Origin of the sequence: Nocardioides sp. LHD-245, assembly GCF_030929495.1 — a bacterium.
Classification (GTDB): domain Bacteria; phylum Actinomycetota; class Actinomycetes; order Propionibacteriales; family Nocardioidaceae; genus Nocardioides.
Genome location: NZ_JAVFWN010000004.1, coordinates 224,882 through 337,177, shown reverse-complemented (window position 1 = coordinate 337,177; position 112,296 = coordinate 224,882). Strand labels below are relative to the sequence as shown.

The 112,296-nt window shown below is 71.3% G+C and carries 115 protein-coding genes and 1 pseudogene (2 of these 116 only partly in view); 34 read left to right on the top strand and 82 right to left on the bottom strand.

Annotated elements, in window-relative coordinates; all coding sequences use genetic code 11:
• Both RB608_RS08995 and RB608_RS08990 read left to right on the top strand, forming a co-directional pair.
• Positions 1-1,464, top strand: partial view of a CDP-alcohol phosphatidyltransferase family protein gene (locus RB608_RS08995; RefSeq protein WP_308087467.1) — the 3' portion only. 693 nt of this gene lie to the left of the window's left edge; the window shows 1,464 of its 2,157 coding nt (coding positions 694-2,157); its start codon lies off the left edge, out of view; the stop codon is at positions 1,462-1,464.
• Positions 1,465-1,519: 55 nt separating this feature from the next.
• The gene (locus tag RB608_RS08990; protein WP_308087466.1) at positions 1,520-1,897 is read left to right on the top strand and encodes a hypothetical protein; all 378 of its coding nucleotides are present in this window, start codon (positions 1,520-1,522) and stop codon (positions 1,895-1,897) included.
• Here the strand turns inward: RB608_RS08990 and RB608_RS08985 are convergent.
• The gene (locus tag RB608_RS08985) at positions 1,874-2,542 is read right to left on the bottom strand and encodes a zf-HC2 domain-containing protein (protein WP_308087465.1); all 669 of its coding nucleotides are present in this window, start codon (positions 2,540-2,542) and stop codon (positions 1,874-1,876) included. The two genes, RB608_RS08990 and RB608_RS08985, sit on opposite strands and share 24 nt — an antisense overlap.
• Complete coding sequence (locus RB608_RS08980; protein WP_308087464.1) at positions 2,539-3,048, bottom strand: sigma-70 family RNA polymerase sigma factor; 510 nt, start codon at positions 3,046-3,048, stop codon at positions 2,539-2,541. Before RB608_RS08980 ends, RB608_RS08985 begins: the two co-directional genes overlap by 4 nt.
• A 79-nt stretch (positions 3,049-3,127) precedes the next feature.
• Here RB608_RS08980 and RB608_RS08975 point away from each other — a divergent pair, with 79 nt between their 5' ends.
• Complete coding sequence (locus RB608_RS08975) at positions 3,128-3,928, top strand: exodeoxyribonuclease III (protein WP_308087463.1); 801 nt, start codon at positions 3,128-3,130, stop codon at positions 3,926-3,928.
• Positions 3,929-3,951: 23 nt separating this feature from the next.
• Here the strand turns inward: RB608_RS08975 and nagB are convergent, their stop codons facing one another.
• The 8 genes from nagB to RB608_RS08935 form a co-directional block, all read right to left on the bottom strand.
• Positions 3,952-4,740: a glucosamine-6-phosphate deaminase gene (gene nagB / locus RB608_RS08970; RefSeq protein WP_308087462.1), complete on the bottom strand. Its 789-nt coding sequence runs from the start codon at positions 4,738-4,740 to the stop codon at positions 3,952-3,954.
• Complete coding sequence (nagA, locus tag RB608_RS08965) at positions 4,740-5,846, bottom strand: N-acetylglucosamine-6-phosphate deacetylase (protein WP_308087461.1); 1,107 nt, start codon at positions 5,844-5,846, stop codon at positions 4,740-4,742. The genes nagB and nagA overlap by 1 nt, the downstream gene beginning before the upstream one ends.
• Positions 5,843-6,742: an ROK family protein gene (locus tag RB608_RS08960; RefSeq protein ID WP_308087460.1), complete on the bottom strand. Its 900-nt coding sequence runs from the start codon at positions 6,740-6,742 to the stop codon at positions 5,843-5,845. The genes nagA and RB608_RS08960 overlap by 4 nt, the downstream gene beginning before the upstream one ends.
• Positions 6,739-8,172 (bottom strand): glycoside hydrolase family 3 N-terminal domain-containing protein, encoded by a 1,434-nt coding sequence (locus tag RB608_RS08955; RefSeq protein ID WP_308087459.1) that lies wholly within the window; start codon positions 8,170-8,172, stop codon positions 6,739-6,741. The genes RB608_RS08960 and RB608_RS08955 overlap by 4 nt, the downstream gene beginning before the upstream one ends.
• A complete protein-coding gene (locus RB608_RS08950; RefSeq protein ID WP_308087458.1) occupies positions 8,169-9,011 on the bottom strand; it encodes a carbohydrate ABC transporter permease in 843 nt (280 codons plus the stop codon). Before RB608_RS08950 ends, RB608_RS08955 begins: the two co-directional genes overlap by 4 nt.
• A 5-nt stretch (positions 9,012-9,016) precedes the next feature.
• On the bottom strand, positions 9,017-9,898 hold the full coding sequence (locus RB608_RS08945; RefSeq protein ID WP_308087457.1) for a sugar ABC transporter permease: 882 nt from the start codon (positions 9,896-9,898) through the stop codon (positions 9,017-9,019).
• Between the two features lie 166 nt (positions 9,899-10,064).
• Positions 10,065-11,360: an extracellular solute-binding protein gene (locus RB608_RS08940; protein WP_308087456.1), complete on the bottom strand. Its 1,296-nt coding sequence runs from the start codon at positions 11,358-11,360 to the stop codon at positions 10,065-10,067.
• A gap of 29 nt (positions 11,361-11,389) precedes the next feature.
• Entirely contained in the window at positions 11,390-12,523 is a 1,134-nt protein-coding gene (locus RB608_RS08935) for an ROK family protein (protein ID WP_308087455.1), read from the bottom strand.
• 82 nt (positions 12,524-12,605) lie between these two features.
• Here RB608_RS08935 and RB608_RS08930 point away from each other — a divergent pair, with 82 nt between their 5' ends.
• Positions 12,606-13,685 carry a sn-glycerol-3-phosphate ABC transporter ATP-binding protein UgpC gene (locus RB608_RS08930; RefSeq protein ID WP_308087453.1) on the top strand — a complete coding sequence of 360 codons (1,080 nt, stop codon included), beginning with the start codon at positions 12,606-12,608 and terminating at the stop codon, positions 13,683-13,685.
• Positions 13,686-13,716: 31 nt separating this feature from the next.
• Positions 13,717-14,121, top strand: coding sequence for a DUF6542 domain-containing protein (locus RB608_RS08925; protein ID WP_308087452.1), 405 nt, complete (start codon positions 13,717-13,719; stop codon positions 14,119-14,121).
• A gap of 17 nt (positions 14,122-14,138) precedes the next feature.
• Here the strand turns inward: RB608_RS08925 and RB608_RS08920 are convergent, their stop codons facing one another.
• Genes RB608_RS08920 through RB608_RS08910 form a run of 3 tightly spaced genes read right to left on the bottom strand, consistent with a single transcriptional unit; the run spans position 14,139 to position 16,535 of the window.
• Entirely contained in the window at positions 14,139-14,870 is a 732-nt protein-coding gene (locus RB608_RS08920; protein WP_308087450.1) for a hypothetical protein, read from the bottom strand.
• Between the two features lie 38 nt (positions 14,871-14,908).
• Positions 14,909-15,526, bottom strand: coding sequence for an L-threonylcarbamoyladenylate synthase (locus RB608_RS08915; protein WP_308087449.1), 618 nt, complete (start codon positions 15,524-15,526; stop codon positions 14,909-14,911).
• Between the two features lie 13 nt (positions 15,527-15,539).
• On the bottom strand, positions 15,540-16,535 hold the full coding sequence (locus tag RB608_RS08910) for a 4-hydroxy-3-methylbut-2-enyl diphosphate reductase (RefSeq protein WP_308087448.1): 996 nt from the start codon (positions 16,533-16,535) through the stop codon (positions 15,540-15,542).
• A 107-nt stretch (positions 16,536-16,642) separates the two neighbouring features.
• On the opposite strand from RB608_RS08910, the gene RB608_RS08905 reads away from it, so the two are divergent.
• Positions 16,643-17,347, top strand: a complete 705-nt coding sequence (locus RB608_RS08905; RefSeq protein WP_308087447.1) for a hypothetical protein — start codon at positions 16,643-16,645, stop codon at positions 17,345-17,347.
• 28 nt (positions 17,348-17,375) lie between these two features.
• Here RB608_RS08905 and rplQ read toward each other — a convergent pair whose 3' ends face one another.
• The 36 genes from rplQ to rpsJ form a co-directional block, all read right to left on the bottom strand.
• Complete coding sequence (gene rplQ / locus RB608_RS08900; RefSeq protein ID WP_308087446.1) at positions 17,376-17,978, bottom strand: 50S ribosomal protein L17; 603 nt, start codon at positions 17,976-17,978, stop codon at positions 17,376-17,378.
• A gap of 346 nt (positions 17,979-18,324) precedes the next feature.
• Complete coding sequence (locus RB608_RS08895; RefSeq protein ID WP_141797602.1) at positions 18,325-19,347, bottom strand: DNA-directed RNA polymerase subunit alpha; 1,023 nt, start codon at positions 19,345-19,347, stop codon at positions 18,325-18,327.
• A 133-nt stretch (positions 19,348-19,480) separates the two neighbouring features.
• Complete coding sequence (gene rpsD, locus RB608_RS08890) at positions 19,481-20,089, bottom strand: 30S ribosomal protein S4 (RefSeq protein WP_308087445.1); 609 nt, start codon at positions 20,087-20,089, stop codon at positions 19,481-19,483.
• A gap of 31 nt (positions 20,090-20,120) precedes the next feature.
• On the bottom strand, positions 20,121-20,522 hold the full coding sequence (gene rpsK / locus RB608_RS08885) for a 30S ribosomal protein S11 (RefSeq protein ID WP_038681087.1): 402 nt from the start codon (positions 20,520-20,522) through the stop codon (positions 20,121-20,123).
• Between the two features lie 71 nt (positions 20,523-20,593).
• Entirely contained in the window at positions 20,594-20,968 is a 375-nt protein-coding gene (rpsM, locus tag RB608_RS08880; RefSeq protein ID WP_036547929.1) for a 30S ribosomal protein S13, read from the bottom strand.
• 256 nt (positions 20,969-21,224) lie between these two features.
• Positions 21,225-21,338 carry a 50S ribosomal protein L36 gene (gene rpmJ / locus RB608_RS08875; protein ID WP_008361054.1) on the bottom strand — a complete coding sequence of 38 codons (114 nt, stop codon included), beginning with the start codon at positions 21,336-21,338 and terminating at the stop codon, positions 21,225-21,227.
• A gap of 42 nt (positions 21,339-21,380) precedes the next feature.
• Positions 21,381-21,602, bottom strand: coding sequence for a translation initiation factor IF-1 (infA, locus tag RB608_RS08870; RefSeq protein WP_028656368.1), 222 nt, complete (start codon positions 21,600-21,602; stop codon positions 21,381-21,383).
• Positions 21,603-21,788: 186 nt separating this feature from the next.
• Entirely contained in the window at positions 21,789-22,835 is a 1,047-nt protein-coding gene (locus RB608_RS08865; RefSeq protein WP_308087443.1) for an LLM class flavin-dependent oxidoreductase, read from the bottom strand.
• A gap of 48 nt (positions 22,836-22,883) precedes the next feature.
• Complete coding sequence (locus tag RB608_RS08860; RefSeq protein ID WP_308087442.1) at positions 22,884-25,286, bottom strand: FHA domain-containing protein; 2,403 nt, start codon at positions 25,284-25,286, stop codon at positions 22,884-22,886.
• A gap of 54 nt (positions 25,287-25,340) precedes the next feature.
• Complete coding sequence (locus RB608_RS08855) at positions 25,341-26,396, bottom strand: TerC family protein (RefSeq protein WP_308087441.1); 1,056 nt, start codon at positions 26,394-26,396, stop codon at positions 25,341-25,343.
• 204 nt (positions 26,397-26,600) lie between these two features.
• A complete protein-coding gene (locus tag RB608_RS08850; RefSeq protein WP_308087440.1) occupies positions 26,601-27,761 on the bottom strand; it encodes an isochorismate synthase in 1,161 nt (386 codons plus the stop codon).
• A 5-nt stretch (positions 27,762-27,766) separates the two neighbouring features.
• Positions 27,767-34,648 (bottom strand): DUF5979 domain-containing protein, encoded by a 6,882-nt coding sequence (locus tag RB608_RS08845; protein WP_308087439.1) that lies wholly within the window; start codon positions 34,646-34,648, stop codon positions 27,767-27,769.
• Between the two features lie 226 nt (positions 34,649-34,874).
• On the bottom strand, positions 34,875-35,714 hold the full coding sequence (gene map / locus RB608_RS08840) for a type I methionyl aminopeptidase (RefSeq protein WP_308087488.1): 840 nt from the start codon (positions 35,712-35,714) through the stop codon (positions 34,875-34,877).
• Between the two features lie 148 nt (positions 35,715-35,862).
• Positions 35,863-36,438, bottom strand: a complete 576-nt coding sequence (locus RB608_RS08835; protein ID WP_308087438.1) for an adenylate kinase — start codon at positions 36,436-36,438, stop codon at positions 35,863-35,865.
• A complete protein-coding gene (gene secY / locus RB608_RS08830; RefSeq protein WP_308087437.1) occupies positions 36,435-37,748 on the bottom strand; it encodes a preprotein translocase subunit SecY in 1,314 nt (437 codons plus the stop codon). The genes RB608_RS08835 and secY overlap by 4 nt, the downstream gene beginning before the upstream one ends.
• Positions 37,749-37,932: 184 nt before the next feature.
• Positions 37,933-38,373, bottom strand: a complete 441-nt coding sequence (gene rplO / locus RB608_RS08825) for a 50S ribosomal protein L15 (protein WP_308087436.1) — start codon at positions 38,371-38,373, stop codon at positions 37,933-37,935.
• A 2-nt stretch (positions 38,374-38,375) separates the two neighbouring features.
• Complete coding sequence (rpmD, locus tag RB608_RS08820; protein WP_136436430.1) at positions 38,376-38,564, bottom strand: 50S ribosomal protein L30; 189 nt, start codon at positions 38,562-38,564, stop codon at positions 38,376-38,378.
• On the bottom strand, positions 38,564-39,208 hold the full coding sequence (gene rpsE, locus RB608_RS08815) for a 30S ribosomal protein S5 (protein WP_308087435.1): 645 nt from the start codon (positions 39,206-39,208) through the stop codon (positions 38,564-38,566). Before rpsE ends, rpmD begins: the two co-directional genes overlap by 1 nt.
• A gap of 25 nt (positions 39,209-39,233) precedes the next feature.
• The gene (gene rplR, locus RB608_RS08810; RefSeq protein WP_308087434.1) at positions 39,234-39,617 is read right to left on the bottom strand and encodes a 50S ribosomal protein L18; all 384 of its coding nucleotides are present in this window, start codon (positions 39,615-39,617) and stop codon (positions 39,234-39,236) included.
• Between the two features lies 1 nt (position 39,618).
• Entirely contained in the window at positions 39,619-40,158 is a 540-nt protein-coding gene (rplF, locus tag RB608_RS08805; protein ID WP_308087433.1) for a 50S ribosomal protein L6, read from the bottom strand.
• Between the two features lie 22 nt (positions 40,159-40,180).
• Entirely contained in the window at positions 40,181-40,585 is a 405-nt protein-coding gene (rpsH, locus tag RB608_RS08800) for a 30S ribosomal protein S8 (RefSeq protein ID WP_308087432.1), read from the bottom strand.
• A 68-nt stretch (positions 40,586-40,653) separates the two neighbouring features.
• Positions 40,654-40,839, bottom strand: coding sequence for a type Z 30S ribosomal protein S14 (locus tag RB608_RS08795; protein WP_011757321.1), 186 nt, complete (start codon positions 40,837-40,839; stop codon positions 40,654-40,656).
• Position 40,840: 1 nt separating this feature from the next.
• Complete coding sequence (gene rplE / locus RB608_RS08790; RefSeq protein ID WP_308087431.1) at positions 40,841-41,410, bottom strand: 50S ribosomal protein L5; 570 nt, start codon at positions 41,408-41,410, stop codon at positions 40,841-40,843.
• 1 nt (position 41,411) lies between these two features.
• The gene (gene rplX / locus RB608_RS08785) at positions 41,412-41,825 is read right to left on the bottom strand and encodes a 50S ribosomal protein L24 (protein ID WP_308087430.1); all 414 of its coding nucleotides are present in this window, start codon (positions 41,823-41,825) and stop codon (positions 41,412-41,414) included.
• Positions 41,825-42,193: a 50S ribosomal protein L14 gene (gene rplN / locus RB608_RS08780; protein ID WP_011757324.1), complete on the bottom strand. Its 369-nt coding sequence runs from the start codon at positions 42,191-42,193 to the stop codon at positions 41,825-41,827. Before rplN ends, rplX begins: the two co-directional genes overlap by 1 nt.
• 68 nt (positions 42,194-42,261) lie before the next feature.
• Positions 42,262-42,552 carry a 30S ribosomal protein S17 gene (gene rpsQ / locus RB608_RS08775; RefSeq protein ID WP_308087429.1) on the bottom strand — a complete coding sequence of 97 codons (291 nt, stop codon included), beginning with the start codon at positions 42,550-42,552 and terminating at the stop codon, positions 42,262-42,264.
• The gene (gene rpmC, locus RB608_RS08770; protein ID WP_282403269.1) at positions 42,552-42,788 is read right to left on the bottom strand and encodes a 50S ribosomal protein L29; all 237 of its coding nucleotides are present in this window, start codon (positions 42,786-42,788) and stop codon (positions 42,552-42,554) included. Before rpmC ends, rpsQ begins: the two co-directional genes overlap by 1 nt.
• On the bottom strand, positions 42,788-43,207 hold the full coding sequence (gene rplP, locus RB608_RS08765; protein WP_257430580.1) for a 50S ribosomal protein L16: 420 nt from the start codon (positions 43,205-43,207) through the stop codon (positions 42,788-42,790). The genes rpmC and rplP overlap by 1 nt, the downstream gene beginning before the upstream one ends.
• A 3-nt stretch (positions 43,208-43,210) precedes the next feature.
• The gene (gene rpsC / locus RB608_RS08760) at positions 43,211-44,056 is read right to left on the bottom strand and encodes a 30S ribosomal protein S3 (RefSeq protein WP_308087428.1); all 846 of its coding nucleotides are present in this window, start codon (positions 44,054-44,056) and stop codon (positions 43,211-43,213) included.
• Positions 44,056-44,487 carry a 50S ribosomal protein L22 gene (gene rplV, locus RB608_RS08755; RefSeq protein WP_308087427.1) on the bottom strand — a complete coding sequence of 144 codons (432 nt, stop codon included), beginning with the start codon at positions 44,485-44,487 and terminating at the stop codon, positions 44,056-44,058. The genes rpsC and rplV overlap by 1 nt, the downstream gene beginning before the upstream one ends.
• Positions 44,484-44,765 carry a 30S ribosomal protein S19 gene (gene rpsS / locus RB608_RS08750; protein WP_139621517.1) on the bottom strand — a complete coding sequence of 94 codons (282 nt, stop codon included), beginning with the start codon at positions 44,763-44,765 and terminating at the stop codon, positions 44,484-44,486. Before rpsS ends, rplV begins: the two co-directional genes overlap by 4 nt.
• Positions 44,766-44,778: 13 nt before the next feature.
• Entirely contained in the window at positions 44,779-45,615 is an 837-nt protein-coding gene (gene rplB / locus RB608_RS08745) for a 50S ribosomal protein L2 (RefSeq protein ID WP_141797579.1), read from the bottom strand.
• A 24-nt stretch (positions 45,616-45,639) separates the two neighbouring features.
• A complete protein-coding gene (rplW, locus tag RB608_RS08740) occupies positions 45,640-45,945 on the bottom strand; it encodes a 50S ribosomal protein L23 (RefSeq protein ID WP_257430576.1) in 306 nt (101 codons plus the stop codon).
• On the bottom strand, positions 45,945-46,565 hold the full coding sequence (rplD, locus tag RB608_RS08735) for a 50S ribosomal protein L4 (RefSeq protein WP_308087426.1): 621 nt from the start codon (positions 46,563-46,565) through the stop codon (positions 45,945-45,947). The genes rplW and rplD overlap by 1 nt, the downstream gene beginning before the upstream one ends.
• Before the next feature lie 5 nt (positions 46,566-46,570).
• Positions 46,571-47,221 (bottom strand): 50S ribosomal protein L3, encoded by a 651-nt coding sequence (gene rplC, locus RB608_RS08730; protein ID WP_308087425.1) that lies wholly within the window; start codon positions 47,219-47,221, stop codon positions 46,571-46,573.
• Positions 47,222-47,231: 10 nt separating this feature from the next.
• The gene (gene rpsJ / locus RB608_RS08725; protein WP_007078637.1) at positions 47,232-47,540 is read right to left on the bottom strand and encodes a 30S ribosomal protein S10; all 309 of its coding nucleotides are present in this window, start codon (positions 47,538-47,540) and stop codon (positions 47,232-47,234) included.
• 393 nt (positions 47,541-47,933) lie between these two features.
• Here rpsJ and RB608_RS08720 point away from each other — a divergent pair, with 393 nt between their 5' ends.
• From RB608_RS08720 to RB608_RS08685, 8 genes are all read left to right on the top strand, one after another.
• Positions 47,934-49,082, top strand: coding sequence for a hypothetical protein (locus RB608_RS08720; protein WP_308087423.1), 1,149 nt, complete (start codon positions 47,934-47,936; stop codon positions 49,080-49,082).
• A 19-nt stretch (positions 49,083-49,101) separates the two neighbouring features.
• Complete coding sequence (locus tag RB608_RS08715) at positions 49,102-49,734, top strand: DUF4129 domain-containing protein (protein ID WP_308087422.1); 633 nt, start codon at positions 49,102-49,104, stop codon at positions 49,732-49,734.
• Positions 49,731-50,858 carry a DUF4350 domain-containing protein gene (locus RB608_RS08710; RefSeq protein WP_308087421.1) on the top strand — a complete coding sequence of 376 codons (1,128 nt, stop codon included), beginning with the start codon at positions 49,731-49,733 and terminating at the stop codon, positions 50,856-50,858. The genes RB608_RS08715 and RB608_RS08710 overlap by 4 nt, the downstream gene beginning before the upstream one ends.
• Positions 50,855-51,856, top strand: a complete 1,002-nt coding sequence (locus tag RB608_RS08705; protein ID WP_308087420.1) for a MoxR family ATPase — start codon at positions 50,855-50,857, stop codon at positions 51,854-51,856. The genes RB608_RS08710 and RB608_RS08705 overlap by 4 nt, the downstream gene beginning before the upstream one ends.
• Positions 51,857-51,869: 13 nt before the next feature.
• The gene (locus RB608_RS08700; RefSeq protein ID WP_308087419.1) at positions 51,870-53,213 is read left to right on the top strand and encodes a DUF58 domain-containing protein; all 1,344 of its coding nucleotides are present in this window, start codon (positions 51,870-51,872) and stop codon (positions 53,211-53,213) included.
• 34 nt (positions 53,214-53,247) lie between these two features.
• Entirely contained in the window at positions 53,248-54,183 is a 936-nt protein-coding gene (locus tag RB608_RS08695) for a DUF4349 domain-containing protein (RefSeq protein WP_308087418.1), read from the top strand.
• Positions 54,184-54,339: 156 nt separating this feature from the next.
• Positions 54,340-55,269, top strand: a complete 930-nt coding sequence (locus tag RB608_RS08690; protein WP_308087417.1) for a LysR family transcriptional regulator — start codon at positions 54,340-54,342, stop codon at positions 55,267-55,269.
• Between the two features lie 60 nt (positions 55,270-55,329).
• Positions 55,330-56,136 carry an NYN domain-containing protein gene (locus RB608_RS08685; RefSeq protein ID WP_308087416.1) on the top strand — a complete coding sequence of 269 codons (807 nt, stop codon included), beginning with the start codon at positions 55,330-55,332 and terminating at the stop codon, positions 56,134-56,136.
• Here the strand turns inward: RB608_RS08685 and hemE are convergent.
• Entirely contained in the window at positions 56,121-57,182 is a 1,062-nt protein-coding gene (gene hemE / locus RB608_RS08680) for a uroporphyrinogen decarboxylase (RefSeq protein ID WP_308087415.1), read from the bottom strand. The two genes, RB608_RS08685 and hemE, sit on opposite strands and share 16 nt — an antisense overlap.
• Positions 57,183-57,251: 69 nt before the next feature.
• Here hemE and RB608_RS08675 point away from each other — a divergent pair, with 69 nt between their 5' ends.
• Positions 57,252-57,866, top strand: a complete 615-nt coding sequence (locus RB608_RS08675; RefSeq protein WP_308087414.1) for a DUF3000 domain-containing protein — start codon at positions 57,252-57,254, stop codon at positions 57,864-57,866.
• Positions 57,866-59,224 carry a ribonuclease D gene (locus tag RB608_RS08670; protein ID WP_308087413.1) on the top strand — a complete coding sequence of 453 codons (1,359 nt, stop codon included), beginning with the start codon at positions 57,866-57,868 and terminating at the stop codon, positions 59,222-59,224. The genes RB608_RS08675 and RB608_RS08670 overlap by 1 nt, the downstream gene beginning before the upstream one ends.
• Here the strand turns inward: RB608_RS08670 and RB608_RS08665 are convergent.
• Positions 59,131-60,561: an extracellular solute-binding protein gene (locus RB608_RS08665; RefSeq protein ID WP_308087412.1), complete on the bottom strand. Its 1,431-nt coding sequence runs from the start codon at positions 60,559-60,561 to the stop codon at positions 59,131-59,133. The genes RB608_RS08670 and RB608_RS08665 overlap by 94 nt on opposite strands.
• A 73-nt stretch (positions 60,562-60,634) precedes the next feature.
• On the opposite strand from RB608_RS08665, the gene RB608_RS08660 reads away from it, so the two are divergent.
• Entirely contained in the window at positions 60,635-61,234 is a 600-nt protein-coding gene (locus RB608_RS08660; RefSeq protein WP_308087411.1) for a hypothetical protein, read from the top strand.
• 321 nt (positions 61,235-61,555) lie between these two features.
• A complete protein-coding gene (locus RB608_RS08655; protein WP_308087409.1) occupies positions 61,556-63,127 on the top strand; it encodes a hypothetical protein in 1,572 nt (523 codons plus the stop codon).
• A 65-nt stretch (positions 63,128-63,192) separates the two neighbouring features.
• Here the strand turns inward: RB608_RS08655 and hrpA are convergent, their stop codons facing one another.
• The 6 genes from hrpA to RB608_RS08625 form a co-directional block, all read right to left on the bottom strand.
• Positions 63,193-67,020, bottom strand: a complete 3,828-nt coding sequence (gene hrpA, locus RB608_RS08650; protein WP_308087407.1) for an ATP-dependent RNA helicase HrpA — start codon at positions 67,018-67,020, stop codon at positions 63,193-63,195.
• A gap of 53 nt (positions 67,021-67,073) precedes the next feature.
• The gene (locus RB608_RS08645; protein ID WP_308087406.1) at positions 67,074-67,742 is read right to left on the bottom strand and encodes a hypothetical protein; all 669 of its coding nucleotides are present in this window, start codon (positions 67,740-67,742) and stop codon (positions 67,074-67,076) included.
• Positions 67,739-68,233: a SigE family RNA polymerase sigma factor gene (locus RB608_RS08640; protein WP_308087487.1), complete on the bottom strand. Its 495-nt coding sequence runs from the start codon at positions 68,231-68,233 to the stop codon at positions 67,739-67,741. The genes RB608_RS08645 and RB608_RS08640 overlap by 4 nt, the downstream gene beginning before the upstream one ends.
• A 157-nt stretch (positions 68,234-68,390) precedes the next feature.
• The gene (locus tag RB608_RS08635; protein ID WP_308087405.1) at positions 68,391-69,497 is read right to left on the bottom strand and encodes an FUSC family protein; all 1,107 of its coding nucleotides are present in this window, start codon (positions 69,495-69,497) and stop codon (positions 68,391-68,393) included.
• A gap of 17 nt (positions 69,498-69,514) precedes the next feature.
• Complete coding sequence (locus RB608_RS08630; protein WP_308087403.1) at positions 69,515-70,351, bottom strand: SDR family NAD(P)-dependent oxidoreductase; 837 nt, start codon at positions 70,349-70,351, stop codon at positions 69,515-69,517.
• Entirely contained in the window at positions 70,348-71,862 is a 1,515-nt protein-coding gene (locus RB608_RS08625) for an NAD(P)/FAD-dependent oxidoreductase (protein ID WP_308087402.1), read from the bottom strand. Before RB608_RS08625 ends, RB608_RS08630 begins: the two co-directional genes overlap by 4 nt.
• 41 nt (positions 71,863-71,903) lie before the next feature.
• Between RB608_RS08625 and RB608_RS08620 the strand changes: the two genes are divergently transcribed.
• On the top strand, positions 71,904-72,509 hold the full coding sequence (locus RB608_RS08620; RefSeq protein WP_308087400.1) for a TetR/AcrR family transcriptional regulator: 606 nt from the start codon (positions 71,904-71,906) through the stop codon (positions 72,507-72,509).
• Positions 72,510-72,583: 74 nt separating this feature from the next.
• Here RB608_RS08620 and RB608_RS08615 read toward each other — a convergent pair whose 3' ends face one another.
• Positions 72,584-72,862: a hypothetical protein gene (locus RB608_RS08615; protein WP_308087399.1), complete on the bottom strand. Its 279-nt coding sequence runs from the start codon at positions 72,860-72,862 to the stop codon at positions 72,584-72,586.
• 133 nt (positions 72,863-72,995) lie between these two features.
• On the bottom strand, positions 72,996-74,342 hold the full coding sequence (locus tag RB608_RS08610) for a threonine/serine exporter family protein (protein WP_308087398.1): 1,347 nt from the start codon (positions 74,340-74,342) through the stop codon (positions 72,996-72,998).
• 43 nt (positions 74,343-74,385) lie between these two features.
• Between RB608_RS08610 and RB608_RS08605 the strand changes: the two genes are divergently transcribed.
• On the top strand, positions 74,386-75,513 hold the full coding sequence (locus RB608_RS08605; RefSeq protein ID WP_308087397.1) for a glutamate--cysteine ligase: 1,128 nt from the start codon (positions 74,386-74,388) through the stop codon (positions 75,511-75,513).
• A 12-nt stretch (positions 75,514-75,525) separates the two neighbouring features.
• Here the strand turns inward: RB608_RS08605 and RB608_RS08600 are convergent, their stop codons facing one another.
• Positions 75,526-77,049: a DUF2510 domain-containing protein gene (locus RB608_RS08600; protein WP_308087396.1), complete on the bottom strand. Its 1,524-nt coding sequence runs from the start codon at positions 77,047-77,049 to the stop codon at positions 75,526-75,528.
• Positions 77,050-77,199: 150 nt separating this feature from the next.
• Here RB608_RS08600 and RB608_RS08595 point away from each other — a divergent pair, with 150 nt between their 5' ends.
• The gene (locus tag RB608_RS08595) at positions 77,200-78,681 is read left to right on the top strand and encodes a wax ester/triacylglycerol synthase family O-acyltransferase (protein WP_308087395.1); all 1,482 of its coding nucleotides are present in this window, start codon (positions 77,200-77,202) and stop codon (positions 78,679-78,681) included.
• A gap of 72 nt (positions 78,682-78,753) precedes the next feature.
• On the opposite strand, the gene RB608_RS08590 is transcribed toward RB608_RS08595, so the two are convergent.
• The gene (locus tag RB608_RS08590) at positions 78,754-79,911 is read right to left on the bottom strand and encodes a site-specific DNA-methyltransferase (RefSeq protein WP_392390980.1); all 1,158 of its coding nucleotides are present in this window, start codon (positions 79,909-79,911) and stop codon (positions 78,754-78,756) included.
• On the opposite strand from RB608_RS08590, the gene RB608_RS28280 reads away from it, so the two are divergent.
• Genes RB608_RS28280 through RB608_RS08575 form a run of 4 tightly spaced genes read left to right on the top strand, consistent with a single transcriptional unit; the run spans position 79,865 to position 81,351 of the window.
• On the top strand, positions 79,865-79,987 hold the full coding sequence (locus tag RB608_RS28280; protein WP_392390979.1) for a hypothetical protein: 123 nt from the start codon (positions 79,865-79,867) through the stop codon (positions 79,985-79,987). The genes RB608_RS08590 and RB608_RS28280 overlap by 47 nt on opposite strands.
• 12 nt (positions 79,988-79,999) lie before the next feature.
• Complete coding sequence (locus tag RB608_RS08585) at positions 80,000-80,596, top strand: mismatch-specific DNA-glycosylase (RefSeq protein WP_308087393.1); 597 nt, start codon at positions 80,000-80,002, stop codon at positions 80,594-80,596.
• 49 nt (positions 80,597-80,645) lie between these two features.
• Positions 80,646-80,873, top strand: a complete 228-nt coding sequence (locus RB608_RS08580) for an Arc family DNA-binding protein (protein WP_308087392.1) — start codon at positions 80,646-80,648, stop codon at positions 80,871-80,873.
• A 31-nt stretch (positions 80,874-80,904) separates the two neighbouring features.
• Positions 80,905-81,351, top strand: coding sequence for a PIN domain-containing protein (locus tag RB608_RS08575; RefSeq protein WP_308087391.1), 447 nt, complete (start codon positions 80,905-80,907; stop codon positions 81,349-81,351).
• Here RB608_RS08575 and RB608_RS08570 read toward each other — a convergent pair.
• The 3 genes from RB608_RS08570 to RB608_RS28275 all read right to left on the bottom strand — a co-directional run bounded on the left by RB608_RS08570 (position 81,344) and on the right by RB608_RS28275 (position 84,124).
• Positions 81,344-82,411, bottom strand: a complete 1,068-nt coding sequence (locus RB608_RS08570) for an HAD family hydrolase (RefSeq protein ID WP_308087390.1) — start codon at positions 82,409-82,411, stop codon at positions 81,344-81,346. The two genes, RB608_RS08575 and RB608_RS08570, sit on opposite strands and share 8 nt — an antisense overlap.
• The gene (locus RB608_RS08565; RefSeq protein ID WP_308087389.1) at positions 82,408-83,631 is read right to left on the bottom strand and encodes a helix-turn-helix domain-containing protein; all 1,224 of its coding nucleotides are present in this window, start codon (positions 83,629-83,631) and stop codon (positions 82,408-82,410) included. The genes RB608_RS08570 and RB608_RS08565 overlap by 4 nt, the downstream gene beginning before the upstream one ends.
• Positions 83,632-83,752: 121 nt before the next feature.
• The gene (locus RB608_RS28275; protein WP_392390977.1) at positions 83,753-84,124 is read right to left on the bottom strand and encodes a DUF6907 domain-containing protein; all 372 of its coding nucleotides are present in this window, start codon (positions 84,122-84,124) and stop codon (positions 83,753-83,755) included.
• A gap of 167 nt (positions 84,125-84,291) precedes the next feature.
• Here RB608_RS28275 and RB608_RS08555 point away from each other — a divergent pair, with 167 nt between their 5' ends.
• Entirely contained in the window at positions 84,292-84,573 is a 282-nt protein-coding gene (locus RB608_RS08555; RefSeq protein ID WP_308087387.1) for a helix-turn-helix transcriptional regulator, read from the top strand.
• A 25-nt stretch (positions 84,574-84,598) separates the two neighbouring features.
• Here the strand turns inward: RB608_RS08555 and RB608_RS08550 are convergent, their stop codons facing one another.
• From RB608_RS08550 to RB608_RS08485, 14 genes and pseudogenes are all read right to left on the bottom strand, one after another.
• The gene (locus RB608_RS08550; RefSeq protein ID WP_308087386.1) at positions 84,599-85,129 is read right to left on the bottom strand and encodes a hypothetical protein; all 531 of its coding nucleotides are present in this window, start codon (positions 85,127-85,129) and stop codon (positions 84,599-84,601) included.
• Positions 85,126-85,770 carry a hypothetical protein gene (locus RB608_RS08545; RefSeq protein ID WP_308087385.1) on the bottom strand — a complete coding sequence of 215 codons (645 nt, stop codon included), beginning with the start codon at positions 85,768-85,770 and terminating at the stop codon, positions 85,126-85,128. Before RB608_RS08545 ends, RB608_RS08550 begins: the two co-directional genes overlap by 4 nt.
• A complete protein-coding gene (locus tag RB608_RS08540) occupies positions 85,767-86,924 on the bottom strand; it encodes an MlaD family protein (RefSeq protein ID WP_308087384.1) in 1,158 nt (385 codons plus the stop codon). The genes RB608_RS08545 and RB608_RS08540 overlap by 4 nt, the downstream gene beginning before the upstream one ends.
• Complete coding sequence (locus RB608_RS08535) at positions 86,924-88,276, bottom strand: MCE family protein (protein ID WP_308087383.1); 1,353 nt, start codon at positions 88,274-88,276, stop codon at positions 86,924-86,926. Before RB608_RS08535 ends, RB608_RS08540 begins: the two co-directional genes overlap by 1 nt.
• The gene (locus RB608_RS08530; RefSeq protein ID WP_308087382.1) at positions 88,273-89,322 is read right to left on the bottom strand and encodes an MCE family protein; all 1,050 of its coding nucleotides are present in this window, start codon (positions 89,320-89,322) and stop codon (positions 88,273-88,275) included. The genes RB608_RS08535 and RB608_RS08530 overlap by 4 nt, the downstream gene beginning before the upstream one ends.
• Positions 89,319-90,332, bottom strand: coding sequence for an MCE family protein (locus RB608_RS08525; RefSeq protein WP_308087381.1), 1,014 nt, complete (start codon positions 90,330-90,332; stop codon positions 89,319-89,321). The genes RB608_RS08530 and RB608_RS08525 overlap by 4 nt, the downstream gene beginning before the upstream one ends.
• Complete coding sequence (locus RB608_RS08520) at positions 90,332-91,441, bottom strand: MCE family protein (protein WP_308087380.1); 1,110 nt, start codon at positions 91,439-91,441, stop codon at positions 90,332-90,334. Before RB608_RS08520 ends, RB608_RS08525 begins: the two co-directional genes overlap by 1 nt.
• Positions 91,438-92,841 (bottom strand): MCE family protein, encoded by a 1,404-nt coding sequence (locus tag RB608_RS08515; RefSeq protein ID WP_308087379.1) that lies wholly within the window; start codon positions 92,839-92,841, stop codon positions 91,438-91,440. The genes RB608_RS08520 and RB608_RS08515 overlap by 4 nt, the downstream gene beginning before the upstream one ends.
• Positions 92,838-93,641: an MlaE family ABC transporter permease gene (locus RB608_RS08510; RefSeq protein ID WP_392390978.1), complete on the bottom strand. Its 804-nt coding sequence runs from the start codon at positions 93,639-93,641 to the stop codon at positions 92,838-92,840. The genes RB608_RS08515 and RB608_RS08510 overlap by 4 nt, the downstream gene beginning before the upstream one ends.
• Before the next feature lie 52 nt (positions 93,642-93,693).
• A complete protein-coding gene (locus RB608_RS08505; RefSeq protein ID WP_306810250.1) occupies positions 93,694-94,401 on the bottom strand; it encodes an ABC transporter permease in 708 nt (235 codons plus the stop codon).
• 453 nt (positions 94,402-94,854) lie between these two features.
• Positions 94,855-95,451, bottom strand: a pseudogene (locus RB608_RS08500) (ABC transporter ATP-binding protein); the annotation flags it as partial.
• A gap of 408 nt (positions 95,452-95,859) precedes the next feature.
• On the bottom strand, positions 95,860-97,146 hold the full coding sequence (locus RB608_RS08495) for a helix-turn-helix domain-containing protein (RefSeq protein WP_308087378.1): 1,287 nt from the start codon (positions 97,144-97,146) through the stop codon (positions 95,860-95,862).
• A 470-nt stretch (positions 97,147-97,616) separates the two neighbouring features.
• Positions 97,617-99,320, bottom strand: coding sequence for a hypothetical protein (locus RB608_RS08490; protein ID WP_308087377.1), 1,704 nt, complete (start codon positions 99,318-99,320; stop codon positions 97,617-97,619).
• Positions 99,321-99,399: 79 nt separating this feature from the next.
• Positions 99,400-100,092 carry a hypothetical protein gene (locus tag RB608_RS08485; RefSeq protein ID WP_308087376.1) on the bottom strand — a complete coding sequence of 231 codons (693 nt, stop codon included), beginning with the start codon at positions 100,090-100,092 and terminating at the stop codon, positions 99,400-99,402.
• A gap of 372 nt (positions 100,093-100,464) precedes the next feature.
• Here RB608_RS08485 and RB608_RS08480 point away from each other — a divergent pair, with 372 nt between their 5' ends.
• The 6 genes from RB608_RS08480 to RB608_RS08455 all read left to right on the top strand — a co-directional run bounded on the left by RB608_RS08480 (position 100,465) and on the right by RB608_RS08455 (position 107,963).
• Positions 100,465-102,138, top strand: a complete 1,674-nt coding sequence (locus tag RB608_RS08480) for a hypothetical protein (RefSeq protein ID WP_308087375.1) — start codon at positions 100,465-100,467, stop codon at positions 102,136-102,138.
• A 335-nt stretch (positions 102,139-102,473) separates the two neighbouring features.
• Positions 102,474-103,184, top strand: coding sequence for a hypothetical protein (locus RB608_RS08475; RefSeq protein ID WP_308087374.1), 711 nt, complete (start codon positions 102,474-102,476; stop codon positions 103,182-103,184).
• Positions 103,185-103,411: 227 nt separating this feature from the next.
• Entirely contained in the window at positions 103,412-104,410 is a 999-nt protein-coding gene (locus tag RB608_RS08470; RefSeq protein WP_308087373.1) for a hypothetical protein, read from the top strand.
• 234 nt (positions 104,411-104,644) lie between these two features.
• Positions 104,645-105,403 (top strand): hypothetical protein, encoded by a 759-nt coding sequence (locus RB608_RS08465; protein WP_308087372.1) that lies wholly within the window; start codon positions 104,645-104,647, stop codon positions 105,401-105,403.
• Positions 105,396-107,363: a hypothetical protein gene (locus RB608_RS08460; RefSeq protein ID WP_308087371.1), complete on the top strand. Its 1,968-nt coding sequence runs from the start codon at positions 105,396-105,398 to the stop codon at positions 107,361-107,363. The genes RB608_RS08465 and RB608_RS08460 overlap by 8 nt, the downstream gene beginning before the upstream one ends.
• Before the next feature lie 93 nt (positions 107,364-107,456).
• Positions 107,457-107,963 (top strand): hypothetical protein, encoded by a 507-nt coding sequence (locus RB608_RS08455; RefSeq protein WP_308087370.1) that lies wholly within the window; start codon positions 107,457-107,459, stop codon positions 107,961-107,963.
• Positions 107,964-108,032: 69 nt separating this feature from the next.
• On the opposite strand, the gene RB608_RS08450 is transcribed toward RB608_RS08455, so the two are convergent.
• Complete coding sequence (locus RB608_RS08450) at positions 108,033-108,314, bottom strand: helix-turn-helix transcriptional regulator (protein ID WP_308087369.1); 282 nt, start codon at positions 108,312-108,314, stop codon at positions 108,033-108,035.
• A gap of 169 nt (positions 108,315-108,483) precedes the next feature.
• Here RB608_RS08450 and RB608_RS08445 point away from each other — a divergent pair, with 169 nt between their 5' ends.
• Positions 108,484-108,813: a DUF6907 domain-containing protein gene (locus RB608_RS08445; RefSeq protein ID WP_308087368.1), complete on the top strand. Its 330-nt coding sequence runs from the start codon at positions 108,484-108,486 to the stop codon at positions 108,811-108,813.
• 104 nt (positions 108,814-108,917) lie between these two features.
• Positions 108,918-109,583, top strand: a complete 666-nt coding sequence (locus RB608_RS08440; protein WP_308087367.1) for a hypothetical protein — start codon at positions 108,918-108,920, stop codon at positions 109,581-109,583.
• Between the two features lie 271 nt (positions 109,584-109,854).
• Here RB608_RS08440 and RB608_RS08435 read toward each other — a convergent pair whose 3' ends face one another.
• The 3 genes in view from RB608_RS08435 to RB608_RS08425 are tightly spaced (at most 48 nt apart) and all read right to left on the bottom strand, a layout consistent with a single transcriptional unit that may run on beyond the window.
• The gene (locus tag RB608_RS08435) at positions 109,855-110,403 is read right to left on the bottom strand and encodes a hemerythrin domain-containing protein (protein ID WP_308087366.1); all 549 of its coding nucleotides are present in this window, start codon (positions 110,401-110,403) and stop codon (positions 109,855-109,857) included.
• The gene (locus tag RB608_RS08430) at positions 110,400-112,118 is read right to left on the bottom strand and encodes an FAD-dependent oxidoreductase (RefSeq protein WP_308087365.1); all 1,719 of its coding nucleotides are present in this window, start codon (positions 112,116-112,118) and stop codon (positions 110,400-110,402) included. Before RB608_RS08430 ends, RB608_RS08435 begins: the two co-directional genes overlap by 4 nt.
• 48 nt (positions 112,119-112,166) lie before the next feature.
• On the bottom strand, positions 112,167-112,296 hold the 3' portion of the coding sequence (locus RB608_RS08425; protein WP_308087364.1) for a gluconokinase. 398 nt of this gene lie beyond the right edge of the window; 130 of the gene's 528 nt are visible here — the last part of the coding sequence; the start codon falls outside the window, past its right edge; the stop codon is at positions 112,167-112,169.

The following is a 112,296-nucleotide window of genomic DNA, read 5'->3' as shown; positions in this document are numbered from 1 at the left end:
GCGATCGTGCTGCCGGCGCGCGGGCGGCGCGTCCTCGCCGTCGTGCTCGGACCGGTGGTCACGGCACTGGTGGTGCTGCGTGGGCTGGGCCTCGGCTTCGACGTCTACCTCGACCGGCCCTTCCACGTGCTCGGCGACTGGTCGTATCTGTCCAAGGGGTACGAGGTCGTCCGCGACACCCGCGGGACGCCGCAGGCGGTCCTCCTCGCCGCCGGTGCGGTGGCGCTGGTCGCGGGGCTGGCGGGCGTGCTGACCTGGGCCGCGTCCCGTGTCGCCCGCGTGTCGGCCGAGCACCCGCGAACGACCTGGCGCACGCTCGCGGCGCTCGGCACCGTGTGGGTCGTCTGCGCCGCCTTCGGCGGGCCGGTCGACCGGGTCGCCGCCGCCGGCTCCGCGGGCCTGGTGGTCGACACCGTCGACCAGGTCCGCGCCGACCACCGCGACACGGCCGTCTTCGCCCGGGTGATCGCGACCGACGCCTTCGCCGCGACCCCCGGTGACCGGCTGCTGGCCGGCCTGCTGGGGAAGGACGTGCTGCTGGTCTGGTTCGAGAGCTACGGCCGGGTGGCGCTCGAGGACAGCTGGTTCGCGCCGTCGGTCGTCGACGTGCTGGAGCAGGGGGACCGGGAGCTGGCCGCCGCCGGCTACGACGCGCGCAGCGCGTTCCTGACCTCGCCCACCTTCGGCGCCGGCAGCTGGCTGGCGCACGCGACCCTGCAGTCGGGGGTGTGGGCCGACAGCGAGCGCCGCTACGGGCAGCTCCTCGACAGCGACCGGCTCAGCCTGACCGCCGCCTTCGACCGCGCGGGATGGCGCACCGTGTTCGACGTACCGGCCAACACCCGCGACTGGCCCGAGGGGGCGGCGTACTACGGCTTCGACCGGCTCTACGACTCCCGTGACGTCGGCTACCGCGGGCCGCGGTTCGGGTATGCGTCGATGCCGGACCAGTACACCCTCGACCACCTCCGTCGCGTCGAGCTCACCCCCAGGGAGCGAAGGCCGGTGTTCGCCGAGGTCGACCTGGTCTCGAGTCACCACCCGTGGGCTCCGCTGCCGGCGGAGGTCCCGTGGGCCGACGTCGGCGACGGATCCGTGTACGACGGCATGCCCGACCGCGGGGAGGCGGCGGTCGACGGCGATCAGCATCCCCGGACCGCCCAGCGCAACTACGCCGCATCGGTGCGCTACACGTGGCGGACGCTGATCTCCTTCCTCACCACCTACCCCGACCCGAATCGCGTGGTGGTCATCGCCGGCGACCACCAGCCGCACTCGTTCGTGAGCGGCGAGGACCCCGGCCGTGACGTACCGGTCACGGTGCTGGCACAGGATCCCGGCGTGATCCGGCGGATCGGGGACTGGGCCTGGGAGCCCGGGATCCGTCCCTCACCGGACGCGCCGGTGTGGCGGATGGACGCCTTCCGCGACCGGCTGCTGACGGCCTACGGGCCGGCGGAGTGAACCGAGCGCCCCTCCGGCGCGTATTCCCCTCAAACGAGCGATCGGAGTGTGCGCGATGGGCATGCGAGTGATCGGTGCGCTGGCGGCCGTGGTGACCGCGGCGGTGCACCTCTACCTGTGGTTCGACGGCGTGCGCGACCAGGGCACGGTCGGCGCGCTGTTCGTGGTCAACGTGGTCGCGGGCATCGCGATCGCCGTCCTCCTGGTGGCCTGGCGGAGCTGGGTCCCGCTGCTCCTGCTCGCCGGCCTCGGCGCCACCACCCTCGTGGCGTTCGTCATCGCCACGACCGAGGGCCTGTTCGGCATCCACACGACGTGGGACAGCTGGTACGCGTGGGTGGCCGCGCTCGCCGAGATCCTCGCCGTCGTGGTGGCCGTGGCGGCGGCGTACGCCGAGGGCTGGCTCCGCTCACTCCGCCAGGCGGAGGACTGAGTAGCCCGACTCCGTCCGGACCTCGACGGCCGCGATGTCGTCGGGTGCCACCGACGTCGCCATGGTGACGTGGACCTCCCGCCCCGGCTCCGTGCGCCAGGTGCCGGCCTGCTCCGAGCGGCCGTCGGTCGCCGTCACGACGAGGACGTACGACGCCGGCCCGGTCTCCGGGCCCTGGTAGCTGCAGGTCAGGTCGATCTGCGTCCCCCACCGGCGTGCGGTCAGCGCCACCCAGCCGGAGGACCCGGTGCCGAGGGCGTCCATCCGCTGGGCGGCGGCGAGTTGTGGGCTCGGCCGCGGGCCGTCGTCGCCCAGGGTGGTGCCGATCCCCACCGCCACCAGCAGGAGCAGGACCGCGGCCGCGGCCACGGTCGAGGCGATCACGGCACGACGCCGGCCCCGCGACCGGCGTACCTGCGCCACCATGGCGGGCAGCAGCGTGACGGGGATCGGCTCGGCCGGCCGCAGCTGCTCGACAGCATCCGGCTGCACGCGGCCCAGCAGGCCCGGGAGACCGGCCAGGTCGCGCAGGGCGCGCGAGCAGTCGGCGCAGCCCGGCAGGTGCCGCTCGTACTCCGCCCGCTCCCCCGCGGCCAGCGCACCGAGGACGTAGGCGCCGTCGAGCCGGGTGTACGGGCAGCTCACGACGCCACCCCCGTCTCCTCGAGGATCAGGCGCAGAGCACGCAGGGCATAGTGGGTGCGGGACTTCACGGTTCCTTCCGGGATGTCGAGGCGGCGGGCGGCCTCGGCCACCGAGCGGCCGCGGTAGTAGCACTCGACGAGCACCGCCCGGTGGTCGTCGGAGAGCTGCCGCAGCGCGTCGGCGACGACCCAGGACAGCAGCAGCTCGTCGGTGCCGTCGGCGGCGACCTCGCCCGGCGGCTCCGCGGTCGCGAACTCGCGGTGCCCGCGGCGGGCACGCCACTCGTCGATCACGATATTGCGGGCGACCGTGAACAGCCAGGAGCGGACCGAGCCTCTCGACTCCGTGAGCACCGCGGCGTTGCGCCAGGCCCGCAGCATCGTCTCCTGGGCGACATCCTCGGCTCGCGCCCGATCGTTGCCGGTCAGGTGCAGACAGAAGCCCCACAGGGCTGCCGCGTGCTCGTCGTACAGCACCTGCATCGCCGTGGCCGGGTCCTCGGTCATCCGCACCTCCCGGCTGGGGATACGACCCGGAGGCCCGCTCGGTTCAACGGGCCGCCTCCGTGCAGACTAGGGTTGACCGGTGCGACTGGCCACCTGGAACGTCAACTCCCTGCGCACGCGGATCGACCGCGTCGAAGCCTTCCTCGACCGGCACGACATCGACGTGCTCGCCGTCCAGGAGACCAAGGCCCGTGAGGAGCAGCTGCCGCTGATGGGGCTGCAGGCGCGCGGCTACGAGGTCGCCGCCCACGGCCTCAACCAGTGGAACGGCGTCGCGATCCTCAGCCGGGTCGGCCTCGACGACGTCACCGTCGGCTTCCCCGAGCAGCCCGGCTTCGGCGACGCGCTCGAGGTCGAGGCCCGTGCGCTCGGCGCACTGGTGGGAACCGCAGGCGGGGGCGGTGGGGTACGGATCTGGAGCCTCTACGTCCCCAACGGCCGCAAGCCCGACGACCCCCATTACGTCTACAAGCTGGACTGGCTCTCGCGGCTGCGCGCAGCCGCCTCCTCGTGGCTCGACGTGCCGACGGCGCTGGTCGGCGACTGGAACATCTGCCCCACCGACGACGACGTCTTCGACGTCGCCCAGTTCAAGAACTCCACCCACGTCACCCCCGCCGAGCGGGCCGCCTTCCAGGCCTTCCTCGATGGTGGCTGGTCCGAGGTCACCCGCTCCCACGCCCCGGGCTACACGTACTGGGACTACTACCGGCAGCGCTTCGAGCGCGACCGCGGGCTGAAGATCGACTTCGTGCTCGGGTCGGCCTCCTTCGCCGAGCGGGTCACCAGCGCCTTCATCGACCGCGAGGAGCGTGACCCGGCGGTGTTCGCCGGCGCGCCGTCCGACCACGCTCCGGTGGTCGTCGACCTCGCCGACTGACCAGCGCGGGCCGTGCCGTCGGCTCAGAGTCCCTGCCACGCCGGCTTGGCGGCGTACACCTCGCGGTAGTGGTCGCGCCGCGCCAGCCCGGCAGCGGCCGAGCCGTCCGCCAGCACCGTGACGTGCGGGTGCAGCTGCAGCACCGACGCGGGGCACGACGCGGAGAGCGGGCCCTCGACAGCGGCGGCCAGCGCCGCCGCCTTGGCGGCGCCGGTGGCGAGGAGCAGCAGGTGCCGGGCGCGCAGGATGGTGCCGAGGCCCTGGGTGAGCACGTGTCGCGGCACCTCGGCGACGGACCCGAAGAACCGCGCGTTGTCGCGGCGGGTCTCCTCGGTCAGCGTCTTGAGCCGGGTCAGCGACGCGAGGGACGAGCCGGGCTCGTTGAAGGCGAGGTGGCCGTCGGTGCCGATCCCGAGGATCTGGACGTCGACCCCGCCGGCCGCGCGGAGGGCCTCCTCGTAGCGCTCCCCCGCGGTCGCGAGCTGGTCTGGGTCGGGCGACGGGCCGTGCACCCGGTCGGCCGGGATCCCGAGGGGGTCGGTGAGCTCGCGGGCGATGGTCGCGCGATAGCTCTCCGGGTGACCGGCCGGCAGGCCGACGTACTCGTCGAGGGTGAAGCACCGCACCCCGTCGTACGACGGCCCGGAGCCGGCCCGGTGCCGCCGGATCAGCTCGCGGTAGGTCGGCAGCGGAGTCGAGCCCGTCGCCAGCCCGAGCACCGCGGACCCCCTCCGGGCGCGCACCAGGCCCTCGACCACGTCGGCGGCGAGCCGCGCCACCTGCTCGGCGTCCGCCAGCGGGACGATCTCCATCAGTGCCCTCCTCCGTGCAGCAACCGGCCGCCCACCACGGTCGCGACCAGGTTCAGCTCGTCGTCGACCAGGGTCAGGTCGCCGCGCGCGCCGTGGACCAGCCGCCCTCGGGACGGGTCGTCGAGCAGGTCGGCCGCGACCGCGGTGCAACAGCCGACCGCCTCGGCGAGCGACCAGCCGGTCGCGGCCCGCAGCACGCGCAGGCACTGCGGCAGCGATGCCGCCGAGCCGGCGAGGGTGCCGTCCTCGAGCCGCACCGTCCCCTCCCGTACGACGACGGGCTGGTCCCCCAGCCGCGCAGGGCCGTCCGGCATGCCGAGCGCGGCGGTGCAGTCCGTCACGGCGAGCAGCCGGCCGGGGCCGAGGGCCCGCGCATAGACGGCCAGCGTCGCGGGGTGCAGGTGGTGCCCGTCCGCGATCACGCCGGCGACCAGCCGCGGGTCGGCCAGGGCGGCGCCGACCGGGCCCGGTGCGCGACCGGCGAGCGCGGGCATCGCGTTGCCGAGGTGGGTGACCGATCGGGCGCCGTGGTCCACGGCGGCGACGATCTGCTCGGGGCTCGCCTCGGTGTGCCCGACCGCGACCACGACGCCGCGCGCGGCCAGCGACGCCATGACGTCCAGCGCCCCCGGCAGCTCGGGGGCGACCGTCACCATCGCCACGCCGGCCTCCCGCGACCAGCCGGTCGTCACCCCCGCGGACGGCGGGACCAGCCAGGACGCCGGATGGGCGCCCTTGCGCCCGGGCGCGATCATCGGCCCCTCGAAGTGCAGGCCGAGCGGCCGGGCACCGGCCCATCCGGGCGGTGGTCCCGCCGCCAGTGCCGCGAGCGCGGCCGTCCGCGCGTCGGGAGACGAGGTGATGACCGTCGGCAGGAAGGCCGTCACGCCGAACACCGGGAGTGCCGCCGCCACCTCCCACAGCCGCTCCGGCTCACGGGTCACGTCGATCCCGGCCACGCCGTTGACCTGGAGGTCGATCAGCCCGGGCAGGACGTGGAGTCCGCCGGCGTCGTACCGGGGCACGTCGTGGCGGTCGTCGGCGGACACCCGACCGTCCACGATCGTCACGTCGACGGACCCGCCGACCACCCGCAGCGAGCTCATCGCGCCCCCAGCAGCGCGGCGCCCAGCGCTGCGACCGGGAGCTCCGACGGCGCCAGCCGCAACCGCCCGGGCAGGTCGAGCGAGCGCAGGAACGGCGACGCCGCCGCCTGCTCGGCCAGCGCATGGGCGACCGCGACCCGGAGCCGCTCCCCGACCTGCGCGACCCCGCCGCCGAGGACGACGACGGCCGGGTCGACGGTCAGCGCCACCAGGCGCACGGCGTCCGCGACCCGCGCTGCGAACCGGTCGCGCACGGCGACCGCCGCGGCGGAGCCCGACGCCGCCGCGTCGAAGAGTGCCTGGGCGGCGGGCCGCCCGTCGCCGGGCCACAGCGCGGCGATCGCCGAGCCGGAGGCGACCGTCTCCAGACAGCCGACCTGCCCGCACTCGCAGCGCGGACCGGCCGGGTCGATCGGGATGTGCCCGATCTCGCCGGCGGCGTTGCGCGAGCCGCGGCGCAGGGTCCCGTCGAGCACGAGCGCGGCGGCGAGTCCGGTGCCGAGGCTGAGGTACCCCAGGTCGGCGACCCCGAGCAGCGCCGCCGTCCCGAGCGCGGCGGCGTTGGCGTCGTTGTCGAGCACGACCCGGGCGCCGGTCGCGGCGGCGAGCCGCTCACCGAACGGGAACCCGTCGGCCACGCCCAGGTTGACGGCATGGCGCACGGTTCCGTGGGCCATGTCGACCAGCCCCGGGATGCCGACGCCGATCACCCCTCCGCTCGTGGGGGCGCCCACCGACGCCCGCAGCTTCGCGACCACCTCGGCCGCCGCGGCCACGACCGGCTCGCCGCCCGTCGGGCTCGCGACCCGCAGCGACGCCAGCACCTCGCCCCGCGGCGACGCCACGACGCCGAGGATCTTGGTCGCCCCGATGTCGAGTCCCAGCAGCGCGGTCACCGGCGCAGCCCCGCCTCTGCCAACAGCGCGGTCACCGCCGCGATCGAGGGCCGCCCGTTGCCCCGGGTGCAGATCCGCGCGTGCGGCGCGTCCTCCCATCCGGCCCGGGGGCCGGGCCAGCCCCATTCGACGACGACCAGCGGCCCCGGGTGCGCGGCCAGCATCGCCGCGACCTCCGGGCGCCGGTGCGCGTCGCGGACCTGGACGACGAGCGGTCCATCCGGAAGGGCGTCGCCACCCGCCGCCACCAGGTCCGGGACCAGCCCCCAGCGGCCCGCGCCGACCGCGATGTTCGCCTCGGTCTCGACGCTCACCAGCCGTGCCCCGGCCAGGTCCGGCAGCACCCCTTCGACGACGCAGGCCGCGCGTGCGGCCGTCGCCAGCTCGCCGGCCCCGGGCAGGTCCTCCCCGCCCCCGGACCCGCCGGCCCCGAGGCCTCGCCGGATCCGGCCCACCCGCTCCGCGGCGTCGTCGAGCCGGGCGCGGGGCAGGCGGCCGGAGGCGACGGCCGCCACCACCGCCGCCTGGACCTCCCGGACCAGCGCGGCGGGCTGGTCGGGGCCGAGACAGAGCAGGTCGCAGCCCGCGGCGAGGGCGAGGACGGCGGCCTCCGGGATGCCGCGGCCGGCGGAGGCGCCGGCCATGTCGAGGGCGTCGGAGACGATCGCGCCGTCGTACCCGAGCTCGGCGCGCAGCAGGCCGAGCACCGGCGCCGACAGGGTGGCCGGCGCGGACGGGTCCAGCTCCGGGACGAGGATGTGCGAGGTCATCACCGCCGCCGCACCGGCCGCGACGGCCGCCGCGAAGGGCACCAGCTCACGCGAGCGCGCCACGTCGAGACCGACCGGGAGCACCGGCAGGGTCAGGTGACTGTCCTGCGCCGTGTCGCCGTGGCCGGGGAAGTGCTTCACGCAGGCGGCCACGCCCGCGGCCTGCAGCCCGGCCACCCAGGCGGCCACGTGGCGGGCGACGAGCGCGGGCTCCGCGCCGAAGCTGCGGGTGCCGATCACCGGGTTGTCGGGGTTGCTGTTGACGTCGGCCACCGGACCGAGGTCGAGGTCGATGCCGGCCACGGCCAACTCCGCCCCCACCGCGGCTCCGACCCGGCGGGTCAGCGCGACGGAGTCGACCGCCCCCAGGACCGCGGCGCCCGGCACCGGGCTGGCCGAGCGCGGATGCAGCCGGGTGACGTCGCCGCCCTCCTCGTCCGTCGCGACCAGGACGTCGGCCCGGGCCCCGCGGATCGCGCCGACCAACGCGGCCGCGTCCGAGCTCGAGCCGGCGAGGTTGGAGCCGAACAGGCAGATCCCGCCCAGGCCCTCGGCCAGCAGCTCGGCCCACTCCGGCGGCAGCGCGGGACCCGCGAAGGACGCCAGCTGCACCCGCAGCGCCTGCGCGGCGACCCCGTCCAGCTCGTCGTCGATGCTCATCCCTTCACCGCGCCCGCGGTCAGACCGGAGACCATCCGGCGCTGGACGATGAGGAAGAAGACGATCACCGGGATCGTGATCAGCGTCGAGGACGCCATGATCGCGCCCCAGTCGACCCCGCGGCTGCGGGCGTCGGTGAAGGCGACCAGCCACACCGGCAACGTCTCCTTGGCCGGGTCGGTCATCACCACGACGGCGAGGGTGAACTCGTTCCACGCCTGGATGAACCCGAAGACCCCGGTCGCCACCAGGCCGGGCGCCAGCAGCGGCAGGGTGACCCGGAAGAACGCCTGGGTCCGCGAGCAGCCGTCCATCATCGCCGCCTCCTCGAGATCGCGCGGGACGCCGTCGACGAACCCGCGCAGGGTCCACACGGTGAACGGCAGCACGCTGGCGACGTACACGAGGGTCAGGCCGATGACGGAGTTGAGCAGGCCCATCCCGTCGAGCATCTTGTACTGGCTGATGAACAGCGCCTCCGCCGGGATCATCTGGATGAGCAGCAGCGTGAGGATGAAGGTACGCCGGCCGCGGAACCGGAACCTGCTGACCGCGACCGCGGCCAGGAATGCGAACAGGATCGCCACCCCGACAGTCAGCAGCGTCACGCTCAGGCTGGTGACCATCGCGTCCGCGAAGTCGGCGTCGCCGAGGATCTTGCGGTAGTTGTCGAGCGTCCCGCGCCAGGGGAACAGGACCGGATCCTCGCCCTTGATCTCGTTGCGGGGCAGGAAGGACCGGCTGACCATCCAGTAGACCGGGAACGCACAGGCCAGCAGGACCAGGATCCCGACCAGGTCGGCGCCGACCCGGACGGGGGCGGGAGTACGACGGGCCATGGCGATCAGTCCTCCTGCTTGAGCATCAGCCGGACGTACGGCGCGGTCAGCACGATCGTCAGCACCAGCATGAACATCGCGGCCGCGGCCGCGGTGCCGAAGTCACCGCCCTTGATGCCGAGCGTGTAGATGTAGGTGCCGAGCAGGTTGGTGTCCTTGCTGACACCGCCGGCCTTCTGGAGCGTGTAGATCTGCGTGAACACCCGCAGGTCCCAGATCACCTGCAGCAGGATCACCACGAGCAGCACCGGCCGGATTGCCGGGAGCACGACGTGGACGAACCGCTGCCAGGTGCCGGCGCCGTCGATCTCGGCCGCCTCGAGCACGTCCTCGGGCACCTGGGTGAGGGCCGCGTAGAGCGTGAACACGACGAACGGGACGCTCATCCAGACCACGACGATCGTCGCGACGAGGAAGAACGACCACGGCTCGAGCAGCCAGCCGTGGCCGGTGAAGTCGCCACCGGCCTTCGTCAGCAGCCAGTTCACGACGCCGTACTCGGTGTCGAAGAGGAACTGCCACACCGTCATCGCCGCCACGACCGGCATCGCCCAGGCCAGCAGCAGCCCGCACTGGGCGAGGATCCGCACCGGTCGGCTCATCCGGGCCATGAGCAGCGCCAACCCGAGCCCGATGGCGAAGGTCAGGCCGGCGTTCACGAAGCAGAACGCGACGGTGCGCAGCACCACGACCCACAGTCCGCTGTCGGTCAGCAGGTCGCGGTAGTTGCCGAGCCCGGCCCACTCCGGCGGCGCACCGAACTGCTGGGCGAGCCCGAACTCCTGGAGCGACAGCACCACCTGCCGCACCAGCGGGTAGCCGAGAGCCAGCGCGAGCAGGGCGACGGCCGGCAGCACGAGCCCCAGCGGGAGGCTACGACGACCCATCAGATCCTCCCCTTCCTCCGGACGGCCGCGTGGCGCCCGGCAGCGTGGCGCACGGCGGCGAAGCGGCCCGGTGCGCGCCGGGGGGCCTAGTGCACAACATCATGGTCTGCTGTGCGACTGAGGCTCGGCGGCGCGCACCGGATGCGACACGCTCGGGCAAATCCAATCAGTTGAGCTCGGCGTCGATCTGCTCGTCGGCCTCCGCGGCGAGCTTCTCGACATCGCCGCCCTGCGCGATCCGGCTGTAGAGATCCTCGAGGACGAACTTGCCCTCGACGGTGGCCCAGCTGGCTGCCGGCGGGGTCAGCTTGGCGTTCGACGCCGCCTCGATGGTGGCCTGGGCGAACTCGTCGTCGCCGAGCTTGCTCGCGTAGGACTGCTTGGCCGGGGTGAGGCCGGCCTCGGCGAGGATCGTCTGGTAGTCCTCGCTCAGCATCAGCTCGACGGCGGCACGGGCCAGGTCCTGGTGCGGCGACTTCGCCGAGATCGCGATGTTCGAGCCGCCGAGGAGCACCGGCGCGGGCGCGCCGTCGCTGCCCGGGAGGGCGAAGACGCCGACCTGCTCGGCGAGCTCGGGACAGCCGCTCTCCTCGTCGGTGAGCATGCCGTAGACCCAGCCGGGGCGCGACATCATGCCGATCTTGCCTGCGCAGAACGGCGTGACCGGGTCGGACTCGTTGGCGTCGGCGGGGGCGCCGGAGGCCGAGGTGTAGAGGTCCTGGAAGGTCTCGAGTCCCTTGATCGACTCCGGCGAGGAGAGCGTCGCCTGCCAGCCGTCGCCGTCGGGCGCGGCGAAGTCGCCGCCGGCGTCCCAGAGGAAGGCCGCGCCGTCGCGCCAGTCCTTGCCCGGCAGCCAGTAGCCCGAGAAGTCGGCCTGGCCGCTGTCCTGCTTGAGCTTCTTCGCCGCCGCGACGAAGTCGGCCATGGTGGCCGGGACCTCGGTGACGCCGGCCTTCTCGAAGAGGTCCTTGCGGTAGAAGACGTAGGTCGACCCGGCGTAGTAGGGCACCGCGAAGGTCTTGCCGTCCACCGAGCCCGCCTCGACGAAGCCGGGCAGCAGGTCGTCGCCGCCGAGGCCGTCGAGGTCGCCCGTGAGGTCGCTGAACGCGCCGACGGTGGTGAAGGTCGCCGCCTGGGTGTTGCCGACCTCGACGACGTCGGGGGTCTGGTCGGTCGAGGTGAGGGCCGTGGTCAGCCGTTCGACGAGCCCCTCCCACTCCTGCTGCTCGATCGTCAGCGTGGAGCCGGGATGCTCGTCCTCGAAGGTCTCCTTCAGCCAGGCCCGCGCATCGTCGGGTGTGTCGGCACCGTTGAGCCAGACCACGATCTCGGCCTTGCCCGAGCCGCCCTTCGACCCGTCGCCGTCACCGTCGTCGGATCCGCATGCACTGGTCGCGCCCAGCAGGGCGGTGACCGCTACGACGGCCACGCTCCTGAGCGCCTGCTTCTTGTTGAATCGCACCGCTTGCTTCCCTTCGGTCTTCCTCACGGTCAGGACACCCCCAGCTCGCCGGCGAGCACGACGCCCGTCGCCCCGGCGAGAACCCCGTCGTCGCCCAGGGACGACGTACGGACGACGAACTGCTGGGCCGAGACCGGCATCACCCGGTCCCGGACCGCCTGCTCGGCGACGCGAGCCAGCGGCTCGACCAGATCGGCCGGTCCACTGAGCACGACCTCGCCGAGGTTGAGCGTGGCGACGACCGGCGCCAGCGCCTGGCCGAGGCGGTCCCCCGCGTCGGCCAGCACCGCGTCGGTCTCACCGCTCGGGGCCGCGGCCAGCTCGCGGCGCAGCCGCGGGACGGCCAGGTAGGTCTCCAGGCAGCCGGGTCGGCCACAGCCGCACAGCGGCCCCTGGGGGTCCACCTGGACGTGGCCGATCTCGCCGGCGGCACCGCCCTGCCCGTGCAGCAGCGCACCGCCGAGCACCAGCCCGGCGCCGACGCCGGTGCTCAGCCGGAGCAGCAGCAGGCCGCCCTCACCTCGGCTGCCGAAGACGAACTCCCCCATCACCGCCGTGTTCGCGTCGTTGGCGACGTAGACCGGGACGTCGAGGGCGGTGGCGAGGTCGTCGGCCAGGTGCAGGTCGCGCCAGCCCAGGTTCGGCGCGTCGAGGACGACGCCGTCCGGCGTGACGACACCCGGCGTGGCCACCGCGACCCCGAGCAGCGGACGGCTGCTGCGGGCGATCAGGTCCGCCGCGAACTCGCGCACGAGGGCGACGGCGTCGGCGCCGCGTCGGCCCGCGCGCGGGCGGGCGTCGCGCAGCACCACCCGACCCTCCAGCGTGAGCACCGCACCGGCGACCTGGTCGTCGACCGACAGGTCGATCGCGACGACGTGCTTGGCGTCGGCCACCAGGCCGACGAGGGTCGGCGGCTTGCCGACCCGGCTCTCGACGGGCGTGCCCAGCTCCTCGACGAGGCCCTCGGCGAGCAGCTCGGCGACCAGGTCGGAGACGGTGACCCGGGTCAGTCCACTGCTGCGGGCGAGGTCGGCGCGACTGGCGGGGCCGGCGGCGAACAGCTCCTGGAGCAGCATCGAGCGGTGGTGCCGACGGGAGTCGGCCCGGTCGAGCTTGATCCGCTCACGGGGCGAGCGGGTGGTCGGGCTGCGCCAGGACATGTTTGTTAGTTCAGCACACTTACATATACCCTCGCAAGGGCAGAATGCGATCCAGATCACACGGATCTCTCAAGGAGCAGCGATGGCCAGCATCACCTTCGAGGGCGCGCAGCGGTGGTACGCCGCCGCGGACGCCCCCGCCGTGCCCGGGATCGACCTCGTGGTCGAGGACGGGGAGTTCCTCGTCCTGGTCGGCCCGTCGGGCTGCGGCAAGACCACCACCCTGCGGATGCTCGCGGGCCTCGAGGACGTCGACGCCGGCCGGATCCTCATCGGCGAGCGCGACGTCACGCGGCTCGCCCCCAAGGACCGCGACATCGCCATGGTGTTCCAGAGCTACGCGCTCTACCCCCACAAGACGGTGCGCGAGAACCTCGGCTTCGCGCTCCGGATCGCCAAGGTCGAGCGCACGGAGCGCGAGCGCCGGGTCGCCGGCGTGGCGGAGCTGCTCGGCCTGACCGAGCTGCTCGACCGCAAGCCCAAGCAGCTCTCCGGCGGCCAGCGCCAGCGCGTCGCGATGGGCCGGGCGATCGTCCGCTCGCCGCAGGTGTTCTGCATGGACGAGCCGCTGTCCAACCTCGACGCGAAGATGCGCGTCCAGACCCGCAGCGACATCGCCCGGCTGCAGCGCGAGCTCGGCGTCACCACGGTCTACGTCACCCACGACCAGGTCGAGGCGATGACCATGGGCGACCGGGTCGCGGTCATGAACGCCGGCGAGATCCAGCAGGTCGACGCGCCGCTGGCGCTCTACGACCGCCCGGCCAACCTGTTCGTGGCCGGCTTCATCGGCTCGCCGCAGATGAACCTGCTGGCCGCCGACGTCGGCCCGCACGGGCTCACGCTGGGTGGGCATCGCGTCCCGGTCGACCCCGGCACCCGCGCCTGCCTCACTGCCGAGGTCACCGTCGGGGTCCGGCCGGAGGCATGGGCGCTGGTCGCGCCCGGGGACGGCGTGCCGGTCCGGGTGAGCCTGGTCGAGGAGCTCGGCTCCGACGGCTTCGCCCACGGCACCGCCGACCTCGGTGACCGCACCGCCACCGTCGCGGTGCGGCTGCCCTCGCGCGGCCACGTGGGCCCCGACGACGTCCTGCACGTCGCCGTGCCCGAGGGCGCCGCCCACGTCTTCGACACGGCCAGCGGTCGCCGGCTGAGTCCCTGAAATGGTCGGGGGCATGCCCTAGCGTGAAGGAGTGAGCAGCGCGACCCTGTGGGAGGAGGGCCGCCGTCCCGGACGGGAGGTGGTCGCACTCGCGGTCGCGCTGCTGCTGACCGCGACCGTGCTCGACCTGCTCCTCTCCGAGCGGCTCGGGCTGTTCTTCGACCTGGCCTTCGTGACGATCTGCGTCGGGGCCGCCCTCACCGTCCGGCCCCGCGACTTCTTCACGGTCGGGGTGCTGCCGCCGCTGGCCATGGCGCTGGTGATCGTGCTGCTGGCGCTCAGCGACCGCGCCAGCATCGCCCGCGCCGACGACGGCATCGCGCAGGCCGCGATCGCCGGGCTGTCCCGGCACGGCATCGCCCTGGGCCTCGGGTACGCCGCGTGCCTGGGCCTGCTCGCGCTGCGGCGCTCCTTCGTGGAGCGTCGCCGGGCCTGAGCCGTCGCCGCGGGTCGCTACATGGGCCCGACGTGCGTGCCGCAGCGGCGCTTCTTCGTCCCGGTCTCGACGGTGTCAGAGGTCGACAGGTACCGCGCCCACGGGCCGGTCTGGTGCGCGACGCAGATCTGGAAGGTCGCGCCGTAGCCGTTCGTGCCGTAGCTGGCGATCCGGTTGCCCTTGGCGAACTTCACGCCGTAGGTCTTCTCGAAGTGCAGCAGGTCGATATCGCCGGCCCCGGTCGGGTAGGGACCGCCGGCGGCGATCGCGCGCACGACTCCAGCAGCGGTGAGCACGTCGGCCACGGCGTTGTCGACCCGGGTCTGCACCACCTGCTGCTGCAGGATGCGAGCGGCCTTGCCGCACGCCGAGTGCGAGCCCCGGACCGCGTTGCGGGTCGCCCGGAAGGTCCGCTTGCGCCGGGAGTCGTAGAACCAGGCGGCCTTCTTGCCGCTCATGCTCCGCGCGGCGTTGGTGAAGATGCAGAACTGCTTCACGCTGACCCGTAGGTAGCCCACCTTGGGCGAGGTGACCAGGGCGGCGTTGGCGTAGCCGTCGTCGGGCGCGGCACCGGTGGCCTTGCGGTGCTTGCGGACGGCCTTGGCCGTCTTGAGGACCTTGGCCCGGTCGGAGCCTGCGCTGTGCCGCTCGACCGGCCCGGCGGGCCCGGGGGTGCCGGCGGTGGAGACACCGGCCGCGGGGCCGATGACGAGAGCGAGGGAAAGGACGGCGGCAACGACGTACTTCACGAGAATCCCTTCGATGACGGACACGGACGCAATGCGGTCTAGAAGCGGTCGGGGTCGCCGGCGCCGCGGCGCAGGATCTCGGGCGCGCCGTCGGACCAGTCCACGACGGTGGTGGGCTCGGCCGGGGTCTCCCCCGCTTCGACGACGACGTCGACCTCGTGGTCGAGGTCCTCCTTGATCTCCCAGCCCATGGTGCGCGGCTCGGTCTCCCCCGGCAGGATCAGGGTGGAGGTCAGCAGCGGCTCGCCGAGCTCCGCGAGCAGCGCCTGCACGAAGGTGTGGTCGGGGATCCGGACCCCGACGGTGCGCTTCTTCGGGTGCAGCAGCCGTCGCGGCACCTCCGGCATGGCCGGCAGGATGAAGGTGTAGGGCCCCGGTGTCGCGGCCCGGATCGCCCGGAAGGCGGCGTTGTCGACGTGGACCAGCTGTCCGAGCTGGGAGAAGTCGCGGCACACGAGGGTGAAGTGGTGCTTGTCGTCGAGGCCGCGGATGCGCAGGATCCGGTCGCGCCCGTCGCGGTTGCCGATCCGGCAGCCCAGCGCGTAGCCGGAGTCGGTCGGGTAGGCGATCAGGGCGTCGTCCTGCAGGGCCGCGACGATCTGCTGCAGCGTGCGCGGCTGCGGGTTGTCCGGGTGGACGTCGAGATAGCGCGCCATCGGTCGTCTCCGCTCAGGCCCGGCCGGCGGCCTTGAGGTCGCGGTGCAGCTCCTTGGGCAGGGAGAACGCCAGGGTCTCCTCCGCGGTCTGGACCGGACGGGCGTCGGGGTATCCGCGCTCGGCGAGATAGCCCAGCACCTCCTGGACCAGGTGGTCGGGGACCGAGGCGCCGGAGGTGACGCTGACCGAGCGCACCCCGTCGAGCCAGGACTCGTCGAGCTCGGAGACGTCGTCGATGCGGTACGACGCCTTGGCGCCGGCCTCGAGCGCGACCTCGACCAGTCGCACCGAGTTGGACGAGTTGGCCGAGCCGACCACGATCACGAGGTCGGCGGTGGCGCCGATCTCCTTGACCGCGACCTGGCGGTTCTGGGTCGCGTAGCAGATGTCGTCACTGGGCGGGTCCTCGAGCTGCGGGAACTTCACGCGCAGCCGGCGCACCGTCTCCATGGTCTCGTCGACGCTCAGCGTCGTCTGCGAGAGCCACGCGAGCTTGGCGCCCTCGGGCAGGTCCAGGGTGTCGACGTCGTCGGGGTGCTCGACCAGGATCGTCTGGTCCGGCGCCTCGCCCGCGGTGCCCTCGACCTCCTCGTGCCCCGCGTGCCCGATGAGCAGGATCGTGTAGCCCTCGCGCGCGAACCGGACCGCCTCGCGGTGCACCTTGGTGACCAGCGGGCAGGTCGCGTCGATCGTCTTGAGGTCGCGGTCGGCGGCCTGGCTGTGCACCGCGGGCGAGACGCCGTGGGCGGAGAACACCACCGTCGCGCCGACCGGCACCTCGTCGAGCTCCTCGACGAAGATGGCGCCACGGGACTCGAGGTTGGACACGACGTGCTTGTTGTGGACGATCTGCTTGCGGACGTAGACCGGCGAGCCGTAGAGGTCCAGCGCCTGCTCGACCGTGACCACGGCCCGGTCGACGCCGGCGCAGTAGCCGCGCGGGTCGGCGAGCAGCACCTCCCGCTCGGCGTCCTCCAGCAGGCGCGGCGTACCCAGGTCGATCGTCATGGGCCCCAGTCTACGGACCGGCGACGCCACGGCCGAGTCGTCACGACCTGCGCCGCAGGGCACGACGGCCGGGGTTTGCGGTCGGCACCGCTCGGGAGGATGAGGACATGGCCCTGCCCCCTCCTCCCCCGGCATCGGGACCGCCGCCTGTCCCGGCGCCCCCGGCCCCGCCGACGGCGTCGCGCCGGCCCACCGCGGGATCGCCCCTGCCCGTGGTCCTGCCCTTCGTCCTGCTCGGCGTCCTGCTCCTGGCCCACCTGGTGCACTACCTCCTCCCGGGCTGGCTGTTCGCCGAGCGTCGGACTCCCCTGTCCCCCGACGTCGGCATCGCGCTCACCGTGGTGCTGATGCTGCTCTACGCCGGCCTGGTGGCCCTGGTCGCCCGGACCCCCGGCCGGCGACTGGTCGCCGCGCTCGTCGCCGCGTCGACCATCCCGGTCCAGATCGCGTTGCACGTCGCCCTCAGGACGGCGGACTTCGACTCGGTCCGTGAGATCGAGATCCTCACGACCTGGGGGGCGACGCTCATCGCCGTGGTCCAGGTCGCCGCCTGGGGCATCGCCCGGCGGGAGGGCCGGGTGTGGCCGGTCGGCCTCGTTGCGCTCCCCGTCGTCGCCGCGCTCCAGTGGGCCGTGCGCTTCGACGTCGCCCAGCTGGTGACCGACGTGGTCCCGGGCGACGGAACGGCCTCGGTGCTGGTCGCCTGGACGATCTTCTGGGCCTGGTTCGTCGTGCCCGTCCTGCTCACCGGCCTGCTCTGCTTCGTGATCGACGAGGCGACTCGGAAAAGCAGATCGACCCGTCGCGCTTGAACGCGACGGGTCGATCCGGTGGACCTGATCAGGCCTTGTCGGTGTCCTCGGTGGACTCCTCGGCGGGAGCCTCCTCGGCGACCTCGGCCTCGGCCTCGGCGGCCTCAGGGGCGTCGGTCTCCTCGACCTCGGCGACCTCGGTCTCCGCCTCGACCTCAGGGGCGTCGGTCTCCTCGACCTCGGCGGCCTCGGCCTCGGGGGCCTCCTCGGCCGGAGCCGGGGCAGCCGGAGCCTTGGCCGTCGGCGCGGACGGCGCGTAGGCCTCGGTCACCAGCTCGATGACGGCCATGGGGGCGTTGTCGCCCGCACGGTTGCCGATCTTGGTGATCCGGGTGTAGCCGCCCGGACGCTCGGCGAAGGTCGGCGCGATGTCCGCGAACAGGGTGTGGACGACACCCTTGTCCCGGATGAACTTGAGGACCTCGCGGCGCTGGTGCAGCGGGTTCTCGCCGGCGTGGGCCTTCTTGGCCTTGGTGATCAGCTTCTCGGCGTACGGGCGCAGCGTGCGCGCCTTGGCCTCGGTGGTCGTGATCCGGCCGTGCTCGAAGAGCGCGGTGGCCAGGTTCGACAGGATGAGGCGCTGGTGCGCGGCGCCACCGCCGAGGCGGGGACCCTTCTTGGGCTTGGGCATTGCTTTCTCGCTTTCCTGCCCGGCCGTACGAGGTACCGGGTGCTGGGTCCGGCCGTGTCAGGTACCGGAATCTGTACCGGGACGGATCCGCCCCGGCGTGCTGCTGCGGTGCTGCCGTGCTGTCTGCTGCCACGGTGCCGCCGTGTGTCTTGCTGCCACGGTGCTGCCGTGCTGTCTTGCCGCCACGGTGCCGCCGTGCGTCTTGCCGCCAGACCGACGGTGGTCCTACGGAAGCCAACCGCGGTGTGAGTGGGTCGCCCGGCGGCGAAGCCGCATCGGGTGACGACCCTGGGCCCGAAGGGTCCGGGCGAGTCACCCGATAGGCGACCCACTCACACCATCAGACTCAGAACTCCTCGGACTCGATGAACGACTCGTCGTCGTCCTCGTCGTCGGAGTAGTTGGCCAGGGCGGCCGACGGGTCGAAGCCCGGGGCGCTGTCCTTGAGGGACAGGCCCATCTCGTGCAGCTTCGCCTTGACCTCGTCGATGGACTTCGCACCGAAGTTGCGGATGTCCAGCAGGTCCTGCTCCGAGCGGCTGATGAGCTCACCCACGGTGTGGATGCCCTCGCGCTTGAGGCAGTTGTAGGACCGCACGGTCAGCTGCAGGTCCTCGACCGGCAGGGCCAGGTCGGCGGCGAGCTGCTCGTCGACGGGCGACGGGCCGATGTCGATGCCCTCGGCCTCGACGTTGAGCTCACGGGCCAGGCCGAAGAGCTCGACCAGCGTCTTTCCGGCCGACGCGATGGCGTCGCGGGGCAGGATGGACGGCTTGGTCTCGACGTCGATGACGAGCTTGTCGAAGTCGGTGCGCTGCTCGACACGGGTGGCCTCGACCTTGTAGGTCACCTTGAGGACCGGGCTGTAGATCGAGTCGACCGGGATCCGGCCGATCTCGTTGTCGGCGCCCTTGTTCTGGACGGCCGAGACGTAGCCGCGGCCCCGCTCCACGACGAGCTCGAGCTCGAGCTTGCCGTTGTCGGAGAGGGTGGCGATCTTCAGGTCGGGGTTGTGGACCTCGACGCCGGCCGGCGGCGCGATGTCGGCACCCGTGACGTCACCGGCACCCGACTTGCGCAGGTACATGGTGACCGGCTCGTCGTGCTCCGAGGAGACGACGAGGCCCTTGAGGTTGAGGATGATCTCGGTGACGTCTTCCTTGACGCCCTCGATCGTCGAGAACTCGTGGAGGACACCGTCGATCTTGATGCTCGTGACCGAGGCACCGGGGATCGAGGACAGGAGGGTACGACGCAGCGAGTTGCCGAGCGTGTAGCCGAAGCCGGGCTCGAGGGGCTCGATGACGAAGCGCGACCGGAACTGGTCGACGGTCTCCTCCGACAGGGTGGGGCGCTGTGCGATGAGCACTTGTTTCGTTCCTTTCCGGGCCGACCGCTATATGAGGACCCAGACGTGGTGCGGATGGAGAAGAGGGACTGCGGGATGACGCTGCCCGCCCCGGGCTCCTCACTGTCGGAGGGCGACCGGGACGGGCTCGCGATCACTTCTTGGAGTAGTACTCCACGATGAGCTGCTCCTGGATCGGCAGGTCGATCTGCTCGCGCACGGGCAGCTGGTGCACCAGGACGCGCATGCGGTTCGGGAGCGCCTCGAGCCACGCCGGGACGATCCGCTCGCCGTGGGTCTCGCGAGCCACGATGAAGGGGGTCATCTCGAGCGACTTCTCACGCACGTCGATGATGTCGTACTGGGTCACCTGGAAGGACGGGATGTCGACCTTCTTGCCGTTGACCAGGAAGTGACCGTGGGTCACCAGCTGGCGGGCGTGGCGACGCGTCCGGGCGAAGCCGGCGCGGTAGACCACGTTGTCGAGACGGCACTCCAGCAGCTGGACGAGGTTGTCGCCGGTCTTGCCCTGGCGACGCGCAGCCTCCACGTAGTACTTGTGGAACTGCTTCTCCAGCACGCCATAGGTGTAGCGCGCCTTCTGCTTCTCCTGCAGCTGGTTGCGGTACTCGCTCTCCTTGATCCGCGCCCGGCCGTGCTGGCCCGGGGGGTAGGGGCGCTTCTCGAAGGCGGCGTCGCCGCCCACGAGGTCGACGCCGAGACGGCGCGACTTCTTGGTCAGGGGTCCGGTGTAACGGGCCATGTCGGTTCTCCTCTAAGTCTCTCGTCGCCGGTCAGACGCGCCGGCGCTTCGGCGGGCGGCAGCCGTTGTGCGGGGCGGGGGTCACGTCCTGGATGGTGCCGACCTCGAGGCCGATCGCACCCAGCGAGCGGATCGCCGTCTCGCGGCCCGAGCCCGGGCCCTTGACGAAGACGTCGATCTTCTTCATGCCGTGCTCCATCGCCCGCCGGCCGGCGGCCTCGGCGGCCATCTGAGCGGCGTACGGGGTGGACTTGCGGGAGCCCTTGAAGCCGACGGTGCCGGCAGAGGCCCACGAGATCACCGCACCGGTCGGGTCGGTGATCGTGACGATCGTGTTGTTGAACGTGCTCTTGATGTGGGCCTCGCCCTGAGCGACGTTCTTCTTCTCCTTGCGGCGCACCTTCTTGGCGCCCGCGCGAGCCTTGGGAGGCATGCAGTATCTCCTTGAGAAAGCTGGTCAGTGTGAGAGGCGGGTGTCGAGCCGGTGCCGAAGCAGGGCTCAGATCACTTGGCCTTCTTCTTGCCGGCAACCGTGCGCTTCGGGCCCTTGCGGGTGCGAGCGTTGGTCTTGGTGCGCTGACCGCGGACCGGAAGGCCCATGCGGTGACGGCGACCCTGGTAGCTGCCGATCTCGATCTTGCGGCGGATGTCGGCCTGAACTTCGCGACGGAGGTCACCCTCGATCTTGAAGTTCGCCTCGATCTCGTCGCGAAGCTTGACCAGCTCCTCGTCACCCAGCTCGTGGACGCGGAGGTCGGGGCTGACGCCCGTGGCCTCCAGCAGCTGCTGGGCGCGGGTACGGCCGATGCCGTAGATGTAGGTGAGTGCGACCTCGATGCGCTTGTCGCGCGGCAGGTCGACTCCGACGAGGCGTGCCATGGTGGCTTCCCTTTCGAACGGTCACGGTGGTGTGGTCGTGATGCATCCGGGCGGTCTTGCTCGTTGTGCCCAGCTCCGGCCATCCGCTCCGGAGGTGATTCGGCCCTGGGGCCTAAGCGATCACGTTGTGAGTTATTCAGTTGTCCCGGCCGCTACGGCCGGCAGCGTGGCGCCCGGCGGCGAAGCCGCATCGGCGACAAGCGTGGGCCCGAAGGGCCTGCGCGCCGTCGTCGATGGGCGACACGCTCGGCCCAAACTAACCCTGCCGCTGCTTGTGGCGCGGGTTCTCGCAGATCACCATGACGCGGCCGTGGCGACGGATCACCTTGCACTTGTCACAGATCTTCTTCACGCTCGGGTTGACCTTCATGTCAGCCCTTTCTTGCTAGTGGCGGAGAGGTGAGCCGGCGGCTCACTTGTAGCGGTAGACGATCCGGCCCCGCGACAGGTCGTACGGCGAGAGCTCCACCACCACACGGTCCTCGGGGAGGATCCGGATGTAGTGCTGCCGCATCTTGCCGCTGATGTGAGCGAGGACCTTGTGGCCGTTGCTCAGCTCGACTCGGAACATGGCGTTCGGAAGGGCCTCCACGACGGAGCCCTCCATCTCGATGACGCCTTCTTTCTTCGCCATGTCTCACAATCTGCTCGGGGATGTTTCGTGCTACCGGTGGCCCGGGAACCTCTCAGTTGCCCATGGGCAACTGAGTGGACCTCGTGGATCCGTGCACCACACACAGAACCCACGTTGGACCGACACGCCAGTCTATGTGCAGGCGCCAACGAACTCCCAATCGCCGGGAGGCGAGGCGCCGCCCGCTCAGCCGGCCAGGAGCTCCAGGGTCCGCTCACGCGCGGGCGAGGTGCTCGCGGCGGTGCCGCGGAGGGCACCGCCGACCGGGTTCACCATCACCTCGTCGACTCCGTACGACGCCGCGAGCTCGCCCAGCTCGGCGCGCGCCGTGGCGGCGTCTCCGATCACCCAACGCCGCCGCATCGCGTCGACCAGGCTCTCCTGGCCCTCGGGCAGGCCGGCCTCGACGATGGTCTCGGCGTCCTCGACCGTGCGCTGGGCGACCAGCGGCTGGCCGGTGCGCAGGGCGAGCATCTGGAGCAGCTGCGGGAGCGCGAGACGACCCGCCTCCTCCGCGGTGTCGGCCACCGAGGCGTTGACGGTGAGGAAGGTCCGTGGCTCGGCCAGCTCGGGCGAGGGCCGGAAGGTGGAGCGGTACAGCTCGAGCGCCTCGGCGGTGCCGGAGCCGGAGAAGTGGTGGGCGAAGACGTAGGGCATGCCCTTCTCCGCGGCGAGCCGGGCGGAGTAATCGGAGGAGCCGAGCAGCCAGATCTGCGGCACCGACTGCGCCGCGGGGGTGGCCTTGAGGACGTGCTGGGAGCCGCGCAGGGCCAGCCCGACGCCGGCCGGCTCCATCATGGCGAGCACGTTGTCGACGTACTCGGGGAAGCGGGTGACCGCCTCGTCGCTCACACCGCCGGCCCCGTGGCGCAGCGCCCAGCTGGTGACCGGGTCGGAGCCGGGGGCACGGCCGATGCCGAGGTCGATCCGTCCCGGGAAGGCCGCCTCGAGGAGCGCGAACTGCTCGGCGACGACGAGGGGCGCGTGGTTGGGGAGCATGACGCCGCCCGAGCCGACCCGGATCCGCCCGGTCGCCGAGGCGACGAGCCCGATCACGATGGGCGGGCTGGTCGCCGCCACCGCCGGCATGTTGTGGTGCTCGGCCAGCCAGTAGCGGCGGTAGCCGAGCCGGTCGGCGGTCCGCGCCAGATCCAGGGTCGCGGCGAGCGCGTCCCCCGTGGACTGGTCACTGCGGACGGGGACGAGGTCGAGGACGGAGAGCGCGAGAGACATCCCTGACACAAGGCGCCGGGCGGTCCCGGCATTCCCGGTGGCGCGAGCTCAGTCGTCGGAGGTGGCGCTGCGGCGCACGAGCAGCAGGCCGATCCCGAAGGCAGCGGCGCCGAGCAGGACCAGCATGCCCAGGTCCATCAGGTAGTGCCCCGCTCCGCTCTGCGCGATCCAGTCCGCCCGGTCGGTCCCCGCGAACCGGTCGACGAGCTGGATGGCCGAGGCGGAGGCCGCGTAGCCCCAGCGCGACGGGGAGAGCCAGGCGAGCTGCTCGAGGCCGGCGCGGCCGGCGATCTCGAAGAGGGCGCCGGACAGGACCAGCTGCAGCATCACCAGCCCGACCAACGCCGGCATGGTCTGCTCACTGCTGGTCACGAGCGCGGAGAGCGCGAGGCCGATCACGACCATGACCGCGGACAGGACCGCGATCGCGAGGGCGACCCGGAAGGTGCCCGCGGTGCCGTCGGCGCCGGGCAGGCCGACTGTCGCGAGGAAGGTGACGACCAGACCCTGGACGAACGCGGCGGCGCCGAGGACGAGGAACTTGCTGGTGAAGTAGATGCCTGGCGAGAGGCCGACGGCGTACTCCCGCCGGAAGATGGGGCGCTCCCCCACGAGCTCACGGATCGCCAGCGCCGTGCCCATCAGGCAGGCGGCGACGATGAGCACCGTGAGCCGCTGTTGCGCCTCACCGACCCGGCCGGCCGACGCGGCGACGGAGATGCCGTCGGAGCCGGGCACGACGCGGCTCAGCCCACCGAGGATGAGCGGGAGCAGCACGAGCATGCCGAGCAGCAGCCGGTCGGCGAGCACGACGGCCAGGTTGCGCCGGACCAGCGTGCCGAGCTGCCGGGCCACGGACTGCCGCGGCGGAGCGGGTACGGCGCCGCCGTGGGACTGCCGCGGCAGGGACGCGGTGTCGACGGCGTGCTGCTGGGCGGGGATCCGCTGCCAGAGGTCGGGCTCGTCGAGCAGGTCGAAGACCTCCGGATAGGTCGTCACGCCGAAGTGGGCGAGGACCCCGGCCGGCGGGCCGAAGTACGCGATCCGGCCACCCGGCGCGAGCACGAGCACGTCGTCGCAGACGTCGAGCGCCAGGACCGAGTGGGTGACGACCATGACGACGCGACCGTCGTCGGCGAGACTGCGCAGCTGACGCATGACCTCGAGGTCGAGGCCGGGGTCGAGGCCGGAGGTCGGCTCGTCGAGGAAGAGCAGCGGCGGCGCGGTGAGCAGCTCGGTGGCGATGGAGACCCGCTTGCGCTGGCCGCCGGAGAGCTGGCTCCCGATCCGGTTGTCGAGCCGCTGGGTGAGCTGCATCTGCTCCGCGACGGTCCGCACCCGGTGGTCCCACTCCGCCGCTGTCGTGTCGGGCGGGAGCCGGAGCTGGGCGGCGAAACGCAGCCCCTGGCGGACCTTCAGCTGCGGATGGAGGATGTCCTGCTGCGGCACCAGGCCGATCTGGAAGCGGAGCTGGTCGTAGTGCTCGTAGAGATCGTGCCCCTGCCAGATCACCCGGCCGTGGCTGGCCGGCCGGAGACCGGTGAGCGCGCCGAGCAGGGTCGACTTGCCGGACCCGGACGGGCCGATCACCGCGGTGAGGCTGCGCGGCTCGAGCCGGAAGGAGACGTTCTCGATCAGTCGCCTGCCACCGCCGACGACCTGGGTCAGCCCGTCGGCGTACAGCGTGAGCTCGTGGGCCGTCGCCGAGGCGATCAGCTGCCGCCCGTCCCAGCGGAAGGTCTGGTTGCCGAAGATGACCTCGGCCCCGACCGGGAGCGGCGCGGCGCCCTGCACCCGCCGTCCGTCGACGAAGGTGCCGTTGAACGAGCCGAGGTCCTGCAGCACCGCGAGCGCGGTCGGTGTCGCGGGAGCCAGCCGCGCGTGGTGGCGGCTGACGAGCGGGTCGGCGAGGACGATGTCGTTGCCCTGGTCGCGGCCGATGGTGAGCGTGCCGCCTGCCCGCAGCTGCTGCGGCAGGACGACGGAGTGGCCGTGCGGCAGCTGTCCCGGCGGGAGCACGCCGGCCGGGCGCCAGGCGTCGACCGGCCCGCCGCTCGCGGGGACCTGCGGCGGCGGGAGGTTCGTCCAGAACTCCCCCGGCGCCGCCGGCTCCGGGGCGGGCGACGGCACCGGGGCGGGCGGCGGCACCGGCCGCGAGGCCGCCGCCACCACGTTGACGACGACCTGCTCACCGGCGGGCCCGCCGAGGTGCAGGCTGAGCGGCGCGCCGGTCAGCGGCAGCCGGGTGACCCGCCGTCCGGCGACGTAGGTGCCGTTGCTGCTGGCGTCGACCACGACCCAGCCGGCCTCCTCGACCTGCAGGACGGCGTGGTGCCGCGACGCCCGGGCGTCGGTGACGGGGACGTCGCAGTCGAGCTCGCGCCCGACCACGACCCGCGGGCCGGCGAAGGTCCGGGTCCGGCCGGCCCACTGCACCTGGAGTCGATCCACGACCGACACCCTAGTGTCGGACCGGCCGCCGGACCCGGCAGCCGGTCCGGCAGGTCAGCGCCAGTCGGGGCCGGCGGTGTCGTCGACGTCGGCCGGCTCGCGCGGCGCGGTCGCGTGGTCCGGGACGTGATCGTCGCCGCCGCTGTCGCGTGAGGTCTTCCAGAGGCTGGCGCCCGCGGTGACGATCAGGGTCACGATGATCACGCCGAGGCTGAACAGCGACGGGATGTCCCAGACCTTGACGTGCTCGCCGCCGTTGATGAACGGCAGCTCGTTCTCGTGCAGGGCGTGCAGGACCAGCTTGACGCCGATGAAGGCGAGGATGAACGCCAGGCCGAGCGAGAGGTAGACGAGCTTCTGCAGGAGGCCGCCGAGCAGGAAGTACAGCTGGCGCAGGCCCATCAGCGCGAAGACGTTCGCGGTGAAGACCAGGTAGGGCTCCTGGGTGATGCCGAAGATCGCCGGGATGGAGTCGAGGGCGAAGAGGATGTCGGTGACGCCGAGCGCGATGATCACGACGAGCATCGGCGAGACGAAGCGGACGCCGTTCTCGTGGTACCAGAGCTTGAGGCCGTGCCAGCTGTCGCCGACGCGCATCCGGCGACGGGTGAAGGCCACGATCGCGTTGTCCTCGGGGTGCTCGTCCTCGTGGGCGCCGTAGGACTTCACCAGCTTGACGGCGGTGTAGACCAGGAAGGCGCCGAAGGCGTAGAAGATCCAGCTGAAGTTCTCGATGAGCGCGTAGCCGAGGGCGATGAAGATGCCGCGGAACACCAGCGCGAGGACGATGCCGACGAGTAGCGCCTCCTGCTGGTACTTCCGGGGCACCTTGAGCGCCGACATCAAGATGATGAAGACGAAGAGGTTGTCGATCGACAGCGAGTACTCCGTCAGCCAGCCGGTGTAGAACTGGATGCCGTAGTCGTGACCGTGGTGGACGAGGATGAAGACGCCGAAGGCGACGGCGGCGCCGACGTAGACGGAGAGCGCGATCGCGCACTCCTTCATCGAGGGCTCGTGCGGATCGCGGGCGATCACGAACACGTCGAAGAGGAGGACTCCGACGGTCACCGCGATGGTGATCGTCCATTCCAGGGTGGTCACGTCCATAGGGGTGTCCCTTCAGGGGCGGATGCGTCGACAGATCGCCCGAGGTCTCTTCCGCTGCCGACGCCTGGGGCGCCGTTGTGCAGCCTACGGGACCGGAGCGGGCGACTTCGACCGCTCGTGATGACGAGCCCGCAGCGAAGGAGTACTCCCCCCTGGTGCGCGGAATCCTCGCACGCGCGGCGTGCAGGGTCCAATCAGCAGCGCTCAGGGAAGGCCGGTGACCCGCGCCATCGTGGCGAGCTTGGCGCCGGTCTCGCGGACCTCGGACGCCGGGTCGGAGCCGGCCACGATCCCGGCTCCCGCGAACAGCCGCAGCCGGGGACCGTCCATCACGGCCGCCCGGATGGTGACCGCGAACTCGCCGTCGCCGTACCGGTCGACCCAGCCGACACACCCGGCGAACCAGTCGCGGAGGTCGCCCTCGAGGTCGGCGATGGCGGCGTAGGCGGCCGCGGTGGGTACGCCGCCCACAGCCGGGGTCGGGTGCAGCAACTGGGCCAGGCGCAGCGCGCTCGGCCCGTCGACCGGGTCGGCGAGCCGGGCGTGGATCGGGGTGGCCAGGTGCCACACCGTGTCGGTCGAGAGCAGCTCCGGGGTCGCGGGGTACTCGATCTCGACGCAGACGTCCTTGAGCGCGTGCACGATCGCCTCGACCACGAAGGCGTGCTCGGCGAGGTCCTTGGCCGACTGCTGCAGCTCGCCGGCCCGGCGCGCGTCCTCGTCGGCATCATCGGAGCGGGGCACGGACCCGGCGAGGGGCGTGCAGGAGATCTCGGCACCCTGGCGGCGCACGAGCAGCTCCGGGCTGGCGCCGACCAGGATCGGGCCGTCCTCCGGCGCGACGCCGTCGGCACCGGGCGCCCCATCGACGCCGGGCACCAGCGGGACGCTGAACACATAGCGGCCCGGACGCGTCGTCAGCAGCCGGTCGATGATCTCCGCGGGCACCAGCGGCGGGTCGCTGACGACGTCGAGGCAGCGGCCCAGCACCACCTTGTGGAGGTCGCCGCCGGCGATCCGCTCCAGCGCGGTGGCCACCATCACGGCGTACTCGTCGGGCGTGGGGAACTCGGTGACGTCGTAGGTCCGCTCCACCGACTCGTCCCGATCGGGTCGCTGCAGGGCGTGCTCGGAGCCGACCACCACATGGGCGAGGCCGGGCGCCCCGGCGGCGAAGGACAGGGCGCACAGCGCCCGCTCGTCGGGGCCGAGGCCGGCGACGACCTCGTCGGCCCAGGCCGGGTCGGCCCCGTCGGGCGTCGTCCGGGTGCGGCGCACCGCACGGGCGACGTACGCCTGCTCGCCCGACGCGAAGAGCATCGGGCGAGCAGCGAGCGCCGCGGGGGTGATCGGATCCCGCGCCATGCCTCTCAGCCTAGATGACGTCCCGGGCGACGCCGACTGCGGAGCACGCCCAGCAGTCCGGCCAGCACCAGCAGGCCACCGAGGACCAGCTGCCAGGGCCGGTACGGCGCACCGGCGTTCGGCAGTCCGGCGCCACCGCGCTCGTCACCCCCGGCGGCCACGGCGGCCACGGCGTCGAACTTGTTGACGACGCGCACCGAGGCCTGACCCGGCCCACCGGTCGGCGTGAGGTCGACCGCGATCGACGTCTTGCGCGACTTCGTGACCTGGCCCGCGACCGTCGCCGTCATCGATGTCGACGCCGCACCGCCGTCCTTGGTCTCCGTCAGCGTGCAGGCCGCACTCGACGGCAGCTCCTGGTAGGACGCCCGGTAGCCGTTGCCCTTGGCGAGCACGCGCTCCGCGCCGCCGGGCACGTCGAAGGCGGCCCGCTGACCGTCCACCAGCCAGGTGCAGGCCAGCGCCACGCGGAACGGGCCGTTCGCACCCTTGGCCGACTCGTCGCCGACGACCTCCTTGGTCACGTCGAGCGACGTCAGCCGGAAGGTGTTGGTCGCGGTCAGCGACACCCGGCTGGTCTCGGCCTGCTGGTCCGGCGCCGGCACCTCGACGACGCCGTCGGCCGGCGCGAGCACGCTCGACGTCGCGCCTCCGGTGCCGGTCTCCTTCACCGCGCAGGACGTGCCGATCGCGAACGGTCCGACCGTGCGGGACGCGCCGGCGGCGAGCCGGATCGTGTCCTGGTACGGCGTCTGGCCGCGGTACGTGCAGGTCATCTGGAAGGAGAAGGTGCCGGTGCCGTAGCGAGCCGCTCCGTCGCCGTCGACCTTCTTCTCCAGCGTCACGGTGCCCGCGTCGTAGGCGTTGGTGATCTCGACCTCCGCCGGGGCGGTGCCAGGGGTGACCGTCGCCGAGCCGTCACCGTGGTCGACGAGGTTGTCGCCGGTGACGACGATCTGGTCGGCGAAGAACCGGTCGGTCTCGGTCACCTCGCAGGAGGCCCCCACCGGGATCCGGTCGGCCGGCGCGGTGAAGGTCTCGCCGTCCTCGAGGGTGAACTCCAGCTCGGTCGCGCCGGCGCCGTCGAAGGTGACGTCGCGGCCGGTGATCGACTCACAGCGCAGCGTGAAGGTGAACGGCCCGAAGGTGGTGCCGGTCGCCGTGGTCTGCACCCGCTTGGTCACCGACAGACCGGTGAACCGGTAGTCGTTGGTGATCGTCGCGCTCTCGACCGTATCCGGGTCCTCGACGTCCACCGTCACCGGGGTGCCGGACCGCGAGGTCTCGCCCCACGCCCCGGCCGAGCCCTCTTCGGTGAAGGTGCACGAGCTGCCGTTCGCACTGATCGGCACCCCCGCGATCTCCTTGAGCCAGTCGCCGGCCCGGCGCAGGTCGATCACCGCATCCGCGCCGAGGTCGAGCGGCACGCCGCCGGCCTCGCACGCCACGGCGACCCGGATCAGGTCCGGCGCGTACGCCGCGGCGGGCCCGGTGATCTCCTTGCGGATCTCGACAGCGCCGGTGTGCAGGTGCACGCCGACCCGGCTCGGGGCGATCTGCCGGAACATGCTCCGGTCGGTGTACTTGAACTTGATGCCGTGCTGGTTCCACGCCAACAGGTCGTCGCCCGGCACCGTGCGCGGAACCCCGCTGACGTCGGCGTCGGAGGCCATCACGTTCGTGGTGGAGAAGGTGACGTCCACGGCCTCGCCGGCCCGCAGCGAGCCCTGGGGCGTCGTCCGGAAGTCGAGGTGGACGCGGATACCGGTCACCTCGGACCAGTCGGTGTCACCGTCGGCGACGGACCACGACTCACCGTTCTGCTCGCAGACCGGCTGGGTCGGCAGGCCGGTCCAGGTCCCGGCGCACACGCCGGCGCTGGTCGTGACCTCGACCCGCTGGGTGGTCCCCGCCGGAGCGTCGACCTGGAGCGAGCCGTCCACGAGCTGCGGCCGGTACGCCGAGCCGCGGGCGTTGCCCGACACCAGCTGGAGGTCGCCGCGCACCGGGAGCTGGTCGAAGACCGTCATCTCGTCGATGGTCACCGTGCCGGCGTTGACGCTGTGCAGAACCCAGTCGTCGGTGCCGTCGACCTCACTGTTGGCCACACAGGGCGAGCGGTAGTAGGACCCGCCGGTCGCGGCCAGCGTCGGGCTGCACGTGGCGGCCGGGTTGGCCGGGTCGAACGCCCCGTCGAGCGACCCGCGGACGCCCTTGACCGTGTAGAGGTTGGGACCGTCGACGGTGCCGACGAAGTCGGACGTGCCGCAGGTGCGGGGATCCTGACCCCAGTCTCCGGTGAGACCGCCGTTGGACACCACGTTGCGGCAGGACGCGAGGGTCTCCTCGGTGCGCACCGTCATCGTGTTGGTGGCCTTCTCGCCGCTGCCGAGTCCGGGGAGCAGCTCGAGCTGCAGCCGGATCCGGAAGACCTCGCCCGGGAGCATCTGGGCGCCGTCCGCGGGCCAGGTGAACCGGAGGACCGATCCGCCGGACTCCGGCGTCACGGTCACCTGGTCCGACAGCGTCCCCGCGGGGTCGGCCGTGTAGGTCGGCTCCACCCCGGTGTAGAGGAGCTCGGGCGGCAGCACGTCGCGCAGGTCGGTGAGCGTGAGGTATCCCGTGCCGGCGTTCTCGACCGTCAGGTCGAAGGGCACCAGCTCACCGACCGACGCCAGCCGGATCCCGTCGTTGGTCAGCTTGCGGACCGCGATCTCCCGGGTGCCGGGCGACAGCTCGATCGTCGCCGTCGCGTCGGTGCGCGGCGCGTCGTTGCCGTCGGGACGCGTGGTCCACGACGTCTGGGTGTTCTCGATCTCACCGTCGAAGAGGACCGGGTCGCCGTTGTCACGGTAGGTCTCGCGCAGCTGAGCCGTGAAGGCGGCGCCGGCGCTCCAGTTCGGTGCCGGCACCGTCGTCGAGAACAGCCCACCGTCGGCGCGGGTGTACGTGAACCGGATGCCCTGGACCTCGGCGTTCGCGACCCCCGCGGGCAGCTGAGGCGTCGCGGTCGGCGTGCCGGCGACCCACTGCTGGCCGTCGTAGAGGTCGACCTGGACGCGGTCCGCGCCGACGGGCAGCTGGACCGTTCCGAGCCCGGTGAACCGGAAGGTGTTCCAGAAGTCGGGCGAGTCAGCCTGGTCCTCGATCACCACGCGCTGCGGGGAGAGCGTGCTGCGCGGGTCGGAGCCCTGGTTGGCACCGAGCGTCACCGTGACCGGTACGTCGGGCTTGGGCTCGTTGATCAGGCTCGGCGTGATCGTCTTGGTCGGCGCGATGTTGACCAGACCGCCGGTCAGGACCAGCGTGGCGTCCGCGACGTCACCGGTCTTGACCCCGGGCCCCACGACGGGGTCGTAGGACTGCGCGAACACGCGGTTCACGACGTCGACGGTGTCCCCGGCCCGCAGCACCTGGTCGGCACCGGTGCTCCGCAGCGTGGGCCGCAGCCGGGTCGCCAGGCTCACCGTCAGGTCGTTGTCCCCGGTGATCGTGCCGCCCGACGTGGCCGGGTCGGTGTGCTGGAAGGTCACGCTGACGCCGACGACGGTCCCCGGGTCGCTGACGCCCGCGTTGACCGCGGCCATGGTCGACTGCTCCGAGGAGTAGGTCTGCGTGGCCTCGTCGTAGCGCAGCAGCCACACGACCGTGGCCGCCGGGTCGATCTGACCCGGCTTCGACGCGGCGATGGTGATGCCGGTGATGTCGAAGCGCTCCATCGGGTTGGGCCGCGAGGCGCTGCCGAGGTGGTCGGCGTCCAGGTCGAACGGGTCGGCGTGCGCACCCGCGGCGTCGGCGTCGCTCTCGCAGTCCGCCACCGTGGTGTCGGTGCAGGTCGCGGGGTCCGTCAGCCGGACGTACGACGCGCGCGCGGTCGATCCGTTGTTGCCCTTGAGCACCCAGGTGGCCGTCGGGTAGCTCCCGGCGGGGGTGCCCACCGGGGGCACGTGCACCTGAGCCGTCGGGGTGACCGCCTTGGTCACCGCGACCACCGGATCCGGATCGAGGATCTGGATGGTGTCGGACGCCGTGTCGGTGACGGGCGCACCGCCGCCGACGGGGGTGCCGCGCAGCTCGGTGTCGTTGTCGACGATCCCCTCGTCCGGGGTGTTGTAGTCGCGGTCGGCGACGACGAACGCGCCGTCGGAGCGGGCCTTGTCGCGGACCTGCCAGCCCAGCGAGAACCGGCGATCGGTGCTGCCGGCGCCGACGCCCGTGTCGGGCGCGGGGGCGTACGGGTCGAACGCGTTGCCGGCCTCCTGGGCCGTCTCGCGCCGATCCGTGTCGGCCGCGGTCTCCTCGACCACGATCCGCACGCCGCGCGTGGACGCACGCTCGGGACCGGACAGCTCGTAGCCCTTGAAGGACCCGTCGGCCTCCCGCCAGCTCCCGTTCGGGGCGTTCACCACGACCCAGCTGCTGCCGTCGTAGAGGGCGACCTCGGTGACGGTGTCGTAGCGGAGGTACCAGCCGGTCGAGTACGGGGTGTTCGACACGTCGACGCGGTCGATCCGGACCAGGTCGAAGGCGTCGTACACGGTCTGTGCGACAGGGGTGGTGGCCGGATCGGCCGCACCGTCGCTGATCCGCACGGGCGAGAGGCCCTTGGTGACGTTCCAGTCGAGGTGGGTCGTGGCCCGCTCACCGGACTGGGCGTCGACCGAGGACTCGACCCAGGTCTTGTCGATGTCGACGCCGGGGCCGGGGCCGCCGTCGTCGGTGACGACCGTGCCCGTGCCCTCGTCGCCGTCGTCGTCGTGGAGGGTGTTGCCGCCGGCGGACTCACCGTCGGCGGTGACGGTCGCCGAGTTGACGTACGGCGTCGGGCTGTCCGGGCCCGGCGTGACGGCGCCGCCGTCGCGCAGCGTGCCGCGGGCCTCGAACTCGAGGTTGGGGGTCAGCGTGACATCGCTCGGGAAGCCGGTGTCGTTGTGAAACGCGAACCGGATGCCCTGGATGTCGTCGCGGCCGAGGCCGAGCAGAGCGAGGGCGGCCGAGGTGGCAGCGGCGTCGCGCCGCAGCACGCTCGCCTCGGGCAGGGGTCCCTGCACGAGCAGCTGGTGCCAGGTGCCGTCGGTCCCCTGGACCTCGACGGTCAGCGTGGTGTCGGCCGGCACCTGGGTCGGTGCGATCGAGACCAGATCGAAGGCGTCCCAGAACTCGGCGGTGCCGGTCCCGACGACGTCCTCGACCACGATGTCGTGGACGACGGCGCCGTCGCCGTGGGCGATCACGTTGGCCTTCAGCGACGAGATGACGGACTGGCCGGGCCGCACGGCCGATCCGGGCCGCACGGTCTTGTCGAGCGTGGCGGTGATCGCCGGGTCGACGACCCGGAGCGTGTCGGTGTCGCTGTCACTGTCAGCGAGGCCGTTCGAGGCCTCGACCGCGACGTCGACCTTGTTGGTCAGCGTCACCTCGGCCGCGCCACCCGTGGCGTCCTCGGTGGTCTCGATGGTGAAGGCCGCGCCGCCGGTCTCGTCGGCCGCGATCGGTCCGGTCCAGGTGATCTCGAAGCCGGAGATCTTGCCGCTCGCCGCGGCCGGCACCTGCCCGCTGCTCACCGCCTGCGGCTCGGTGCCACCGGCGAGGAGGTGGTAGGTCACCGTCGCGCCGGTGGCGGCGGCGGGCCAGGTCAGCGGTCCGTCGAAGCCGCCGAAGGTGACCTCGTCGGTGAAGAAGTCGAGGTCGGCGACCGTCAGGCTGGTGACCGGCACGCCGCCGTTGGTGCCGGTCACCGTCGCCGGGGCGTCCTGCCCGGCGGTGATGCTGTCCGGCGAGATGTTCTTGTTCGCCTCCACGGAGGGGATGGCGGGCCGGACGATGTACGACGCCTGGCCGTCGTCGCGCGCGGTCGGCTGGCCGGCGAGCGTGGCCGAGCCGGTGGTCACGTTGTCGACCCGGTGCTCGGCCAGGGACAGGTCGCCGCCGTCGCGGTCGGTGGCGCGCTGGGTCAGGTCGAGATCGAGCGCGATCCGCTGACCCGGCGCGATCGTGCCGTCGCAGGTGACCCGGATGCCGCCGACCTGGGCGTTCGTCACGCCGGCCGGGAGGGCCAGCGGGTCGCCCGCCGGGGCGTCGGCGCCCTGGACCCAGCTCCACGTGCCACCGGAGCGGACGTAGGCGTCGACGCGCGCGGTCGTGCAGCCGGCGGGCGGGGCGACGTCGCCGAAGCCGTCGAAGTCGGTGATGGTGAACGGATTGCTCGGGTCGAGCGTGGCGGCACCGTTCGCGGCGTTCTTCGGCTCCTGGATGACGAGCCGGTCGACCGCGACGTTGCTGGAGTTGCGAGCCGCGAGGCCGATCGTCGACTCCGCGCCCGGGTCGAACGGCTGGCTCGCCGGTGCCCAGGTCTTGTCGACGGCGACCCCGGTGGTGATCGGCGCCTCGACGTTGATGGTCGCGCTGCTGGTCTTGGTGTTGGCGTTGGAGGCCGACACCCGCGCGGGGTTGACGATGTCGCCGCTACGGCCCGGCGGGTAGTCGTCGGGCACCTTCAGCGAGATCGAGATCGTGTACGTCGTGCCCGCCTGCAGCCCGACGCCCACGGGTCCGTCGGTCGGCTGCTTGAGGTCGACGGTCAGGCTCGTGCCGGCCGTGACCGTCGCCGGCGGATTCGTTCCCCCGCCCGGCTGCCAGGTCACCGTGCGCGGCACCGTGGTCGGGTTCGGGCTGAACTGGACGTTCTGGATCGGGAACCCGACCAGCTCGTCCGGCAGCTCGTCGACGATCTGCGTGTCGAGGCAGTCGTCCTCCGAGCACCGCACCTGGATCTGGTAGGTGAACGTCTCCCCCGGCCCGGGGGTGGTGTTGTCCACCGACTTGTCGATCTGCAGCGATTCCGGCGCTGCCGACGACGGGGGTACCACCATCAGCGCGCTCAACATCGTCATGAGCATCGCCAGGCCTCCCACAACCCAACGACGCATGTTCCCGCTCTGAAGCGGGCGTACCTGTCCCACGGTATGTCCCTCCCTATGTCCCGGGAGGGAACGTACGTGGGAAAACGGGTGCGCAACGAATCTTCGGCCCGAAAGTTATGCAGGTCTCACCAGATATCCCCCGGATCCTCCCCCGGAGGGTGAAGCGGGTTCAGCCCGTCGAACTCGGCGGTCAGTCGCCGCCGTACGCCGCGCCCAGCTGCTCGAGCCGCGCGCGGCCGCCGTCCTCGGCGGTGAGGACCCACACGCCGCCCGGCGTCAGGGCGAAGGTGTGCTCGTAGTGGGCGGCCCAGCGACCGTCCGAGGTGACCACGGTCCAGTCGTCGGCCGCGACGTCGGTCGCGTGGTCACCGAGCGTGATCATCGGCTCGACGGCCAGGGCGATGCCCTCGCGCAGCCGCGGGCCCCGACCCGGCCGACCCTCGTTGGGGACGTCGGGCTCCATGTGCATGGCGGTGCCGATGCCGTGGCCGGTGTAGCCGTCGACGATGCCGTAGGGCCCCTCGCCGTGGACGTACGACGCGACCGCATGCGAGATGTCTCCCACCCGCGCACCGGCGCGTGCGGCCGCGAGACCGCGCCACAGCGCCTCCTCGGTGACCCGCATCAGCTCGGCGACGTCGGCTCGCACGGACCCGACCGCCACCGTGATCGCGGCATCGCCGTGCCAGCCCTGGCCGGCGTCGTCGAAGGCGATCGCCCCGCAGTCGATGGAGATCACGTCGCCCTCCGCCAGCACCCGTGCGCCCGGGATGCCGTGCACCACCTCGTCGTTGACCGAGGCGCAGATGCTCGCCGGGAACGGCGGCTCGCCGTACCCGAGGAACGACGGCACGCAGCCCTCGTCGCGGATGCTCTGCTCAGCGAGGGCGTCGAGCTCGGCGGTCGAGATCCCGGGGCGGACCGCCTCGCGCAGACGCGCGAGCGTGCGGCCGACGACGAGGCCGGCCACACGCATCGAGCGCACCTGCTCCGGGGTCTTGATCTCGATCCGGTGCTGGCCGAAGAACACCGTCAGGCCGTCCTCGTCTCCCGGGTGGCGCCCCGCCCGGCAGCGTGGCGCACGGCGGCGAAGCCGCACGGACCGAAGGCCGCGGGCCGAGCTTGCGAGGCCCGGGCGCCGAGGCCCGTCTGCGACGCGCTCGGGCAATTCAAAGCAGTCAGCTCTCCGGCAGGTCGTCGAGTGCATCGAAGATCCGCTGCTGGACCTCGGCGATCTCGCCCATGCCGTCGACGGAGACGACCAGGCCGCGCTCGGCGTACACGGCGATCAGCGGCTCCGTCTCCTCGACGTAGACCTCCTGGCGACGCCGGATGACCTCTTCGTTGTCGTCGGCGCGACCTTCGATCTCGGCGCGCTTCAGCAGCCGGCTGATCAGAGCCTCGCTGTCGACCGTCAGGCACAGCACGGCGTCGATCCGGTGCCCGGTGTCCTTGACCATGGTGTCGAGCTCGGTGACCTGGGCCAGGGTGCGCGGGTAGCCGTCGAGCAGGAAGCCCTTCTCGGCGTCCGGCTCGGCGATCCGGTCGCGCACCATGTTGTTGGTGACCTCGTCGGGGACGTACTCACCGGCGTCCATGTAGCGCTTCGCCTCGATGCCGAGCGGCGTGCCCTGCCCGACGTTCGCCCGGAAGATGTCTCCGGTCGAGATGGCCGGGACGCCGAAGTGATCGGCGACGGCCTTCGCCTGGGTGCCTTTGCCGGCGCCCGGCGGGCCCATGATCAGAAGCCTCAACGCAGGAATCCTTCGTAGTTGCGCTGCTGGAGCTGGCTCTCGATCTGCTTGACCGTGTCGAGGGCGACACCGACCATGATCAGGATGGACGTGCCACCGAACGGGAAGTTCTGGTTGGCGTTGATCAACACGAACGCGATCAGCGGTACGAGCGAGATCAGACCCAGGTAGAGAGCGCCCGGCAACGTGATGCGGGACAGGACGTAGGACAGATAGTCCTGGGTCGGCTTGCCCGCCCGGATCCCGGGGATGAAGCCGCCGTACTTCTTCATGTTGTCGGCCACCTCTTGCGGGTTGAAGGTGATCGACACGTAGAAGTAGGTGAAGAAGATGATCAGCAGGAAGTACGCCGCCATGTGCACCGGGTGACCCTGGTCGACGAGGTACTCGTTGACCCACCGGATGAACTGGTTCGGGTTCTCCTGGTTGAACTGCACCGCCATCGCCGGCAGGTAGAGCAGCGACGAGGCGAAGATGACGGGGATGATGCCCGCCTGGTTGACCTTGAGCGGGATGTAGGTCGAGCTGCCGCCGAACATCTTGCGGCCGACCATCCGGCGGGCGTACTGCACCGGGATCCGGCGCTGGGCCTGTTCGATGAAGATCACCGCGGCCACCAGCACGAGGCCGATCGCGACCACCACTCCGAAGGTCCACCAGCCCTGGCTGATCTTGACCTGCCACAGCGAGGCCGGGAAGGTCGCGACGACCTGGGTGAAGATGAGGATCGACATGCCGTTGCCGACGCCGCGCTCGGTGATCAGCTCACCGAGCCACATGATGACCGCGGTGCCGGCCGTCATGGTCACGACCAGGACCAGGAAGGTCTCGGTGTTGTTGGAGTGCAGCAACGGGTATTGCGTGCTGTCACAGCCCTGCAGCAGGTTGCCGGTGCGCGCGAGCGCGACGATGCCGGTCGCCTGCAGGACCGCGAGGCCCAGCGTCAGATAGCGCGTGTACTGCGTGATCTTCGTCTGGCCGGCCTGGCCCTCCTTCTTGAGGGCCTCGAGCCGCGGGATCACGACGACGAGCAGCTGCAGGATGATGCTCGCGGTGATGTACGGCATGATGCCGAGCGCGAAGATCGTCAGCTGGAGGAGCGCTCCGCCGGAGAACAGGTTGACCAGGCTGTAGAGGCTGGCGTTGCTGCCCTCCTCGACCACCTTGATGCACTTCTCGACGTTGGAGACATGCACGCCAGGTGCCGGGATCTGGGACCCTGCCCTGAAGATGACGATGATCAACAGGACGAACAGCAGCTTGCGCCGCAGGTCCGGGGTCCGGAAGGCGTTCACGAACGCGGTGAGCACGCGGGTCCTCTTCTCTCATCGCTGGCCTTGTGGCCGCGGGGAAGCCTAACAGGGGGCACACAGCCGCCGGCCCGGTACGCCGAGGAAGCAGGACGAACCGGGCGCGGAGCAGACCGTGGAGACGAACGAGGGGCGTCGTCGGGTCTGGACTCCATCCAGACCCGACGCGCCCCTCGCAGCGTCGTCACAGGACCGTAACGGTCCCGCCGGCGCCCTCGATCTTCTCCTTGGCCGAGGTCGAGAACGCATCCGCGCTCACCGCGACCTTGACCGTCAGGTCACCCTGCCCGAGCACCTTGACCGGGTGGCCCCTGCGGACCGCGCCCTTCTGGACCAGCGTCTCCGGGGTGACGTCGCCACCCTCGGGGAACAGCGCGCTGATCCGGTCGAGGTTGACGACCTGGAAGGTCACCTTGAACGGGTTCTTGAAGCCCTTGAGCTTCGGGAGCCGCATGTGCAGCGGCATCTGGCCACCCTCGAACGCGACCGGGACCTGGTAGCGGGCCTTGGTGCCCTTCGTACCACGACCGGCGGTCTTGCCCTTGGAGCCCTCACCGCGACCCACACGGGTCTTGGCGGTCTTCGCACCCGGTGCGGGGCGCAGGTGGTGCAGCTTGAGCGTCATTGTCACTCGCCTCCGACGACCTCGACCGTCACCAGGTGACGGACGGTGTGGACCATGCCCCGGATCTCGGGACGGTCCTCCTTGATCACGACGTCGCCGATCCGCTTGAGGCCCAGGCTGCGCAGCGTCTCGCGCTGGTTGGCCTTCGTGCCGATCTTCGACTTGGTCTGCTGGACCTTCAGCTGTGCCATCAGGCCGTCACCCCCGCAGGCGAGGAGGCCTTGGCGGCGGCCGCAGCGGCCTCACCCTCGGCCTTGGCCTTGAGCAGCGCCGCCGGGGCGACGTGCTCGACGGGCAGACCACGCCGCGCCGCCACCGACTCGGGCTGCTCCAGCATCTGGAGCGCCGCGACGGTCGCGTGCACGATGTTGATCTGGTTGGACGAGCCCAGCGACTTGCTGAGCACGTCGTGGATGCCGGCGCACTCCAGGACGGCGCGCACCGGACCACCGGCGATGACCCCGGTACCGGGAGCGGCCGGGCGCAGGAACACCACGCCGGCGGCCTTCTCGCCCTGGACCGGGTGCGGGATCGTGCCCTGGACGCGGGGGACGCGGAAGAAGTTCTTCTTCGCCTCCTCGACGCCCTTGGCGATCGCCGCGGGAACTTCCTTCGCCTTGCCGTAGCCGACGCCGACCAGACCGTCACCGTCACCCACGATCACGAGGGCGGTGAAGCTGAAGCGACGACCACCCTTCACGACCTTGGCGACACGGTTGATCGCGACGACCCGCTCGACGTACTGGCTCTTGTCGGCACCGCCACGGCCGCCGTCGCGGCCGCCACGGCCACCACGGTCGCCGCCCGAACGCTGTCCGCGCTGGGGTCCGCTCATGATCTCTCCTCAGTCCTGTTCGCGGTCAGAAGGTCAGGCCGCCCTCGCGGGCGCCATCGGCCAGGGCCGCGATGCGACCGTGATACTTGTTGCCGGCGCGGTCGAAGACGACCGACTCCACGCCCTGCTCCTTGGCACGGGCGGCGACGAGCTCGCCGACCTTCTTGGCCTTGGCGGTCTTGTCGCCGTCGAGAGCGCGCAGGTCGCCCTCGAGGGTCGAGGCCGACACCAGGGTCTTGCCGACCAGGTCGTCGACGACCTGGGCGGTGATGTGCTTGCTCGATCGGGTGATCACCAGGCGCGGCCGCTCGGCCGTCCCGGAGATCTTCTTGCGACCGCGGATCTGACGACGCGTGCGCGAACTCGCGCGAGCGGCCAGCCTCCGCTGGTACTTGAGGGTGATCGCCATGTCACTTACCAGCCTTTCCGACCTTGCGGCGGACGTGTTCGCCGGCGTACCGGACGCCCTTGCCCTTGTAGGGCTCGGGCTTGCGGAGCTTGCGGATGTTGGCGGCGACCTCGCCGACCAGCTGCTTGTCGATGCCGAGGACGCCGAGCTTGGTCGGGCCCTCCACCGCGAAGGTGATGCCCTCGGGGGCGTCGAAGATGATCACGTGCGAGTAGCCGAGCTGGAACTCCAGCTGGGTCGGGCCCTTGGACAGGACGCGGTAGCCGACGCCCACGATCTCGAGCTTCTTCTCGTAGCCCTCGGTGACACCGACGACCATGTTGTTGATGAGCGTGCGGCTCAGACCGTGGTAGGCCTTCGAGAGGCGCTCGTCGTCGGGGCGCTTGACGTCCAGGACGCCCTCGCCCTTCTCGACGGTGATCGGAGCGACCACGGTGTGGCTCAGGGTGCCCTTGGGGCCCTTCACCGTGACGGTGGCTCCGTCGATCTGGACGTCGACGCCCGAGGGGACGGGGACGGGGAGCTTGCCGATGCGCGACATGTTCTTCTCTCTCCTTCCCTTGTCACCAGACGTAGGCGAGGACTTCCCCACCCACGCCCTTCTGGTTGGCCTGGCGGTCGGTCAGCAGACCCTGGCTCGTCGAGATGATCGCCACGCCCAGGCCGCCGAGGACCTTCGGGAGACCGGTGTGCTTGGCGTACACCCGCAGACCGGGCTTGCTGATCCGGCGGACTCCGGCGATCGAGCGCTCGCGGTTGCGGCCGTACTTGAGCGTGACGGTCAGCAGCTTGCCGACGCCGTTCTCGTTGTCCGCGACAGCGAAGGAGGTGATGTACCCCTCCTGCTTGAGGATCTCCGCGACGCCTTGCTTGAGCTTGCTGTACGGCATGGTCACCGCGTCGTGGTACGCCTGGTTGGCGTTGCGCAGACGCGTGAGCATGTCTGCGATCGGGTCAGTCATCGTCATGATGTGTGTTCTTTCTGCTGTGGTTTCCACTCAGCGACTCAGGCGAGTGGACCTTCAACGGTTGGGTGTTACCAGCTCGACTTGGTCACGCCGGGCAGCTCGCCGCGGTGAGCCATCTCGCGCAGGCAGATCCGGCACAGGCCGAACTTGCGGTAGACGGCCTTGGGGCGCCCGCACCGCTGGCAGCGGGTGTAGCCGCGCACCGCGAACTTGGGCTTGCGAGCGGCCTTGACCTTCAGCGCAGTCTTCGCCATGTCAGTTCTCCTTGAACGGGAAGCCGAGCTGCTTCAGCAGCGCGCGCCCCTGCTCGTCGTTGGTCGCCGTGGTGACGATGGTGATGTCCATGCCCCGCTGGCGGTCGACCTTGTCCTGGTCGATCTCGTGGAACATGACCTGCTCGGTCAGACCGAACGTGTAGTTGCCCCGGCCGTCGAACTGCTTCGGCGAGAGACCGCGGAAGTCACGGATACGCGGCAGCGCGAGCGCCAGCAGGCGGTCGAGGAACTCCCACATCCGGTCTCCACGCAGCGTGACGTGCGTGCCGATCGGCATGCCCTCACGCAGCTTGAACTGGGCGATCGACTTGCGGGCCTTGGTCACGGCCGGCTTCTGGCCGGTGATCGCGGTCAGGTCGCGGATCGCGCCCTCGATCAGCTTCGAGTCGCGGGCGGCCTCGCCGACACCCATGTTGACGACGATCTTCGTCAGACCGGGCACCTGCATGACGTTGCCGATCTCGAACTCGGCCTTGAGCGCGGGGAGGATCTCCTCGCGGTACTTGGTCTTGAGGCGAGGGGTGACCTTCTCGATGGTGGACTCGCTCATCTCAGATCTCCTTCCCGGTCTTGCGGGAGACGCGGACGCTGCGCGTCGAGCTGTACTCCGAGCCGTCGGGGCGGCGCTTGGTGACGTCGACCCGCTTGTAGCCGACCTTGGTCACGCCGTCACCCTCGACCAGCATCACGTTGGACACGTGGATCGGGGCCTCGGTCGTGATGATGCCGCCGGTGTTGCCGGAGCGCGAACCCTGGTCGACGACCTTGGTGTGCTTCTTGATCCGGTTGACACCCTCGACGATCACCCGCTCCTCCTCACGGAGGACCTTGATGATCTTGCCCTCGGCGCCCTTGTCCTTGCCGGCGATGACCTTGACGGTGTCGCCCTTCTTGACGCGGAGGTTGGGCTTCTTGCGCACCTGCTCGGACTTCTTGCGAGTGCTTCGAATGAACTTGGCAGCCATCACAGCACCTCCGGCGCCAGCGAGATGATCTTCATGAACTTCTTCTCCCGCAGCTCACGGCCGACCGGGCCGAAGATGCGGGTGCCGCGGGGCTCACCGTCGTTCTTGAGGATCACCGCGGCGTTCTCGTCGAAGCGGATGTAGGACCCGTCGGGCCGACGGCGCTCCTTGACGGTGCGCACGACGACCGCCTTGACGACGTCGCCCTTCTTGACGTTGCCGCCGGGGATGGCGTCCTTGACAGTGGCGACGATGACGTCGCCGATGCCGGCGTAGCGACGGCCGGAGCCGCCGAGCACCCGGATGCAAAGGATCTCCTTGGCACCGGTGTTGTCGGCGACCTTGAGTCGCGACTCCTGCTGAATCATCGATTTCTCCTGGTTGTCGTGCCGGTTCTCATCGCCTCACGGGCGGTGAGCCTGGCCGAACGTGTGGACTACTTGGCGCGCTCGAGGATCTCCACCACGCGCCAGCGCTTGGTGGCCGACAGCGGGCGGGTCTCCATGATGAGGACACGGTCGCCGACGCCGCAGTCGTTCTGCTCGTCGTGGGCCTTGAGCCGCGTGTTGCGGCGCAGGACCTTGCCGTACAGAGCGTGCTTGACGCGGTCCTCGACGGACACGACCACGGTCTTGTCCATCTTGTCGCTGACCACGAGGCCCTCACGGGTCTTGCGGGCGTTGCGCTGAGCGGTCTCGTTGCCCACCTCGTTGGACTCCGTGCTCATCAGTTCTCCTCGTCCGTTGCCGGAGCGGTCCGGATGCCGAGCTCGCGCTCACGCACCACGGTGTAGATCCGGGCGATGTCCTTCTTGACCGTGCGGAGCCGGCCGTGGCTCTCCAGCTGGCCGGTGGCCGCCTGGAACCGCAGGTTGAACAGCTCCTCCTTGGCCTCGCGCAGCTTGGCCTCGAGGTCGACCTCGTTGAGCTCGTCCAGCTCGTGGGCGCGGATGACGTTCGCCATCAGAACTCACCAGCCTCTCGCGTGATGAATCGGGCCTTCATGGGCAGCTTGTGGATCGCGCGGCGCATCGCCTCACGGGCGATGTCCTCCGGCACGCCGGACAGCTCGAACATCACGCGGCCGGGCTTGACGTTGGCGACCCACCACTCCGGGGAGCCCTTACCCGAGCCCATGCGGGTCTCGGCGGGCTTCTTGGTGAGCGGGCGGTCCGGGTAGATGTTGATCCAGACCTTGCCGCCACGCTTGATGTGGCGGGTCATGGCGATACGAGCGGACTCGATCTGGCGGTTGGTGACATAGGCACCCTCGACCGCCTGGATACCGAAGTCACCGAACGCCAGCGACGTACCGCCCTTGGCAGCACCCCGACGCTTCGGGTGGTGCTGCTTGCGGTGCTTGACGCGACGCGGCATCAACATGGGTCAGGCCCCCGTCTCATTGGTCGGCGTTCCGGTGGTCGGCTCGGCGGCCGGCGCGGCCTCGACGCTCTCCGCCTGGGCGGGCGCGTCGGCGTTGCGGTCCGAACGGTTCGGGCGGTCGCCGCGGGACCCACGGGTCGGACGGTCGCCACCACGGGTGGGACGGCCACCGCGACCGGGAACACCGGCACGGGCAGCGGCCTGGGCCTGGCGCTCGGCACGGGTGCCGGCGACCTCGCCCTTGTAGATCCAGACCTTCACGCCGATGCGGCCGAAGGTCGTGCGGGCCTCGTAGAAGCCGTAGTCGATGTCGGCGCGCAGCGTGTGCAGCGGGACGCGACCCTCGCGGTAGAACTCGGTGCGCGACATCTCGGCGCCGTTGAGGCGGCCCGAGCACTGGATCCGGATGCCCTTGGCACCCGAGCGCATCGAGGTCTGCATCGCCTTGCGCATCGCGCGGCGGAACTGCACGCGGCCCGAGAGCTGCTCGGCGACGCCCTGGGCGACCAGCTGCGCGTCGATCTCCGGGTTCTTGACCTCGAGGATGTTGAGCTGCACCTGCTTGCCGGTGAGCTTCTCGAGCTCGCCACGGATCCGGTCGGCCTCGGCGCCACGGCGACCGATGACGATGCCGGGACGCGCGGTGTGGATGTCGACGCGGACCCGGTCCCGGGTGCGCTCGATCTCGACCTTGGCGATGCCGGCCCGCTCCATGCCCTTGCTGAGCAGCTTGCGGATCGCGACGTCCTCGCCGACGTAGGCCTTGTACAGCTTGTCGGCGTACCAACGCGACTTGTGGTCGGTGGAGATGCCGAGGCGGAAGCCGTTCGGGTTGATCTTCTGGCCCATTACTTCTTGGCCCCCTTCTTGGTCTTCGCGACGACAGTCTCCGCGGGCTGGACCGCGATGGTGATGTGGCTCGTGCGCTTGTTGATCCGGGTGGCCCGGCCCTGCGCACGGGGACGCCAGCGCTTCATCGTCGGACCCTCGTCGACCCGCGCGACCGAGACGACCAGGTCGCCGGTGGCGAGGCCCTCGGTGGTCGCGGCGTTCGCGACGGCGCTGGCCAGCACCTTGGAGACGGTCTCGGAGGCCGACTGCGGGGCGAACTGGAGCAGCGTCAGCGCCTCGTCGGCGGGCAGGCCGCGGACCAGGTCGACGACGCGGCGCGCCTTCATCGGGGTGATCCGCACGAAGCGGGCGGTGGCGAACGCACCGGGCTCGTCGCCCAGGATCGACTCGCGACGCGCGCTGGTGCGGTGACGCTCGGTGGTGCTCATCGACGGCGCCCCTTCCGGTCTTCCTTGACGTGGCCGCGGTAGGTGCGGGTCGGCGCGAACTCACCGAGCTTGTGGCCGACCATGGAGTCGGACACGAAGACCGGGACGTGCTTGCGCCCGTCGTGGACCGCGATCGTGTGGCCGATCATCGAGGGGATGATCATGGACCGGCGCGACCAGGTCTTGATGACGTTGTGGGTGCCCTTCTCGTTCTCGGCGTCCACCTTCTTGAGCAGGTGGCCGTCGACGAAGGGGCCCTTCTTCAGGCTGCGAGGCATCTCTGACGTTCCTTCAGCGCTTGTTCTTGCCGGACTTGCGGCGTCGGATGATCTGGGAGTCGCTCGCCTTGCGCTTGCGCGTGCGGCCCTCGGGCTTGCCCCACGGCGAGACCGGGTGGCGACCACCGGAGGTCTTGCCCTCACCACCACCGTGCGGGTGGTCGACCGGGTTCATGACCACACCACGGACGGTCGGGCGCTTGCCCTTCCACCGCATACGACCGGCCTTGCCCCAGTTGATGTTCGACTGCTCGGCGTTGCCGACCTCGCCGATCGTCGCGCGGCAGCGCACGTCGACGTAGCGCATCTCGCCCGAGGGCAGACGCAGCGTCGCGCGGGAGCCCTCGCGGGCGACGAGCTGCGCGCTGTTGCCGGCCGAGCGGGCCAGCTTGGCGCCGCCACCGGGACGGAGCTCCACACAGTGGATCGTCGTACCGACGGGGATGTTGCGCAGCGGCAGGTTGTTGCCCGGCTTGATGTCGGCACCGACGCCCGACTCCACCCGCATGCCCTGCGTCAGGTCCTTCGGCGCCACGATGTAGCGCTTCTCGCCGTCGGCGTAGTGCAGCAGCGCGATCCGCGCGGTGCGGTTGGGGTCGTACTCGATGTGCGCGACCTTGGCCGGCACGCCGTCCTTGTCGTAGCGACGGAAGTCGATGATCCGGTACGCACGCTTGTGACCGCCACCGTGGTGCCGGGTGGTGATCCGGCCCTGGTTGTTGCGACCGCCCTTCTTGGGCAGCGGACGGGTCAGCGACTTCTCGGGCGTGGTCCGGGTGATCTCGGCGAAGTCGGCCACCGAGGAGCCGCGACGGCCCGGGGTGGTCGGCTTGTACTTGCGGATAGCCATGTCAGATTCCTCTACCTGGCCCGGTCAGGAGACCGGACCTCCGAAGATGTCGATGCGGTGACCGTCAGCCAGGCTCACGATGGCGCGCTTGGTGTCCTTGCGCTTGCCGAGGCCGTTGCGGGTGCGGCGGACCTTGCCCGGACGGTTGAGCGTGTTCACCGAGGTGACCTTGACGCCGAAGATCTTCTCCACGGCGATCTTGATCTCGGTCTTGTTGGCGTCGGGGCGCACCAGGAAGGTGTACTTGTTGGCGTCGAGGAGGCTGTAGCTCTTCTCCGACACCACCGGCGCGATCAGGACGTCACGGTGGTCCTTGTGCAGGGTGCTCATCAGTTGCTCTCCTCCTCGGCGCCCGTGTCGTTGCCACCGACGAGGCGGTCGAACGCGGCCTTGCTGAACACCACGTCGTCGCTCACGAGGACGTCGCGGGTGTTGAGCTGGTCGACCGCCACGATGTGCACCTCGGGCGCGTTGCGCAGCGAGAGCCAGGTGAGGCTGTCGGCGCGCTCGAGCACGACGAGGAACTTGCGACGGGCGCTCAGCTCGAAGAGCGAGGCGAGGGCGGCCTTGGTCGACGGCTTGTCGCCGGTGACGAGCGCCTCGACGACGTGGATCCGCTCGTTGCGGGCCCGGTCGGAGAGGGCGCTGCGCAGGGCGGCGGCCTTCATCTTCTTGGGGGTGCGCTGGCTGTAGTCACGCGGCTGCGGGCCGTGGACGACGCCACCGCCGGCGAACTGCGGCGCCCGGGTCGAGCCCTGGCGGGCGCGGCCGGTGCCCTTCTGCTTGTAGGGCTTCTTGCCACCGCCGCGGACCTCGCCGCGACGCTTGGTGGCGTGCGTGCCCTGGCGTGCGGCGGCCTGCTGGGCGACGACGACCTGGTGCATCAGCGGGATGTTGACCTCGACGTCGAAGATCTCGGCGGGGAAGTCGACGGAAACGTTCTTGGCCATCGTGATCAGCCCTTCTTCGCAGCCGTGCGGAGAACGACGAGACCGCCCCGGGGTCCGGGAACGGCGCCCTTGATCAGGACGATGCCCTTCTCGACGTCCACGGCGTGGACGGTGACGTTCTGGGTGGTGACGGTGTCGGAACCCATCCGGCCGGCCATGCGCAGGCCCTTGAACACGCGGCCCGGCGTGGCGCACGCGCCGATCGAGCCGGGCTTGCGGTGGTTGCGGTGGGCACCGTGCGAGGCGCTGACACCGGCGAAGCCGTGACGCTTCATGACACCGGCGAAGCCCTTGCCCTTGCTGGTGCCGGTCACGTCGATGACCTGGCCGGCCTCGAACGTGTCGACCGGCAGCTCCTGGCCGACGGTGTACTCGCTGGCGTCGGCGGTGCGGATCTCGACGACGTGGCGCCGCGGGGTCGAGCCGGCCTTGGCGAAGTGACCCGCCTGCGGCTTGTTGACCTTGCGGCCCTCGATCTCGCCGTAGCCGATCTGGATGGCGTTGTAGCCGTCCGGCTGGGGCTGGCGGACCTGGGTGACGACGTTGGTGCCGGCGGCGACCACCGTGACCGGGATGACCCGGTTGTTCTCGTCCCAGAGCTGGGTCATGCCGAGCTTGGTGCCCAGCAGGCCCTTCACGTTGCGCTCAATAGTCATGTCCCGAACCTCAGAGCTTGATCTCGATGTCGACACCGGCCGGCAGGTCGAGGCGCATGAGGCTGTCGACGGTCTTCGGCGTGGGGTCGATGATGTCGATGAGCCGCTTGTGGGTGCGCATCTCGAAGTGCTCGCGCGAGTCCTTGTACTTGTGCGGCGAGCGGATGACACAGAAGACGTTCTTCTCGGTCGGCAGCGGCACCGGGCCGGCGACCTTCGCACCCGTACGGGTGACCGTGTCCACGATCTTGCGCGCCGAGGTGTCGATCACCTCGTGGTCATAGGCCTTGAGCCTGATGCGGATCTTCTGTCCCGCCATAGGTCTCTCTCGTCCTTACTCGTCGTACGACTCTGGGTCCTTGAGCTCCGACCCCCGCGGTCGGGCGTGTCGCACCTTGTGCGGGCACACACGTCTCCCCGGAGGGGAAGTGGAGCTGTTGTTCTCGGCTGTCTCGGGCCTCCGGCGTGCGGTACGAGCTGAACCTCGACGACCGGGCACGCTCCACGCGGCGCGGATCGGACCCGTGGATCTGTGGGCCGATCACTCCGCAGGGGAGGCACGATTCAGTAGTCAAGATCTAGCGCGCACCTCGGGCGGCCTGCCCGGGGCAACCGGAACATCTTGGCAGAGTTCCGGTGGTCGGCCAAATCTGCGCGTGCCCGCCCCACGGGACCCCACGCCAGGTCGGGTCCGGATGCAAGGATTGCGCGCATGACCGACGGCCCCGCGCAGCAGTACCCGCCCCCGGGTGCCCCGCCGCGGGCGGATCCCGGCCCCCCGCCCGCCGCCTACCCGCCGCCCGGCCAGGCGCCCGGCCAGGCTCCCGGCATCGGCCCGACCCCCACGGGCTGGGCGCCGTACCCGTCCGGCCCCGGCCCGCGGCCGGCGCCCGGCCTCCTGCTCGGCGCGGCGCACAAGCCCGGCGCCCTCCCCCTGCGCCCGCTCAACCTCGGCAACATCTACGACGGCGCGTTCCGGATCATCCGGTTCAACCCGAAGGCGACCGTGGGCGCCGCGGTGCTGGTGACCGCGGTGGCCATGGTGATCCCGATCGTGGTGACCATCGTCCTCACCTTCACGGTCGGCATCGCCGTGGACGCCTCCGGGGAGCTCGACGCCGGCGCGAGCACCGCCGACGCGCTCGGCCTGCTGGCGGCCTACGGCTCGCTGCTGGTGTCGCTGGTCGTGGCGCAGGTCGGCGTCGTGTTCGTGACCGGGATGGTCGCGCACGTCACCCGGGCGGCGGCGGTCGGCCGGCGCCTCGGGCTCGGCGAGGCCTGGGCCGCCACCCACGGCAAGCGCTGGCGCCTGCTCGGCCTGACCCTGGTCCTCAACCTGGCCTTCTTCCTCCTGCTGCTGGTCTACGTCCTGCTCTGGGTGGTCGTCGTCGTGGCCGTCGACGGCGAGCCCTGGCCGGTCGTGATCTGGGGCGTGGTCACGGTCCCCGCGTTCGTCGCGCTGTGCTGCTGGCTGTGGATCCGCTTCTACTACCTGCCCGTGCCGGCCCTCATGCTCGAGCCGATCGGCGTGTTCGGAGCGATCGGCCGGGGCTGGGCGCTCAGCTCCCGGCAGTACTGGCGCACCTTCGGCATCGCCCTGCTCACCGTGCTCATCGTCCAGTTCGCCGGTGGGCTGCTGACCTTCCCGGTCAGCATCATCGGCAACGTGGCGGCGATCGCCGCCCCGGAGTACGCGACGCTGCTGCTGATCTTGACCCAGGCGGTCGCGCTCGTGATCCAGAACGCCTTCGTCGCCCCTTTCCTCGCCGCCGTGACATCGGTGCAGTACGTCGACCTCCGCATGCGCAAGGAGGCCTTCGACGTCGAGCTGATGCGGGAGGCGGGGATCGTTCCCGCATGACGTCCCGCGAGGTCGCCGCATGAGAGGGGCCCACCTTCTGCTCCTGGCCGAGCCGCCGCTCGACCCGAGCGGCGACGAGGCGCGCCGCGAGCTGCGCCGCGAGCTGGTCCGGCCGGAGTACTACCAGGACGACATCGTCGACCGGCTGACGCGCTGGCTCGACCGGCTCATCTCCAGCACCGTCGACGCAGCCTCGGGCTCCTCCGGGCTGGCCACCGCCGCGGCGATCGTGGTCGTGCTGCTCATCGTCGCCGCCGTGCTCGTCCTGGTCGGCCGAGCCCGCCGCACCGCGTCCGGGCGGGCGTCGAGCGCTCCCGCCCTCACCGACGAGGCGATCACCGCCGACGAGCTGCGGGCACGCGCGGAGGCCGCCCTGGCCGCGGGCGACCCGGCGACAGCGCTCGTCGACGCCTTCCGCGCGGGAGCCGTGCGCCAGGTCGAGCGCGGGCGGATCGAGGATGTCCCCCAGGCGACGGCGCACGAGCTGGCCGGTGCGCTCGTGACGGTCTTCCCCGAGCACCGGACCGCCGTGCTGCGCGGTGCCGACCTCTTCGACGGCGTGCTCTACGGCGAGCGTCCGGCGACGCCCGCCGAGGCCGGCGAGCTGTTGGCGCTCGACGACGCGCTCGCCGGACGGACGGCTCGCCGGTGACCCGGCCGCGTCGCTCCCCCCTGCGGGTGACGATCGTCGTGGCGGTCGTCCTCGCGCTCGCGGCCGCGGTGTGGACCACCCGCGGCACCGAGCAGTACCCGGGCGAGGCCGACCCCCGCAACCCCGGCCCCGAGGGCGCCCAGGCGGTGGCCCGGGTGCTGGCCGACCAGGGCGTCGACGTCACCGTCGCGCGCACCGCGGACGCCTTCGAGGAGGCCACGGTCGACAGCGGCACCACGGTCGTGGTGACCGGCACCGAGCAGCTCGCGCCGAGCACCCTCGCCCGACTCCGCGAGCACACGTCGACCGCGGGCCGGGTCGTGCTGGTCGAGCCCGGCCACGCGCTGCTTCAGGAGATCGAGCCCGGCCTCGGCTCGCTCCCGGTGCCGGCCGACGAGGACGACGCCGTCACGGCCCGCTGCACCGACGGTGCCGCGGGCATCGCGCTCGACGGACTGACGATCGAGGTCGACCAGGCGACGTCGTACGCCGGCGACGGCTGCTTCCCCGCGACCGACGGCGCGCTGGTGCGCACGGTCGACGGGCTGGTCCTGTTCGGGGCCGGCCAGGCGCTGACCAACGACCAGGTGACCCGCGCGGACAACGCGGCGGTCGCGCTGCGACTGCTCGGGCACGACCCGCGGCTGGTCTGGTACGTCCCCGACGCGACCGACGCCGTGGGCGACGACGCCGTCACGATCGGCTCGCTGCTGCCCGACTGGATCGGACCCGCGCTGTGGGTGCTGGCCCTGGCCGGGACCGGCCTGGCGCTGTGGCGGTTCCGGCGACTGGGCCCGCTCTCGACCGAGCCGCTGCCGGTGGTCGTCCGGGCGGTGGAGACGGCCCGCAGCCGCGGCCGGATGTACCGCCGCAGCGGCGACCGCGCCCATGCCGCCCGGGCACTGCGCCGCGCGGCCTGCGGCGACCTCGCCGCCCGCCTCCGGCTCGACCGCGGCACCCCGCCGCCAGTGGTCGCCGAGGCGGCCGCGCGGCACCTCGGCACCTCCGTCGAGAGCATCGCCGTGCTGCTCGACGACGACCGCACGCCCCCGGCGACCGACCAGGACCTGATCCGGTTCGCGCAGGACCTGGCCCACCTGAGGAGAGAGGTACGACGCTCATGACCCAGCTGCCCCCGCCACCCCCGGCCACCCGTGTCGAGACAGCGGACGCCGGTGTGCGCGAGCGGCTGCTCGCCGTACGCCAGGAGGTCGCCAAGGCCGTGGTCGGCCAGGACGCCGCCGTGTCCGGGTTGCTCGTCGCGCTGCTGTGCGGCGGCCACGTGCTGATGGAGGGCGTCCCCGGCACGGCGAAGACACTGCTCGTGCGGACCCTCACCCAGAGCCTGGACGTGCAGACCCGCCGGGTCCAGTTCACCCCCGACCTGATGCCCGGCGACATCACCGGCTCCCTGGTCATCGACGCGGCCGGAGGCGGCGAGCTCAGCTTCCGCGAAGGACCGATCTTCACCAACCTGCTGCTCGCCGACGAGATCAACCGGACTCCCCCGAAGACCCAGTCGGCCCTGCTGGAGGCGATGGAGGAGGGCCAGGTCTCGGCCGACGGCGTCACCCGGCCGCTGCCGCGCCCGTTCCTGGTCGCGGCGACCCAGAACCCGGTCGAGTTCGAGGGGACCTACCCGCTGCCCGAGGCCCAGCTCGACCGGTTCCTGCTCAAGGTGGTGCTCCCCGTGCCACCCCGCGAGGACGAGATCACCATCCTCACCCGGCACGCCGAGGGCTTCGACCCGCGCGACGTCGCCGGCGCCGGGGTCCGTCCCGTGGCCGGCGCAGCCGACCTCGAGGCCGGGCAGCGGGCGGTGACGAGGGTGCAGGTCGCGCCGGAGGTGGCGTCGTACATCGTCGACATCGCCCGGGCGACCCGGCAGTCGCCGTCCTTGTCGCTGGGTGTCAGCCCGCGTGGCGCGACCGCCCTGCTGCGGGCCGCGCGCGCCTGGGCCTGGCTGTCCGGCCGCGACTTCGTCACCCCCGACGACGTGAAGGCCCTGGCCCAGGCGTCGCTCTCGCACCGCCTCGGCGTCCGTCCGGAGGCCGAGCTCGAGGGCGTGGACGTGTCCCAGGTGCTGGCGTCCGCGATCGCCTCCGTCCCGGTCCCGCGCTAGGCAGCTCGACACGATGGCGATCTCCGGCCGGGTCCCGCTGCTGCTCCTGCTGGGGCTGGTGGCGGTCGTGCTGCGCCCGCAGGCCGGCACCGTCTGGCTCTGGCTGGTCGGGGTGCTGCTGCTGGTCGGCCTCGACCGGCTGCTCACCCCCTCCCCCGGGCTCGCCGCGCTCTCCCGCCGCGCGCCCGGCTCGGTCCGGCTGGGCGACCCGGCCGCGTCCGACCTGGAGGTCGCCGCGACCGGCCGGCGGCTGCACCTGCAGATCCGGGACGCCTGGCAGCCGTCCGCGGGGGCGCGTGACAACCGCTACCGGCTCCGGCTCGCCCCGGGCGACCGGGGCCGGCTGACCACGCCGCTCCTCCCCCGTCGCCGCGGCGACCTGCGTGCCGACGGCGTCACGGTCCGGTCCTGGGGGCCGCTCGGACTGGTCGCCCGGCAGCGGACGTACGACGTCCCCGGCTCGGTGCGGGCGCTGCCGCCCTTCGACTCGCGCAAGCACCTGCCGTCGCGGCTGGCCCGGCTGCGCGAGCTCGACGGCCGTGCCGCCGTCCGGGTGCGGGGCCAGGGCACCGAGTTCGACTCGCTGCGCGAGTACGTCCGCGGCGACGACGTCCGCTCCATCGACTGGCGCGCGTCGGCGCGCTCGGCCCATGTCGTGGTCCGCACCTGGCAGCCCGAGCGGGACCGCCGGGTGGTGCTCGTCCTCGACACCTCGCGCACCTCCGCCGGGCGGGTCGCCCGGGCGGTCGGGGAACCGGAGACCGACGGGATGCCGCGCCTCGACGCGGCGATGGACTCGGCCCTGCTGCTGGCGGCGCTCGCGTCGCGGGCCGGCGACCGGATCGACTTCGTGGCCGGCGACCGGCGGGTCCGCGCCCGGCAGCGCCTGCACGGCGCGCGGGACGTCGCCGCGCGGCTGCAGGAGCAGATGGCCGACCTGGACCCGACGCTGGTCGAGGCCGACTGGGACCTGCTCGCGGGCGCCGTCCAGGGCTTCGGCCGGCGCCGCGCGCTCGTCGTGCTGCTCACCGCGCTCGAGCCCGCGGCCGTCGCCGACGGCCTGCTGCCCGTGCTGCCCGTCCTGGTCCGGCACCACCGGGTGGTCATCGCGTCCGTCCGGGATCCGGAGCTGAGCCGACTCGCCACGCTCGCCGACGACGCGAACGCCCCGGGTACCGCCCCCACCGCCGACGACGTGTACGCCGCCGCCGCGGCATCCCACGAGCTGCACCGCCGGGCCCGGATCCGGGACATGCTGGTGCGGCTCGGCGTCGACGTCGTCGATGCCGACGCCGGCGAGCTGCCGCCCGCGCTGGCCGACCACTACCTCGCCCTCAAGGCACAAGGACTGCTGTAGGGAACCGCCGGTCCGGGCGCGGCGTCGGAGTGGCATGCACACCTCACCGCGCCGTACCACCCTCGCCCTCGCCGCGATCGCCACGGTCGCGGCCCTCGCCGGCTGCGGCGGCTCCCCTGACTCCGACGACTCGGGAGGCTCGCGCGACGCCGAGGCGTCGTCGGCCGGCGTGATGGCGAGCGAGCGGGACGCCGGTGGCGCGGCCGACGCGGAGGCGCCCGCGGCGGTGCCGGCCGGCGACGACGCAGCCGGGTCGGCGAAGTCGGCGACGTCGGCGACGCCGCAGCAGCCGGCCGTCATCTCGACCGGCACGGTCTCCCTGGAGGCGAAGGACGTGGGCCGCGCCCGGCTGCGGGTGCGCGCGGTGGTCGACGCCCACCAGGGCACCGTCGGCGAGCAGGAGACCACGACCGGCGAGAAGGGTGAGCTGACGACGGCCCGGCTGGTGCTGCGGGTGCCGAGCGACCGGTTCGACGACGCGGTGGCCGCCCTGGAGGAGGTCGCGACGCCGACGGGCACCACCACCAGCGGCCAGGACGTCAGCGCCGAGGTGGTCGACGTCGATGCCCGGATCCGCGCGCAGCGCAAGAGCGTCGCGCGGATCGAGGCGCTCCTCGCCCGCGCCTCCAGCATCGAGCAGATCGTCGCCATCGAGGCCCAGCTGGCGAGTCGCCAGGCCGATCTCGACGCGCTCGAGTCCCGGCAGCGCTGGCTGGCCGACCAGACCGGGATGTCCACGATCACCGTGTACGTCGAGCAGCCGGCGGCCCACCAGGACACCGAGGACGACACCGCGGACGGCTTCCTCGGCGGGCTGGCGAAGGGCTGGGACGCCTTCGTCGACGGGTTCGGCGCCGTGCTCGTGGTCGTCGGCTTCCTGGTGCCCTGGCTGGTGCTGGGCGCCGTGCTCGGCGTCCCGGCGTGGCTGGCGCTCCGCCGGCGGCCACGAGGCCGCACCGGTGCTGCGTGAGCCCGGGTCCGCGGCCTCGCGACCACCGTCCTGGATCGGGATCGCCGGGAGGGCGAACCGGTCCGTGATACTGTTTGTCTACAGTCTTACTCGACTTTATGTCGCGGGCAAGGACGTGGACCACGGCGTCACCGATGGACGTGAAAGGCAGCACCCATGCGCATCGAACAGCTGGAGTACCTGGCGGCCGTCACACAGCACGGCTCGCTGCGCCGGGCCAGTGAGAAGCTCCATCTCTCCCAACCCGCCCTCAGCGAGGCACTCACCAAGCTCGAGCGGGAGCTGCGGGTGACCCTGCTCGACCGCCGCCGCTCCGGCGCCCTGATCAGCCGCGAGGGCCGCGAGCTGCTCCCCTACATGTCCGACGTCCTCAGCGCCGTCGATCGGCTGCGCCGCGCCGCCGGCGACCAACGCCCCGATGCCCGGGTGATCCGCCTCGGCACCGTGCACACCGCCACCTCGACCCTCCTCGCGCCCGCGGTCGGCACCTTCCAGGTCCGGCACCCCGGCACGACGGTCGAGGTGCTCACCCTGTCGCAGGCACAGATCGACGAAGGACTCGCCGAGGGGACCCTCGACCTGGGCCTGGTCGACGTCCTCGACGCGGACGACCCGCCGGTCGGCCTCGACGGGGTCGACCTGCTGCACGGCCGGCCCGTCGCCGTCCTCCCCGCGACCCACCCGCTGGCCGCCCGCGCGCAGGTGAGCGTCGAGGAGCTGCGGCTGGAGCGGTTCGTCACCATGCGCGCCGGTCACGTGATGCACCGCTACGTCCAGCGCACCTTCGGCCGCGAGCTCCCGCCCGTCGCCCACAGCACCGACGGCGCCGAGATGGGCAAGGCCCTGGTCGCCGAGGGCATCGGCGTCACCGTGCTCCCCGACTACGCGGTGCTGGGCGACCCGCTGCACCGCATCGGCGCCATCACGTCCCGGCCCATCGCCGGCGACCGGACCTTCCTCACCCTGCAGCTGCGCCAGCGCCGGTCCCTCCAGCAGCCGCTGCCCGTGCGGGAGCTGCAGGCGGTGCTGGCCGCCCGCGCCCGGGAGTGCCGGGCTCAGGACGCGAAGGCGAGCGCCGCCTCCTGAGCGCCACCTCCTGGGCACCACCTCCCGGGCGCCGGCGGCGGGCTCGGCGATGATGGGCCGGTGACCACCACTCCGAGCACCGCGCGGCTGGCCGTCCTCATCGACGCCGACAACACCTCGCCCAAGCACGTGAGCGCCCTGCTCGAGGAGCTGGCGACCTACGGCGTGGCGACCGTCAAGCGGGCGTACGGCGACTGGACGACGCCCCAGCTCGGCGGGTGGAAGGCGCAGCTGAACCGGCACGCCATCGTCCCCGTGCAGCAGTTCGCCTACACGACGGGCAAGAACTCCACGGACTCGGCGCTGATCATCGACGCGATGGACCTGCTGTACTCCGGCAACCTGGACGCGTTCGCCCTCGTGTCCAGCGACAGCGACTTCACCCGGCTCGCGACCCGGCTGCGCGAGTCGGGCAGGACCGTCTACGGACTCGGGCTGCGCAAGACCCCGCAGTCACTCGTCGCGGCCTGCGACACCTTCATCTATCTCGAGGTCCTGGGCGAGGAGGGACCGTCCGCCCCGGCGAGCGAGGACGAGGTCGAGGAGGGCACGGAGCCGAGCGCCCCCCTGCCCAACCTGCAGAGCCTGCTCAGCCGGGCCGTCAACGCGACCTCCGACGACGACGGCTGGGCGCGCCTGGGGGCGATCGGCAGCTATCTCCGATCCGCCGACTCCTCCTTCGACCCGCGGCTGTACGGCGCCGCGAAGCTGATCACCCTCGTCGAGGGGCAGCCCTACCTGACCACCACCGGGTCCGGCTCCGACGTGCGGGTCGGGCTCAAGGGGCGGACCACCGTGGAGAAGGCGGCGGCACGCAAGACCGCGGCGAAGCGGACCGCGACGAAGAAGGCTCAGGCCAGCGGGTAGGCGTGCACGAACTCCGTCAGCCGCGCGAGCTGGTCGGGGTCGGTGCTGGGGATGACGCCGTGGCCGAGGTTGAAGACGTGCCCGCGGGCGGCCCGGCCGGCCTCAATGACCGCGGCGGCGCGCTCGGTCATCAGCTCGGTCGGCGCGAACACCAACGTCGGGTCCAGGTTGCCCTGCACCGCGCGGTCGCCGACGAGCGGGATGGCCCGCTCCAGCGGCGTGCGCCAGTCGACGCCGACCACGTCGGCGCCCGCCTCGCCCATGAGATCGAGCAGGTTCGACGTACCGACGCCGAAGTGGATGCGCGGCACCCCGAGCTCCCCCACCCGCTCCAGGACGTCCGCGGAGTGCGGCTGGACGTAGCGGACGTAGTCGTCGCGGGTGAGCGCGCCGGCCCAGGAGTCGAACAGCTGCACCGCCGAGGCGCCGGCCGCGACCTGGGTCTCCAGGAACGCCGCGGAGATGCCCGCGATCTTGCCCATCAACGCGTCCCAGACGTCGGGGGCGCCGAACATCAGCGCCTTGGTCTTGGCATGGTCCTTGGAGGGCCCGCCCTCGACGAGGTACGACGCCACGGTGAACGGCGCCCCTGCGAACCCGATGAGCGGCGTGCCTCCGTTGAGGCCGGCGAGCTCGCCGACGAGGCCCTGCACGGCCTGGGTGATGTAGGGGATCTGCTCGGGCGTGAGGTCGGGGATCGCCTCGACGTCGGCGAGCGTGCGGACCGGCTCGGCGACGACGGGGCCCACGCCCGGGACGATGTCGAGGTCGACGCCGACCGCTTTGAGTGGCAGCACGATGTCGGAGAAGAAGATGGCCGCGTCGACGCCGTACCGGCGCACGGGCTGCAGCGTGATCTCGACGATCAGGTCCGGGTCGGCGCAGGCGTCGAGCATGGCGACGCCCTCACGGGTCGCGAGGTACTCGGGCAGCGAGCGTCCGGCCTGCCGCATGAACCAGACCGGGGTGTGCGGCACCGCCTCGCCACGGGCGGCCTTGAGGAAGGTGCTGTCCGAGAGGGGGCGGTCATGGCGTGGGGCGGTCACGGGGTCAGGGTCTCAGGTGAACGGCGTGGGACGCACATCGATCCGGCCCTCTGGTCCTAGGGTGGCCTCATGGTCGCCCGCCAGGAGATGAACCAGGGGTCCGGCGCGGCCGGCACACCCCCCGAGTTCACCGCTGCGGTCGCAGGCCTGCGCGCCGCCACCTTCCGCCCCGAGGTGTTCTGCGAGGAGATGCCGGCGCCGCAGCGGATCGCGCCGTACGCCGCGGCGCTGTCCGCCGACGTGACCGTGGACGACGAGGAGGTCGCCACCGGGCGGCTGGTCCTGCTCCACGACCCGGCCGGCAACGACGCCTGGGAGGGCACCTTCCGCTGCGTCGCCTACTGCCGCGCCGAGATCGACCACGACCTGGCGACCGACCCGCTGCTGACCGACGTCGGCTGGACCTGGCTGACCGACGCGCTCGCGGCGCACGGGGCCGAGCACGTCGCCGTCTCCGGCACCGTCACCCGGGTGGCGACCGAGAGCTACGGCTCGATGGCCGACGAGCCGGGCAACGCCCAGCTGGAGATCCGGGCGTCGTGGACCCCGGTCGATTCCGACGACCTCGCCAGCCACGCCGAGGCGTGGGGCGAGCTGATGTGCACCGCCGGCGGCCTCGAGCCGGTGCCCGACGGGATCGCGGTCATGCCGTCCCGCCGCGGTCAGCGAGGCAGCGGGAGCTGATGACCGACTCACCGACCGAGCAGCCGGGCTCCGAGGAGCAGCCGGTCGAGCTGCTGACCCTCGCCGACGGCCTGCCACCGGTCATCGACACGCCCGCTGCGCTCGCCGCCTACTGCGCCGCGCTCGCCACCGGGTCCGGGCCGGTCGCGATCGACGCCGAGCGCGCCTCCGGCTACCGGTACTCCAACCGCGCCTACCTGATCCAGGTCAAGCGCACCGGCGCCGGGATCGGCCTGATCGACCCGATCCCCTTCGGGGACCTGACGCCGCTCGCCGAGGCGATCGGCGACGCCGAGTGGATCCTGCACGCCGCCACCCAGGACCTCCCCTGTCTCGCCGAGGTCGGCCTGCGGCCGGTCGCGCTGTTCGACACCGAGCTCGCCGGCCGGCTGCTGAACTACCCGCGGGTCGGGCTGGCCACCCTCGTCGAGACGCTGCTGGAGCGCCACCTGCGCAAGGAGCACTCCGCCGTCGACTGGTCGACGCGACCGCTGCCCGAGCCGTGGCTCGAGTACGCCGCCCTCGACGTCGAGGTGCTCGTCGAGCTGCGCGACCTGCTGTCCGCCCAGCTCGAGGAGGCGGGGAAGGCCGACTGGGCCCGGCAGGAGTTCGAGCACGTCCGCGGCTTCGAGCCGACCGTCCGGGTCGACGCCTGGCGACGCACCTCGGGCCTGCACAAGATCCGCGGTCGTCGTACCCTCGGCGCGGTGCGGGCCCTGTGGGAGACGCGCGACCAGATCGCCCGCGAGCGGGACGTCACGCCGGGGCGTCTGATCCCCGATGCCGCCATCATCGCCGCAGCGACCGCCATGCCCACCAGCCGCGGGGCCCTCCTCGGCACCTCCGGCTTCCACGGACGTGGTGCGGCACGCCACTCCCGCGAGTGGCTCGCCGCGCTGCAGGAGGCGGCCGAGCTCCCGGAGGACGACCTGCCCTCGCGGGTCAGCCACGGCGACGGCCCGCCCGCGCCGCGGACCTGGGCCGACAAGGACCCGGTCGCCGCCCGACGCCTCGAGCTCGCCCGGGCCGCCGTCACCGCGCTCGCCGAGGAGCACTCCGTTCCCCTGGAGAACCTGCTCACCCCCGACACTCTGCGCCGGGTCATGTGGACGCCTCCGGCGACCCGGGACGCGGTCGATCTGCTCGAGGCGGTGGTCGACCAGCTCCGCGGGCTGGGAGCGCGCAGCTGGCAGATCGGACTCACCGCGTCGGCGCTGAGCCGCGCCGTCCTCGACGCCGAGGAGACCCCGAGCCGGAGGACGCGTCAGCCGCGGTCGTCGGACTCCGTCGAGGACGGCGACGCCGGGTCCGCCGGATCGTCCGGCACCGGGCCGGAGGGCGACTCCGACGGCTCGTAGTCCGGATCCAGGAGACTGCGCGACTTCTCGTCGATCGCCCGCAGCGCCTCCTGCAGGTCGGCGATGTCCGGCGTCGTCAGCAGGGTCTCGATGTCGGGATCGACCAGCTCGCGCAGCTCGCGGCCCTGGCTCATCAGCGGCGGCAGCACCACCGAGCGCATCACGGCGTTGAACACCGAGGAGTGCTCGGGCGCCTGGCCGGCCTGCAGGAAGTCGTCGGAGAAGGCGACGGTCAGCTTGGCGGGCTGCACGTAGCCGGTCTCGGCCACCCGCGCCAGCGCCTCGTCGCTCACGAGATAGCTGAGCACGTTGGCCGCGGCCTCGGTGCGCATCGGCCCGTTGGGAGCCAGGCAGAGGCCGCTGAGGTCGGCGATGGTGTGCGCCGAGCCCAGCGACGGCATCGGCATCACGTCGAAGTTGAGTCCCTCGGTGCCCCGCAGCTCCGGCGTCAGGCCCCGGAAGCCCGCGATCATCGCGAGCTTGCCGCGCTCGAACCACTCCAGCGCGGAGCGCTTCTCCAGCTGCGCGGTGCTGAGGGTCAGCCGCGGATCGCGGAGCAGCTCGAGGGTCTGGCGCAGCGCATCGGTCGAGCCGTCGTCACCGAGCGCGAGGCGGGTGGGCTCGCCGTCGTCGTCGAAGAGCTGGCCGCCGCCGGAGTAGACGAACGGCGCCAGTCCGCGCAGCGTGGGCTCGATGTAGATGCCGCGGGTGTTGCGGCGCGGCCGGCTGGCGAACTCGGCGGCTGCCCGGAACTCGGCGAAGTTCCAGCCCTTGTTGTCGCCCTTGGCGGTCGGCAGGCCCTCGGCCTCCATCGCCGCGAAGTCGACGAGGTCGGTGTTGTAGTAGATGACCATCGGGGACGCGGCGTACGGCAGGCACTGCAGGTCGTCGTCGACCGAGAACGCCGAGACGGCGTCGCGTGCGAAGTCGTCGCCGATCGGGATCTCCCGCTCGAGGACCAGGTCGAGCAGCGGGATGTTGCGCTTCTCCGCGACCGTCTCGGCCAGGTCGCTGCGCGGGATCAGGTAGAGGTCGGGAGTCGCCTCGCCGCTGCGGATCGCGTCGAGCATCGCGTCGGCGTTCGGCCAGGAGACGACGGACACACTGGTGTCGGTGCTGCTGGCGTTGTAGGCGTCGACGACGGTCTGGTACGCCGCGATCTCCTGCTCGCTGCCCCAGGCCGCGAACTCGAGATCGGTCTTCGTCGCCGTCGGCGGCTTCGGGGGATGCGGCTGCTTCTTCTGCTCGGTGCCGCTCGCCAGGGCGATCATGCCCACGAGGACCACGACGGCGACCCCGACCACGACCGCACCCGTCCGCCACGTGAACCGACCCACGGCGGCAACCCTACCGGCCGGTCACAGCGCCGGTCCGGTCGCCCGCCGCGCACAGCCGTTCTAGGGTGATCGGGTGTCCGAGCACCGGCGTCATCACCGTCCCGCGCCGCGGGAGGCCGCGTTCTTCGACGAGTACGCCGACGGCGTCGACCCCGCTCTGCTCACCGAGGCCGCGGAGCGCGCCGCCGTCCTGCTCGTCCGCGGCGCGCACGCCAGCGACGACGCCGGCGTCTCCGAGCGCCTCGTCCACCTCGCCGAGACCGAGGGCATCGAGACGATCGCCGAGCTCTGGTCGCACGCCGCCGCCGACACCCTGGCGGGCTGCCTGTGGCGCCTCTACGTCCTGCGGTCGTGGGTCTACGCCGACCCGGCCGGCGTCGCCCGCCAGTTCGAGGCCGGCCGTGGCCGGGCCGAGTTCGCCCGCGTGGTCGCCGGCGTCGCCGACCCGCCGGGTCCCGACGAGCTGCGCCGGATGGTCGACGAGGTGCTCCGCGGCATCGCCGAGGGCGAGTTCGCCGACGTCCTGCTCCGCGCCGCGGCTTTCGCCCGGGTCGTCGCGGCGGGCCGGGCCACCCTGCCCGAGGTCCCCGACGCCGACGTACGCCGCACGCTCGCCCTCGCCGAGCATCTGGAGGCGGCCGGCCACTTGGAGCTCGCGCACCGCCTGGCGTGATCATCGTGATCGAGCGCGTAGACTTGCCGAGTCGAGCACGCCGGGTCGCGGCAGCCCCGGGTCCCAACATCAAGCCGCCACGAGCGGCCCTGCGCCGTGAGGCGCTCCCGGCCCGGTGTGCTCGACCTCTCCCCGACCCGGCTCAGATTGAACAGCTCAGCTCGCCGACCCGGCCCAGACTGAACAGCTCAGCTCGCCGACCCGGCCCAGACTGAACAGCTGGTGGGTCCGCGGCCCCGTCGACCGAGCCCAAGGGGCTGGTCGCTCGGCGCCGCTGCGGCTACCGTGACGCAACTCACCTTCGCTGCCACGGGAGTCCCCATGACCAGTTCCCATCTCCTCCGGATCAGGGTGCTGTGCGTCGGCACCGCCCTCGCCACCAGCGTCGGCGCGGCCACGGTGCTGCCGGCCGACGCCGCATCGGCCACGACGCCACGGGCGGCCGCACAACCCGGCTCCGTCGATGGCGCGCCGGATGGCAGGACGGACGCGCGTGCAGAGCAGGGCAAGAAGGGCCTGCGGGTCGAGCTCCAGCACCCCGCCGAGGCGGCCTCGCTGGTGAAGGTCACCGTCAAGGGGCCCAAGCAGCCCGGTCGGAAGAAGAAGTTCAAGAAGGTCGTCACGAGGTCGACGAACCTCAAGCGTCTGGCACCGGGCGTCTACAAGATCAAGGCAGCGCCGATCGAGCTCTTCGATCAGCAGGTCACGCCCCAGGTGAGCAAGAAGAAGGTGCGGGTCAAGCGCAACGGCAAGCGCAGGGTCGTGTCGGTCGCCTATGCGACGCCGACCTTCTGCGCGACGTCGGGGTCGACGGCGTACGGCTGGGGCGAGGGCGACCACGGCCGCCTCGGCACGGCGGACTCGACCGACCGGCTCGCCCCGGTGGAGATCCCGCGGATCCGCGGTCTCCAGGCGATCACGGGCGGCTCGCGGTCGACGTACGGGCTCTGCGGGGACGGCACCGTGTGGGCCTGGGGCTTCAACCAGAACGGCGAGCTCGGCAACGGCCGCACCGGTGGTCGCTCCTGGCCGGTGCGGGTCGCCGGCCTGACCGGCGTCACCGCGATCGCCGCCAACAGCGAGTCCGCCTACGCGCTGAGGTCCGACGGCTCGGTGTGGGCGTGGGGGTCGGGGCGCTACGGCCAGCTCGGCAACGGAGCGTCGGGGCTCGGCTACCACTCCCGGGTGCCGGTGCGCGTCAACCTGCCGGCACCCGCGACGGCCATCGCCGCCGGCGGATACAACGCCTACGCCATCCTCGCGAGCGGTCAGGTCGCGTCCTGGGGCGTCGGCGGCGTCGGGCAGCTCGGCAACAACACCAGCGGCACCGATGCCCCGACGCCGGTCCTCGTCGACTTCATCAACGACGCGACGGCCATCGCCGCGGGGCACGCCACCGCCTATGTCCGCCGGGGCGGCACCGGCGAGGTGTGGGCGTGGGGCTACGGCAACCAGGGCGAGATCGGCAACGGGCTGGCCGCGCACCGTGATCAGCCGACCAACATCCAGCCCGGATTCACGGCGGTCGCCATCGGCGCGGGCAGCGCCGCGGGCTTCCGGATCCAGGCCGGGGGCATCGTCTTCAGCTGGGGCTCCGGCCGGTACGGCGACGTCGGCTTCGACAACGGGGGGAACCCGCAGCTCACCCCCCTCGTCAACGTCACCCTGACCCAGGTCAGCCGGATCGTCGGCGGCGACCACACGGGCTACGCGCTGACCGGCTCCGGGCGGATCTGGGCCTGGGGCGATCACCAGTCCGGACAGGTCGGCAACGGCGCGCCCAAGACCGGGCCCTCGCACATCACCGGCGGCATCCCGACCCCGGTCGAGCTGGGGTTGACCGGGGTGGTGGCGATCGGCGCGGGCTCGGTCAACGGCTATGCCCTGCGTTGACCCGGCGACAGTTCAATCTGAGCCGGGTCGGCGCATCTTCGAGTTCAATCTGAGCCGGGTCGGGGTCAGAGGGCGTCGAGGGCCTTGCGGATCCGTACGTCGGAGACCGGGCCGTCGGTGCCGAGCTGCTGGGCCCACAGCGAGACCCGGTACTCCTCGAGCATCCATCGGATCGCGCGCAGACCGGCGCCGGCGGGCCGGCCCTCGGGGAGCGCCGCGATCCGGGCGAGGTAAGCGTCCTGGAGCGGCTGGAGGACCTCCATCCGCTGGCGGTCCTTGGCGAGCGCGGCGGGCCCGCCGGTCTCCAGGGCGGTACGCCGCTCGCGCATCGCGGCCAGCCAGGTGCGGTAGCGGCGCAGCCGGGTGGCGCCCGCCTCCCCCACGAAGCCGTCGTGCACGAGCCGGCCGAGCTGGCCCTGCAGGTCGGTGAGCGCCGGGAGCATCGGCAGGTCGGCGCGGCCGCTGAGCAGGCGGTCGACCTCGCGCCAGGTGGCGAGCACCCGGAGCAGCTCGGCGAGGACGTCGCGCACACCCGCGGCGGCAGTCGGGCGGAGGGCGGCCAGCAGGGCGTCGTACTCCTCGCGGGTCCACACGGGCGGTCGCGCGTCGACGGCATCGACCACGACGGCGCGCAGGCAGTCGTCGAGGATCGCGGGCACCCCGGAGTACGGCGTCCCGGCGAGACCGAGCTTCTCGGCGTTGCCGAGCCCCTCGACGATGCCGGCCAGCGGCGCGGCGCCGAGGGCCAGGAGCGCGAGCCGGACGACGCCGAGCCGGTGCCGCGCGTCGCGCTCGTCGGCGGAGCCGAAGACCTGCAGGCCGACCGTGGCACCCTCGTCGACCAGCCCCGGGTAGGCCTCGACCTCGTGGCCGGCGCGGGTCCAGGTGGCCGTGACGGCGATCTCGTCGAAGACCCAGGTCGTCTCGCCGCAGCGAGCGACCCCCGAGTCGGAGGCCACGGCGGCGATCGCGCGGTCGAACTGCGGCTGCAGCGGCGCCTTGAGCTCGGCGAGCGACTTGCCCCGGCCCTCCACCCGGCCCCGCTCGTCGACGACCCGGTACGTCGGCTTGAGGTGCTCGGGCAGCGACGCGAGCCCCCAGGCCTCGCGGGGCACGTGCACCCCCGTGGTGGAGCGCAGGTGGCGCTCCAGGGCGGTGAGGAGCGCCTCCTCCCCCGCGGGTACGGCGGCCAGGAACTCCCGCGCCGTGTTCGGCGCCGGCACGAAGCTGACCCGCAGCTGCTTCGGGAGGCTGCGGATCAGCTCGGTGACCAGCTCCTCGCGCAGCCCGGGCACGATCCAGGAGAAGTCGTCGTCGTCGACCCGGTTGAGGGTGGCGACCGGGATGTCGATGGTCAGCCCGTCGTCCTTCGCACCCGGCTCGAAGTGGTAGCTGATGGGGAAGGTGAGCCCGCCCGTCACCGACCACTCCTCCGGGTAGTCCGCCTCGCGGACCTCCTCGGCGGTGTCGTGGGTGAGCATCGCCGGGTCGAAGGTCAGCAGGTCCGGCTGTGTCCGGCGGGCATCGCGCCACCAGCGGTCGAAGTGCGCACCGCTGACGATCCCCTCCGGGACGCGGGCGTCGTAGAAGTCGAAGAGGGTGTGCTCATCGACGACCAGGTCGCGGCGCCGGGCGCGGTGTTCGAGCTCCTCGGCCTGCTCCAGCAGCCGCCGGTTGTCGCGGAAGAAGTGGTGCCGGGTGTCCCACTCGCCGTAGACGAGGGCGTGCCGGATGAAGATCTCGCGCGACAGCTCGGGGTCCACCTTGCCGTAGGCCACGGCGCGGTCCACGGCCAGCGGGACGCCGTACAGCGTGACCCGCTCGCGGGCCATCACGGACTGGCGCTTGCGGGACCAGGTCGGCTCGGAGTACGTCCGCTTCACGAGGTGGGCGCCGAGCCGCTCGGCCCAGCGCGGGTCGATGGCGGCGTTCTGCCGGGCCCAGAGCCGGCCGGTCTCGACGAGCTCACCCGCCATCACGAAGGGCGGGTTCTTGCGGGCGAGGCCGGAGCCGGGGAAGATCGCGAACTTGGCGCCGCGGGCACCGAGGTACTCCCGAGGGCCGGGACGACGGCCGTCCTTGCGGGCCCCGGCCCCGGGCCGGTCCCGCTTCTCCCGCTCCTCGAGCACGCCGACGTGGGACAGCAGCCCGGAGAGCAGGGCCTGGTGGATGCCGTCGGCGTCCGGCTCACCCCCGGCCGCCTCGAGCCGGACACCCATCTCCTTGGTGACCTGGCGCAGCTGGGCGACGAACTCCTGCCACTCGCGCACGCGCAGGTAGTTGAGGAACTCGCGCTTGCACATCCGGCGGAACGCGCTGCCCGAGAGCTCCTTCTGCTGCTCGCGCAGGTGCCGCCACAGGTTGAGCCAGGCGAGGAAGTCCGAGCCCTCCGCCTTGAAGCGCGCGTGCAGCTGATCGGCCTGCGCCCGCTCGGTCGGGCGGTCGGCGCCGGGACGCTCGCGCGGGTCCTGCAGCGAGAGGGCGGCGACGATGACCAGGACGTCGCGCACGCAGCCGAGCCGCTCGGCCTCCAGCAGCATCCGGCCCAGCCGCGGGTCGATCGGCAGCCGGGCCAGGCGCGTCCCGGTCTTCGTCAGGTCGCCCTTCGCGGAGACCGCGCCGAGCTCCTCCAGCAGCTGGCTGCCGGCCTGGACATTGCGCCGGTCCGGCGGCTCGACGAACGGGAACCGCTCGATGTCGCCGAGCCCGAGCGAGGTCATCTGGAGGATGACCGAGGCCAGGTTGGTGCGCAGGATCTCCGGGTCGGTGAACTCCGGACGCGCCTCGAAGTCCTCCTCGGCGTACAACCGGATCGCGATGCCGGCCGCGACGCGACCGCAGCGCCCGGAGCGCTGGTTGGCCGAGGCCTGGCTGATCGGCTCGATGGGCAGCCGCTGGACCTTGGTACGCGCGGAGTAGCGGGAGATGCGGGCCACACCGGTGTCGACCACGTACCGGATGCCGGGCACGGTCAGCGAGGTCTCGGCCACGTTGGTGGCGAGTACGACGCGGCGCCGGGAGTTCTTGGCCGGTGCGAAGACGCGGTGCTGCTCGGCGGCGGAGAGCCTGCTGAACAAGGGCAGCACGTCGACGCCCCGCCCGTACCCCCCAGGATTGGCCTCCCCGAGCGGGGCGAGCGCCTCGGCGGTGTCGCGGATCTCCCGCTCGCCCGGCAGGAACACCAGGATGTCGCCCGGCCCCTCGGCCGACAGCTCCTTGACCGCGTCGACGATCGCCTCGGTCTGGTCCCGGACGATCGGCTCACCGTCCTCGTCGTCCTCCGCAAACTCCATCAGCGGCCGGTAGCGGATCTCGACCGGGTAGGTGCGCCCGGAGACCTCGACGACGGGGGCGTCGAAGTGGTCGGCGAACCGGTCGACGTCGATGGTCGCCGAGGTGATGATCAGCTTGAGGTCGGGGCGCCTCGGCAGCAGCTGGCGCAGGTAGCCGAGCAGGAAGTCGATGTTGAGACTGCGCTCGTGCGCCTCGTCGATGATGATCGTGTCGTAGCGGCGCAGCATCCGGTCGCGCTGGAGCTCGGCCAGCAGGATGCCGTCGGTCATCAGCTTGACCCGGCTCTGCTTCGACGTCTTGTCGGTGAACCGGACCTGGTAGCCGACCAGGTCGCCGAGCTCGGTCCCGAGCTCGGAGGCGATCCGCTCGGCCACCGAGCGCGCCGCGATCCGGCGGGGCTGGGTGTGCCCGATCATCCGCGGTCGCCCGTCCTCGCTCGGCGTACCGCGGCCCAGCTCGAGGCAGATCTTGGGCAACTGGGTGGTCTTGCCGGAGCCGGTCTCACCCGCGACGATCACGACCTGGTGGTCACGGATCGCGGCGGCGATGTCGTCGCGTCGGGCGCTGACCGGGAGGTCGGGCGGGTAGGTGATGTCCACAGCGCGGTCATTGTCCCATCACCACCCCCGCCGGATCGACCGGGATTCGGCGGTCAGTCGCCCAGGCGCAGCCCGGCCGGGTCGGGGTTCGGGTCGCGGAACGCCAGGTCGGCCGGGAACTCGTCCGCGCCGGTGAACGACAAGACCGCGATCCCCTCCGGGAACTCGGCGATCACCTGGGTCGTGACGTCCTTCGTGGCGACCTTGGCCCGGGAGGCGTCGGCCACGTCGACGTCGCGGCAGTCCCAGCCCGCCGGGCACTGGTCGGCGCGGGCGTCCTGCCAGCTGGTCGGGGTGCCGATCCCCACGTGCATCGTCTGGCCGCCGCCGAGATCGTCGTCCAGCACATCGGTCATGGCGAGCATCTGAGCGAGGGTCACCCCGGCACCGCCCGGCGCGGACCGGGCCAGGTCCTGGACCTCCGCGGCCACCGCCTCCCCGGGCGCCTGCTGGGGGGCCGGTCGGGGCGCCTGCGCCACTGGCGGCTGCTGGGCGATCGGGGCCGGGGCGGCGTGCTGGGTCCCAGGTACGCCGAGCGCGAGCCCGGTCACGGTCGCCACCGCGAGCGTGGTGCCACCGGCACCCACCCGCGCCAGGCGACGCCGACGCAGCCGGCCCCGCCCCCGTCGTACGTCATCGACGGTGGGGACCACGGGCACGGGCGCGCCGTCGGTCAGGTGGTAGAGGCGCGCGGCCAGTTCGGTGTCGATCAGGTCGGTCATGAGGTCTCCTTGGTCAGGTCGTCGGCCAGCGCCACCCGGAGGGCGGCGAGGGCCGCGGAGGTCTGGCTCTTCACGGTTCCGGTGCTGACGTCGAGGTCGGCGGCGGTCTCCTCCACGCTGAGTCCCCACCAGTGGCGCAGCACCACGACACGGCGCTGCCCGGGCGGGAGAGCACGCAGTGCCGTCCACAGCGCGTCGTGCTCCTCGACCGCCGACGCCGCCACCGCGACCTCGGGCAGTCCCTCGCCCGCGGACGCCTCGCGTCGCCACGGCCGGCGCCCCTCGTCGAGGTGCGCGTTCACGACGGCCCGGCGCACGTACGCGTCCACCGAGTCCGCCCGCCGCACGCGCGGCCACGCGACGTACAGCCGCGTGAGGGCCGCCTGGACGACGTCCTCCGCCTGGTGCGGGTCACCGCACAGCAGCCACGCCGCGCGGAACAGCTGCGGCCGCCTCTCGGCGACGTACGCCGCGAACTCCTCGTCCCGCATGCTGCTCACCCTGCTCCTCTCCGTCCGGCACTGTTGCCTAGTTGACGGAACGGATCACGGATCGGTTGGGCGGCGCCCCGGGCTGTTTCCCGTCCTGCGAGGGCCCGACCACTCGAGCAGCCGACGCTGTCGGGGTTCGGGCGGGCTCTCCCGCCGGTCAGCGCGGCGGCGGCAACGCGTCGGTCGACTCGAGCTGGCCCATGCCGGTGACCATGAGCAGGTCGGCGACGATAGCCCGCAGCTGGGAGAGGATCGCCTCGACCGCGAGCACGTCGGTGCGCTCGACCTGCCCGGTCGCGGCACCGACGGCCAGGACGTCGTCACGGGCGGCGATCGCGATCCGGTTGGCCTTGAGCTCGTCGGCGATCGCGTCGGCAGCCGCGGCGAGGTCGGCCGCGAGCTGCGCGTACGGCGGTGGCACCGGCAGTCGCCGGTAGGCGGTGATCGAGGTCTGGCGCACCAGGACCCGGGTGCTGCGCAGGGCGCGGTCGAGTGGGTCGACCAGCTCGACCATCCGGCGCAGCGGCTCACGGTGGCGGACCCGGAACGGCGAGGAGTTCACCACCGACATCCCCTCCTCCGCGGCGGCCTGCAGCTCCCGGATCAGGCGGTCCGTACGGCGGGCGTCGGCGAGCAGCTCGAGCGCGGGCGTCACCTCGCCGTCGACCATCACGTCGGAGGCGGCGCGTAGCAGCTCCGCGATCTTGCGGGCGACGGCCGCGGCCTGCTCCCGGGGACGGCGCAGGGGCGCCGCGGGGACGACCATCGCGGCGACCAGGGCCACGCCCCCGCCGATGACCGCGTCCGTCCAGCGCAGGAAGGCCCCGCCGGCGCCCGGAAGCAGCACGGTGACCACGATCGACTGCACCGCCGCCTGGGACACGAACATGATCCCGGCATCGAGCAGCAGCGCCATCGACATCGAGAGGAAGACGATGAGGGCGAGCTGCCACGCCCCCGAGCCGATGCCGGCGACCAGGACGTCGGCCATGAAGACGCCGATGGCGACGCCCAGCATGACCTCGATGACCCGCCGCAGTCGCTGGCCGTACGACGTGCCCAGGCACAGCACCGCGGCGATCGGCGCGAAGAACGGCAGGTCGTGGCCGAGCAGGTCGTGGGCGATGAACCAGGCCAGCCCGGCGGCCGCCGAGCACTGCGCGACGACCCACAGCTTGTCGCGCCACCGGTCGATGCGGCCGCGCAGCGACAGGCGGCTGCGCGACCACATCCGGTCCAGGACCCCGTCGTTCAGCGCCTCCACGTAGGAGACCTTAGAGGTCACACCGCCTTGGCCGGGAGCACCCGCTTGGAGACGAGCGCCACGACGTCCTCGTAGCGCGAGCCGGTGAACTTCTGGAAGGTGTGCAGGGCGTGGGCGTCGAGGCCGACGAGGACGCGCGCCTGGTTCTTCACGATCCCCCTGACGATGATCTCGGCGGCCCGCTCGGGCGTCATCTTGGCCAGCTTCTCGTCGAACAGCTTCGCCGTGGCGGCCTTGTCCTCCTTGTCGGAGACCCGGGCGTTGCGGGCGATCGCGGTCTTGATGCCGCCCGGGTGGACCGACGTGACGCCGACCTTGTGCCCGGCGATGAGCATCTCCTCGCGCAGCGCCTCGGTGAACCCGCGGACCGCGAACTTCGTCGCGTTGTAGGCACTCTGGCCGGGCATCGCGAGCAGGCCGAAGAGCGACGACAGGTTGACCACGTGGCCGTCGCCGGACGCGATGAGGTGCGGCAGGAACTCCTTGGTGCCGTGCACGACGCCCCAGAAGTTGATGCCGACGATCCACTCCATGTCCTGGTACTCGAGGTCGACCACGTCACCGGCCAGCGCGACACCGGCGTTGTTGACGACGACGTTGACCTGGCCGAAGTGCTCGGCGACCGAGGCGGCGTACGACGCGAAGGCCTCGCGGTCCGCGACGTCGAGGCGCGCGGTCCGGACGTCGGGCGAGCCGGCCTTCTCGGCCAGCACGGCGGTCTCGGCGAGGCCGTCGGTGTCCACGTCGGAGAGCGCCAGCCGGGCGCCCTTGCCGGCGAGGTTCACCGCGAGGGCGCGGCCGATGCCGGAGCCCGCTCCGGTGATGACGACGACCTTGTTGCTGAGGTTCTTCACGCGTTGACTGCCTCTCGGTTGCGGACCGCCTCGACGTCGTACTTGTCGACGTCGAACCTGCTCAGGTGCTGGCGGAAGGTGAACGTCTGGCCGGGCCAGAGGGTGGTGTTGTTGCCGAACTTGTCGAGGTACCAGCTCGCGCAGCCGCCGGTCTGCCACACCGTCGGCCGCATCTTGCGGCGGATCTCCGCGGTCCACGCGTCCTGCGCGGCCCGGGTCGGCTCGACGGCCCCGAGCCCCGCGCGGCGCATCGCCTTGGCCGCCTCGACGACATAGCGCACCTGCGACTCGATGATGAAGATCATGCTGGAGTGGCCGAGCGCGGTGTTGGGTCCGACGATCTGGAACAGGTTGGGGAAGCCGTGGATGGTCGTCCCCTTGTACGCCGCCATGCCGGCGTCGCCCCAGACGTCGGCCAGCGTGCGGCCCTCGCGCCCGGTGACGTGCTGGGCGATCGGCGGCTCGGTCACGTAGAACCCGGTGGCCACGACGAGCACGTCGATCGGCCGCTCCACCCCGTCGGCGGTGACGATGGCGTCGCCGGTGACCTTCGCGATCGGGTCGGTCACCAGGTCGACGTTGTCGGCGTCGAGCGCGGGGTACCACTTGTTGGAGATGAGGATCCGCTTGCAGCCCGCGCGGTAGGCCGGCGTGACCTTCGCGCGGAGCGCCGGGTCGGTGATGCCCTTGGCGATGTTCTTCCTGCCCTGCGCCTCGACCGCCTTCATCAGCACCGGGAACCGGGCGAAGGCCGGCACGCGCGCCTCGAGCGTGGCGTAGACGAATGAGCGCAGCGCGCGCTGGGCGCCGGGGACCTTCGCGAAGACGGTCTTCTCGATGCCGCTGAACGCGCGTTCGTTGCGGGGGATGATCCAGTTCGGCGTGCGCTGGTAGACGTCGACGTGCCCGGCGATCCTCTGCAGCTCGGGCACGAGCTGGACGGCCGAGGCGCCGGTGCCGATCACGGCGATGCGCTTGCCGGCGAGGTCGACGTCGTGGTTCCAGCGGGCCGAGTGGAAGATCTCGCCCTGGAAGTCGTCGATGCCCTCGATCTCGGGCAGGCGCGGCTCGGAGAGCCCGCCGGAGCCGGAGATCACCGTGCGGGCGGCGTACTCCTGGACGCCGGCGGGACCCTCGGTGCGGACGATCCAGCGCTGCGCGTCGGCATCCCAGCGCGCGTCGACGACGGTGGTGTCGAACACGAACCGGTCGAGCGTGCCGGACTCCTCGGCGACCTTGCGGGTGTACTCCCAGATCTCCCGCTGCGGCGAGTAGACCCTCGACCAGTCGGGGTTCAGGGCGAACGAGTAGGAGTAGAGCTGGCTCGGGACGTCGCACTCGGCGCCCGGATAGGTGTTGATGTGCCAGGTGCCGCCGACGTCGCTGTCCTTCTCGACGACGACGAAGTCGCGCTCGGCGGCCTCGTCGAGCTTGATCGCCGCGGCGAGTCCGGCGAAGCCGGCGCCCACGATGAGGTGGTCGACGTTCCTGCGACCCGGAGTAGCACTCATGGGAAGGACGCTATTGGCGCTATTGAACATCTGTCAATAGGATGGGCCACGTGACCGCGCCCACCTCCCGCACCCGGCTCTCGCCGGACGAGCGACGTACCCAGCTCCTCGACATCGGCGTCCGGCTGCTCGCCACGCGGTCGCTCGACGAGCTCTCCATCGACGCCCTCGCGGTGGAGGCCGGGATCTCGCGCGGCCTGCTCTACCACTACTTCGGCGGCAAGCAGGGCTTCTACGAGGCCGTCGTCCAGCACGCGGCGGACGACCTCTACGCCCGCACCGCTCCCCCGGCCGAGGGCGAGCCGCTCGAGCGGCTGCTCGGCTCGCTCACCGGCTACGTCGACTATGTCGTCTCCAACCAGGCCGGCTACCGCTCGCTGGTCAAGGCCGCGTCGGGGAGCAATGACGCGCTCCGCGCCATCTACGAGACCACCTTCGCCGCCCTCGCCGACCGCTTCTTCACCGTCGACACCGGCACCCTCGAGCTGCCCGACACCCCGGCCGTGCGCCTGGTCATCCACGCCTGGCAGGCCATGGTCGAGGACCTCGTGCTCACCTGGTGCGACACCCCGGCCGGCCTGTCCCGCGACGACCTGCTGCAGGTGATCACCACCTCCCTGCCCGCCATCATCGACACCCTGCCCTGACCGTCGGGGAGGGCCGAGAAGGCGACGAGCCGGGCTCCCCACAGGGGGAACCCGGCTCGCGAGACGCGATCAGATCAGGACAGGTTGGCCACGTCGCCGCACTCGTCCTTGACGGCGTCGGTGAACTCCTTCTCGTCGCCCTTCTCGTCCTTGTTGTCCTCGGCCCACTTCAGGAGCGCGTCGGACGCCTTCTGCACCTTGTCGGCGTCACCCGACTCGGCCGCCTCCTGGGCGTCCTTGGCCAGCTCGCAGTACTCCTCGGCGAGCTTGCCCTCGTCGGCGCCACCGCACGCGGTGAGCGAGAAGGCGGCCGCGAGAATGATGCTGCCGAGGCCGAGGGTGGTCTTCTTCATGGGTTTTCTCCCGTAGTCAGGCGGATGATCGTGTTGCGCATCCCGGATGCTCGCGGCGCTCCGCCGCGTCCCGGGAAGCGTGAGGAGCCTCCCACGGAAACGTCCGGTGAAACCTCCGTGTCACGCGCGGCCCTCAGCGTCCCCGCGCGCGAGCCCGGGGGCGACGGCGGACCCGGGTGACACCGACGAGGCGGGGACCGGCCAGACGGGCCTCCACCCGGCGGGCCTCGCGCATGACCGGCTGGGCGACGTACTCGCCGAGGATCACCCCGGAGGCCAGGGCGATGGCGATCGAGGCGGCGGTGACCATGGCGAGCAGGCCCTGGGCCGCCTGTCCCCCGCCGTCCTCGCCGAGCAGGAACAGACCGCGGTAGATCGAGAGCCCGGGCAGCAGCGGCACCACGGCGGAGACGACGACCACGAGGGGCGGCACCCGGAAGGTGCGACCGACCGTGTAGCCGAAGAGACCGATCAGGAAGGCCGCGAGACCGACCGCCCAGGTCCGCCCGAACCCGGCCTCGACCACCAGCTGGGTGACCACGAGCGCGACGCCGCCGAGGATGCCGATGGGGAGCAGGGTGCGCAGCGGCGCGTACGACGCGAACGCGAAGGCCGCCGCCGCGACCGCGCCGCCCACGCCGAGCGCGCTCACGCCGACCAGGTCGAAGCGGGGCAGGGTGAGCTCCGGGATGTCCAGGCCGACCGCGGCGCACAGGGACAGTCCGCCGCTGACACCGGCGATGATGCCGGCAGTGGCGAGCACCGCCTCGAGGATCCGCGCGCCGCCGGTGACGAAGAAGCCCGACAGCGCGTCCTGGATCGCGCCCATGAAACCGATGCCGGCGAGCAGCATGATGATGTTGGCGGTCACGACCAGGGACGCGTTGAGGTGCACCCACGGCTCGGCCAGCCGGGTGCCGAGCGCCGCGAGCACGGTGGCCACCACGCCGCCGGCCACCTGCTGATAGAAGCCCGGCAGCCGGCGCCGGGTCATCAGCAGCTGGAGCCGGTCGATGCAGATCGCCGCCAGCATCGCCACGAGGACGACGACGAGGTTGCCGCCGAGCTGGAGCCCTACGCCCGCGCACATCAGGCCCCACCCCAGCGTCGCGGCCCAGCGCGGCCGCCCGTGCCCGGAGGAGACGATCCGCGCCACCTCGGTCCGGGCGCCCTCGAGGTCGGTGTGGCCGGCGACGACCTCGCGCACCAGATGGTCGACGCGGGTGAGGTCCTCGTAGTCGATCTCGCGCTGGGTCACCGCGCGGAGCTGCACGACGGGGGCCTCGTCCGGTCCCTGCTGGACACTCATGGCCAGCGAGGTGAAGGTCACGTCGACCTGCGTATGACGTACGCCGAGCGACCGGGCCAGCGCCCGCATCGTCGCCACCACGTCGGGGGCGCCGGCCCCCGACGAGAGCAGCACCTCCCCCACCTTGAGACACAGGTCGAGCGTGCGGTGCAGGGTCCGCAGATCGTCCATGTCGCCATGGTGTCAGGTCCACGCGCGGCCCTACGCTGGCGACGTGCGCATCGACTTCCACGGCTCGCCCGCGCCGACCCTGGGGGTGGAGTGGGAGTTCGCGCTGGTCGACCGGCGCACGCGCGACCTCCGCAACGACGCCGCCCACCTCTTCGCGCGGGCCAAGCCACGGATGCCCGCGCCGGGCAAGCTGCACAAGGAGCTGCTCAAGAACACCGTCGAGGTCGTGACCGGCGTCTGCGGGACGGTCGGGGAGGCGATGGCCGACCTGCGCGACACCCTGCGGTACGTCGCCGCCGCGGCCGACGACCTCGACCTGGACCTGTACGGCGCCGGGACCCATCCGTTCGCGGACTGGACCGGGCAGCAGCTCACCGAGGGCCACCGGTACGCCGAGCTGATCAACCGCACGCAGTGGTGGGGACGGCAGATGCTCATCTGGGGCGTGCACGTGCACGTCGGGCTGCCGGAGCGGGACCGCGTGATGCAGGTCCTCACCGGCCTGCTGACCTACTACCCCCACCTCCAGGCGCTCTCGGCGTCCTCGCCGATCTGGATGGGCATCGACACCGGGTACGCCTCCAACCGGGCGCTGATGTTCCAGCAGCTGCCCACCGCCGGCCTGCCCTTCCAGTTCGAGACATGGGCGGAGTTCGAGCACTTCGCCCACGACCAGATCACGACCGGCGTCATCGACGAGCTCAGCGAGATCCGCTGGGACCTGCGCCCCGCGATCAAGCACGGCACGCTCGAGAACCGCATCTGCGACGGCGTCTCCACGCTGGCCGACATGGAGGCGCTGGTGGCGCTCATGCACTGCCTGGTGGTCTGGCTCGACGAGCGGGTCGCGGCCGGTGAGACACTGACCACGATGCCGCCCTGGCATGTGCAGGAGAACAAGTGGCGCGCCGCCCGGTACGGCGTCGACGCGATCGTGATCCTCGACGGCGCGTCGCGCGAGCGGCTGGTCACCGAGGACCTCGCCGAGCTGGTGCCTCGTCTGGAGCCGGTCGCGCAGCGGCTCGGCTGCACGGCGGAGCTGGCCTCGGTGCTGGAGATCGCGACCCGCGGCCCGTCGTACGCCCGCCAGCGCGCGGTCGCCGAGCGCACCGGCAACGACCTGGTCGCCGTGGTGGACTCGGTCGTGTCCGAGCTGAAGGCCGGGCTGTAGGCGACGGCCGACTCAGGACCCGAGGAACTCGATCCGGCAGTCCGCGTCGTCGCACGGCGGCGTCTCGGCCCACACCGTCGCGGGCTCGAACGACGTGCCGGTCGACCTCATCACCTGGACCCCGGTGAACTTGGACTCCTGGGGTGCCTTGACCACGAACACGACGTCACCGCGGCCGTCGCCGTCGACGTCGCTGAGCGTGGCGCCCTGGAGGCTGCGCTTGCCGATCGTGGACGACCCGGTGAAGCCGGCCACCTCCCGCGGCTGTCCCGAGGCCAGGTCGTAGACCTTGATCGCGACGGCCTCGTCGTAGCTGCTGGCCTCGACGGTGACCAGGCTGGTCGTGCCGTCGCCGGTGACGTCGCCGACGAGCTGGGCGTCGGCGTAGATGTCGTTCTCGTACACCGCCCCGACCTCGAAGTCGGCGCCGGTCGAGGTGAGCATCGCGTAGCCCTGGTCGCCGGAGTAGTAGCCGGAGTAGTCCTCGTCCGCCAGCTTCTCCGCCGGGAGCCGGGTCCACAGATCGGCCCTGCCGTCGTGGTCGAAGTCGCCGGCCCGGATCTCGGTCGAGTCCACCGTGGCGTTGGACAGCGCGGCCCAGCGGACCGGCTCGGCGAACCCTCCCGACCCGTCGCCGATGAGGACCTGGACGTCGACGCTCCGGTCGTTGGGGCCGGCGACGGCGAGGTCGACATCGCCGTCGCCGTCGAAGTCGCCGGGTTGGACCTGGATCCGCAGGCCGTACTCCTCGAGCGACGACAGCTGCAGCCGGAAGGTCTGGTCGCCGGGGAACTCGCGGTCGGACGACGACAGGGTCAGCTGCCTGGCGTCGCCGACGAAGGCCCAGGTGAGCGCCTCGTTGACGCCGTCGCCGTCCCAGTCGAGGGAGAGCTCGTCGGGCTCGCGGGACTCCTCGACGGCGAGCTCGCTCGTGGTGAACACCGTGCCGTTGCTGGACGCGGTGATCCGCCGGGTGCTGTCGTAGTCCGGGGAGAAGTAGTAGACGGCGTCACCGTGCCCGTCGCCGTCGACGTCCCCCTGGATCGCGACGGTGCGGCCGGACTCGTCGGAGCCGCCCGGGCCGTCGCCCGCCACGGTGGCCGGGTCGCCGTCCTCCCACGGGCGCAGCGCGGCGAGGGTCCCCGCGGCGCCGGCCAGGAGCACCAGGACGACGGCGAGGGCGAGCCACAGGCCGAGACGGCCGCGGCGGACGGGAGCGGACGGGACGGCCGCGGCAGGCGGGGCGAGCGGAGTGGCCGGTCCGGCGTACCCGAGCGGCGGGACCTGCCCGTGCCGCACCGGCACGGCGTAGACCGTGGGTGGCGTGGCGGTCGGATCGGGGGTGGGCTGCGGGTGGGCAGCCGGAGGCGTCGGGTACGCCGCCGGCGGCACGGGCGCGGACCGGACCCTGGTCGTCTCGTCGGCCGGTGCGAACCTCGTCATCAGCCGGCGGTCGTCGGTCCAGGCGTCGCCGTCCCAGCGCCGCTCCCAGCCGTCGCCGTCCGGGTACCAGCCGGGCGGGGTGATCGTGCTCAAGGCCTCTTCCCATCGTCGCGTGCGGCCCTCCTACCCCACCGGGTGGCCGGTCACGCCTCCGCTCCCGACGCGGGCGACTGCGGCGTTCCGCTTGTGACGCCCGTCACGAAGCGCAAGGATCGGGGCACCTGCGACGAAAGGGGCTGCTCCGTGGTCTCCGTTCCCGGCAACCGGCTGATCGACCCGACCGCCACCGCGTTCCTCCTCGCCGAGAACCGCAACATGCCGATGCACGTGGGTGGTCTCCAGCTCTTCGAGCCGCCGGCGGACGCGGGTTCCGACTTCGTCCGGGAGATGTTCGAGTCGATGCGCGACACCGGCCGGATCGCGCCGCTCTTCCTCAAGCACCCCCATCGGTCGGTCCGCACCGGCGGCACGCTGGTCTGGCGCGAGGACGAGCAGTTCGACGTCGAGCACCACGTGCGGCACAGCGCGCTCCCCCAGCCGGGCCGGGTCCGCGAGCTGCTCGAGCTGGTCGGCCGGCTGCACTCCACGCGGCTCGCGTGGGAGCGGCCGCTGTGGGAGACCCACGTGATCGAGGGCCTGGCCGACGGCCGGGTCGCGATGTACACCAAGCTGCACCACGCCCTCGTCGACGGCATCTCCGCGATGCGGCTGATGGCGAGCGTGCTGTCCTCCGATCCCGAGCGTCGCGCGATGCCCGCGCCCTTCGCCGACGGCGCGGGCCGCGCCACCGCCCGGCATCGCCCCGAGCCGGTGGGTCCGGACTCGCTGCCCGCCGCGGCGGTCGACGCCGCGACCACCGCGGCCCGCACCGTCGCGGACCTGCCGGGCGACGTCGTCCGCACGGCGCTCAGCGTCAGCGCGGACGCGGCCGGCATGCCGCTCGCGCTGGTGAAGACGCTGCGCAAGGGCCTGCGCAACGAGACCTCCGCGGTGTCCCTGGCCGCCCCGCGCACGATCTTCAACCAGTCGATCACCGGCGCCCGCCGGTTCGCCGCCCAGGACTGGCCGGTGGAGCGGATCCGCGGCGTCGGCAAGGCCACCGGCACGACGATCAACGACGTCGTGCTCGCCATGTGCAGCGGCGCGATGCGGACCTATCTCACCGAGCTCGACGCACTGCCCGACCAGTCGATGGTGTCGATGGTCCCGGTCGGACTCAAGGCCCGCCAGGCCGGGACGCCCGCCGGCCATCCGGGCGACGGCGGCAACGCGATCGGCTCGGTCATGGTCCGCCTGGCCACCGACAAGGCCGATCCGGCCGACCGGCTGCGCACGATCAGCCAGTCGATGAAGGACGGCAAGGAGGCGCTGTCCTCGATGACGCCCACCCAGATCGTGGCGATGAGCGCGATCGGGATGGCGCCGTCGATCGTGGTGCCGATGCTGCGGATGCAGGGCATCGTCCGGCCGCCCTACAACCTGATCATCAGCAACGTTCCCGGCCCGCGCGTCCCCCACTACTGGAACGGCGCGCAGCTGGTCGGCAACTACCCCGTCTCGATCCCGATCAACGGCATGGCGCTCAACATCACCTGCACGTCGTACGCCGGCAACATGGGCTTCGGGCTCACCGGCTGCCGCCGGACCGTCCCGCACCTGCAGCGGCTGCTGACCTTCCTCGACGACGAGCTGGCCGCGCTGGAGAAGGCCGCGGGAGTCTCCTGAGTCCGCTCACCGTTGAGTTGCCACTTCCTCACCGTTGAGTTGCCGCAAACTCAGCAGTGAGTTGGTGGCGACTCAACGGTGAGTTGGCGGCAACTCAACGGTGACGAAGCCGCCGCCGACCCGCTCCGCGACGGCCCGCAGCCGTGCCCGGGTGACCGCGGAGACCGTGGTGTGGCCTCCGCGCTCGGCGTTGGAGCCGGCGCGGGTGGGCTCGGCGGAGTTCACCGACAAGCAGGTACGACGCCCGCCGTCGGCCGCATTGGCCAGCGCGACGGCGTGGCCCGTGGTGCCGCTGCCGGCGAAGTAGTCGAGCACCCGGACGTCGTCCGGCATCGTCCCGAGGACGCGCAGCAACAGCCCGGTCGGCTTGGGTGACTCGAAGACGTGGCCGACCAGCTCCTTGAGCTCGGCGACCGCGGTGTCCGTGGAGCCGACCTCCTCGGCGAGCCAGATGGTGGGCAGCTTCTTGCGCCGGCCCCCGACCGGGTGCCGCCAGTCGCGCTGGTAGACGTCCACACGCTCACCGCGCGCGCCGCGCACGATGCGGCACTCGAGGTCGTCGGGGCGTTCGTCGATCCGCGGCCGGGACCAGCGCCACACGGCCGGCGTACCGTCGCCGAAGACGGGCTTGACCTCGACCGCCCCGTCGAAGGGCTCGCTCGCCACCCGACCGGTCGCGGGGTCGCCCCAGAGCGCGTAGTGGAGGGTCGGGGTGGAGAGCGGGTTGAACCGCTTGTTGGTGTTGCGCAGGGGCAGCCGCCGGTAGCGGCGTCCGTCGGGCGCCTCGAGCGGGAAGTCGGATTCCACCACCGTGTGCGGCGAGGACGCGTCGAGCACGCAGCGGGCGGCGTCCTTGGCGTAGACGAGGAGGTACTCGTGCGACGTCGCGAACCCCTTGCCGAGCTGCCGCCCCTTCGGGTTGAGGTTGACCACGACCTGGGCCAGGAAGTTGGCCTCGCCGTACACCTCGTCGAGAAGCAGCCGCAGGTGCGCCACCTCGTGATCGTCGATGCTGACGAAGAGCGCGCCGGTGTCGGCGAGCACCCGGTGCCCCGCCTCGATCCGGGGCCGCAGATAGGCCACCCAGGTCGCATGGCGGCCGGCCGCCCCCGCGCCCCGCGCGCCGCGGAAGTCGTCGCGATAGGCGAAGTCGTTGCCGGTGTTGTAGGGCGGGTCGAGATAGATCAGGTCGTACTCCGTCGGCACCGCGTCGGTCCTGCCTTCGAGCACGGCGGCGAGCACGTCGAGGTTGTCGCCCTCGGCGAAGGTGTTCCAGGCCGGCTCGATGCCCATCGGCACATCGTGACAGGCTCCCCTCGTGTCCCGTCGCACCTTCACCCGAGCCGAGCTGGAGTCCTTCCGTGACGCCGTCGTCCCCGACCTGCTCCCCGATGCTCCCGACCAGCAGCTGAAGCTGCTCTTCGTCGGCATCAACCCGGGGCTGTGGACCGCCGCGACGCAGACCCACTTCGCGCACCCGGGCAACCGCTTCTACCCGGCGCTGCTGCTCGGCGGGGTGATCACCGAGCCGGTCGACCCGGCCGACGGGATGAGCGACGCCGACCGGGCGATGATGCGCGAGCGCGGGATCGGGATCAGCAATGTGGTGCACCGGGCGACCGCGAAGGCGTCGGAGCTGAGCGCCGAGGAGCTGCGGGAGGGCGGGGTGCGGCTGACCGAGCTCGTGGCGCGGGTCCGGCCCCGGGTCGTCGCGATCGCCGGCATCACGGCGTACCGCACCGCGTTCGGGCTGCCGAAGGCCACGCCCGGACGCCAGCCCGAGACGCTCGATGATCTGTGGGCGGGCGCCGAGCTGTGGGTCGTGCCCAACCCGAGCGGCCTCAACGCCCACGAGACGGTCGCCTCCCTGGCGGCGGCCTACCGCGAGGTGGCCCAGGCCGCCGGGGTCGTCTGAGGGGCGCGCACCGCGTGATATCATTGCCCGATATCGGAGGTGATCGACCGTGGAGCAGATCCTTATCCGCAATCTTCCCGCCGGGACCAAAGCCGCGCTCAAGGCACGCGCCGAGCAGCACCGCCGTTCGGTCGAAGCCGAGGCACGCGAGATCCTCGCGGACGCGCTGCAACGTGAGTCCCTCACCCTGGTCGACCTCCTGGCCGGCGACGACGGCGCGGACATCGACTTCGAGCCCGCGCGGCTCGGTGTCACCGCACGCACTCCCAAGCTGTGACTCGTTGGGAGCCCGAGGGGGCCAGGCAGCGATGAGGTACGTCCTGGACACCAATGTCCTGTCTGCCCTTCGGGTACGTGGGCGCAACCCGGCGGTGGAGAGTTGGGCCGTCACGGTGCCGGTGGCCGACCAGTTCGTTGCTGCTACGACGATCAGCGAGATCGAGCGCGGCGTCATCGCCAAGGAACGGACAGACCGCGCGCAGGGAGACGTCCTGCGTCGCTGGTTCGAGGAGCGAGTCCTGCCGGCCTTCGCCGGACGCGTCCTGCCGTTCGACCTGGCTGCCGCGCGGATCCTGTCCACGTACCGCGTCCCCGAGCACGCACCGCTGGACGACGCGCTCATCGCAGCGGTCGCCCAAGCCGCCGACATGACCGTCGTCACCGGAAACACCCGACACTTCGAGCCGCTCGGGGTGACCTGTCTCGACCCGTGGCAACCTCCGCGGCCAACTCGGCGTCCGTCCGGAGTCAGCTGAGCCGTCGGCGCTCCAGCGACCACACCGCCATCAGGGCGACCACGAGGGCGCCGAGCGCGCCGCAGCCGATGGCGCCGGTGAGGTTCAGCTGGCCCAGGCCGGCGAGCAGCGCGCCGACGCCGGTGATCAGGAGGCCGGTGACCCGCGTCCGGGCCACGACGCCCGGCAGGGCGCGGGCGAGCTCGAGGGCGTGGGCGACCCGCTGCGCGTCCAGGTCCTCGAGGCGGGCATGCGGGACGAGGACGGCGTCCGGACCGGTGGCAGAGTCGGCGTCCGGGCCGGCGGCAGGGTCGGGGGCGTCCGTGAACGCGAGGTCGGCCGCCGCCAGCGCCGCCGCGTTGCCGGCGTCGCGGGCGACGAGGGCGACCGTGTGACCGCCGCCGTGCTGGTCGCGGACCAGCTGCTCACGCTGGGCGGGATCCTTGCCGAGCAGCCATTTGTCGATGCCGCAGGCCTGGGCCAGGTGCTCGGTGTCGTGGGGGGTGCCGTCGGAGAGCAGGATCGGCTGGATCCCCGCGGCCCGCAGCCGCGCGACCGCGAGGGCCGCGTCCGCGCGGACCTGGTCGGTGACCGTGAGGTAGCCGAACGGACGGTGGTCGACCTCGACGCCGATGGTCTTCCCGAGCCCGTCGCGCTCCTCCATGCCGAGCCAGCCGGGGGTGCCCACCCGGACCGGGTGGCGGTCGACGGCGCCGCTGATGCCGCGGCCGGGGAAGGACTCGACCGCGGTGAGCCGCCCGGGGCCAGCGAGGCGGGCGATCGCGCGCGCCACCGGATGGTCGGCGGCGGCGTGCTCGAGCGCGGCGGCGAACCACCGCAGGTTGCGTTCGTTGCCCTCCTCGACGGGGTCGATGTCGCTGACCACGAGCTCGCCGGTGGTGACCGTGCCCCAGCGATCGAGGAGGACCGTGTCGACCCGCCGGGCCGCCTGCAGGGCCGCGAGGTCACGGAACCGGACGCCCTGCTGCCGCGAGCGCCGCAGCGCCAGCCACCCGGGCAGCGGCAGCAGGAGTCCGACCAGCGCCGGAAGCAGCACGAGGAGCAGGATGGCGGGATTCACTGAACGCGTCCCGAGTAGCGCTCGAAGTCGCTCTGGTCCCCCGCAACCCACAGCGCGATGCTGGCCTTGAGGACGAGGGTCAGCTGGACGACGTACTCGGGATCGTGCAGCGCCTCGCCGAAGAGCTGGTTGATGCGGCGCCAGCGGTAGCGCACCGTCTGCGGATGCACGCCCAGGCGGGCGGCGATCGCCGGGGCGCTGTCGCGGGTCTCCAGCCAGACCAGCAGCGTCTCGGACAGGATCTCGCGGGAGTTGGGCGTCTCCTCCAGCAGCGGCTGCAGGAGCTCCTGGGCCAGCTGTCGGCGCATGACGGGCTCGGCGTGGAGCCAGATCTCGGTGCGGTAGGCCCGGCAGTCGAGCACGGGGCGCGCCGGCAGGATGCCCTTGCTCGCCAGCGCCAGGGCGCGTTGGGTCCAGCGGTAGGCGGCGGGCGCGTCCCGCGGCTCGACCGGCCAACAGACCGCGAACCGCGCCGCGGGCAGTTGGCTCCTGACGGTGGCGATGGCATCCGCCATGACGTCCTCGCTCGTGATCAATGCGGCCCGCCCCGGTGCGGTCCGACACAGCACAGTGGAGGGAAGCACACTCGGGTCGAGGCGCGCACCCCCCGGAAGCTCGACAGCCGCCACCACCAGCAGCGGCGGGAGCGGCCAGAGCGCCACCTCGGCGTACGCCTCGACGTCGTCGGGGTCCGCGCCGGCGAGCAGCCCGTCGACGAGCCGGCGCCGGGCGAGCCCGCTGTCCTGCTCGCGCGCGGTGCTGCCGGCGTCATGGCCCTGGCGTGCCTGGGCGAGCAGGTGGTCGATGTAGCCGTCGAGAGCGTCGCGGAGGTCCTCCAGCGCGTACGGCGAGACGCCCAGCCGGGCCGCCTCCACTCGGATCTCGGCCCAGTAGGTGCCGGCGGCGACGCGAACCGCGCTGTCCAGGGCGGACAGGTCGGCGCCCACCCCGCCCTCGCGGAAGCCCATCTTGCGGAACAGGTCGTCGGAGGCCATCGAGGAGACCGGCTCACCCAGCGCGTTGCCGAGGAAGTAGGCGGCGGCGCTGTTGACCGCGGTCGAGACCAGCTGCTGACGGTGGTCGCTGTCGGCGAAGCCCGGCACGGTGGACCGGATCTCCTCCGTGACCTGCTGGGCGATGCGCGGCAGGCGACGGCGGACGGAGGGGAGGACGAGTCGGGCGGTCTCCGAGGAGTCCATCTGCATCGCTGCGTCCGGCACGGCACCCTCCCTCTGATCACCGCCTCCCCCTGGACGCTCAGTGTCACCGGTCACAGTCTCACTCCTGTCCTGATCGTTCCTCACGCGCTGCCGACGCGCTCCGGGCACCTGTCATCAGTTGTCATCCAGGTGATAAATCGTCCGGGATCTCGACCAGGGACCCCGGTCCCGGGTGGCTCTCGACGTGGCGCAGCGCCGTCGCCAGGGCGCGGGCCGAGCCGCGCGTGAGCGCCAGCCGAGGCTGCCGGGCCTCGGCCGGCTCGATGCTGACCCACTCCACCGGCGCGCCGACACGACGGTGGAGCTGCACGACGAGTTCGAGGGGAGCCAGGGCATCGGTCACGGGTACAGCATCCTCACCCGTGGCAACGACCGCGAGATCGACCGCCTCGCCGCGGTGCTCCCGGTCGTCCGGGTGGTCGTCCTCGTCATGCTCGCGGAGGCACCACGGCGGACACGGCTCAGCGAGCCAGGTGGGGCGCGAGCTCTCCATGGTCTGCCTCCGGAGTCCGAACGGATGGTGACGGTCTCTGGAGACTAGGAACCAGCCCCGACAACTGCCGCCGTCGACCGGACGTCGTCCACAGGATGCCCCGGTCACCAGATATCCACCTACCAGTATGTACATCTGTGTCGGTGATTCGCTCCATGCTTGACCCCGTGTCTTCCTCGTCTGCCGACCACTCCTGGGATGCCTACGTCCGCGAGATCGGCGTCAACCTCCAGCGGGCCCGTCACGACTCCGGACTGAGCCAGGAGCGCGTGGCGCAACGAGCCGGGATCGCCGCCAACACCTATCGCCAGTACGAGAAGGGCGAGTCGAAGCCCGGGTCGCCGGCCAACATGAGCCTGCGCAACACCATGGCGCTGAGCCAGGCGCTGGGCATCTCCCTCAGCTCACTGCTGCCCTCCTGGGCTCCCGACCTGACTCAGGGCGCGTGAGCCCGGATCCAGCCGGGCCGGAGGGTCACAGCGGGTTCAGGGCCGTGATCACCCACGAGCGGCCCTTGCGCTCGGCCTCCACCCGCAGCTGAGCCGCCGAGACCGAGGACTCCTCGTCCTCCGCACGGCTGCTGGACTGGTCGAGGAAGACCAGCAGCGTCGCCTTGGTCTCGGTGAGGCGCTGGACGCCGGCCACCTGGACCTGCGTGCTCAACGTGAGCTTCTGGTCGGGGGCGCGCTCCTGGAGGCTGGCGAAGAGGGTGTCGTACTCCTCCCGCGCCTGGCCGGAGAGCAGCTGGTCGGCCGCGGCCTTGGTGATCCCGGGCTGCGACCAGTCGTAGCTGAACACCTGGGCGAGCCCGCGGGAGACCTCGGTCGTCACCCCCCGGGCGGCGGCCTCGTCGAGCTGGGCACGGTTGGCCAGTGCGGGGTCGTCGCGCAGCGACTGCGCCCGCAGGCCCAGCACCACCGCGACGGCGATCAGCGCGATGGCGACGACCAGTGCGAGGGCGTGGGCGAGCTGGGCCCGGCTCCCGGATCGCGTCGTGGCCGTCATGAGGTGGCCACCGGGACCTGGCCGAGGTTCTCGAGCTTCCAGTCGCCGTCGACCAGGACGAGGTCGGCGCTGTAGCGGTTGCGCTTCACGGTCGGCTCCTGGGCGGGGTCCTTGTCGGCGACGGTGACCTCCACCGCCGCGATCATCGTGGCGGTGCGGTCGGTCAGCTCGGTGAGCGCGGCCTCGACGACGCGGCCGGTGGCGATCTTGCCCTGGTCGGCCAGCAGCTGGCGCTCGTCGGCGGCGATCGCGGTCAGCTGGTCGCGCAGCACGCCCGTGGTGACCGAGCGCCAGGCCTCCAGGCCCGCCTCGACATCGCGGTAGTCCATCGAGTTCATCGTCTCGACCGCGGCCGTGCCCTCGATGATGGCCAGGTCGCGCAGCTCCGCTCGCGCGAGGGCGGGGTCGTCGTCGGCATTGCTCCACGAGAGGTACGCCGCCACCACGGCGACGATGCTGGCCGCGAGCACGAGCCACGTCCAGCGCCCCAGGCGGAGGCGTCGCGACGAGGCCGCGGCGTCGTCCGCGCCCAGGACCACGACCGACGGGCGTACGTCGGGCTCCGACTCCTTCGAGGACTCGGGCTCCCCGGTCGTCGACTCCTCCGCGGTCTCCGCGGGGGCGTCCCGTCCCTCCGTCACGGCGTCCCTCCCATCAGGTCCTCCAGGCTGCCGGTCAGGTCGACGCCGACCGGCCGCTTGCCCTTCGGCACCGCGCTCGGCCCGCGGACGTTGGTGCCCGCGGTGGGCGAGGTGCAGCCGGCCTCGAGGTTGAACGGCTTGCCGGGGCTCGTGTCCAGACCGGGGCGCATCTCGGTCGCACCATAGCCGGTCACACACGGCATCGGACTGAAGAAGGTGGGCGTGACGCCCATCCGCATGCCCTTCGCGGTCATCACCGCATAGGTGATGCTGATGCCCTCGGGCAGCTTGATCAAGGTCTCCTTGACGCCGGCGGCGTTGGTGCCGAAGACCTGGGCCGTCGAGACGAGGTTGCCCATCAGGTCGCCGAGCGGCTGCCCGACCGTCGAGAAGAGGGCGCCCAGCTCACGCGCGGCCGCGGGTGTCTGCTCGATCAGCTGGCGCCACGAGTCGTTCTGGTCGGCGAGCGCGTGGGCCAGCAGCGACATGTCCTTGCTGAAGCTCTGGAAGCTCTCGGCCGAGGCCTCCTGGGTGGCCAACACCGTGCCGGAGCTGCGGATCAGGCTGGCCGAGACCAGGAAGTTCTTGTCCGCGGTGCGGGCGAACTCCGTCGAGGTCTCGACCAGGCGGGCCATGTGCTGGCCGTTGCCGCGGGAGAGGTCGTAGGTCTCGTCGATGACCGTGGTGAGCGCGTCGGAGGGCACCGAGGCGACGAAGTCGCGGCCGCTGCGCAGCAGCCCGTCGAGCGACGGCGGCAGACCGCCGGCGCCGACGGTGAGCCGGTCGCCCTCGCCGAGCTTGTCGCCGCCGAGCGGCCCGCCGCGCAGGTCGAGGTACTGCTCGCCGATGGCCGAGCGGTTCACCACCCGTGCCTCGACGTCGGCGGGGATGTCGGGTGAGCCGGGCTTGATCCGGACGACGGCACGGGCCCCGTCGCCGGTGGCGACCAGGCTCTCCACCCGGCCGACCGGGACGCCGCGGTAGGTGACCTCGCTGTTGTCGAACAGGCCACCGGCCTCGGTGAGGTCGACGGTGACGCGGTAGCCGCCGACATAGCGGTCCAGGCCGACGTACTGTGCCGCGAGGAAGGTGGTGGTCACCATCGCGAGCGCCATGAAGACGAACAGCTTGGCCTTGGCGGTGATGTTGAGCATCAGTCCTCCGTAGCGGTCGGAGTGGACGACGGCGAGCCGGTCGGGCCGGCCGAGCCGGTCGGGCTCGGGGCGCCGGTGGGCTTGGGGACCTGGATCGTCGGCGACGGGACGCCGGGGACCGGCGAGTCCGTGGACGGCAGCATCGTCGGCGACGGCGAGGACCCGGACGACGGCGACGGCTCTCCCGACGGGGACTCGGGGGCGGCGCCCTTCCCCTCCGTCGACGGCGGCGCGTCCGCGGAGCCGCGCGGTGCCATCGCCGGCCTCCCGGACGCGATGCCGGTGAGGTCGAAGCCCGGCTGCTCCCACGGACAGCCCATCGCGGCACAGCCCGGGGGCAGCGAGCTGTAGTTGGTCGTCACGAAGGCATTGAGGTAGTCGCCCTTGATGGCGCCGAGCACGGCGTCGGGGAACGGGTAGGTCAGCAGGATCTGCAAGGACTCCGGCAGCGCGTCACCGGCGGCGGCGAGGTTCCTCAGGATCGGCTCGAGCAGCCGGAAGTCCTCGATCATGTCCTGCTTCGAGGCGTTCAGGGTCCGCATGGTGACGGTGCTCAGCTGGTTGAGCGACTCGAGCATCGCCACCAGCTGCGGTCGCTGATCGGCCAGGACCTTCATCCCGGGGCTCAGGCCCTCGAGCGCCGTGGCGATCTTGTCCTTGTCGTCGTCGAGCGTCGCGGACAGGTCGGCGAGCGACTCGAGGGCGTCGGCGATCGCGTCCTTGCGTGCGTCGAGGCTCTCCACGAAGACCCGCGTGGTGCGCAGGAAGTCGCGGATCTGCTCGGGCCGGCCGTCGGCGACCTTCTGCAGCTCCTGGGAGATCTCCTGGAACTTGCCGACGGCGCCGCCGTTGAGCACCGTCGAGACGGCGCCGAGGACCTGCTCCACCTCGGCGACCTGGCTGGTCGCGGCGAGCTCGATGTGGGAGCCGGTGCGCAGCTCGCCCCCGCCGGCCGCGGTGGCGGGCCGCACCAGGGCGACGTACTTCTCGCCGAGCAGCGACGACTGCTGCAGCCGGGCGCCGGTGTTCTCGGGGAGGTCCAGGTCGTTGCGGATCACCAGGGTGACGCGCGCGCTGAGCCCGTCGGGGTTGAGCTCGATGTCCGAGACCCGGCCGACGGCGATATTGGAGACCTTGACGCTGCTCTGCGGCACCAGGTCCACGACGTCGGTGAAGTCGACGGTGATGGTCATCGGGTCGTCGCCGACGTCGGCGCCGCCCGGCAGCGGCACGTCGTAGATGCCGCCGCCGAGGCCGCATCCGGACAGGACGAACGCCAGGACGCCGGCCGCGGCGGCCCAGCGGCCGCCCCGACGGGTACGCCGGGTCCGGTCGGGGAATCGGGTGCTCATCGTCGGCTCCTTCCGGCGCCCTCGAACATCGTCGGCGGCGCGTTCTCGGAGGTCCGCGCGGTGAGCGCGTCGGCCCAGATCGTGGCCTCGTTGAGGTTGCCGCGACCGACGAGCACGTTGTGCTCCGGGTCGTAGAGGTCGAGGAGGTTCTGCATCAGCACGGGCGCCAGCCGCACCATCTCCTCCAGGGAGTCGCGCTGCTTGCGCAGCACCTTGGTGGTCGGCACCAGGTTGTCGACGCTGTCCTTGAGCTTGCCGCGGTTCTGGCGGATGAAGTCGTCGAGCACCTGCATCGCCTCACCGAGGTTCTCGGCCGCCGCGCCCATGTCGTCGCGGTCCTCGGCGAGATAGCCGGCCACGTCGGCGAACTGCTTGTTGACCTCGCCGACCGCGCCGTCGTTGGCGAGCAGCATCGCGTTGAGCTTCTCGAAGTTGCTGATCGTGGCGAAGAACTCGTCGTCGAGCCCGGACAGCGTCGCGCTGGCCTCGCCGAACTCGCGGAACATCGTGTTGAGGCCCTCGCCCTGGCCGTCCAGGTTCTCGGCCGCGACCTCGAGCAGGTCGCTCAGCGCGCCGTCCCGGTTGGCCCCCTCCGGGCCGAGCGCGTCGGACACGCTCTTGAGGCCGTCGTACAGGTCGTCGATCTCGACGGGCACCGCGGTCCGGTCCATGCTGAGCTCGGTCCCGGAGCGGAGCTTGGCGGTGCCCTCCCCCGCCACCCACGGGACGGTGAGCTGGACGAACCGGTCGCTGACCAGGGTCGGGGCGATGATGACCGCCGCGGTGTCGGCGGCCACGTCGCGGCCGGGGTCGAGCTCCATGGTGACCCGGACGGTCTCGCCGTCCGGCTTCACCGAGGTCACCTTGCCGACGGGTACGCCGAGCACCTGCACGTCCGAGCCGGGGTAGAGGCCGACCGTCGACTCGAACATCGCGCTGAACCGGACCGGCTCGTCGCGCAGCAGCGCCCGGAGACCGAAGCCGCCGGCCACGAGCAGCAGGACCACCAGGCCGATCACGAGTCGGCGTTGGCGCAGGGAGCTCATCGGGCACCTCCGGGGTGGCAGTTGCGGACCACGTCGTTCTCGAGGATCGGGTTGAGGTCGTCGTCGAAGAGGCCGCACAGGTAGGAGTCGGCCCAGGGACCGTTGCCCGTGGCCGAGGCCAGCACGCGGTAGTAGGGACCGAGCTGGCGCAGCGCCTTGTCGAGGTTGTCCTGGTTGCGCTCAAGGATGGCGGAGACCTTGTCGAGCTTGGCCAGGGCCGGCGCCAGGGTCTTCTGGTTGTCCTGGACGAAGCCGCGCACCTGGGCGCCGAGGTCGGCGGTGCCGACCAGCATCGCGTTGACCGCGTCCCGGCGCTGCTGGAGCTCGCCGAGCAGGTCGGACCCGTCGTTGATCAGGGCGGCGATCTGCTCGTTGCGCCCCGCGAGGGTGCCGCTGACCTGGGTGGTCGCCTTGAGCAGCTCGGCCAGGTCGTCGTCGCGGGTGGAGATCGTGCGCGACAGCGCGGTCAGCCCGTCGACCATCTGCTGCACCGAGTCGGGGGTGCCGCGGAAGGCGTCGGCGATCGCCCGGAAGCTCTGCTCGAGCTGGGGCGTGTCGATCTCGCTGGCGGTGGTGCTCAGGTCGGAGAAGGCCGCGTTGACGTCGTACGGCACCGAGGTGCGCTCGCGCGGGATCGCACCCTTCAGCTCACCCGAGCCGAGCGGGTCGATCGAGAGGAACTTCTGCCCGAGCATGGTCTTGACCTTGATCGCCGCAGAGGTCTGGTCGGGGAGGTCGACGCCCTTGGCGCGGAAGCGCACGACGACGTCGCGGCCCCGCAGGTCGACCTCGCTGACCTCGCCGACGCGGACGCCGGCGACCCGGACCTCGTCGCCCGGGCTGAGCCCGCCGGCCTCGGCGAAGACGGCCTCGTGGACCGGGCCGCCGCCGACGACGGGCAGGGAGGACAGCTTCATGGCGGCCGTGAAGGACACGCCGATGACGATGATCCCGACCACGGCGATCATGACCAGGTTGCGCTCCGCGAAGGAACGGCGGTAGCGGGTCATCAGTGGCACCTCTCCGCGACCGGCAGGGCACCGAGGTCGCCCATGTATCCCTGGGGCATGGGGATCCGTCCCTCCATCGAGCACAGATAGGTGTTGAGCCACGATCCGTAGCTGCTGAGGCGGCCGATCCGGTCCAGCTTGACCGGCAGCATCTCGAGGAAGGACTCGACCTCGTCGCTGTGCTCGTCGAGGTTCTGCGAGAGCTTGCCCAGGTGCTTGATCGACTTGCGCACCGCGGGGCGGGTCTGGCCCAGCAGGTCGGCGACGCTGGTGGTCAGGTCGCCCATGCCGCTGATCGCGCCGCCGATGGCGGCGCGGTCCTCGGCGAGGCCGGAGACCAGCTGCTGCATGGTGAGCAGCGTGGTGTCGAGCTGGTCGGAGCGGTCGTTGACGGTGGTGAGCACGCTGCTGAGGCTGGAGATCAGCTCGCCGATCACCTGGTCCTTCTCGGCCAGGGTGGTGGTGAGGGACGCGGTGCTCTTCAGCAGCCCCTCGACGGTGGCGCCCTCGCCCTGGAAGACGGCGATGATCTGCTCGCTGAGGCGGTTGACGTCGTCGGGGTCGAGCATCCGCAGCAGCGGCTGGAAGCCGTTGAACAGCAGGGTCAGGTCCAGCGCGGGCCGGGTCTGGTCGATGCCGAAGGTGTGCCCGGGCTTGATCGTGTCAGCCGAGGCGCCGGACGTCGTCGTACTGCTCGCCGGGGCGATGCCGCTGCCGGTCTGCCCGGCCGTGGGGCTGCTCGTCACGCCGGACGGCTGCACCAGCGCCAGGTAGCGCTGGCCGACCAGGTTGCGGAAGCGGATCTGCACGATCGTGGTGTCGGGCAGGCGGACGCCCTTGCGGACCGTGAACCGCACCTTGGCCAGCCGGCCGTCGGTGATCTTGACGTCCTTGACGCTGCCGACCTTCACGCCGGAGACGCGTACGTCGTCACCGCGGCTCACGCTCGTGACGTCGGTGAACACGGCCGCGTAGTCCTGGGCGTCGCCGCCGGAGCTGTTGCGGATCGTGAGGGCGAGCACCGTGGTGGCCAGCACGGTGACCACGGTGAACACCAGGGCCTTCACCGCCGTCCAGCGCAGCTGGTGACGGTCGGACGCGCCGCTCATCGCAGCACCACCTTCGTGTTGCGCAGGGTCGGCCCCAGGAGCAGGCTGCTCCACGTCGGGTAGTCGCCCGGGGCCATGCCCTGGGTGGGTGCGATCAGCTCGGCGATCAGCTGGTTCTCGCCGGGCGAGTTGGCGTCGCCCAGCCCGGTCATGGCGTACTCGTAGGACTGCACGCTGCTGCCCGGCGGCGGGGCGATCGCGGGCGGGTCATCCGCTGCGCCCGTGTCGCCGGACCCGGCGGCGGGGGCGTCGCCATTCGGGGTGCCGCTGGCGGGCCAGCCGGTGTCGGCCGCCTCGGCCGTACCGGGCAGCGTGGCCCGGGGGGCGGGCTGGGTGCCGACCTGGCCGGTGACGTACGGGCACCGGGGCTTGGGGTTGCCCTTGGTGTAGGTGATCTTGTCGCGGCCGGCGAGGTACTTGCTCCGCGTCGGCACCACCTGGAGCACCGCGTGCAGGCCGGGCTCGCCCTGGCCCTCACCGAGCGCGGCCTTCATCTTGGGGATGTAGTCGCGCACCGCACGGAACAGGCAGGGGAACTGCGAGGCGTAGGGCGAGGTGGCCCGCAGCGCCTTGCGGCTCTCCTTGGACAGCACGGTGATCGTGTTGTGGTTGTCGGCCACCCAGCCGCGGGTGGTGTCGGCCGAGCCGATGACGCTGGCGTAGACGTCGCGCAGCTGGGTCTGCTCGTCGACGAGGAGCTTCGCGCTGGTGGTCATCGTGGCGAGCGCGTCGACCAGGTCGGGCGCGGCGACGTTCCACTCCTCGGCGACCCGGCCGAGCCGGGCCAGGTCGTCGGCCATCTGCGGCACGAGCGGCTCGAGCTTGGTCAGGTAGCCCTGCCAGATCGACATCGCGTCACCGATCTTCTCTCCGTTGCCGCGCAGCATCTCGGCGAACTCGCCCATCATCGCGGCGAGCTTGTCGGGCTGGATCGCCTTCATCACCGGCAGCAGCTCATCGAGCACCTGCTGCAGCTCGGCGGCCTCGGCCGACGCGTCCTGGCGGATGACGTCGCCGCCGCGCAGCCGGCTGCCACTGGGCTCGCCCGGCTCGACCAGCGCGACGTACCGCTCGCCGAAGAGGGTCTTGGGCAGCAGCCGGGCCACGATGTTGTCGGGCAGCAGCTTCAGCACGTCGGGGTTGAGGGCCAGCGACAGGGCGGCACCGTCCTCGGTGGCCCGGATTCTCTCCACCCGCCCGACCGGCACGCCGTTGAGCTTGACGTCGGAGCCGGTCTGCATGGCGTTGCCGACCACGTCGGTGCGCAGCGTGACGGTCTCGCTCGGCACGAGCACCCGGTGGTAGGCGAGATAGGCCACGGTCAGCAGGACCACCGCCAGGCCGACGGCGCAGGCTCCCACGATCACGTCGCGGATCCGGCCCGGATTGCTCGTGCTCATCCCGCGATCCTCACCGTGGTCGTGGCGCCCCACAGCGCCATGGACAGGATCAGGTCGAGCAGCGCCACCGCGACGAGACTGCGGCGCACCGCACGACCCACCGCGACGCCGACGCCGGCGGGACCGCCGGAGGCCGAGAAGCCCATCCGGCAGTGCACCAGGATGATCATCACGGCGAAGACGAGCACCTTGACGAACGACAGCAGGATGTCGATGGGTGGCAGGAAGAGCTCGAAATAGTGGTCGTAGGTGCCGGCCGATTGGCCGTAGACGTAGACGGTCACCAGCCGGGAGCCGGCGTACGACGTCAGCAGGCCGATCACGTAGAGCGGGATGATCGCGATGAAGCCGGCGATCACCCGGGTCGTGACGAGAAACTGGACGCTGGAGACGGCCATCGCGGTGAGCGCGTCGACCTCCTCGTTGATCCGCATCGCGCCGAGCTGGGCGGTGAAGCCGGACCCGACGGTCGCCGAGAGCGCGAGCGCCGCGACCATCGGGGCGACCTCGCGGGTGTTGAAGTAGGCCGAGATGAAGCCGGTCAGGGTGGCGGTGCCGATCTGGTCGAGGGCGGCGTACCCCTGCATGCCGACGACGAGGCCCACCGACAGGGTCAGACCGAGCATCACGCCGACGGTGCCGCCGATGACGGCCAGGGCGCCGGAGCCGAAGCTGACCTCGGCCAGGAGGCGCATCACCTCGCGGGGGTAGTGGCGGATCGTCGCCGGGACGTGACGCATCACCTCGCCGTAGAACCGCATGTCGGCGCCGATCTGGGCCAGCTTGTCGACCGGCCGCATCGCCACCCGTTTGGGCGGCGAGAACCGGGGCTGCGGTGTGGTGGCAGCCATGTCAGGCCCCCTTCATGGGCACCAGCGTCAGGTAGAGCGCGGTGAGGACGGAGTTGACGAAGAAGAGCAGCAGGAAGGTGACGACGACCGACTGGTTCACCGAGTCGCCGACGCCCTTGGGGCCGGGCGCGGTGTTGAGTCCGCGGTAGCAGGCCACGACGGCGGCGATGAACCCGAAGATCACGGCCTTGATCTCGCCGACCCACAAGTCGGAGATCTGGGCCAGGGCGGTGAAGCTCGACAGATAGGCGCCGGGCGTGCCGCCCTGGAGCATGACGTTGAAGAAGTAGCCGCCGAGCACGCCGACCACCGAGACCAGGCCGTTGAGCAGGACCGCGGCGCCGACGCAGGCCAGCACCCGGGGCACCACGAGCCGGTGGACGGGGTTGAGGCCCATCACCCGCATCGCGGCGATCTCGTCGCGGATGGTCCGCGACCCGAGCTCCGCGCAGATCGCGGCACCTCCGGCGCCGGCGATCACCAGGGTGGTGACCATGGGCGCGGCCTGTTGGACGATCGCGAGCACGCTGGCCGCGCCGGTGAAGGACTGCGCGCCGAGCTGCGTGGTCAGGGTGCCCAACTGCAGGGCGATCACGGCGCCGAGAGGGATCGAGATCAGGATCGCGGGCACCCACGACACACTGACCACGAACCAGAACTGCTCGAGCGTCTCACTCGCCCGGAAGGGGCGCCGGAACAGCGCCCGCATCGTGTCGAGCGCGAGGGCGAAGAGACTGCCGGTCGCGTTGAGCGAGCGGATCGGAAGGCTGGGACGGACGATGGAACGCGCCTGGTCAGACTCCTCGTCGTCGGCGACGTACAGAGGCGCGCCGCCGGAGGCCACCCGGGCCCGGTGCCGCTCACTGCTGGGCCGGGCCGCGCCCGAGCGGGGCGCGAGCTGACGGGGCACGACCTCGATGGCACGGGCCCCGCTGGGGATCATCCCGCCACCGGGGTAGCCACCGCCGATGTCGATCAGGTCGGAGCGCCGGTGGTCGGTCTCCTCGCTCATGCCGATCGGCCCGTCCGGGTCGCCGCTCATGAACTGCGAGACGACCGGGTGGTCGGTGATCAGGAAGGACTCGCGCGGCCCGAACATCACCAGCTCGCGGCGGTAGAGCATGCCGATGTTGTCGGGCAGCGTGCGCGCCAGCTCGATGTTGTGGGTGACGACCAGCATGGTGGCGTCGGTGGCTGCGTTGACCTCGATCAGCAACTGGGCGAGGTTGGAGGTGCGCACCGGGTCGAGGCCGGAGTCCGGCTCGTCGATGAGGATGATCTCCGGGTCGGTGACCAGGGAGCGGGCCAGGCCGGCCCGCTTCTTCATGCCACCCGAGATCTCCCCCGGCAGCTTGTGCTCCTGACCGACCAGCCCGACCATGTCGAGCTTCTCCATGACCACGTCGCGCACCTGCGGCTCCTTGAGCTTGGTGTGCTCGCGCAGCGGGAAGGCGACGTTGTCGTAGACGTTCATCGAGCCGAAGAGCGCGCCGTCCTGGAACAGGATGCCGAACTTCTTGCGCAGCTCGAGCTTGTGCGACTCCGGCACCGACACCATGTCGACGCCGTCGATCAGCACCTGCCCCTCCTCGGGCTGCACCAGCCCGATGAGCGACTTGAGGAAGACCGACTTGCCGGTGCCCGAGGGCCCCATCATCGCCGTGATCTCGCCGGGCGGCAGGGTCAGCGTGACGTCGTGCCAGATGTTCTGGCGACCGTAGGTCTTGCTGAGTCCGGTGACTTCGATCGATCCGCCCACGCGGTCCTCCTGGATTCTGTGCGGTTTCCTACATGCGGGATACGCGTGCTGGTCAGTGGGGCTGTCGTGACCGGGGGCGGTCCCCAGCAGCGTAGGTGTGCGCCCAGTCACACGGGCGCGATTGCAGACGACCGCACGTGCAGGCGACGGGCCTTGTCAGTGGAGTGACAACAAACGGTGTCTCGTCGTCCACTGCGAGGACGCGTTGGTTCCGTCGCCGGGGCATTCCGTCACCCGCGGCCGCCTGATCTCCATGTTCGACATCGTGCCCCGCGGGCCTTTCCGCCAGAGCGGCCCGCGATCACCCCATCTAAATATGGCCATACAATTGTGAGGTGGGTGACAAGACGAATGGCACGGCCGCCGCGAGCCGGCAGCTCAGGACACGCGGCGGCACCGGTCATCAGGTCAAGCTGTCGACTCCAACCGCTCGTTGAACAGGTCGAAGTCGCTCTGGTCGCCGGCTCTCCACAAGGGGATGCTCGACTTCAGGGCAAGGGTCATCTGGACGACGAACTCGGGGTCCCGCAGGGACTCCCCGAACAGCTGGTTGATCCGCTTCCAGCGGTAGCGGACCGTCTGCGGATGCACATCGAGCCGAGCCGCGATCGCGGGCGCGCTGTCCCGCGTCTCCGCCCAGATCAGGAGAGTCTCGGACAGGATCGATCGTGAGTTGGGCGCCTCGGCGAGCAGCGGACGCAGCAGTTCCTGGCACAGGTGCTGGCGCATGGACGGCTCGGCGTGCAGCCACAGCTGGGTCGCGTGCTCGGCACAGTCGACGACCTGGGTCGGCACGATGATGCCTCGCTGGACCAGGTCGAGGGCACGTTGGCACCAGCGCAGCGCCGATCCCGACTCTCCAGGTGGTACTGGCCAGCTCACCGCGATCCGCAGGCCTGGGCCGGAGGAGCTGATCTGCGCGACGAGCTCGTCCCGCTCCTCGGGTGGGCACAAGACGAGCATGCGCCGGGGCTCGACATGGATGAGCATGGTCGGCGATTCGAGCACAGTGGGGGGCTCCCCGAAGTAGCTGACCGCCAGCGCCACGACGGTCTCGGGGATGGACCATCCCGCGGCCTCGGCCAGCGCCCGCAGGTCCTGGTGGTCGATTCCCAGCCTGACCCCTGGACCGGGCCGGGACACCGGGTCGGCCAGGAACCGTTCGAACAACCGGCCACGGGCAGCGTCGTGACCGACCTTCCCCACCCGATGTGCCAGCTCGAAGCCCTCAACGAGTTGGTCACGGAGATGCTCGAGATAGTCGAAGACGGCACCGGCCAGATCTCGCAGATCCGTGCCGGACAGGTCGTGACCGACGGCGAACTCCGCGAGGTAGCGCCAGGACCACCGGGTCGCTGCCCGCAGCGCGGCGTCGAGCGACTCGAGGCTGCGCCCCCGCTGCGCCTGGGTGTAGCCGAGACGACGGAACATCTCGTCGACGTGACGCTCCTGTCCGGGCAACTGCTCGGCGTCGTCGAGGAAGTGCCGAGCCGCCGTGCGTGCTGCGAGGACGAGGAGCTGGTGGCGTGGCGCGCCCTCAGGCCCGGCATACTCGGGCACGGAGTCCTGGATCTGTCGGACGATCTGCTCGGCCATCGCCTCCATCTGGGGACGCAGGATCTGCACGACGCGGGACAGCGCCTCTCGAGGCGACTCCTCCGACGATGCCGGCGACAGCATCGGCGTATCCGTCATGCCCGACTCCTCACTCCCGGCTCGCGGGCACCACGCCCCGCGTCCGCGAGGACTTGTCCCCCAGGTACCCGCCCTCTCAGGGTAGGTCTGTTCCGTCGCGCCCGGAGCGATAGCGCGATTTTGTCGGCCCCAAAATTCCGATGATCTGCTCGACGGCTGTCCCGAGCGCAGGGAGGGCAGCGGACCAAGTCGACCAGCCAAGGGATTCCGAGAAGCAGGACCCCCAGCGATCGTGGATCAAGACACGCTTCAAAGAACGCAAGGTCGCCGACCACTCGCAAGCAACACCGGATTTGCTCACCTACAGCACAAGAACCGAACCTGCGAGGAGTCGCCGGTCGCGCTCGCACCGCCTGCGTGCATGCCGAACGACATCTGCCCGGACCGCAAGCGGCCCGGGCAGATACATCGACAATGTCGAGGCTGTCGAGACCCTGGGATCTCGACAGCCTCGACGGGAAATAGTCAGATCAGACCTTGAACTTCCTCACAACGGTCGAGGGAAGCGTGGTGGAACTGCCCGGGTAGGACCAGGTGGCGGTGTACTTGCCCCGCTTGAGGCCCTTGACCACGATCTTGAGTGCGCCATCGGCACCGACGATCGCCGTTGCCTGCTTGGAGACCTTCTTGGTCTTGCCCTTCTTGTTCTTGACCTTGCCCTCGATGATGAGGGTGACCGTGCCCGCCGGGCTGGCACCCGGGGTGGCGATGGCGGCGGAGAAGCTGGTCCTCTTGGCCTTCTTCGCAGCGGACTTCTTGCCCTTGTACTTGCTCACCGGCTTCTCGGCGGTGACCGTGCTGGCGACCTTGACGATGGGTGCTGCGGTGACCGGGCCGAGGGTGTTGGACGTGGTGACCACGGTCTCGCCGCCGCGTTCAGCGGTGGTCTCGTAGCTGATCGTCGCGCCCTCGAGACTCTTGTCGAGGGTCAGCGTGTCAGTCGTCGCACCGGCGATCTCCGTGGTGGTGCCGCCCGTCGTCCTGAGCCACTGGCCAGTGACCTCACCGTCGGGATCGAGGGTGAACTCTGCCGGCGTGGAGACCGTCAACTGTTGCCCGATCACCGGCGAGCCGGCGATGACGGGAGCGGCCGAGGCATGGAAGTCGGTCACGATGACGGCGGCGTGGTATTCACCGATGCTGACAGCGGCGACCGGCTCGCCGTCGTTGATCCCGGCGACGGCATCCACGTTGACCACATCGGCGTTGGAGCCCCATGCATAGACCTGACCGTCCTCCGTCACGGCCACCACGGTGTTGCCGTTGGCGATCCCGAGAGAGATGACCTTCTTGCCGTCGGGCTTCGCGGGCACGGTCGGGATGGGCTTAGAGGGGTCCACGTCCGACCCCCACAACCGGATCGAGCCGTCATCGAGGATCGCGCCGTAGGTGAATTCGCCGGTGGCGATCTGGGTGACGTGGCCCTGGATGTCGGCGGGGACCACGCTGCCGGGCAGCAGGTCGGTGCCCCAGGTGATGACATTGCCGTCGGCGTCGAGGGCCGCCGGGATCCTGCCGGCCACGACGTCGACCAGGTCGGTGAGGTCGTCGGGCGGCACCAGGAACGGGGCGCTCCCCCAGTGCGCCAAGGTTCCCTCGGTCGTCACGGCGAAGGCGGTGCCGGTGACATCAACGGCCACGGCCTGAGCCCGCAGCCCCTCCGGCACGGCCGAGATCCCCGGAGCCACGCCCCAGGCCACCACCTCACCCCCTTCTCGGAGCACGACGCCGTTGGCCGCCCTCAGCGCGACAGCGGCAGCGTCGGTCAGGCCGGTGGGGGCGCCTGCCACCACCCCGCCGGAGGGACCTCCCCAGACAAAGAGTTCGCCCTCGTCGGTGACCGCGCCGCTGATCGGATTGTCACTGGCCGAGACGCTCACGATCCGCTTCCCGTCGAGTTCGGAAGGCAGCGTGGTGGCGGCGGAGGCGCTGCCGCTGCCCCAGGTGACGAGGTGACCGGACTGGGCGTCAGGGATCGGCTGGTTGGCGAACGCCGGGGCGGTCGCCGTCCCGACCAAGGCGAAGGTCACAGCGCCGGCAGTCACGGCAGTCATCAAAGTACGGATTCTCAACGGGTGTGCTCCAGTCGGTCGGTGATGCGATGCGGGTTCAGCAGGAGTGTTTTTCATCTTGGTGGCGACTGGTGGGCCCGGCGTTGGTTCTGTCGGGCCCACCAGTCGGTTGGGTTTCCTCAACCGAGACACCAGGTGGTGGTGCGTGTGGTTGTGGGACGGCGCGCCGTCACGACGACGGCTACTCCATGAAGTCGATCTTGTGGGTGGCGTTGGCGAGGGTGACGTTGGCGTCCAGGTTGAAGGTGATCGGCAGCCCGGTAGCGAACGCGCACAGCCCGGTGCCGCTGACGATGCTCAGGCCGGTACCACCGACGTTGATGTTCTGGATGCCGCTGCCCTTGTCCTCGTCGAAGATCGTGTCGGCGAACCCGCCGACCCGCATGGTGCACAGCGTGGTCGCGGCGACCAGGTTGCACGTGGTGGTGTAGCCGGTGGAGGGCCTCAGCAGCTCCACGGTGCCGGTGACATTCGGGTCGATGAGACCGTTGCTGACGGTCTGGCCGACGTCGGCCTTGAACACCATGGCGCAGTCACTCTCGAGGGCGACGTTGATCGTGCCTGCCGGGCTGTTGCAGCCGTTGATGTTGACCGTGGTCAGGATCATGTACGGCTCGCCGGCGTAGGTGGGCGGGACCGCATAGGCGGTTCCTGACCCGGATGCGCTGGTGCAGGGGTAGGTCGTGCCCCCGAACTCGGCCGAGACATTGCCCTTGTCGGTGATCGTGACTCCCTCCGAGCTACCTCCCCCCACAATCGACACCTCGTCCAGTGGGCCGGCGGCGTGGGCGGGGGCTGCGATCAAAGCGGCTGTGGCCAGCGCGGCCACCACCGCGAGGGGCTTGAGGAGTCCCTGACGAAGACGAGTAGACATCGATATTCCTTTCGATTGATGCCCGGCACCGATATATGCCGAGCGACACCGAATGGTGACTCCCATCACACGCCCGTCCGCAAGGTCTCGACCCGCCTCGAGGACGGAAAACCACGGGAACTACTCACCCGGATGACAAGAACCTCCACCCGGACTGATCGGGCGAGTTGCCGGCGCCGCTCCTGACACTCCGCTGGACCCGCTACTCAGCTCGTCGTGGTCCTCGGTGTCAGCGATGCGTGATTTGTCATCCGGGTCACAAGATCACTCCTACGCGGGGGGGGACCGCGGCAAAGGGGGTGGAGCAGCACCGGTGGGTCGGGCACAGTCGCGAGCATGAGACGTGAGACACAGTTCGTGGGTGGGACGGGCATGCGCAACTCGCTGGGGAAGGCAGGACTGGCGGTGGCGCTCGCGGTCGGCCTCGGACTGACCGCAGTTCCGGCCGAGGCCGGCGACGATCCGGCCAGTGGCGCCGGCGCCAGTGAGCCGGGTCCGATGGTGCTTCCAGTGTCCCTGGACCAGGCGGGTGCCTACATCGGCTGGGACGAGACTGGCCCTGCCCAGGGCCAGACCAGCCTGCCTGCCGAACTGCAGGGCGTGGCGCTGAGCGAGGTCGCGACATCGCGCACGGTGACGGTAGCGCTGACCGCGACCGGCCGGGTCGTGGCTTGGGGACAAGATGAGCGGATGATGCAAGTCGTCCCGGCTGCCGTCGCCGCGGCCAAGGTCGTGGACTTGGACGCGACCAGCACCAACGTGGGTGTGGTGACCGCGGATGGTCGGGTGATGGTGTGGGGCATGTCGGCCAGCTACGGCGATGCCACCGATCTGCCCGCCGAGTTGACCAGCCCGTCCGGGCCCGGCCAGGCCCGCGTGGTCCAACTCGCCTTGGGTCAGTTCAACGGGTATGCGTTGAAGGACGACGGAACGGTGACGGCGTGGGGCAACCCCGGCGGGCCAGGGTTCAGTGGTCAGGACGGGATGCTCGACGTGCCCGACGGGCTGCGCGCCACCCAGCTCGCCGCCAACGCTGGGGCTGCCTACGCGTTGACCACCGACGGCACCGTGGTCGGCTGGGGGGCTACGGCCGACCAGCCCTCTTGGGCGCTGCCGCCGGCCACCCAAGTACCGGACAACGTGCTGGCCATCAGTGTCTCCGCGGGCTGCGGCTACGCGCTCTTGGCTGACGGCAGCATCGCGCGATGGGGGTCGGTAGGTATCTGCACGCCGCCGGATCTGGGTGGGAAGAAGGCAGTGGCCGTCACCGGCGGGAAAATCGATCAACACTTCCTGGTCCAGGACCAGGACGGAGTGCTCCGCTCCTCCGGCCCGGCGGGAACCCTGCCGGCGTCGTTGGCGGGCGAATCGATCGCCCAGTTCAGTCACTACGGCGCCGAGGGGAACTCTGCTGCGATCGTGACCCGGATGCTGCGCGCGGAGCGGCCCATCATCACCGGCTCCGCCCAGGTCGGTTCCGGGTCGCTGACCGGCACTCCCGGCACGTTCTCTGCCGGCCCTGACGAGGTCACCAGCCAGTGGCTCGTCAACGGCCAGCCCACCGGGGCCCCGGTGATCGGTGACACCACCAGCACCCTGTCTCTGGCGGGCTACCCGGCCGGCACCACGGTCACCTACCGCTCCACCGCCACCAAGGCCGGTGAGACGTCGGTGACCTCGACCTCGGCCGCTGTCACCGTGGCAGCGGCACCCACGCCGGGCAAGGTCGCACCGTCGGTGAGCCTGAAGATCACCAAGGCCCCCACCATGAAGAAGGCCGGCCAGGCCACCGTCACCGTGCAGGGCGGCGCCGTCGCGACCGGCACGGCCACCGTGACCGCGACCGGCAAGGTCCTCAAGAAGGGCAAGAAGAAGAAGCGGACCATCACCGTCACCGGGGTGATCGTCAACGGCACCACCACCGTCAAGATCAAGAAGATCAAGGGCGCCAAGGGCAAGTGGACCGTCATCGCCGCCTATGCGGGGGATGCCACTCACCACCCCGCCACCGGCGCACCGGTGAAGGTCAAGATCAAGAAGAAATAGCCACCATCCCCGCCTCGCAGTGGTCCTGACCGGCCCGTCCGATCAGGACCACTGTTGAGGAAACCCAACCGACTGGTGGGCCTCGGCAGAACCAGCGCCGGGCCCACCAGTCGGCTTGCTTGCGCGCACGAGAACTCACCACGGATGCCGGATTGACCAAGCGAGCAAAGAGTCCGATCAGTCAGGGCGGAGGTTCTTGTCGTCCAGGTGAGTAGTTCTCGTGGTTATTTCTTCTGGAGGCGGGTCGAAACCTTGCGGGCGGGCGTGTGACAGGGGTCACCATTCGGTGTCGCTCGGCATATACCGGTGCCGGGCATCAATCGAAAGGAATATCGATGTCTACTCGTCTTCGTCAGGGGATCCTCAAGCCCCTCGCGGTGGTGGCCGCGCTGGCCACAGCCGCTTTGATCGCAGCCCCCGCCCACGCCGCCTCTGGCCCACTGGACAAGGTGTGGATCCAGGACGCGAGCGGCACCAAGGTCACCAGCCCGGAGGCAGTCTCGATCACCGACAAGGGCGGTGTCTCGGCCGAGGTCGGGGGCACGACCTACCCCTGCACCAGCGCAACCGGATCAGGAACCGCCTATGCGGTCCCGCCCACCTACGCCGGCGAGCCGTACATGATCCTGGACACGGTCAACATCAACGGCTGCAACAGCCCGGCAGGCACCACCAACGCCGCCCTCGAAAGCGACTGCGCCATGGTGTTCAAGGCCACCGCCGGCCAGACCGTCGATGACCTCCTCACCGATCACAATGTCACCGGCAGCATGCAGCTGCTGCGCCCCTCCACCGACTACACCACCACGTGCAATCTGGTCGCCACGACCACACTGTGCACCACCCGGGTCGGCGGGTCGGTCGCGGCGATCTTCGACGAGGACAAGGGCAGCGGCACACAGAACGTCAACGTCGGCGGTCCCGGCCTGAGCATCGTCAGTGCCACCGGATTCTGCGCGTTCCTCACCGGCCTGCCGATCACCTTCGACCTGGACGTCAACGTCACCCTCGCCAACCCCACCCACAAGATCAACTTCAAGCCGTAACCGGCGCGGATTCCGTCCTCGTGACGGCATTCACCGAAGCACGACGCCTGACGACAGTCCTGCCGCGGAACACGCCCGCCCGCACTCGCAGCGAACGCCCTGTCAGGGCGGCCCGCCAAGAGCAAATTCCCAGAAATGCTCACTCGCCTGACAAGAACCACTTGCAGAACGGCGCAGATGAGGGAGACGCTTGAGCAAGCGAGTCGATGTCGGGCACAGTACCCGCCATGTGGAGAACGATCCGCCGATACCGGCGGTTGCTGAGCCTCAGCCTGATCCTGCTGCTGGCTTGGCCAGTAGCCAGCCAGGCGGCTCCGATGCCCTACCCCGGCCTGCCCGAGCCCACCATCGAGCCCGGCAATTGGATGTGGGTACGGCAGATCGGAATGTCGGAGACGGTCAAAGCCAAACAGCACGTCGCTGTCCCGCCGTTGACCCTCGCCGCCTATGGCGGCAGCCTCCCCACCGGTGGCGACCCTGCTCCCGGAGAGCCGTATCACATGCTCACCGGCGGGGACGCGGCCTTCGTCTCTCCCCCCGGCTCCCCCGAGCCCTACGGCTACATGCCCCCGATCCGGGTGCGGACCGTAGGTTTCGGTTTGCTGCCCGCCGAGGCAACCATCCAGATCAGCCAACGACGCCGCGGCGATGGGAGCATCGTCCCGATTCATGCGGAGGTCAACTACTTCATGATGCCGGACAAGACGCGGACCCTCCCCGACACGGTCATCGAAGATGCCTTCGAGGTTCGGGTCATCCAGGTCAAGCTCGACGGCGTGGACGTCGGCATCAGCGGGAACTGCCGCACGGTCCGTCCAGCCCCGGTGACGATGATCGGCCCGGGATACACGGCTCCCGGAGAACACAATCAATCCAACGAGGACCTCATGGCCTACCTGGATTCGCTCGATGTCGAGAGCTACTTCGACCCGGTCTTCGGCGGACAGCTCACCGGCACCATCGAGATCCCCCCGTTCACGGGATGCACGACCCAGAGCGGTGACGACCTGTCAGCGATGCTGACGCTCAGTGCTTCCGGTCCCGGCAACCGCGTCGTCGCCCGTGCCCGGGCGGCCTGCGCTCTGGAGAGCAATTTCAACCTCCCGCCCGCTCCCGGCGACTACGACAAGTTTCCGTTCCCCGAGGAGGGCTACGACAACCCGCCCTGGTGTCGCGAGTACGAGCCGAACGAGCTGATTCCGTACCCCGAACGCAGCGACAGCTGAGCTCTCGGCCGCTGTCTGTTCAACAGGCAGAGGCTTACGCCTCCGCGTCTCCGGCGCCCCTGCCCGCCACGTGGGCAGGGGCGCTTTGTCGTGCGGGTGAGCAATTCCGCCTTCGATCAGCGGCAATCTGACCAAGCCGCACGACAGTAGCGATCGGCCGGGCACGCTGGCCCTCCAATACCTGGAACACGGGGTTCGCTGTCCGGCAGCCCCACGAGCGAGAAGGAAGTGCGCATGCCTCGCCATCTCCTCGCCAGCGCCGTCGCTGCCGCCCTTCTGGTGGCCGGCAGCCTCGTCCTTCTTTGGACTCCCTCCCCCGGCGCGCCGGGCAACGGCAACGCATCCAGCAGCGACCAGTTCGAGGTCGCCGGTGACGGCGCGCTCCCCGCGAAGCGGCCACCTCTCCGAGAGCCAGGGGCGCCGCTGAGCACCGCCGAGCGCGGCTACGCCATCGGTCTCGCCCTTGCCAGCCTGCCCGACTCCGGGCGCGATGTTCTCGACGAGACGAGGGCGGAAGTACTCGCGGCCGACCTGCCCACGCCGGACGTGCGCGAGGACCGCCGGCGGGTCCAGGTCACGGCGTACGACTATGCCGAGGACCGGCTGCACCAGATCCTCCTCGACCTGCCGACCGGCCGGATCATCTCAGCGGAGGCGCTGACCGGCGTACAACCGCCCCCATCGACAGCCGAGACCCAGGTCGCGTTGGACCTGGCCCTCACCGCGATGCCGACGCCCGCCTTCGTCGACCAGTTCCGCCAGCTGACCGGGGCGCCGCTGCTCGCCGCGGACGAGGTGCGCGTGATCGGAGCCGCCTGGGCTCCCGAGGACGGCGGTGGAAGCAGCGCTACGCGGACGTGTGGCACCGAGCGCTGTGTGCAACTCCTGGTGGCGCTGCCATCCGGGCAGTACCTCAGCACCGACGACTTCGTGGTGAACCTGAGTCGCCGCGTCGTCACCCTGTTCCCACCGGGAGGGCGCCGTCATGGCTGACCCGCGACGCCGATCACTGCTGACCGCGGCCGCCTGCTCGGTGCTGCTGGTCTGCGCGATCCTCCTCACCGGAACGGCGAGTCTGGCCGGTCCCGCTCGTGCAGCCGTCACGGTGCCCGCTGCTGGCGCGGAGGAGCCCGACTGCGGCTCCGCGCTGGTCACCCGCACCCTGCCCACCGGTTCCGCGTGGCGGATGTGCGCACGGATCCATCCCTTCAAGGGCTTGGTGCTCGAGGACGTCCAGTTCCGGTCCGCCACCGGCGCAGGGGAGGACGAAGGATGGCTTCGGATCATCGGCTCGCTCTACCTCGCCCAGCTCAACGTCCCCTACGACACCGGTACGGACGTCTTCGACGACATCACCGAGGTCGGTTTCGGAGACGACCATCTGCTGACGCAGACGCCCGAGACCTGCGACGGTGACGCGCTCCCGGTCGAGCAGTCCTTCATGATCGGCAGCCAAATGGTGGAGCGGACCATCCCGGGGATCTGCGTACGCGAGGCCGAGACGGGTCTGGGCTGGCACTCCCAAGAGGGATGGGCGACGTCCAGCGACCGCTATGTCCAACAAGGTCGCGCGCTGGAGATCTCCTCGCTGTCCAAGGCCGGATGGTACGAGTACCAGCAGAAGGTGACCCTCACTGACCAGGGCACCATCACCGTCGGCCTCGGCGCCGCCGGAGACTTGGCGCCCGGCGAGGGCTTCTTCCGCACCGATCCCGCCTTCGGCTGGCCGATCGGGCCGAGCGAGGACGAAGACTCCGACCGGCATGCCGGGTCCCACTGGCACAACGCCATCTACCGGGTCGACTTCGCCATCGGCACCGGCGACCAGCAGGTCGAGCAGTGGGACTACGAGGGTGATCCCGCGTTGCCGACCCGCGTCCGTGGCGAGGGCACGATCCGGGACGAGGCGTTCATCGCCGAGAACCCACCCGCCACCACCTGGTGGCGGGTGGTCAACCCCGGTGCTCTCAACGCGGACGGGCATCCGCGCTCGTACGAGATCGTCAACGACGCGATCCAGAACCCCTACCTCCCGCTGACTCGCCCCCCGCTCAGCTTCACCAACGACCACCCGTGCCAGGAGTACGCCTCGAGCAACCTCAACGCCGGCTGTCCCGGCCAGTCTGTGCTCGACTACGTCGCATCGGAGACCGAACCACTCACCGACCCGGTCGCCTGGGTCAGCGTCGGCTACCACCACATCCCGCGGGACGAGGACCAGTCCCCCATGCCAGTCCACTGGCAGAGCTTCTCGCTGGTCCCCCGCGACCTCCTCGCCCAGCAGGCACTGACTCCCCCGGAGCGAGCCTGCGACAACGGCATCACCACCGGCTTCGGCGGGTCGTGCGCCGCCATCAACGTCGCCGTACCGGCCATCGCCGCCGGCGACTCCGCGCCGGGCGCCGGCACGCTCCTCACCGCCGACAGCGGCACCTGGCGCAGAGCACGCGATCTGCTCGCCTACCAGTGGCTGTGGCTGCGCGACGGCGAGCCGATCCTCACCACCGGCGACGACGGTCTCTCGACCGCCGCCACCGGCGAGACCTATCGCCTCACCGACGCGGACCTCGGTCGCGAGATCACGGTGCGGGTGACCGCCTCGGCCACCGGCGTCACACCGGGCATCGCGACCTCCGCGCCCTTCGTCGCGCCCCTACCGACGCCGCCGAGCGCCGGAGCCACGCGAACGGCGCCCGAACTCAAGCTGAAGCTCCTGAAGAAGCGCGACAAGAAGGGCCGCCCGCGGCTGCGCGTCCTGGTGCGGGGCGACCAGGGTGCCGGAGCCGGTGTCGTCACCATCCAGCGACGCGGGAAGGTCGTGACCGCGACACTCACCGACGGCCGCGCCGTGGTCCGTCTCCCGCGGCCCGGCAAGCGCTACCGGGTCACCGTGACCTACCCCGGCGACCAGCGCTACCTGGCCGCGAGCGCCTCGATCCGGGTACGCCGGTAGCGGCGTCCAGCCGTCATCCACAGGTCGGCCTAGGCCGATGGCACGGATCGTTGGTCGATGGCAGCATCGTCGGATCCGCTGCACACTGGAGGGGTGGACTTGGTGAACGACCCGCAGATCTGGACCCTGATCGGGGTCTTCAGCGCCCTCACGCTCGCGTCGAACCGCTATGTCGTCACCGCCCTGCGTGCCGAGATCCGCGCCGGCGACGCGGCCCTCGGCGAGCGGCTCAGCGCCCGGATCGACGCGCAGACCTCACGGATCGACGCGCAAGGTGAGCGAATCGACGCGCAAGGCGCCCAGCTCACCGCGAAGATCGACGCCCAAGGCGCTCGACTCACCGCGAAGATCGACGCCCAAGGCGCCCAGCTCACCGCGAAGATCGACGCGCAAGGTGAGCGAATCGACGCGCAAGGCGCTCGGCTCAACGCGAAGATCGACGCCCAAAGCGCCCAGCTCAACGCGAAGATCGACGCCCAAGGCGCCCACCTCGCCGAGGTCTTCGGCGTCCGGCTCGACTCCATCGACCACCGCCTCGGCGCGGTCGAGGACGACCTCAAGATCGTCAAGGCCCACCTGCTCCGTCATCCCGCCGCCTGACCACTCTCACGCGCCAGCGGCAGGTCCCGCGCCAGCAACTCCCGCTGGCGCCGCCCACCCGGCCAGAGATCAGCGACCTTGCGTGAGATCCGGGGCACCGGGCGGCAGCAGCTCGGCGACCTCGATCTCGAGCGCCTGGCTGATGGCGATCAGTGTCAGCAACTCCGGGTTGAGGGGCGAACCGGGCTTGGATTCGCCCTTCTCGAACTTCTGGTACGTGTTCGGCGCGATGCCCGCGCGAAAGGCCACGTCGTCCTGGCTCATCTCGAGCGCGGCACGAGCGCGCTTCAGGTTGTGACCGATCTCGCGGGCGTAGGCCGCCCAGGCGGCGGGAGGAACACGGCGTGGCACGCCATCACTCTGGCCATATCCGACTCTCGATTCGAGCATACTGGTATGGGAATACTGGTGTGTCTGCGCATGCCTGTGTACAACCGCCCCGCCGACGCCCCGTCCTGTCGGCACCCCTCCCTACGGTGTCCATCTGTGGCGACATCCCACTCGAGATAGGAGGCCCAGCGTGGACGATCAGCGACCGATCTGGCTTCTCGAGCCGTGCCCGGAGTGGTGCACCCGGGAGCACGAGGAGGATGACCATCCCAAGGATCGCTACCACGCCAGCGAGGCCACCTACCTGCCCGTGATCGGCGCGACCGCGGACACCGTTCCCGCGACGGCCTCGGCCGACGCCTTCGAGCTGGTCATCCACATCCGACGACAGCTCGACGACCCGACGGACTGGGTCACCGTCGAGCCCGCCCAGACCCGCCTGCCCCGCCTGACGCTCACCCGCGAGTCCGCGACCCGGCTCGTGCGTGCGCTCGCGGAGCAACTCGACCGCGATGGCTGAGACGAACCCGGCACCCGACCGGGTCATCCACAGGCGGCCGTCCTGCCGATGGCACGAGCCGTCAGCCGATGGCAGCATCGTCGGATCCGTTGCACACTGAAGAGGTGGACCTGGTGAACGACCCGCAGATCTGGACCCTGATCGGGGTCTTCAGTGCACTCATGCTCGCGTCGACCCGCTACACCGCACTGCGCGCCGAGATGTCGGCGCTGCGCACCGAGATGAGGGCTGGCGATGCCGCGCTCGGCGAACGGATCGACGCCCAAGGCGCCCAACTCGGCGAACGGATCGACGCACAGGGCAAGCAGCTCACCGAACGCATCGACGCCCAAGGCGCCCAACTCAACGCACGCATCGACGCACAGGGCAAGCAGCTCACCGAACGCATCGACGCCCAAGGCGCCCAACTCAACGCACGCATCGACGCACAGGGCAAGCAGCTCACCGCACGCATCGACGCCCAAGGCGCCCAACTCAACGCACGCATCGACGCCCAAGGCACTCGACTCGGCGAACGCATCGACGCCCGAGGCACTCAGTCCGACGACCGGACCGACGCACAAGGCGCCCAGCTCGGCGCGCGCATCGACGCCCTGAGCAGCCAGCTCAGCGCGACCGAGAAGCGGCTCGACGCCAAGATCGACGACAAGCACGACCACCTCGCCGAGGTCCTCGGCGTCCGGCTCGACTCGGTCGACCATCGCCTCGGGTCCGTCGAGGACGACCTCAAGATCGTCAAGGCCCACCTGCTCCGCCATCCGGCGGCCTGAGGAAGGCGCCGCCACCGCCGCCGTCACGCCGACAGTTGTCACCTGCATCGCAACTTCGGGCCCGATCTCGGCGCGTTGGCGTCACAGCGCGTTACAGGGACCTCCGATGTGGCTGAATTGATCCCGGACGACGTTCCGCCATTCCGGCCCTCCCGCCGGACCAGACGCTCAGGAACACATGTGGGAGTGTGCCCTGAGCACCTGGACGTGCCGCCTGCGGAAGCAGTCGTCCACCCGCGGGTCCCGAGGCTTCCTGCGCCTCGGGGCCCGCTCACCCGTCCTGCAGCAGGCCCTCCCGCTGGGCGGCGGCCACGATCCGCCGTACGTTCTCGACGGCACCGCAGCGCTCGTCGACGAGCGCGTTGCGGCGCTCCGCCCACTTGGCGCCCAGGTCCCAGCGCACCTTGGTGGAGACCTCGGTCCTAGCGGGCTCGAGGATGCTCAGCTCCTCCTCAGCAATGTGGTGCGCAACGAGGTTGCTCAGCTCCTCGACCGCGTCGGCGAACGCCTGGGTGTCGGTGCCCTTGAGCTCGAGCAGCGCGAGCAGCGCGTCGTTGCCCTCGGCATGCTCCTCGCGGCCGTGCTCGACGTCGTGCCCGTCGATGTCGGACGCGGCCTTGCGCAGCACCGGGTAGACGAGCTCCTCCTCCGCCTCACCGTGGGCGACGAGGACGTCGGCGAAGGCGCGACGGACGGCGTCGCGGTCGGCGGTGCCGAGCCGCAGCTGGGAGAGCAGCAGTTCGAATCGGCGGTGGTCGTCGGTGATCAGGTCGATGACGTCGCCCGAGGTCGGGCGGCCCAGGTCGATTCCGGTGGTCATGGCGCGGGCGGTACCCGCAGTCCCTCCAGGTATCCGTGCACGAGCGAGACGGCCGAGGCGCCCTCGCCGCTGGCCGAGGCGACCCGCTTCATCGAGCCCGCGCGGATGTCGCCGGCAGCGAAGACGCCAGGGACGCAGGTGCCAAGGTTCTCCGGCGGCAGCCCGTCGACCCAGCACTCGGCGGGGACCTCACGACCGGTGAGCACGAAGCCGTGCTCGTCGCGGCGTACGTCGGCCGGCAGCCAGTCGCAGTGCGGAGCCGCGCCGATCAGCAGGAACAGGCCGCCGGCCGCGACCCGCTGCTCCTCGCGGGTACGGACGTCGCACAGCTGCAGCCAGCCGAGCTGGCCGCCGTCGTCGGCGCCACCGTCGACGATCTCCGTGCAAGGACGGACGTCGATCCGTGGGTTCCACGAGATCTCGTCGATGAGGTACCTCGACATGGTCGCGGCCAGGTCCTCACGGCGGATCAGGATCGTGACGGACCGGGCGAAGCGGGAGAGGTGGACGGCGGCCTGCCCGGCGGAGTTGCCGCCGCCGACGACATACACGTCGCGGTCCTCCATCTCGCGCGCGGCCGTCATCGCGGCGCCGTAGTGGACGCCGGCGCCGACCAGGTCCTCCAGCGGCGCGACGCCGAGGCGGCGGTAGGCGACGCCGGAGGCCACCAGCACCGACCGGGCCCGGACCTCGCCGCCGTCGGTCACCAGTGTGTGCGGCTCGCCGGCGGCGCCGGGACGCAGATCGACGACGGGCCAGCCGGTGAAGAAGCGGGCCCCGAACCGGATCGCCTGGGTGCGCGCCCGCTGGCCGAGCCGCTGACCGGAGATGCCGCGCGGGAAGCCGAGGTAGTTGCGGATCATCGAGCTGGTGCCGGCCTGTCCGCCGATCACCTCCGACTCGATCACCACGGTCGACAGGCCCTCGGACGCGCCGTACACCGCGGCGGCGAGACCGGCCGGCCCGGCGCCGACGACGGCGAGGTCGACCACCGTGTCGACCTCGATGTCGGAGGGGCGGCCATAGATCATCGCGCCGAGCTCGCGGGTCGACGTCGGCATGAGCACCGGCCGGTCGGCGAAGGCGCCGGAGGTCAGATGCACCAGCGGGTACGACGGCGGGCCGTCGAGCCGGGCCAGCGTCTCCTGCCCCTGCGGGCTGTCGGGGGTGTAGGTGCGGTGCGGCAGGCCCTGCCGGTCGAGGAAGTCGCGGATGGCGAGCGCGAGCGGGCGGGCGTCGGGGGTGACGATCCGGACCGAGTCGATCTCCGAGGTCGCGACCGTCGCTCCCCAGTCGCTGAGCAGCTCGGTGATCGCGTAGTGGAACTCCTCGTCGCGCCGGCCCTGCGGGAGCACGAGGTAGGTGTCGAACTTGCCCTTCTGCAGGTAGGGCCGCAGCGACACGCTCTCCTCGCCGAAGCGGCTGATCGGGATCACCACGAGGCGCCGCGCCGTCGGCACCAGGGATCGCCAGTCGTGCATCGCCATCAGCATCTGCTCGTCGGGCAGCCGGGACTCGGTGACGATCATCGCCACCGGCTGACCGGATCGGCGCGCCCCCTTCAGGACCGCGTTGGCCTCGGCGGCGCTGCGGACCGCGCGCACGTCGTACTCGCGCTCGTAGCGGTGGAACTGATCAGCGAGGACGTCGAGCTCGTCGCCTGAGACGAGGAGGATGACGGGTGGGGCCGCGGGCTCGGCTGCCGATGCGTTCACGCCGCAAGTCTGACAGCGCGGGCCATGCGGATCGAGCCGCTCGGAGGCTCAGTCGCTGCCGGCGACGCGACGGACGTACTCCTCGACGACCGCGGCGACGGGCAGGCCGATCTCGATGCTCAGGCCGGCCTCACCCGGGGCCAGCGGTTCGAGGTCCGCGAGCTGGGAGTCGAGGAGG

Excerpts from the sequence above, each read along its gene's own strand:
- rpsK (WP_038681087.1), bottom strand. The coding sequence starts at position 20,522 with ATGCCTCCCAAGGCTCGCGCGGGCGCCAAGAAGGTGCGCCGCAAGGAG.
- rplR (WP_308087434.1), bottom strand. The coding sequence starts at position 39,617 with ATGGCGATCACCCTCAAGTACCAGCGGAGGCTGGCCGCTCGCGCGAGT.
- rpsE (WP_308087435.1), bottom strand. The coding sequence starts at position 39,208 with ATGAGCGGACCCCAGCGCGGACAGCGTTCGGGCGGCGACCGTGGTGGC.
- RB608_RS08475 (WP_308087374.1), top strand. The coding sequence starts at position 102,474 with ATGTCTACTCGTCTTCGTCAGGGGATCCTCAAGCCCCTCGCGGTGGTG.
- RB608_RS08945 (WP_308087457.1), bottom strand. The coding sequence starts at position 9,898 with ATGGGTCGTCGTAGCCTCCCGCTGGGGCTCGTGCTGCCGGCCGTCGCC.
- rplQ (WP_308087446.1), bottom strand. The coding sequence starts at position 17,978 with ATGCCCAAGCCCAAGAAGGGTCCCCGCCTCGGCGGTGGCGCCGCGCAC.
- rpsJ (WP_007078637.1), bottom strand. The coding sequence starts at position 47,540 with ATGGCGGGACAGAAGATCCGCATCAGGCTCAAGGCCTATGACCACGAG.
- rplV (WP_308087427.1), bottom strand. The coding sequence starts at position 44,487 with ATGAGCACCACCGAGCGTCACCGCACCAGCGCGCGTCGCGAGTCGATC.
- RB608_RS08675 (WP_308087414.1), top strand. The coding sequence starts at position 57,252 with ATGGTCGCCCGCCAGGAGATGAACCAGGGGTCCGGCGCGGCCGGCACA.
- RB608_RS08550 (WP_308087386.1), bottom strand. The coding sequence starts at position 85,129 with ATGACGGCCACGACGCGATCCGGGAGCCGGGCCCAGCTCGCCCACGCC.
- RB608_RS08850 (WP_308087440.1), bottom strand. The coding sequence starts at position 27,761 with ATGGCGCGGGATCCGATCACCCCCGCGGCGCTCGCTGCTCGCCCGATG.
- RB608_RS08645 (WP_308087406.1), bottom strand. The coding sequence starts at position 67,742 with ATGACCGACCTGATCGACACCGAACTGGCCGCGCGCCTCTACCACCTG.
- RB608_RS08845 (WP_308087439.1), bottom strand. The coding sequence starts at position 34,648 with ATGTTGAGCGCGCTGATGGTGGTACCCCCGTCGTCGGCAGCGCCGGAA.
- RB608_RS08435 (WP_308087366.1), bottom strand. The coding sequence starts at position 110,403 with ATGACCACCGGAATCGACCTGGGCCGCCCGACCTCGGGCGACGTCATC.
- rplW (WP_257430576.1), bottom strand. The coding sequence starts at position 45,945 with ATGAGCACCCTGCACAAGGACCACCGTGACGTCCTGATCGCGCCGGTG.
- RB608_RS08520 (WP_308087380.1), bottom strand. The coding sequence starts at position 91,441 with ATGAGCGGCGCGTCCGACCGTCACCAGCTGCGCTGGACGGCGGTGAAG.
- RB608_RS08980 (WP_308087464.1), bottom strand. The coding sequence starts at position 3,048 with ATGACCGAGGACCCGGCCACGGCGATGCAGGTGCTGTACGACGAGCAC.
- rpsQ (WP_308087429.1), bottom strand. The coding sequence starts at position 42,552 with ATGAGCACGGAGTCCAACGAGGTGGGCAACGAGACCGCTCAGCGCAAC.
- rpmD (WP_136436430.1), bottom strand. The coding sequence starts at position 38,564 with ATGGCACAGCTGAAGGTCCAGCAGACCAAGTCGAAGATCGGCACGAAG.
- RB608_RS08640 (WP_308087487.1), bottom strand. The coding sequence starts at position 68,233 with ATGCGGGACGAGGAGTTCGCGGCGTACGTCGCCGAGAGGCGGCCGCAG.
- RB608_RS08690 (WP_308087417.1), top strand. The coding sequence starts at position 54,340 with ATGCGCATCGAACAGCTGGAGTACCTGGCGGCCGTCACACAGCACGGC.
- rplE (WP_308087431.1), bottom strand. The coding sequence starts at position 41,410 with ATGAGCGAGTCCACCATCGAGAAGGTCACCCCTCGCCTCAAGACCAAG.
- RB608_RS08510 (WP_392390978.1), bottom strand. The coding sequence starts at position 93,641 with ATGCGGCCGGTCGACAAGCTGGCCCAGATCGGCGCCGACATGCGGTTC.
- RB608_RS08495 (WP_308087378.1), bottom strand. The coding sequence starts at position 97,146 with ATGACGGATACGCCGATGCTGTCGCCGGCATCGTCGGAGGAGTCGCCT.
- RB608_RS08620 (WP_308087400.1), top strand. The coding sequence starts at position 71,904 with ATGGGCCACGTGACCGCGCCCACCTCCCGCACCCGGCTCTCGCCGGAC.
- rplO (WP_308087436.1), bottom strand. The coding sequence starts at position 38,373 with ATGACGCTCAAGCTGCACCACCTGCGCCCCGCACCGGGTGCGAAGACC.
- RB608_RS08610 (WP_308087398.1), bottom strand. The coding sequence starts at position 74,342 with ATGGACGATCTGCGGACCCTGCACCGCACGCTCGACCTGTGTCTCAAG.
- rpsH (WP_308087432.1), bottom strand. The coding sequence starts at position 40,585 with ATGACGATGACTGACCCGATCGCAGACATGCTCACGCGTCTGCGCAAC.
- RB608_RS08795 (WP_011757321.1), bottom strand. The coding sequence starts at position 40,839 with ATGGCGAAGACTGCGCTGAAGGTCAAGGCCGCTCGCAAGCCCAAGTTC.
- RB608_RS08480 (WP_308087375.1), top strand. The coding sequence starts at position 100,465 with ATGCGCAACTCGCTGGGGAAGGCAGGACTGGCGGTGGCGCTCGCGGTC.
- rpsS (WP_139621517.1), bottom strand. The coding sequence starts at position 44,765 with ATGCCTCGCAGCCTGAAGAAGGGCCCCTTCGTCGACGGCCACCTGCTC.
- RB608_RS08910 (WP_308087448.1), bottom strand. The coding sequence starts at position 16,535 with ATGACGATCGACCTGGGTACGCCGCGCCTGCTGGAGGACGCCGAGCGG.
- RB608_RS08990 (WP_308087466.1), top strand. The coding sequence starts at position 1,520 with ATGGGCATGCGAGTGATCGGTGCGCTGGCGGCCGTGGTGACCGCGGCG.
- RB608_RS08485 (WP_308087376.1), bottom strand. The coding sequence starts at position 100,092 with ATGTCTACTCGTCTTCGTCAGGGACTCCTCAAGCCCCTCGCGGTGGTG.
- rplD (WP_308087426.1), bottom strand. The coding sequence starts at position 46,565 with ATGGCCAAGAACGTTTCCGTCGACTTCCCCGCCGAGATCTTCGACGTC.
- RB608_RS08505 (WP_306810250.1), bottom strand. The coding sequence starts at position 94,401 with ATGCGGGCGCTGTTCCGGCGCCCCTTCCGGGCGAGTGAGACGCTCGAG.
- rplF (WP_308087433.1), bottom strand. The coding sequence starts at position 40,158 with ATGTCGCGCATCGGCAAGCTCCCCGTCCCCGTCCCCTCGGGCGTCGAC.
- rpsC (WP_308087428.1), bottom strand. The coding sequence starts at position 44,056 with ATGGGCCAGAAGATCAACCCGAACGGCTTCCGCCTCGGCATCTCCACC.
- rpmC (WP_282403269.1), bottom strand. The coding sequence starts at position 42,788 with ATGGCGAACGTCATCCGCGCCCACGAGCTGGACGAGCTCAACGAGGTC.
- RB608_RS08670 (WP_308087413.1), top strand. The coding sequence starts at position 57,866 with ATGACCGACTCACCGACCGAGCAGCCGGGCTCCGAGGAGCAGCCGGTC.
- RB608_RS08905 (WP_308087447.1), top strand. The coding sequence starts at position 16,643 with ATGGCCCTGCCCCCTCCTCCCCCGGCATCGGGACCGCCGCCTGTCCCG.
- RB608_RS08575 (WP_308087391.1), top strand. The coding sequence starts at position 80,905 with ATGAGGTACGTCCTGGACACCAATGTCCTGTCTGCCCTTCGGGTACGT.
- RB608_RS08930 (WP_308087453.1), top strand. The coding sequence starts at position 12,606 with ATGGCCAGCATCACCTTCGAGGGCGCGCAGCGGTGGTACGCCGCCGCG.
- RB608_RS08695 (WP_308087418.1), top strand. The coding sequence starts at position 53,248 with ATGCACACCTCACCGCGCCGTACCACCCTCGCCCTCGCCGCGATCGCC.
- rplC (WP_308087425.1), bottom strand. The coding sequence starts at position 47,221 with ATGACTATTGAGCGCAACGTGAAGGGCCTGCTGGGCACCAAGCTCGGC.
- rpmJ (WP_008361054.1), bottom strand. The coding sequence starts at position 21,338 with ATGAAGGTCAACCCGAGCGTGAAGAAGATCTGTGACAAGTGCAAGGTG.
- RB608_RS28275 (WP_392390977.1), bottom strand. The coding sequence starts at position 84,124 with ATGGAGAGCTCGCGCCCCACCTGGCTCGCTGAGCCGTGTCCGCCGTGG.
- RB608_RS08540 (WP_308087384.1), bottom strand. The coding sequence starts at position 86,924 with ATGCTCAACATCACCGCCAAGGCCAAGCTGTTCGTCTTCATGGCGCTC.
- RB608_RS08915 (WP_308087449.1), bottom strand. The coding sequence starts at position 15,526 with ATGGCGCGCTATCTCGACGTCCACCCGGACAACCCGCAGCCGCGCACG.
- rplP (WP_257430580.1), bottom strand. The coding sequence starts at position 43,207 with ATGTTGATGCCGCGTCGCGTCAAGCACCGCAAGCAGCACCACCCGAAG.
- RB608_RS08700 (WP_308087419.1), top strand. The coding sequence starts at position 51,870 with ATGGCGATCTCCGGCCGGGTCCCGCTGCTGCTCCTGCTGGGGCTGGTG.
- RB608_RS08530 (WP_308087382.1), bottom strand. The coding sequence starts at position 89,322 with ATGAGCTCCCTGCGCCAACGCCGACTCGTGATCGGCCTGGTGGTCCTG.
- nagB (WP_308087462.1), bottom strand. The coding sequence starts at position 4,740 with ATGGAGATCGTCCCGCTGGCGGACGCCGAGCAGGTGGCGCGGCTCGCC.
- RB608_RS08705 (WP_308087420.1), top strand. The coding sequence starts at position 50,855 with ATGACCCAGCTGCCCCCGCCACCCCCGGCCACCCGTGTCGAGACAGCG.
- nagA (WP_308087461.1), bottom strand. The coding sequence starts at position 5,846 with ATGAGCTCGCTGCGGGTGGTCGGCGGGTCCGTCGACGTGACGATCGTG.
- RB608_RS08615 (WP_308087399.1), bottom strand. The coding sequence starts at position 72,862 with ATGAAGAAGACCACCCTCGGCCTCGGCAGCATCATTCTCGCGGCCGCC.
- RB608_RS08625 (WP_308087402.1), bottom strand. The coding sequence starts at position 71,862 with ATGAGTGCTACTCCGGGTCGCAGGAACGTCGACCACCTCATCGTGGGC.
- RB608_RS08715 (WP_308087422.1), top strand. The coding sequence starts at position 49,102 with ATGAGAGGGGCCCACCTTCTGCTCCTGGCCGAGCCGCCGCTCGACCCG.
- rplB (WP_141797579.1), bottom strand. The coding sequence starts at position 45,615 with ATGGCTATCCGCAAGTACAAGCCGACCACCCCGGGCCGTCGCGGCTCC.
- RB608_RS08955 (WP_308087459.1), bottom strand. The coding sequence starts at position 8,172 with ATGAGCATCGACGACGAGCTGGACGGGGTCGCCGCGCAGGCGCTGCGG.
- RB608_RS08950 (WP_308087458.1), bottom strand. The coding sequence starts at position 9,011 with ATGGCCCGTCGTACTCCCGCCCCCGTCCGGGTCGGCGCCGACCTGGTC.
- RB608_RS08470 (WP_308087373.1), top strand. The coding sequence starts at position 103,412 with ATGTGGAGAACGATCCGCCGATACCGGCGGTTGCTGAGCCTCAGCCTG.
- RB608_RS08720 (WP_308087423.1), top strand. The coding sequence starts at position 47,934 with ATGACCGACGGCCCCGCGCAGCAGTACCCGCCCCCGGGTGCCCCGCCG.
- RB608_RS08515 (WP_308087379.1), bottom strand. The coding sequence starts at position 92,841 with ATGAGCACGAGCAATCCGGGCCGGATCCGCGACGTGATCGTGGGAGCC.
- rplX (WP_308087430.1), bottom strand. The coding sequence starts at position 41,825 with ATGGCTGCCAAGTTCATTCGAAGCACTCGCAAGAAGTCCGAGCAGGTG.
- RB608_RS08460 (WP_308087371.1), top strand. The coding sequence starts at position 105,396 with ATGGCTGACCCGCGACGCCGATCACTGCTGACCGCGGCCGCCTGCTCG.
- RB608_RS08525 (WP_308087381.1), bottom strand. The coding sequence starts at position 90,332 with ATGACCCGCTACCGCCGTTCCTTCGCGGAGCGCAACCTGGTCATGATC.
- RB608_RS08535 (WP_308087383.1), bottom strand. The coding sequence starts at position 88,276 with ATGAGCACCCGATTCCCCGACCGGACCCGGCGTACCCGTCGGGGCGGC.
- infA (WP_028656368.1), bottom strand. The coding sequence starts at position 21,602 with ATGGCGAAGAAAGAAGGCGTCATCGAGATGGAGGGCTCCGTCGTGGAG.
- RB608_RS08865 (WP_308087443.1), bottom strand. The coding sequence starts at position 22,835 with ATGTCTCTCGCGCTCTCCGTCCTCGACCTCGTCCCCGTCCGCAGTGAC.
- RB608_RS08655 (WP_308087409.1), top strand. The coding sequence starts at position 61,556 with ATGACCAGTTCCCATCTCCTCCGGATCAGGGTGCTGTGCGTCGGCACC.
- rplN (WP_011757324.1), bottom strand. The coding sequence starts at position 42,193 with ATGATTCAGCAGGAGTCGCGACTCAAGGTCGCCGACAACACCGGTGCC.
- RB608_RS08465 (WP_308087372.1), top strand. The coding sequence starts at position 104,645 with ATGCCTCGCCATCTCCTCGCCAGCGCCGTCGCTGCCGCCCTTCTGGTG.
- rpsD (WP_308087445.1), bottom strand. The coding sequence starts at position 20,089 with ATGGCCCGTTACACCGGACCCCTGACCAAGAAGTCGCGCCGTCTCGGC.
- rpsM (WP_036547929.1), bottom strand. The coding sequence starts at position 20,968 with ATGGCACGCCTCGTCGGAGTCGACCTGCCGCGCGACAAGCGCATCGAG.
- RB608_RS08855 (WP_308087441.1), bottom strand. The coding sequence starts at position 26,396 with ATGGACGTGACCACCCTGGAATGGACGATCACCATCGCGGTGACCGTC.
- RB608_RS08935 (WP_308087455.1), bottom strand. The coding sequence starts at position 12,523 with ATGTCCTGGCGCAGCCCGACCACCCGCTCGCCCCGTGAGCGGATCAAG.